Genomic DNA, 115,343 nt, shown 5'->3' with positions numbered 1-115,343 from the left:
AAGCGGCGCACGGCCCAGAACATCGTCTGGGGCGGCATCGCGGGGTGCATGCCGGTGATGATCGGCTGGGCCGGCATCACCGAGCGGCTCGACTGGGCGCCGCTGGTGCTGTTCGGGGTGGTGTTCTTCTGGACGCCGCCGCACACCTGGACGCTGGCCATGCGTTACAAGGAGGACTACGCGGCGGCCAAGGTGCCGATGCTGCCCGTGGTGGCCACCGAGCGCCGGGTCGTGCTGGAGTCGATCGCCTACACCTGGGCCACCGTGCTGTGCTCGCTGGCGCTGTGGCCGGTGGCCGGCACCACGCTGTTCTACCCGGTCGTGGCCGCCGTGCTCGGCGTCATGTGCCTGTGGGAGGTGCACCGCCTGCTGGCCCGGCTCAACGCCGGCAAGAGCGGCGTCGACCTGCGGCCCATGCGCTTCTTCCACTGGTCCAACGCCTACCTGGCGCTGCTGTTCCTCGCCGTGGCCATCGACCCGCTGCTCGCCTGATCCGTTCCGGCCCGGCCGTTGCGCCGGGCTTTTTTCCGTCCGTATCATGCACATATGAATAGCTCTTCAGGTGTTGTGGCGGGGCTGGACGGGTGCGTGGTGCAGGAGCCGGACGCCGCCCGGGTCGCGGCCACCCGCGACCGGCTCGTCACGCCTGAGGAGGCCACGCGGCTGGCCGAGCTGTTCCGGCTGCTCGGCGACCGAGGAGGTGCACGACCTTCATGTCTGGACGGTGACGAGTGGGTACCCCACACTGTCGGCCCACGTGATCGTGGCGAGGGGCTCCGACTGTCACCGGGTGCGCACGCGGCTCGCCGACCTGCTGCACGAGCGGTTCGAGATCGGCCACACCACGCTCCAGGTCGACCACGGCATTCCCGGCCTCGACCGGCACTGCGCGGACCCGCACGGACCCCGGCACTCTGATCCGTTAAAGTCACCCTATGGCGACCCGTGATCCACGCTGGGTGTTGAAGGACCGCCCGTCGTTCGCGTTGATCATCGGGCTGGTCCTCACCGGCATCTGCGCTCTGGTCTCGTTCTCCTTCGACGTGTTCAACGGCGCGCCGGTGCAGTTCTTCATCGCCCTGGCGCTGGCGCTGGCGCCCGTGCCGCTGCTGCTGGCGGCGGTGCTGGCGCTCGACCGGATGGAGCCCGAGCCGCGCAGCAACCTCGTCTTCGCCTTCGCGTGGGGCGCGGGCGTCGCCGTGCTGGTCGCCGGTGTGATCAACTCGCTCAACCTGCACTACATCATCGACACCGCCAAGCTGTCGGAGGCCAGCGCCCGCAACATCGCGGCCACGTTCGGCGCCCCCGTGGTGGAGGAGACGATGAAGGGCCTGGTGCTGCTGGGGCTGCTCAGGTTCCGCAGGGCCGAGCTGGACGGGCCGACCGACGGCATCATCTACGCCAGCATGGTCGGGCTCGGCTTCGCCATGAGCGAGAACGTCAGCTACTACATCTCCGCGCTGTCCGGGCAGGGGTTCAAGGGGCTGGCGGTCACGGTGGTCCTGCGCGGGATCCTGTCGCCGCTGGCGCATCCGCTGTTCAGCTCGATGATCGGGGTCGGCGTGGCGTACGCGGCCCAGCGGGGCGGCCCCGAGCGGGTGACCTACGTGCTGGCGGGCTGGTCGGGGGCGATGATCCTGCACGGGCTGTGGAACGGGCTGGCCTCCTACGGCGGGTTCCCCGGGCTCGTGGTGGCCTACCTGGCGCTGCTGGTCGTGCTGGTGGTGCTCATCGGCGTGGTGTTCAGGGACCGGCGGCGGATCGTGGCGCTCATCCAGCGCTATCTGCCGCCGTACGAGCCGACCAAGCTGGTCAACGAGGCCGACATCTACATGCTGTCGGCCTTCTCCCGGCGCCGCCAGGCCCGGCAGTGGGCCAAGGCCCACGGCGGCAAGCGGGGGCTGCGCGCGATGCGCGACTACCAGCTCGCCGCCACCGAGCTGGGGCTGCTGCACGAGCGGGCGGGCCGCCACATGGTCGACGAGCACACCTTCCACGAGGAGCAGCGGGCGCTGCTGGAGTGCATGAGCACCGCGCGCGCGGACTTCCCGGTGCCGTCGGTGCACGCCAGGTCGGTCGCCAGGGGCTCACCGCCGCCGGGTTACGCGCCGGGCGCGCCCGGCTGACCGAGGATGCGGGTGAGCGAGACCTCGCGCGGCCCGGGGGAGATCGGGTCGGAGTGCAGGACGAGGGCGTCGGCGAAGGCCTTGGCGGTGGCGAGCAGCTCGCGGGCGGCGTAGACGTACGTGGTGGAGGCCCATCGCCGGGCCGAGTCGTCGCCCGCCCCGAAGGTCTCCAGCCCCGCCGTCCGGCACAGCGTGACCGCCCTGGGGATGTGGAACTCCTGGGTCACCACCGTCACCCGCTCGGCCCCGAACACCTTGCGCGCCCGCACGCACGAGTCCCACGTGTCGAACCCGGCGTAGTCCAGCACCATCACCGTGTCGGGCACACCTCTGGCGCGCAGGTAGTCGCGCATGGCCGTGGGCTCGTCGTACTCCTTGCGGCTGTTGTCGCCCGACAGCAGCAGCGCCCGCACCTTGCCCGCGTGATAGAGCTCGGCGGCGATGTCGAGCCGGCGGGCCAGCATCGGGGTGGGCTGCCCGGCGTAGAGCCCCGCCCCCAGCACGAGCGCGGCCTGCGTCTCGGGCACCTGCCCGAGCCACTCCCGGCCCTCGGCCATCACCCGGTGGCCCGAGCTGCCGAGCCAGGCCCACGTCATGGGCGCCAGGGCGAGCACGCTGAGCAGCACGAGCCCCTGGTACGCCCGGCGCAGCCCCTTTCGAGTGGGGCGGACTTTTCCCAGCAAATCGCACCCCTTGTGGGCCGGGGGAGTGGCGAACTTAACACCACATAGCCTGGCATATCCGCTCAGGCGATGGCGGCGGCCTCGGTGGGGGAGTGGTGCGCGGGGGCGGCCTCCGGGTCACGCGCCCGCAGCGAGGTGACGACCCTCAGCGCGGCGATCCAGACCAGGGTCGAGCCGAGGACGTGCAGCAGCACCAGGGCGGCCGGCACGGCCAGGAAGTATTGCGTGTAGCCGATCACGCCCTGGAGCAGCTCCACCCCGAGCAGCGCCAGCGCCGCCCGCCGGGCGGGCCGGGGCGCGTTGGTCACGTGCAGGGCGAACAGCAGCGCGAACGTCAGCCCCACCACGAGGTAGGCCACGTCGGCGTGCAGCCGGGCCACGGCCTCGATGTCGAGGTCGAAGCGGGAGGCCCGCTCGTCGCCCGAGTGCGGGCCCGTGCCGCTGACCACCACGCCGGCCACCACCAGCGCGAACACGGACGCCAGCAGCACGTTGCCCAGCCGGCGGATGTCGCGGTGCACGATCCGGCGCACCGGGCCGTCGCCCTCGCCGGCGCGGGCGTACAGCAGCCAGCAGGCGGCGATCAGGCCGACGGAGAAGACGAAGTGCATGCCGACGGTGAACGGGTTGAGCATGGTGTTGACCACCAGCCCGCCCCACAGGGCCTGCACCACGATGCCCGCCGGCTGCAGCCACGACAGCAGCACGAGCGAGCGGCGGCGCTGCGCCATCCGCAGCACGGCCACGACACAGGCGGCCCCCACGGCCAGCACCAGGAACGTCAGCAGCCGGTTGCCGAACTCGACGGCCATGTTGAGCGGCGAGACCTCGGGATGCGCCACCGGGACGAAACTGTCGGGCGTGCACCTGGGCCAGGTCGGGCAGCCGAGCCCGGAGCCGGTGACGCGCACGCCCGCCCCGGTCACCGCGATGCCGGCGTTGACCACCACGGAGGCCAGCGCCCAGGCCCGCAGGGACCGCGTCGTCGGTGCCCAGAAGGACAGCAGAAAGCGCACGAAGACGTTGGGGTTGTCCGCGGGTAGCTTCACGTCATCGATGGTAGGGGCCCGGCCGGTCGGTCCCGCCATCGGGAACGGGCTTCTCAAGACAGCAGGGTATGTGACATATTACTGAGAGGAGGTGGTGATGTCCGACGTGATCGTCGTCGGCGCGGGCGTGGTGGGGGCGGCCTGCGCCTACTACGCCGCGCGCGCGGGGCTCGACGTGACCGTGGTCGACCGGGGGCCCGTGGCGGGCGGCACGACGGGCTCGGGCGAGGGCAACGTGCTGGTGTCCGACAAGGAGCCGGGGCCCGAGCTGGAGCTGGCCGTGCTGTCGAACCGGCTGTGGCGCTCGCTGGCCGGGCTCGGCGGGTTCGAGTTCGAGCCCAAGGGCGGGCTGGTTGTCGCCGAGACCGATGATGTCCTGGGGCAGCTCGCCGAGCTGGCCGCCAAGCAGCAGGTGGAGCACGCCCCGGTGACCGGGACGCAGCTGCGCGACTACGAGCCGCACCTGGCCGAGGGGCTGGCGGGCGGCGTCTACTACCCGCAGGATGCGCAGGTCCAGCCCATGCTGGCCGCCGCGACCCTGCTCCGGCACGGCGCCGAGAGCTTCGGGCACGGCACGCTGCGGTTGCGCCTCGGGGTCCGCGTGACCGGGTTCCTCCGGTCCGGGGACCGGGTGACGGGCGTACGCACCTCGCACGGCGACCTGCTCGGCGGCGCCGTCGTCAACGCGGCCGGGACCTGGGGCGGCGAGGTGGCCGCCCTGGCGGGCGCGAACCTGCCGATCCTGCCCAGGCGCGGGTTCATCCTCGTCACCGAGCCCCTGCGCGAGCCGCTGATCAGGCACAAGGTCTACACCGCCGCCTACGTGACGAACGTGGCCAGCGACTCCGCCGACCTGGAGACGTCGGCCGTCGTGGAGGGCACGCCCGCCGGGACCGTGCTCATCGGGGCCAGCAGGGAGCGGGTCGGGTTCGACCGGACGACGTCGGTGCCGGTGCTGTCGCGGCTGGCCGCGCAGGCGGTGGCGCTGTTCCCCGCGCTGCGCGACGTGCGGGCGATCAGGTCCTACTGCGGGTTCCGGCCGTACTGCCCCGACCACCTGCCCGTCATCGGCGCCGATCCGCGCGTGCCGGGGTTGTACCACGCGTGCGGGCACGAGGGGGCCGGCATCGGCCTGGCCCCCGCGACCGGCCACCTGCTCGCCCAGCTCCTCGCCGGCCGGCGGCCCGACCTCGACCTGCACCCCTTCCGTCCCGACCGCTTCGCCGAGGAGGCCGCGTGACCTTCGACATCACCGTGGACGGCCGGCCGGTGCCGGTCGTGCCGGGGCAGACGATCGGCGCGGCGCTGCACGCGGCCGGCGTGCGCTCGTGGCGCACCACCCGGTTCGGCGGGCGGCCGCGCGGCCTGTTCTGCGGGATCGGGGTCTGCTTCGACTGCCTGATCTCGGTCAACGGGCGCGCGCCCGAACGGGCCTGCCTGCTGGAGGCCGCGCCGGGGGACGAGGTGACGACGGCGTGACGTACGACCTCGTGGTGGTCGGCGGCGGGCCCGCCGGGATGGCGGGCGCGCTCACGGCCGCGCTGGCCGGGCTGCGGGTGGCGCTCGTGGACTCCGGTACGCGGCTCGGCGGCCAGTACTTCCGGCACGCCGCCGTACCCAAGGCCGCCCCCGGGCTCGACCGGTTCCTGCGTCAGGCGCGGGCGCTCGGCGCCCGGGCCGACGTGCTGCTCGGGCACCAGGTGTGGAGCGTGTCCCGCGAACCGGACGCCGGCCTCGTCGTGCACTGCCTGACCAGGGACACCTCGGGCGAGCGGCCGGTGGTGCTGCGGGCCCGGCGGCTGCTGATCGCCACCGGCGCGCACGACCGGCCGCTGCCCTTCCCCGGCTGGGACCTGCCCGGCGTGCTGACCGCCGGCGGCGCGCAGGCGCTGCTCAAGGGCGGCGGCGTCGTGGCGGGCGGGCGGATCGTCGTCTCCGGCACCGGCCCGTTCCTGCTGCCCGTCGCCACGGGGCTGGCCGGCGCCGGCGCGCGGGTGCTCGGTGTGTACGAGGCCAACGGCGGGCTCGGCCTGGCCCGGCATCCGCTGCTGGCCCTGGGCAAGGCCGGGGAGGCGGCGGGGTACGCGGCCGCCCTGGCCCGGCACCGGGTGCCGTACCGCACGCGCCAGGCCGTGGTCGCCGCCCACGGGGACCGCGAGGTGGAGGCCGTCACCGTGGCCCGCCTCGACGAGGAGTGGAACGTTCTGGCCACCCGGGTCGTGGAGTGCGACGCCGTGGCCGTGGGGTACGGGTTCGTGCCGCAGATCGAGCTGGGGACGCAGCTCGGGTGCGAGACCCGGCACGACGTGGACGGCAGCCCGGTGCTGGCGGTCGACGCGACCCTGCGCACGACCGTGCCCGGCGTGTGGGCGGCCGGCGAGCCCGCCGGGGTGGGCGGCTGGCGGCTGGCCGAGCTGGAGGGTCGCATCGCCGGCCGCGCCATCGCCGCCGACACAGCCTCCACGCCCGGACGCGACGCCGCTTCCCCGCCCGGTCGCGACGTGGCCACCAGGCCCGGTCACGACGCCGCCGCCCCGGCCCCTGGTGACGTGGTCCCGCCGGTGCTCGCGCGGCGGCGGCAGCGGTGGCGGGCGTTCGGCGAGGCGCTGCAGCGGGCCTACCCCGTGCGGCCCGGCTGGCAGGGCTGGTTGCGCGACGACACGATCGTGTGCCGGTGCGAGGAGGTGCCGCTGTCCCGCGTACGCGAGGCGCAGGCCATGGGCGCCACCGACGCGCGCTCCATCAAACTCCTGGCCCGCCCCGGCATGGGCTGGTGCCAGGGCCGCATCTGCGGCTACGCCGTCTCCTGCCTGGCCGGGGAGCCGCCGCAGCCGCCCCGCCGCCCCATCGCCCAGCCCGTCACCCTGGGCGCGCTCGGCTCCCTCGACCTCGACACCCCCGGCGCGCCGGGACCCGACGACCACCCCGCTCACTGACCCCCGACATGGAGGACTCCCAGATGGAACATCGCAGCAAGCCCTGGCACGGCGTCATGGTGGCCACCGCGCTGCCCCTGCGCGAGGATCTGTCGGTCGACTACGACGGCTACGCCGAGCACTGCCGCTGGCTCGTCGAGAACGGCTGCGACGGCGTCGTGCCCAACGGCTCGCTCGGCGAGTACCAGACGCTCACCCCGCAGGAGCGGGCCAAGGTGATCGAGACCGCCGTCGAGGCCGTCGGCGGCGACAACGTGATGGCCGGGGCGGGCGCGTACGGCGCCGCCGAGTCGCGCCGCTGGGCCGAGCAGGCGGGCGAGGCCGGCTGCGGCTCGGTGCTCCTGCTGCCGCCCAACTCCTACCGGGCTGACGAGCGCTCCGTCGTCGAGCACTACCGCGAGGTGGCCAGGGCCGGTGTGCCGGTCGTGGCCTACAACAACCCCTACGACACCAAGGTCGACCTGACTCCCGCGCTGCTGGCCAGGCTGCACGAGGAGGGGCTGATCGTGGCGATCAAGGAGTTCAGCGGTGACGTACGGCGGGCGTACGAGATCGCCGAGCTGGCCCCCGAGCTGGACCTGCTGATCGGCTCCGACGACGTGCTGCTCGAACTGGCCGTGGCCGGGGCGGTCGGCTGGATCGCCGGCTACCCCAACGCGCTGCCCGCGGCCAGCTCCGCCCTCTACCGTGCCGCCGTCGCCGGCGACCTGGAGACCGCGCTGCCCCTCTACCGGACCCTGCACCCGCTGCTGCGCTGGGACTCCAAGACCGAGTTCGTCCAGGCCATCAAGCTGTCCATGGACCTCGCCGGCCGCCACGGGGGCCCGTGCAGGCAGCCCAGGCAGCCACTGACGGACGAGCAAGCGGCTATTGTGCGGGCGGCGACCGAGAAGGCACTGGCAGAAGGGCTGCGATGAGGACCAAACGGGTTTTCCACGCCGTCGACTCCCACACCGAGGGCATGCCCACCCGCGTGATCACCGGCGGCATCGGCGTGATCCCGGGCGCGAGCATGGCCGAGCGGCGCGTCCACTTCCGTGACCACCTCGACCACATCCGTACCCTGCTCATGACCGAGCCGCGCGGCCACTCGGCCATGAGCGGCGCCATCCTCCAGCCGCCCACCAGGCCGGACGCCGACTGGGGCGTGCTGTTCATCGAGGTGTCGGGGCTGCTGCCGATGTGCGGCCACGGCACCATCGGCGTGGCCACCGTGCTGGTCGAGACCGGCATGGTGGAGGTCGTGGAGCCGGTCACGACCGTACGCCTGGAGGTGCCCGCCGGGCTCGTCGAGGTGGACGTGGCCGTCGAGGACGGCATGGCCATGTCGGTGACGCTGCGCAACGTGCCCTCCTACTGCGACCGGCTGGACGCCTCGGTGACCGTGCCCGGGTTCGGGGAGATCCCGTACGACCTGGCGTACGGCGGCAACTTCTACGCCATCGTCGACCTCGACCGCTACGGCCTGCCCTTCGACCGCAAGGCCAAGAACGAGATCATCGCGGCCGGCCTGGCCACCATGGAGGCGATCAACGCCTCCGACGAGCCCGTCCACCGCGAGGACGACCGCATCCGCGGCTGCCACCACGTCTACTTCGCCGCCCCCGGCTCCGACGCCCATCACTCGCGGCACGCCATGGCCATCCACCCGGGCTGGTTCGACCGCTCGCCCTGCGGCACCGGCACCAGCGCCCGCATGGCCCAGCTGCACGCCCGGGGCGAGCTGCCCCTCGGCCGGGACTTCGTGAACGAGTCGTTCATCGGCACCCGGTTCATCGGCCGGCTGCTGGAGGAGACCGCCGTGGGCGGGCAGAGCGCGGTCGTCCCGTCGATCACCGGCCGGGCCTGGATCACCGGCACCGCACAATACTTCCTCGACCCGCGCGACCCGTTCCCCGCGGGGTTCGAGCTGTGACGATCACCACGGTCGACTACCACACGGCCGGGGAGCCGTTCCGGATCGTGACCGGCGGCGTGCCCGAGATCCCCGGCGCCGACGTGCTCTCGCGCCGCACGACCGCCATGGCCGAGCTCGACGACGTGCGGCGGCTGCTGTGCCACGAGCCGCGCGGGCACGCCGACATGTACGGCTGCTTCCTCGTCCCGCCGAACGACCCCGGGGCGCACCTGGGGGCGCTGTTCTGGCACAAGGACGGCTTCTCCACCGCCTGCGGGCACGGCACGATCGCGCTGGGCGCGTACGCGGTGCACGAGGGGCTGGTCGAGGCGGTGCAGGACGGCGTGACGGACGTGGTCGTGGACGTGCCCTCCGGGCGCGTCACGGCCCGCGTGCGGACCGCCGGCGGCCGGGTCGAATCCGTGACCTTCGTCAACGTGCCCTCGTTCGTCATCGCCCGCGACGTGCCCGTCGCGGGCGTGAGCGCGGACGTCTCCTACGGCGGCGCCATCTACGCCTCGGTGCCGGCCTCGGCCCTCGGGCTGTCGGTCGAGCCCCGGCACCTGCACGCCCTCGTCGGCCACGCCGCCCGCATCAAGGCCGGGCTGGCCGGCCACCCGGCCGCGCGGCACCCGTCCGACGAGCGGCTGTCCGGCGTCTACGGGGTGATCTTCCACGACGAGCTGCCCGACCTGGACGGCGTCAGGCAGCAGCGCAACGTCACCGTGTTCGCCGACGGGGAGGTGGACCGCTCGCCGTGCGGATCCGGCACCGCCGCCCGGATGGCGCTGCTGGACGACGAGGGGCTGGACGAGGGGCTGGACGGCCGGGGCAGGCGCGGCGGCCTCGTCCACCGGAGCATCGTGGGCAGCGTCTTCACCGCCCGGGTGGTCGAGCGGACCGGCGAGGGCGTGGTCGTGGCGATCGACGGCATGGCCCACCGGACCGGGCGGCACGTCTTCGAGCTCGACCCCGACGACCCCTTCCCGACCGGGTTCACGCTGCGATGAGCGGGCTGCCCTACCTCGACGCCGCCACGCTGGAGCGGCTGGTGCCCATCGGCCGGGCCGTGGCGGTCCTGGAGGACGCGTTGCGGGCCGGCCTCGACCCGGAGGCCACGCCGCCGCGGCCCATCGTGGACGTGCCCGCCGGGCAGCTGCTGCTCATGCCCGCGTCCATGCGGCGGTACGTCGGCGTCAAGGCCGTGAGCATCGCGCCCGGCAACGCGGAGCTGGGGCTGCCCCGGATCCAGGGGACGTACCTGCTGTTCGACGGCGACACCCTGGCCCCGCTGGCGGCCATGGACGGGATCGCGCTCACCTCGCTGCGCACGCCCGCCGTCTCCGCCCTCGCCGTGCGGCACCTGGCCGAGCCGGGGGCGCGGCGGCTGGTGGTGTTCGGCAGCGGGCCGCAGGCGTACGGGCACGTGCTGGCGCTGCGCGAGGTGCGGCCGGTCGAGGACGTGACGGTCGTGGCCCGCGACCCCGGCCGCGCCGAGGCCCTCGCCGCCCGCTGCCGCGAACTGGGCCTGACCGCCCGCGCCCGGACGGATCCGCCGGCGGCGGGCCCAGAGGCGGACCCAGGGGCGGGCCCAGAGGCGGGCCCAGAGGCGGGCCCAGCGGTCGGCCCGGTGGCCGGTCCGGTGGCCGAAGCGGTGGCCGCGGCTGATCTCATCGCCTGCTGCACCACGGCCAGAGACCCCCTGTTCCCCGGTAAGCTCGCCCGCGACGGCGTCACCGTCGTCGCGGTCGGGTCGCACGAGCCGGACGCCCGCGAGCTCGACGGCGACCTCGTCGCCCGCGCCACCGTGGTCGTCGAGGCCAGGGCGTCCGCCCTCGCGGAGGCCGGCGACGTCATCGTCCCGATTCGCCGGGGTACGATCACCTCCCGTCATCTCGCCGGAAACCTCGCCGAGCTGATCGCCGGAAGGGTGGTCGCCGGTCCGGGGCCGCGCGTGTTCAAGAGCACGGGCATGGCGTGGGAGGACCTCGTGGTCGCGGCTGCCGCTTACGAGGCGTGGACATAGAAGGGATGGGCGGATGGCTGCCGAGGACCGGCTCGACCTGCCGATGGTGGGGGAGCGGCAGAGCCTGCGCGAGCAGGTCGCGCACGCGCTGCGTGCCGCGCTGATCACGGGGGAGATGCGGCCGGGGGTGGTCTACTCCGCCCCGGTGCTGGCCGCCCAGTTCGGCGTCTCGGCCACGCCCGTACGCGAGGCCATGCTCGACCTGGCCAAGGAGGGCCTGGTCGAGGCGGTGCGCAACAAGGGCTTCCGGGTGACCGAGCTGTCCGACCGCGATCTCGACGAGCTCACCGAGATCCGCCAGCTCATCGAGGTGCCCACGGTGGCCCGGCTGGCCGACAGCTCGCGGGCGGAGGAGTTCGAGCGGCTCAGGCCCATCGCCGAGGAGATCGTCTCGGCCAGCGAGCGCGGCGACCTGCTCGCGTACGTGGACGCCGACCTGCGCTTCCACGTCGAGCTGCTGTCCCTGTGCGGCAACGCCCACCTGGTCTCGGTGGTGCGTGACCTGCGCAACAGGGCCCGGCTCTACGGCCTGTCCCAGCTCTCCGAGCGCGGCACGCTCGGCGGTTCGGCCCGGGAGCACCTGGCGCTGCTCGACGCGCTCAAGAGCGGCGACAGCACGGCCGTGGGGCAGCTCATGGGGGAGCACATCGGCCACGTACGCGGCATTTGGGCCGAGCACTGAGCCGAGCACCGGTTCTGAGCGCCAAGTTCTGACATTCGGGGATCAGACACTCCCCGATGGCGGTAATCTCGACTGTGAGCCGACCGAGCGACGCCTCGCGCGAGCGCCGGCGGCCCCGAGATCCTGGTCCTCAGCGGACCGGCCACCCCCGCCCTCCGGTGGTGGCACCTGCCTGGTCACGCGGACTCCCGCACTCCGCTGACCGTCCCCGGGCTCGGCACACCCCGCCCACCGAGGCCGAGCCCCCCGCCGCGCGCCCGAGACCCCATCCCACGGGCGCGCGGCGGCCCTCCTCCGGCTCCCCGGCTACTTCCGCCGCCTGCTGCCCGCCCGGGTCGAGCCCAGGCTGGCGGCCACGATGCAGATGATCGCCGCCCACTGCTGCGTGTGCAGGAACTCGCTCAGCAGCAGCACCCCGACCAGCGCCGCCACGGCCGGCTCCAGGCTCATCAGGATGCCGAACACGTGCTTGGGCATCCGCCGCAGCGCCTGCAGCTCCAGCGAGTACGGGATCACCGACGACAGCAGCCCCACGCCCAGCCCGATCAGCAGCAACTCCGGCTCCAGCAGGTCGGCCCCGCCGGTCGCGACGCCGACCGGGGCGATCGCCACGGCCGAGACGATCATCGCGAACGACAGCCCGCTCGTCCCCGGGAAGCGCTGCCCGGCCGCCGCCGACAGCAGGATGTACCCCGCCCACCCGGCCCCGGCCACCATCGCGAACCCGATGCCGACCCAGCTCACCGACTCCGACGCGCCCCACGGCGCCAGCAGCACCACGCCCGCCGCCGCCAGCCCGATCCACAGCAGGTCGATCCGGCGCCGGGAGGCGGCCACCGCCACGCCCAGCGGCCCGAGGAACTCGATCGCCACCGCGATCCCCATCGGCAGCCGCGACAGGGCCTCGTAGAAGGTCAGGTTCATGACGGCGAGCGTCAGGCCGAAGCCGACGCCCACCGCCCAGTCGCGCCAGGACAGCCCCTTCAGCCTGGGCCGGACCACCGCCGCCATGATCACCCCGCCGGCCGCGATGCGCAGGAACACCACCGCGCTCGGCGGCAGCGCCGCGAACAGCTCCTTGGCGAAGCCGGCGCCGAGCTGCACCGAGAAGATCGCCAGCAGCACGAGCCCGGAGGGCGGGATCGAGTCGGCCGCGGTGCGCAACAGGTTTCCGGGCCGGGGCACGCCGGAGCCGCGGTCGAACGGGTCGTCAAGGGCAAAGTCGGTCACAGGACTCCTCTGGAACGCGAGGCAACCGGCTCAGCCTACTCACCTGGGGAGACATCCCTTGATTTAAGGTGGTACTACTGCTTACTGGATCATTCATCCGGACAAATAGACCATGGACGCATGAAATCCCCCACCTTGCCCGTGAGCCTCTCCCGCCCGCCATTGGCCCTGTCCGTGGCCTCCTTCGTCAGCAGCTTCGACCGCTTCGCGGTGAGCCCCATGCTCGTGCTCATCGCCGCCGACCTCGGCGTCTCGCTGTCGGCCTCGGTCGGCGCCGCCAGCGGCTACTACCTGGCGTACGGGCTGACCCAGCCGCTGTGGGGCCTGCTGTCCGACCGGTTCGGCCGCGTGCGGGTGATGCGCTGGGCGCTGTTCGGCGCCGCGGTGGCGGGGGCGGCCTCGGCGCTGATGCCGGTGCTGGCCACGCTGGTGGTGGCCAGGGTCGTGACGGGCGCCTGCTTCGGCGCGGTGATCCCCACGGGCCTGACGTACGTGGGCGACACCGTCCAGCCGTCGGTACGCCAGCGCGCCCTCACCGACCTCATGGCCGCCGCCGCCCTCGGCACGGCGCTGGCCACGGGACTGGGCGGGGTGGTCGCCGGGCTGGTGGACTGGCGGGTGGCCTTCACCGTACCGGCCGCCTGCGCCCTGGCCTGCGCGGTGTCGCTGCGCTCGCTGCCCGAGCCGCCCCGGGAGGAGTCGGCCCTGCGGGGCGGGACGGGAGTGCGCCGGTACCTGGGGGCGGTGCTGGGACAGCGGTGGGCGCTGCTGGTGTTCGGGCTGGCCTTCACCGAAGGGGCGATCATGCTCGGCGCCATGCCCTTCCTGGCCACCGCGCTGCAGCACACCGGGCTGGCCGCCGCCGTGGCGGGCCTGGCCATCACCGCGTACGGGCTGGGGCTCTGGGCCTTCTCCAAGCTCGTCAAGCAGCTGTCGGGCCGCTGGCCCGCGCCCCTGCTGATGGTCGTGGGCGGCACACAGCTCTGTCTCGGGTTCGCGATCGTGGCGGTGCACGTCAGCGTGCCGGCCGTGGCCGTCACCGCGCTGCTGCTGGGCGGCGGCTGGTCCTTCCTGCACTCCTCGCTGCAGACGTGGGCCACCTCGATCGTGCCGGAGGCCAGGGGGACCACGATCGCGTTCTTCGCCTGCGCGCTGTTCGTGGGCAGCGCGGTCGCGTCATGGGCGGCCGGGCCGCTGGCCGAGCACGGCAGGTACGGGCTGCTGTTCGGCCTGGCCGCGGGCGCCGCGATCCCGCTGACCGCGGTGGCCGCCCTCACCCGCCGCCGCTACGGCGCCCTGCCCGCCGATCTGCCCGCCGACCGCCCGGACCCGCTCCCCGAATGACGCCGGGCGCCCCGGGCTACTCCCAGCGGAAGGTACGCGACACCAGCCCCAGCGACAGCACCGCCCAGACGGCGAGGACGGCCAGCGGGACCAGCGGCAGCGCCGCGCCCTCGGCGAGCACCGCGCGCAACCCGCCGGTGAGCGCCGAGATGGGCAGCGCCTCCAGGACCGGCCGCACCGCCTCGGGGAACTTCGTCAGCGGGAACACCACCCCGCCCGCCCCCAGCAGCACCAGGTAGACCAGGTTGGCCGCGGCCAGCGTGGCCTCCGCGCGCAGCGTGCCCGCCATGAGCAGCCCGAGCCCGCTGAAGGCCGCGGTGCCCAGCACGATCAGCAGCGCCGCGCTCAGGAACGACCCCTGCGGCCGCCACCCAAGCGCCAGCCCCACGACCACGATGATCACGGCCTGGATGATCTCCACGCCCACGACCGCCGCCGTCTTGGCCAGCATGAGCCCGCTCCTGGACAGCGGGGTCGCCCCCAGCCGCTTGAGCACGCCGTAGCGGCGCTCGAAGCCGGTCGCGATGGCCTGCCCGGTGAAGGCCGTGGACATGACCGCCAGCGCCAGCACGCCGGGCACCAGGAAGTCCACCCGCCGCCCGCCGCCGACGTCGATCAGCGGCGCCAGCGAGAAGCCGGCCAGCAGCAGCACCGGGATGATCAAGGTCAGCAGGAGCTGCTCGCCGTTGCGCAGCATCGCGCGGATCTCGGCGCCCGCCTGCGCCGCCACCATGCGCGGGAACGGCGCCGCGCCGGGCGCCGGGGTGAGGTCGAGGGTCGAGTCGGGCGCGGTCATCGCAGCTCTCCCGCGGTGGGATGGTCGGGCGCGGTGGTCGGGCATGGGGCGGTCATCGCAGCTCCCTGCCGGTCAGCTCGAGGAAGACGTCTTCGAGGGTGCGGCGCTCGATGCGCAGGTCGTCGGCCGTGACGCCCTCGGCCGCGCACCAGGCCGTCACCGTGGCCAGCAGCTCGGGGCCGACCAGGCCCTCGATGATGTAGTGGCCGGCCGGTGACTCCTTGGCCGCGCTGCCCGCCGGGAGCGCGTTGAGCAACTCCTCCAGCGCCAGCCCCGGCCGGGCCCGGAACCTGAGCTGCCGCTCCGCCCCGGTCAGCGAGGCCGGGCTGCCCTCGGCCACCACCCGCCCCCGGTCGATGATCACGACGTGGTCGGCCAGCCGCTCGGCCTCGTCCATGTGGTGCGTGGTCAGCACCACCGACACGCCCGCCGCGCGCAGCTCGCCCACCAGCTCCCAGCAGGCGTGCCTGGCCTGCGGGTCGAGGCCCGCCGTCGGCTCGTCGAGGAAGACCAGCTCGGGCCGGCCGACGACGGCCGCGGCCAGCGACAACCGCTGCTGCTGGCCGCCGGACAGCCGCCGGTAGGGAGTGCGTATGTGCTCCGCCAGCCCCAGCCGCACCAGCAGCGCATCGGGGTCGAGGGGCCGGGCGTAGAAGCGCGAGACCAGTCGCAGCCACTCGCCGCAGCGCATCGCCGGCGGCACGCCGCCCGCCTGCAGCATGACGCCCACCCGCGGGCGCAGCTCGGGCAGAGTGGGCGCCAGGCCCAGCACCCTGACCGTGCCCGCGTCGGCCTTGCGGAACCCCTCGCAGATCTCCACCGTGGACGTCTTGCCCGCGCCGTTGGGACCGAGGACCGCGGTGACCGCCCCGCGCTCGGCACGGAGCGTGAGGCCGTCCACGGCGGTGCTGCCGCCGTAGCGTTTGACCAGGTCGACGATCTCGACGGCTGGGGAATCCATGGCCACGAGTTTAGGGACTTCCCCAGGCGGTCCGGGCCGCAGGTGAACATGACCTCATTTGGACATGTCCAGCCCCGCCGTTCCTTTTGCGCCGTTCCTTTTGCCCGCGCGCACGGAGTGGCAGCCTGGCGGTGAGATCCCCTGCCCAGGAGGTGGCAATGTCTCGACGCAGTGAGTACGCCCCCGGAGTGCCGTGCTGGGTGGACCTGTCCAGCACCGACGTCGGCGCCTCCGCGCGCTTCTACGAGGAGGTCCTCGGCTGGCGGGCGGAGACGATCGACGACCCGGCGGCCGGCGGCTACGGCATGTTCCTCCACGGGGACCGCAAGGTGGCCGGGCTGGTTCCGGCCATGGCCGGCCAGCCGGTCTCGACCTGGGACACGTTCGTCGCCACGGACGACGCCGCGGCCCTCGCCGACCGGGTCAGGCAGGCGGGCGGCACGGTCGCCATGGAGCCCACGCAGGTCTTCGAGTACGGCATCGTGACCGTCTTCCGGGCGCCCGACGGCTCGTTCGCCGCCGGCTGGCAGGCCGCCGACCACCCGGGGGCCGAGCTGGTCAACGAGCCCGTCTCGTTCTGCTGGAGCGAGCTGGTCACCCGCGACCTGCCGGCCGCCGAGACCTTCTACCCCGCCGTCTTCGGGTGGGACCCCCACCTGCTGGAGACGCCGCTCGGCAAGTACACCGAGTGGCACGTGGGCGGGCACGCCGTGGGCGGCATGCTGGAGATGGACCCCGGTTACCCGGCCGCGACGCCGTCGTTCTGGATGACGTACGTCGCCGTCGCCGACCTCGACGCCACGACGGCGGCGGCCGAGCGGGCGGGCGCCCGGATGCTGGTCAGCGGCATGGACGCCACTCCCGGCCGGTTCTCGGCGTTCACCGACCCGCACGGCGCGACGCTCTCCATCATCCAGCTTCACGAGATTTCCTGAAATATCTGATAACCGGGAATTCGGAGGACCGGAACATGGTTTGATCCCTCGGCCCTCGTGGGCCACAGGCCTACGAGGGAAGGGGAGCACGCATGTCCGTGGCACAAGTCGCCACGCCCACAGCCGTCCAGCCGGAGACGAGGAGCCGCCGCGGGCTGTTGCTGCTGATCCTCGGTGCCCTCTCGGCGATCGGCCCGCTCTCCATCGACATGTACCTCCCCGCGCTGCCCTCCATCGCCTCCGAGATGCTCAGCGCCCCCGCGCAGGTCCAGCTCACCCTCACCGCCTGTCTCATCGGCGTCTCCGTGGGCCAGGTGATCGCCGGTCCCGTGAGCGACGTGCGCGGCCGGCGGGTGCCGCTCATGGTGGGGGTGGCCGGGTTCATGGCCGCCTCGCTGCTGTGCGCGTTCGCCCCCTCGGTGCCGATGCTCATCGCCTTCCGCCTGCTGCAGGGCATGCTCGGCGGCGCGGCGCTGGTGATCGTACGGGCCGTCGTGCGCGACCTGTACGACGGCGCCGCCATCGCCCGCATCTTCGCCACGCTGATGCTCGTCAGCGGCCTGGCCCCGATCCTCGCCCCCATCGCGGGGGCGCAGCTGCTGGCGTTCACCTCGTGGCGGGGCGTCTTCGTGGCGCTCAGCCTCGCGGGCGTCGTGCTGCTGCTGGCCGTGCTGACGGGCGTGCGCGAGACGCTGCCCCCGGCCGAGCGCGAGAGCGGCGGTCTCAAGCACACCGTGCGCACGTTCTGGCAGCTCCTGCGCGACCGCGCGTTCATGGGCTTCGCCCTGACCGGCGGGCTGGCGTTCGCGGCCATGTTCGGCTACATCTCCGGCTCGCCGTTCGTCCTCCAGGAGGTGTACGGCGCCACGCCCCAGCAGTACTCCCTCATCTTCGGCCTCAACGCCCTGGCCCTGACCGCCACCGCCCAGCTCGGCGGCCGGCTGTCCGGGCGGGTGCCGCCGACCCTGCTGGTCCGCATCGGCCTGTTCACCGGCCTGATCGGCGCGGTGCTGCTGATGACCGCCGCGCTGGCCGACCTCGGTCTCTGGGGGATCGTGGCCGGGCTGTTCGTCATCATGCTGGGCCAGGGCCTGACGCTGCCCGGCACCGGCGCGCTGGCGCTCGGCTCACAGCCGGCACAGATCGCGGGGAGCGCCTCGGCACTGACGGGCGTGCTGCAGTTCGCGCTCGGGGCCGCCGCGGCCCCGCTGGTCGGACTTGCCGGATCGGGCACCGCCGTGCCCATGGCCTGTGTCATGCTCGGGCTCATCACCTGCTCGGCCCTGACATTCATGATTTTGGGACGAGCAAAGGTTAGGTAAGGCTACCCTGCGTGACAAATTCCATTCCCGCCCCTGCTCGGATCCGTTTGTGAAGCGGGAAGGAATTACGGCACACTGATGTTGTGAAAAACATGCCCACGATGGAGCCAGGCAACGAGCGCGGCACCCGCGCCCGTGTCGCCAGGCTGATTCTTGAGCATGGTCCCGTCGCGGCCGCGGCTCTCGGCGAGCGGCTCGGGCTCACGCCCGCCGCCGTCCGGCGTCATCTCGACGCGCTGCTGGCCGACGGGATGATAGAGCCTCGCACCGTGCGCCCTCGTGGACAGCGCGGGCGCGGACGGCCGGCCAAGCTGTTCGCGATCACCGACGCGGGGCGCAGTGCTTTCGAGCACGCCTATGACGACCTGGCCGGGAGCGCGCTGCGCTTCCTGGCCGAGCGCATGGGGGAGCAAGCCGTGGCCGACTTCGCCCGCGAGCAGGTTTCGAGCCTGCTGCAACGGCTGGAGCCGGTCATGCGGACGGTGCCGGCGGACCAGCGCGTGCAGGTGCTGGCGCAGGCGCTGTCGGCAGAGGGGTATGCCGCCTCGGCCAGCAAGGCCAAGTCGGGCGGCGACCAGCTCTGCCAACACCACTGCCCGGTGGCGCACGCGGCCGCGGAGTTCCCGCAGCTGTGTGAGGCCGAGACGGAGGCGTTCGCGCAGCTGCTCGGCACGCCGGTGCAGCGCCTGGCCACGATCGCCCACGGCGACGGGGTGTGCACCACGCACGTCTCCCCGCAGTCCTTGGCCGATTCCGCACATAGAGACAAGAGCAAGGAGACCGGAAGGTGACTGTCACCGACCGCCCGGAGCTGGAAGGCCTCGGGAATTACAAGTTCGGCTGGGCCGACTCGGATGCCGCCGGGTCGGCGGCAAGGCGTGGCCTGTCCGAGGAGGTCGTACGCAACATCTCCGGACTCAAGAACGAGCCGGAGTGGATGCTCGACCTTCGCCTGAAGGGCCTCCGCCTGTTCGACAAGAAGCCGCTGCCGACCTGGGGTTCCGACCTCACCGGCATCGACTTCGACAACATCAAATACTTCGTGCGCTCCACCGAGAAGCAGGCCGCTTCCTGGGACGAGCTGCCCGCCGACATCAAGAACACCTACGACAAGCTCGGCATCCCCGAGGCGGAGAAGCAGCGCCTCATCGCCGGCGTCGCGGCGCAGTACGAGTCCGAGGTCGTCTATCACAAGATCCGTGAGGACCTCGAGGAGAAGGGTGTCATCTTCGTCGACACCGACACGGGCCTGAAGGAGCACGAGGAGCTCTTCAAGGAATACTTCGGCTCGGTCATCCCGGTGGGCGACAACAAGTTCGCCGCGCTCAACACCTCCGTGTGGTCCGGTGGCTCGTTCATCTACGTGCCGCCGAACGTCGAGGTCGAGATCCCGCTGCAGGCCTACTTCCGGATCAACACCGAGAACATGGGCCAGTTCGAGCGGACCCTGATCATCGTCGACGAGAACAGCTACGTCCACTACGTCGAGGGCTGCACCGCGCCGATCTACTCGTCCGACTCGCTGCACAGCGCCGTCGTCGAGATCATCGTGAAGAAGAACGCCCGCTGCCGCTACACGACCATCCAGAACTGGTCGAACAACGTCTACAACCTGGTCACCAAGCGCGCCGTGGCCTACGAGGGCGCGACCATGGAGTGGATCGACGGCAACATCGGCTCCAAGGTCACGATGAAATACCCGGCCGTCTACCTCATGGGCGAGCACGCCAAGGGCGAGACGCTGAGCGTCGCGTTCGCGGGCGAGGGCCAGCACCAGGACGCCGGCTCCAAGATGGTGCACCTGGCGCCCAACACCAGCTCCAGCGTCATCTCCAAGTCGGTGGCGCGCGGCGGCGGCCGCACCTCCTACCGCGGTCTCGTGCAGATCGAGGAGGGCGCCCACGGCAGCGCCAGCACCGTCAAGTGCGACGCCCTGCTGGTCGACCAGATCAGCCGCTCCGACACCTACCCCTACGTCGACGTCCGCGAGGACGACGTCTCGATGGGTCACGAGGCCACGGTCTCCAAGGTCAGCGAGGACCAGCTGTTCTACCTCATGAGCCGCGGGCTCGGTGAGGACGAGGCGATGGCGATGATCGTGCGCGGCTTCGTGGAGCCGATCGCGCGTGAGCTGCCCATGGAATACGCGCTCGAGCTGAACCGGCTGATCGAGCTGCAGATGGAAGGAGCCGTCGGCTGATGGGCCTGAACGAGAAGCCCCTGTCGACCCTGCACGAGAAGGCGTCCTACGACCTGGGCGACTTCGAGGTCCCGACCGGGCGCGAGGAGGCGTGGCGCTTCACGCCGCTCTCGCGCCTGAAGGGCCTGCACAACGGCAAGGCCGAAGCCGTCGGTCACGTCCGGGTGGACGTGGACGCGGCCCCGGAGGTCACCGTGGAGACGGTCGGCCGCGACGACGCCCGCGTGGGCAAGTCGTTCATGCCCTCCGACCGGGTGAGCGCGCAGGCGTGGAACAGCTTCGAGAAGGCCACCGTGATCACGGTGCCGCGCGAGGCCGTCACGTCCAGGCCCACCGTCCTGACGCTGACCGGCGAGCCGGGCGGCGACGGTGCCGGCGCCGCCTACGGCCACATCGTGGTCAAGGTGGAGCCGCTGGCCGAGGCCGTGATCGTGCTCGACCACAAGGGCAGCGCGGTCTACGCCGACAACATCGAGTTCGTCGTCGGCGACGGCGCCAACCTCAAGATCGTCAGCCTGCAGGACTGGGCGGACGACGCGGTCCACGTCTCGCACCACCACGCGCAGCTCGCCAAGGACGCGACGTTCCGCAGCTTCGTGGTGACGCTCGGCGGCGACCTCGTACGCCTGTCGCCCACTGTCACCTACACCGCCCCCGGCGGCGACGCGGACATGTCGGGCGTCTACTTCGTGGACGCCGGGCAGCACCTGGAGCACCGCCTGCTGGTCGACCACTCGCAGCCCAACTGCAAGAGCAACGTCGACTACCGCGGCGCGCTGCAGGGCGAGGAGGCGCACGCCGTCTGGATCGGCGACGTGATCATCAGGGTCGAGGCCGAGGGCACCGACACCTACGAGCTCAACCGCAACCTCATCCTCACCGACGGCGCCCGCGCCGACTCGGTGCCCAACCTGGAGATCCTCACCGGTGAGGTCGCGGGAGCGGGGCACGCCTCCGCCTCCGGCCGCCTCGACGACGAGCACATCTTCTACCTCCAGGCCCGCGGCATCCCCTTCGACGAGGCTCGCCGCCTGGTCATCAGGGGCTTCCTCGGTCAGCTCATCGAGAAGATCCAGATCGACGAGATCCGCGAGCGCGTGCTCAGTGCCGTGGAGGCGGAGCTCGCGCGATGAGCGGTTTCGAGAAGGTGTGCAAACTCGACGACATCCCCGACGAGGGGGTCATCGGCGTCGAGGTGGGGGAGACCCCGGTCGCGCTCGTGCGCAAGGGTGAGGACGTCTTCGCCCTGCACGACATCTGCTCCCACGCCGAGGTCAAGCTCAGCGAGGGCGAGGTCTACGACGGCACGCTGGAGTGCTGGCTGCACGGCTCGTGCTTCGACATCCGCTCGGGCAAGCCCACCGGACCGCCCGCGACCCGACCAGTGAACGTCTACACAGTGAAGATCGACGGCGATGACGTCCTCGTCTCGCTCTCGAAGGAGTCCTAAGCACATGTCCACCCTTGAGATTCGTGACCTGCAGGTCGCCGTCGACGACAAGGAAATCCTGCGCGGCGTCAACCTGACCGTGAAGTCCGGGCAGACGCACGCCATCATGGGCCCGAACGGCTCGGGCAAGTCGACGCTCGCCTACGCGATCGCCGGCCACCCCAAATACACGATCACCGGCGGCCAGGTGCTGCTCGACGGCGTGGACCTGCTGGAGCTGTCCGTCGACGAGCGGGCCCGCGCCGGCCTGTTCCTGGCGATGCAGTATCCGGTCGAGGTCCCCGGTGTGTCGGTCTCGAACTTCCTGCGCTCGGCCGTCACCGCCGTCCGCGGCGAGGCGCCCAAGCTGCGCGAGTTCGCCAAGGACCTCAAGAACGGCATGGACGCGCTGTCCATCGACTCCGCCTTCGCCCAGCGCAACCTGAACGAGGGCTTCTCCGGCGGCGAGAAGAAGCGCCACGAGATCCTCCAGCTCGAGCTGCTCAAGCCGAAGATCGCGGTGCTCGACGAGACCGACTCCGGCCTCGACGTGGACGCGCTGCGCGTGGTGTCCGAGGGCATCAACCGCTTCCGCTCCACCGGCGAGACCGGCGTGCTGCTGATCACGCACTACACCCGCATCCTGCGCTACGTGAAGCCGGACTTCGTGCACGTCTTCTCGGCCGGCCGGATCGTCGAGGAGGGTGGCCCCGAACTGGCCGACAAGCTCGAGGCCGAGGGCTACGAGCAGTACACGAAGGCATCTGCATGAGCTCCAACAGCTTCGATGTGGAGAAGATCAGGAAGGACTTCCCGGTCTTCTCCCGCGAGCTGCCCGACGGGCGACCGCTCGTCTATCTCGACTCGGGCAACTCCTCACAGAAGCCCAATCAGGTCATCGAGACCATGCGGGAGCACCTGGCGCTGCACTACAGCAACGTCGGGCGGGCCATGCACGTGCTCGGGGCCGAATCGACCGACGCCTACGAGGGCGCCCGCGACAAGGTCGCGGGCTTCGTCGGGGCGCCGTCCCGCGACGAGGTGATCTTCACCAAGAACGCCTCCGAGGCGCTCAACCTGGTCGCCTACTCCTTCGGCAACCCCGCCAACACCGATCCGCGCTTCACGCTCGGCCCGGGTGACGAGATCGTCATCTCCGAGATGGAACACCACTCCAACATCGTGCCGTGGCAGCTGCTCGTGCAGCGCACCGGGGCGACGCTGAAGTGGTTCGGCGTGACCGACGACGGGCGGCTCGACTACACGCCCGACCTGATCACCGAGCGGACGAAGATCGTCTCGATCGCCCACCAGTCCAACGTCCTCGGCACCGTCAACCCGGTCGCCGAGGTGGCCAGGCGGGCGCACGAGGTCGGCGCGCTGATCATGCTCGACGCGTCCCAGTCCGTGCCGCACCACCCGGTGGACGTCACCGAGCTGGGCGCCGACTTCGTGGCCTTCACCGGCCACAAGATGGTCGGCCCGTCCGGCATCGGCGTGCTGTGGGGGCGGGCCGGGCTGCTCGACGCCATGCCGCCGTTCCTGGGCGGGGGCGAGATGATCGAGGCGGTCTGGATGGACCACTCGACGTACGCGCCGCTGCCGCACAAGTTCGAGGCGGGCACGCCGCCGATCGTCGAGGCCATCGGGCTCGGCGCGGCGGTCGACTACCTCACCGAGGTCGGCATGGAGGCCGTGGAGGCGCACGAGCGCACGCTGACGGCCTACGCCTTGGAGGCCCTGCGCGAGGTGCCCACGCTGCGCGTCATCGGCCCCGAGTCGCTGGAGGGCCGCGGGGGCACGGTGTCGTTCACGCTGGAGGGCATCCACCCGCACGACGTCGGGCAGATTCTGGACGACCAGTTCGGGGTCGCCGTACGCGTCGGGCACCACTGCGCCCGCCCGCTGCACCTGCGCTTCGGAATACCCGCGACCACGCGGGCGTCGTTCTACCTGTACAACACCACGGGCGAGATCGATGCCCTGGTGCGTGGCCTCCATCACGTGCAGAAGGTGTTCGCATAGCCATGATCGGTGAGTCGATGTACCAGGAGCTGATCCTGGAACACTACAAGCACCCGCAGGGGCGCGGTCTGCGCGAGCCGTACGACGCCGAGGTTCACCACGTGAACCCGACGTGCGGCGACGAGATCACGCTCAGGGTCAAGGTGGGCGACGCCGGCAAGATCCTGGACGTCTCCTACGACGGACAGGGCTGTTCGATCAGCCAGGCCGCCGCCTCCGTGCTGCACGAGCTGACCGCCGGCTCGACGATCGAGGAGTCGCTCTCGGTGGTCGACGAGTTCACCCGGCTGATGCAGGGCAGGGGACAGGTCGAGGCCGACGAGGAGGTCCTCGGCGACGCGGTCGCGTTCGCGGGCGTGGCCAAGTTCCCGGCGCGCGTTAAATGTGCGTTGCTTTCTTGGATGGCCTACAAGGACGCTGTTGTGAGGAGTGCTGCCCAATGAGTAAGCCAGTGGAGACCCCGACCGGCTTCGACGGTGACGCGACCGTCGAGGAGGTCATGGAGGCGCTCAAGGACGTCGTGGACCCCGAGCTCGGCATCAACGTGGTGGACTTGGGCCTGATCTACGGGCTCAACCTCGACCCGTCCGACGGCGGGCAGCCCGTGGCCACCATTGACATGACGCTCACCAGCGCGGCCTGCCCGTTGACCGACGTCATCGAGGACCAGGCCCACTCGGCGCTGGACGGCATGGTCTCCGACGTGAAGATCAACTGGGTCTGGCTGCCGCCGTGGGGCCCGGACAAGATCACCGACGAGGGCCGCGAGCAGCTTCGTATGCTAGGCTTTAACGTCTGATCTTTTCTGCTGTTACGGCTGGCGTAAAGCGTCAGCCCGTATCAGCGTGCCAATGGGGGTTTCGGAAAGTCGGTGCTCATGCCAAGGAATATCCGATAACATCCCCGGCGTTGGCAATCAGGTACACCTGACGTCTCATCGCGCGTCTCGCATCGCCTGCGGCCGGTGCCCAGGTGTATCCCCCCTCATTCATCCCGCCCCCATGACGGCGGGTGCCCTTGAACCTGTGCGGCCCGGTGCCGCACACCCTGGCTCGTCCTTTCGCAGAAGTGACGCGCCACTTCGACGGAAAGGCACGACTTTCGTGACCATGCTTGACGCTGTCATGCCCACGCTCGGTGAGACCCCCGAGCCGGGCCCGTCCGAGTTCGAGCTGCTGGGCCTGCCCAAGCCGCTGGTGAACGGACTGGCCAAACTGGGTTTCGACAGCCCGTTCCCCATCCAGAGCGCGACCATCCCTGACGTGCTCGCCGGGCATGACGTCCTCGGCCGCGGCCAGACCGGCTCCGGCAAGACGCTCGCCTTCGGTCTGCCCACCATGGCCCGCATCGCGGGCGTGCGGCCCGCCCAGGGCCGTCCCCGCGCGATGATCCTCGTGCCCACCCGTGAGCTCGCCCTCCAGGTGCACGACGCCCTCGAGCCCCTCGGGCGCGGCCTCGGCCTGCGCATGAAGGTCATCGTCGGCGGCATGTCCATGGGCAAGCAGATCGAGGCCCTGCGGCGCGGCGTGGACGTCGTCATCGCCACCCCCGGCCGCCTGGGCGACCTGATCCGGCAGGGCGAGTGCTCGCTGGGCGACATCGAGGTCAGCGTTCTGGACGAGGCCGACCACATGTGCGACCTCGGCTTCTTCCCCGTCGTGACGGAACTGCTGGCGCAGACCCCGTCCGACGGCCAGCGGCTGCTGTTCTCGGCCACGCTCGACGGCGACGTCGACAAGCTGGTGCAGCGCTTCCTCAAGGACCCGATCACCCACTCCGTGGCCCCGGCGACCTCGCCGGTCGACACCATGGAGCACCACGTGATGCAGGTCTCGCGCGACGACAAGTTCGACGTCACGGCCGAGATCGCCAACCGCGAGGGCCGTACGATCATCTTCGTCCGCACCCAGCACGGCGTGGACCGGCTGTGCAAGCAGCTGGCCAGGGTCGGCGTCAAGGCGGGCGGCCTGCACGGCGGCAAGCGCCAGAACCAGCGCACCCGCATCCTCGCCGAGTTCCGCGAGGGCTCCGTCAACGTGCTGGTCTGCACCGACGTCGCGGCGCGCGGCATCCACGTGGACAACATCAGCCTGGTGCTGCACGTGGACCCGCCGCAGGACCACAAGAGCTACCTGCACCGTGGCGGCCGTACGGCCCGCGCCGGTGAGAAGGGCACGGTCGTCACGCTGGTGCTGCCCAACGAGCGCCGCGCGACCGACGCCCTGACCCGCCGTGCCGGGATCCACCCGTTCCGCCTCAAGGCGACCCCGGGTCACCCCAGGCTCGCCGAGGTGGCCGGCGCCCGCAGGCCGAGCGGCGAGGCCATCCCCGTGTGGGAGCCGGACGTCCGCAAGCCGCTGCGCCCGCGCCGCGAGGGCGGCACCTCCGAGCGCAGGGGTCGTCGTGGCCGCCGGGATTTCGACGGTGACCGCCGCCCGCGCCGGCACGAGGACGGCGACCGTCCGTACGGGTCCGGCGACGACCGCCGCCCGAGGCGCGAGTTCGACGGCGACCGCCGTCCGCGGCGCCACGAGGACGGCGAGCGTCCGGTCGTGGCCGCCGACGACCGTCGGCCGCGCCGGCACGAGGACGGCGACCGTCCGTTCACGTCCGGCGACGACCGCCGGCCGCGCAGGCACACCGACGGTGAGCGGCCGTTCGGGCGCACGCAGGAGCCGCGCACGTTCAGCGACGACCGCCGGCCGCGTAGCGGGTTCCGCTCCGACGACCGCCCGGTCCGGCAGGACGACCGCGGCCAGCGCGGCGCCGGTTACCGCTCCGACGACCGGGGCACGCGCTTCGGCACCGACCGTGGCCGGCCGTTCTCGGCCGACCGCGACCGCGGCAGCCGCACCGACGAGCGGGGACCGCGTGACGGTTACCGGCCCGTCGGCGGCCGTACGGACGAGCGTGGCAACGGTGGGTTCCGCCGTAACACGGGCGGCCGTCGCTTCGAGCGCTGAGCAGGTCTGACAGCACAAACGGCGCTGCCCGCCGTGCCCCCTCCTCCGGGAGGAAGGCGCGGCGGGCAGTGCCGTTTCCGTCCCCGGCGGCTCCAGTCCGTCGTCGCACTGACGCCCATCCGACCTCTCGCTGCTTTTTGTGTGGAATCTCATCACTTAAACGGGTAAGTTCCATGGGCCGATGTCCTCGACCCCCTAGGAACGTCCGTGTTCGTCGACATGCCACTCCCGCAACTGCGCGAGTACCTGCCGGAACGCGCCGAGCCCGGCGACTTCGACGCCTTCTGGCAGCGCACGCTCGCCGAGGCCCGCACCCACGACCTCGCGGCGGAGTTCACCCCCGTGCCGTCCGAGCTGACCGTCGCCGACGTCTTCGACGTCACCTTCGCCGGTTTCGGCGGCCACCCCATCAAGGGCTGGCTACTCCTGCCGCGGCACGCCACCGGGCCGGTGCCGTGCGTGATCGAGTACCAGGGGTACGGCGGCGGGCGCGGCCTGCCGATCGACTGGCTGCTGTGGCCCGGCTTCGGCTATGCCGTGTTCGCCATGGACAGCAGGGGACAGGGCGCCGGCGGGTGGCGGCGCGGCGACACCGCCGACCCCTACCCCGGTACCGGGCCGCAGACGCCCGGCGTCATGACCAGCGGCATCCACGACCCGGACGCCTACTACTACCGGCGGCTCTACACCGACGCCGTGCGCGCGGTCGAGGCCGCCAGGGCGCATCCCGGGGTGGGCGCGGTCGCGGTCGGCGGGGCCAGCCAGGGCGGCGCCATCGCGCTGGCCGTCTCGGCCCTGGCTCCCGGCCTGGCCTGCGCCCTGCTGGACGTGCCGTTCATGTGCCACATCAGGCACGCCACCCAGATCACCCCCGAATACCCCTACGCCGAGCTCGCCGCGTACTGCCGGGCGTTCAAGGATCAGGTGGAGCGGGTCTTCGAGACCCTGGCCTATTTCGACGGGGTCAACTTCGCCGCCCGGGCCGCCACGCCCGCGCTGTTCTCCGTGGGGCTGCAGGACGGCGTCACGCCGCCGTCCACGGTGTTCGCCGCCTACAACCACTACGCCGGAGAGAAAGACATCCGGATATATCCGTACAACGGGCACGAGGGCGGCGAGTCGGCGCACACCATGGAACGGGTCGCCAGGGCGAAGAAGGCGCTCGGATGAACGGGTGATGGCGCCGTCTCGCGTGGCGGACGCGGGGCGGCGTCACTCCATGACGCAGACTAGGCTTATCAGGCACGCAGCCGACCGACGAGAGAGACCATGAAGACCTTCGAAGAGCTGTTCGCCGAGCTGTCAGAGAAGGCCACCACCCGGCCCGCGGGCTCGGGCACCGTGGCCGCGCTCGACGCCGGCGTCCATGCCATCGGCAAGAAGGTCGTCGAGGAGGCCGCCGAGAGCTGGATGGCGGCCGAATACGAGTCAGACGACAGGGCAGCTGAGGAGATCTCGCAGCTCCTCTACCACGTGCAGGTGCTCATGATCGCCAAGGGCATCGGCCTCGACCAGGTCTACAAGCATCTCTAGGGCGCCGGGCGCCCCATGACCTGGAGACAGACATCGAGAGCGAGACACGTGAGGACCTGACATGCTGCGTCTGGCAGTACCCAACAAGGGCGCGCTCAGCGAGGCCGCCCAGAGCATGCTGAAAGAGGCCGGTTACCGGTCACGCAGGGACAGCAAGGAGCTGTTCGTCGTCGACGAGGCCAACGGCTGTGAGCTGTTCTTCCTGCGCCCCCGCGACATCGCCGTCTACGTCGGCGAGGGCACCCTCGACGCGGGCATCACCGGCCGGGACATGCTGGTCGACTCCGGCGCCCCGGTCGAGGAGATCATGCCGCTCGGCTTCGGCGGCTCCACCTTCCGGCTGGCCGCCGCGGCCGGCACGATGACGTCGGTCGGCGACCTCAACGGCCGGCGCATCGCCACCTCCTACGCGGGCCTGCTCGACAAATACCTGTCCGACCAGGGCGTCGACGCCCGCGTGATCAAGCTGGACGGCGCCGTCGAGACCGCCATCCGGCTCGGCGTGGCCGACGCCGTGGCCGACGTCGTCGAGACCGGCACCACGCTGCGCAACGTCGGGCTCGAGGTGTTCGGCGAGCCGATCATGCGCTCGGAGGCGGTGCTGATCAAGCAGCAGAGCGCGCCGGAGACGGCGAACGTCGAGCAGCTCGTACGCCGCTTCCAGGGCGTCGTGCACGCCCGCGACTTCGTCATGATGGACTACGACATCCGCGCCGAGCGCATCGACGAGGCCACCGCGCTCACGCCCGGCATGGAGGGCCCCACGATCTCCCCGCTGCACCGCGAGGGCTGGGTCGCGGTCCGGGCCCTGGTCCGGCGCAAGGGTCACCAGAAGGTGATGGACCAGCTGTGGGACATCGGAGCAAGAGCCATCCTGGTCACCGACATCTACGCCTGCCGCCTGTGAGATATGCCCGCTAGGCCATCGTGCCGGCGGGCATATCCGGACCGTGCGTAACGAGCCAGTCGCTTGGCGTGGTAGTGCCAGGCAAACGTGGTCCTTACTCGAGCAGGGCAACCGGCGCTGGGCGGCGGGTCGATCCCACCGCCCGCACCAGGATCCCCGACGCAGGAAGCAGGTCGCGACGAGCCAGTCGCCCCGGGCGGTCGTGCTGTCGTGCATCGACTCCCGGGTGCCGCCCGAGGTCGTCTTCGACGTCGGCCTCGGCGACCTGCTGGTCGTCCGTACGGCGGCGCACACGCTCGACTCCCTCGTCACCGCGGCCGTCCAGTACGGCCCGCAGGACCTGCGCTCCTGCCTCGTCGTGGTCCTGGGGCACCAGCGCTGCGGGGCGGTCACCGCCGCCGCCCGGGCCTTACGCAGGCGGGTCACCCTGCCCGGCGAGCTGCCCCACATCGTCGAGGCCCTCCAACCCGCCTACTTCACCGCCGACGGCCGGGTCGAGCCCATGGTCCACGCCCACATCCGGCGGACCGTCTCGCGCCTGAGAGCCGACCCCCTCCTGTACGGCAGCGCCACCGTCATCGGCGCCTACTACAGCCTGGACACGGGGCTGGTGAGCCGCGTGACCTGACAGACCACGTCAGCAAGCACCACGGGGACGTGCTCCCCGTGGACGACCTCTCGCTCACCATCGAGCCCGCGCCAGACCGTCGCCCTGCCCGGGGCCGACGGTGCGGGCGAGTCGACCGCCATCAACCTGCCGCTCGGCCCGCTCACCCCCGGTCGGGGCGCGATCGTCGCGCCCCGGCCGAGGCAGGCAGGGCAGGGGAGATGGGCGCCATGCTCCAGGACGCCGGCCGCGCGGCGCGCCATGGTGCAGGGTCGGGTCCGGCCGGCGGACCCGTTCAGTAACGCAGCTCCGCCAGCACGGCGTAGTGGTCGGAACCGGGCTCGGGGCCGTCGCCCACGACCTCGCAGCGCACCGGATGCCCCGCCCCGCCCGCCCGGGGCCAGGCGCTCAGCACGTAGTCGAAGCGGCGGTCGGGATAGAGGCCCGGGCCGCGCGTACGGGTTGGCGCTGCTCCACGTGTGGCCGGGGCCGCCGTCGCCGGCCAGCTCCCACGCGTCGTAGAACACCACGCCGGGCGTGGCCGGCGCGCTGCGTCCGGTCAGCATCCGCATCTCGTCGCTGTCGGGCCCGGCGTTGAAGTCGCCGCACACCAGCGTGGGATGCTGGCGCGCGGCCGCCTCGCGGACGAACGCGGTCAGCGCCCGCACCTGGGACTGCCGCATCTCGGACTCGTCCAGCCGGAACGAGCCGACGATCGAGCTGAACACCTGTAACGGCCCGCGCGGCCCGGCCAGCTCGCAGAACAGCGCGCTGCCCGCGAACTCGCCACCGGGCAGGCGGCACTCGTCCTGCCGGGTGATCGGCCAGCGCGACAGCACCGCGCAGGGCACGCCGTCCGCGTAGGAGGCGACGTGCTCGTAGCCGAACGACTGGCCCGCCCACTCCTGCAGCAGGACCACGTCGGCCTCCTGCTCGCGCACCACCTTCTCGATCCGCCCCGCCCGCTCGGCGAACGGGCCGTGCTCGCCCCACACGTTCCAGGTCAGCACGCGCACTCGGGTCTCGATCAGCGGTCCGTACGGCTCAGCCCAGTTCATCGCAGCGCCTCCACGGCTCTGACAGCGCGGTCCACCTGCTCGGGCCCCGTCACGATACTCGTGCCGAAGCGCAGCAGCGAGGGCTGGTACGGCGTCACGCTCGCGACCACCTTCTGCCCGCGCAGCCGCTCCACCGCCTCGAACGGCTCCATGCCCGCCACGGAGCAGCACACCAGCCCCGCCGACAGCTCCGGCGCGTTCGGGGTGGCCAGCCTGACGTGCGGGATCGCGGCCAGGCCCGCCTTCAGCCTGGAGGCCAGCTCCTGCGTGCGCCGCTGGACGCGGTCCTTGCCGATCGCCGTCATGAACGCGAACGCCTGCGGCATCGCCCACCGGTGCTCGAACGCCTTGTAACCGCCGGGCGTGACCAGCTCGGCCGTGTTCGCGCCCGGCGCGCCGCCGCCCTGCCAGGCATCGAACGCGGCCTGGCTGAAGCTGGGCACGATCGGGGCGACCGTGTCCCAGGCCCGGCCCCACACGATGCCCGTGCCGCGCGGCCCGAACAGCCACTTGTGCGTGCCGCTGGCCAGGAAGTCGCAGCCCAGGTCGGCCACGCCGTCGGCCAGCGCGCCGAACCCGTGCACCCCGTCCACGCACAGCAGCGCCCGGTCCCGCTCGTCGCGGCCCCTGTTCGCCTCGGCCAGCGCATCGGCGACGGCGCGGACCGGCACGCGCACGCCGGTGCTCGAATGCACCCAGGTGAGCGCCACCACCCGCGTGCGCGGGCCGAGCCCCTCTTTGATCGCCGAGACCATGCGGTCGGCCGAGGCGCGGGCCGGGTCGTCGTACAGCCTGACCCGGCGCACCTTCGCCCCCGTGCGCGCGGCCAGCAGGCGCAGGCCCTCGTGGGTGGCCATGAAGTCGTGCTCGGTGGTCAGCACGTCCTGGCCGGGGCGCAGGCCGAGACCGGAGTAGAGCAGGCCCAGGCCCATCGTGGTGCTGTCGGTCAGCGCGATCGTGTCGGCGCGGGCGCCCAGGTAGCGGGCGGCGGCCTCGCGTACGGCCTGGTCGGGCGAGCCGCCCGGCGGGGTGTACTCGGGGTCGGCGTCGAGGGCGTCGCGGTGCGTTCTGATCGCCTGCCGGACCGGGGCCGGCGCGGGCGCCAGCACGAACGCGGCGAACTGCGCGTACGCGGGGTCCAGCGCGAACTGGGCCCGCACGGACGCCCAGTCGGCGGGGTCGAAGGCGGCGCCTTTGGGCGCGGGCGTGTCACTGGTGCACGCCGCCACGCCTGTCAGGAGCCCGGCGCCGAGCAGGGCCCGTCTGTTGAGCATGGTGGCTTCCTACCCGGCACGGTCAGCTCCTGATCGCGGCAACCTGCCTGATCAGATCGGATACGCGGACGATGCCCAGGCAGCGGTTCAGCTCGTCGGTGACCACCAGGTCGTCGTAGACGCGGGTGGAGTCCCGGCCCGCGGCCTGCATGGCCGCGATCGCCGGCGTCGTGCGCGGCACCGTGCGCGGCGGGTCGGCCAGGCGCTGCGCCGGCTTCGAGCCGTGCAGGGCATGGCCGTAGCGGGCCGCGAACGACAGCAGGAACCGGCTGCGGTCGAGGCTGCCCTTGGGCCGCTGGAACTCGTCCACCAGGATCACGCTGGTGATCGTCGGCTCGTGCCCGAACGCCGCCACCGCCTCCTCCGCCTTGGCCTCCGCCGGCAGCGTCACGGCCGGCAGCAGCAGCTCCTGCACGCGGGGGCCGAGCAGGACCGTGTCGGGCGACTCGTCGGCGATCGGCAGCGGCACCCGTACCTTGCCGTCGGGGCCCGGGGCGAGCAGGGGGCCGTGCGCCAGGCGCACGCCCAGGCCGCGGACCATCCCGACCTGTGCCTCTCGCTCCACGCCCGGGGCCATGACGTGCGCGCCGATGGCGCGGGCCAGCGTGCCGACCGCCCGCGCCACCGCGATGGCCCGGTGGTCGCCGGGGATGCGCGCCACCACCTCGGGGTCGAGGGCCAGCAGGTACGGGGACGCGTCCGCCACCAGGTCCAGGGCCGCGCCCGAGGTGCCGACGTCGGAGAAGCCGAGCAGGTACCCGATCGTGCGCAGGCCGTCGAGCCCCACCTTGAGCAGCGGCCGGTCCTGCTCCTGGCACGGTCCAGTGAGCAGCAGGATCGCCTCGCGCGGATGCCGGCCCGCCCTCCTCAGCGCCTCGTGCAGCGGCGCCAGCGCGCCCGCGCCCGACAGCACCACCCGTACCGGGAGCTCCAGCACCATCGGCAGGGGCGCCGCTCTCAGGGTGCCGGTGTTGTCCACGATGGCCGGGTGCGCGATGACAGCACCCGTGTCGAGATCCACCATGGGACTGGTGAGCAGGGAGGACACGTACAGATGGTGCTCCTGTCACAGCCGCACCAGAAGCCCCCCGAAACAAAATTTACCGACATTTCCGTTTTGGTTCCCTACTGGACCGGAGGGGAACGTCGTTCGTTAGTCTTCGCGCATGAACGCGCGTCCGGCGAGGGGCGGCGGCCGGTGGGTCACGGTGCCGCCGGAGCGTCTGCATCCATGGATCGACGGGTTCGCGGCGCGTCACGGGCCCTTCACGGCGAGCGGGGACGAGCGGGTCGTGCGGCTGCTGGCCGGCGACGGGGCGCTGGCCGAGCTGCACGTGCCCTTCCCGCCCATGGCGCCGCCGGGGCCGCCGCACGTGAGCCGGTTCGTGGCGCACGCCGGGGCCGAGCGGCGGGTCGGGGTGTTCCTGGTGCGGCTCGGCGGCTACGCGGCCGGGGTCTTCCACGGGAGCGCGCTCGTGGCGTCCAAGGTGGGGTCGCGGCTGGTGCAGGGGCGTACGGCGGCGGGCGGGTGGTCGCAGCAGCGCTTCGCCCGACGGCGGAAGAACCAGGCCGCCCAGGCGTTCGACGACGCGGTGGAGACCGCGGTGCGGGTGCTGACGCCGTACCTGGGGGAGCTGGACGGGGTGGTGCTCGGCGGGGACCGCAGGGCGGTGGACGCCCTGCGGCCGGACCGCCGGCTGGCGCCGCTGCTGGAGCTGGAGCGGGAGCCGTTCCTCGTGGTGCCCGATCCGCGGCTGGCGGTCCTGCGGGACACGCCCGCCCAGTTCAGGTCGGTACGCGTGCGGGTGGTCGATCCGGATCAGGCGGGGAACGCGTCCCGGTGATCGGCGAGGAAGGCTGACAGCGGGCGGGGCGGGCGGCCGGTCACGTCCCGCACCGCCGTCGTGGTCGCCGCCCAGCGGCCGTCTCCGGTCTCGGCCATGAGGGCGGCCAGGTCGCCGGCGTGCGGCTGGGGGATGCCCTGGCGTTCCAGGTGGGCGGTCATCTCGGGGACGGGCAGGTTCACGTAGCGGACCGGGCGGCCGAGGGCCCTGCCGATCTCCTCGGCGATCCGGTCGTGCGACAGGGATTCGGGGCCGGTGAGGACGAGGTCGCGGTCGGGGCCGACCGGGGCCGTCAGCAGGGCGGCGGCCACGTCGGCGATGTCGCGGGTGTCGATGTAGTTGACCGGGGTGGAGCCGTACGCGCCGTACATGCTGCCGTGCTCGAAGTCGCGCGGCAGGTTCTGCATGAAGCCGCTGGGCTGGAGGATCGTCCAGGGCACGCCCGACTTCCTGAGGTGGGCGTCGACGGCGCCGTGCATGCCCATGCCGAGCTTGGCGCCCGGCTCGGCGTCGCGTACCGACACGGCGACGATCTGCGCGACGCCCGCCCGGGCGGCCAGGTCGATGACGGCTCGGTGGGCGTCGACGTAGCCGGGCCAGAGCGAGCTGTTGAGGAAGAGCCGGTCGCCCGGGTTGAGCAGCCCGCCGATCGTGTCCGGCCGGTCGAAGTCGGCCTTGGCGTAGGGGACGCCCAGGTCCTCGGCGTCGCGCCGGACGACGGCGAGGACGTCGTGGCCGCGCAGCCGCCCGACGAGCGCGCGGCCGATGGAGCCGGTGGCACCGGTTACCACGATCATGGGGGACCTCCGTAAGTGGAAACTCGAATTCCGGTTAGCTCGACGCTACACTAAGCGGAATCGGATCGTCCACTTTGGAGTCGTACGTGCGAGCGGATGCCAGGCGGAATCTGGACAAGATCGTCGAGGCGGCCGCCGCGGTCGTCGCCGAGCGCGGCGTCAACGCGCCGATGGAGGCCATCGCCAAGCGGGCCGGCGTCGGCGTCGGCACGCTCTACCGCCGCTTCCCCGACCGCGGCGCCCTGATCGCGGCCGTCGGCGACCACTACATCCACACGATGGCGAACGCGCTGGACACCGCCGCCGGCGGCACCGCCGACGCGTGGAGCGCGATCTGGGACTTCGTCTGCTGGGCCGCCGAGCCGGGCCGCACGGCGCTGGCCACCGCGCTCGCGGTGCTGCCGGAGGAGGCGATCGTGGACCGGGCCGAGTTCGCGCGGGTGCGGGGGGAGTGGGTGGAACGGTTCGACGGGCTCGTCCGCCGGGCGCAGGCCGAGGGTTCGATGCGGCCCGACGTCGGCGTCGAGGACCTCATCCACCTCTTGAACGTCTTCACCTGCCACCCCGACGACCTGCCGGCCCCCGTGGCCGCCGATCCGGGCCGCTACCTGCGGCTGATGCTCGACGGGATGAAGGCCGGCGCCGCCACGCCGCCGCCCGGCGCCGGAGCGTGACCGCTCCGAGTCTTTGAGACGATTCAAAAAAATCTTGAATGCCGCTATGATGAGCCGAAGTTCCGGTGAACCGCGTTCTGCGGTCCACCTTCAGCAGCGGATCCTGCGCTCTCCCGGTGGGCGGCCGCGTCAGCGGAGCACCTCGGGCGGCGCACTCGCTCATTCAGCAGCACGGCTCTTTCAGCAGCACGGCCTCGTGAGGATCGATGGCGACCAGGAACATCAAGGAGGTCGCGCAGCTGGCGCGCGTCTCGGTGGGCACGGTGAGCAATGTGCTCAACCGCCCGGAGATCGTGTCCCCCGCCACACGCGAACGCGTCTTCGAAGCGATCAAGAAACTCGGTTTCGTCCGCAATGAGGTGGCCCGCCACCTGCGGGTGGGCCGCAGCCGCACGGTCGGGCTCGTCGTGCTCGACGTGTCCAACCCGTTCTTCGTGGACGTGGCCCAGGGCGCCGAAGCGGTGGCCGACGACCACGACACGATGGTGGTGCTCTGCAACAGCGCCGGCGACCCCGGCCGCGAGCGCCGCCACCTCGACCAGCTCGAACAGCAGCGGGTGATGGGAATACTGATCACTCCTGTCGAGATGGAGACCCCCTGGCTGGAGGAGCTCGCCGCCCGGGGCACCCCCGTGGTGCTGGTCGACAGCCCGGCGACCGGCCTGCAGTGCTCGGTGGCCGTCGACGACCGGCTCGGCGGGCAGATCGCGGGCGCCCATCTCATTGAACGCGGGCACCGGCGGATCATGTTCGTCGGCGGGCCGCCGTCCATCAAACAGGTGGCCGACCGGCACGCGGGCGTGACCAGCGCCGTCGCCGCCGCGGACGGTGCCGTTGAACTGCTCACCTCCACCGCGCCCACGCTCACCGTGGCCGAGGGGCGGGCGATCGGCGAGCGCGTGGCGGCCCTGCCCGCCGATGAACGGCCCACGGCGGCCTTCTGCGCCAACGACATGATGGCGCTGGGGTTCTTACAGGCCATGGCCTCGCACGGGCTCCGGGTCCCCGAGGACCTGGCCATCATCGGGTACGACGACATCGACTTCGCCGCGGCGGCCGCGGTGCCGCTGTCGTCCGTCCGGCAGCCCCGGGAACTGCTGGGGCGCACGGCGATCGATCTGTTGCTGGAGGAGGTGGCCGAGCCTGAGCAGCATCGGCATCGGCAGGTCATCTTCCAGCCTGACCTGGTGATCCGCGAGTCCAGCGCGTTGCGTCGCGAGGGGTGACCCTCGCGCCTCCGGGGGCTGGTGGCTCGGTGGCTCGCGCTTCCGCGCTTCCGCGCTTCCTGCTTCCGTGCTGCGGTGATCGGGTGCGCCGGTCGCCGTACGGGTTGCGCCGGGCCCCTTCGCACGCCTTGCCGCCACATCAGAGCGCATGAGGCCCTCTCTGCGTGCGCGGGAGCTCGTCCGATCACCGAGAGGAGTCGGTCCTTGACCGAGATCTACCGCAACCCCCTCGCCGCCCCCGAAGACCTGGCCGGATTCCGGATGGAGGGGGACGGCGCCATGTCCTTCCCCCAGGGGCGGATGCGGCTGGAGAGCCTCAGGCCGGCCTCCGACGGGCAGGCGGCCAATCTGGTGCTCTGGTGCCCCGAGGAGTTCCCCGCCGACGTGCGGATCGAGTGGGACTTCTGGCCCGTCAGGGAGCCGGGCCTGGCCATCATGTTCTTCCATGCCAGGGGCCGGAACGGTGAGGACGTCTTCGATCCCGCCCTGGCCCCGCGCAACGGGCCGTACGAGCAGTATCACCACGGCGACATCGACGCCTACCACGTGTCCTATTTCCGGCGCATGTGGGAGTCCGAGCGCGCCCTGCACACCTGCAACCTGCGTAAGAGCCACGGGTTTCACCTGGTCGCGCAGGGGGCGGACCCGCTGCCGGGGGTGCTGGACGCCCGGGGGCCCTATGCCATCCGGATCGACGTCAAGGGAAGCGTGGTGAGCTTCTCAATCAACGATTTGGTCTCGTTCCGCTGGGAGGACGACGGCTCGATCGGCGGTTCCGCCCTGGCAGGAGGCAAAGTCGGGTTCCGGCAGATGGCTCCGCTGATCGGAGAGTACGCAAATCTCCGCGTATCTCGTCATTGACTTTGAGTCGATTCAACACTAATTTCGCACCAACCGCCGTTCACTTGCTTGTAACTGGGCAGGAACCACGGTGCAACACTCCACCCCCGTATCCGTGCACATGCCACGAAAGGTGGTGCCGGATGAACCACCCCGCCTTGTCAATCAGGATTCAAGCTGCCTGCTCAGAGCTGATCTGGGCGGTGCGGCTGAATCTGATCTGGCTCGTCTTCACCCTCGCGGGAGGCGTGATTCTCGGGCTCGGGCCCGCCACCGTTGCCGCCTACACGCTGGCTCGGAGGCATGCCCGGAATGAAACGATTCAGGTCTGGCGCGAATTCTGGCCCGTCTACCGACGGGAGTTCGTCCGGGCCTCGTTGCTGGTCCTGCCGGCGGCGCTGGTCGCCACCGTGCTGGTCGGCAACTATCTCTACCTCTCCGCACTGGGGCCCGACCACGGAGCGCCGCGAATCGCTAGTTTCGTGGCACTCATTGTGCTGGCGGGTGTGGGGGCACATGTAGGTCCGCTTTACGCGCACTACGACCTGCCGCTGTGGGCCTACTGGCTCAAGGCGGCGCAACTAGCGCTGCTGCGTCCGGCGTCGTCCGTGATCTTGCTGCTAGCGCTCTCAGCCATCGCCTTCGCGACCTCGGTGGCGCCCATCCTGGCGCCGATGATCAGCTTCGGCGCGTGGATCTATCTCAACACGTGGCTCTGCCTGCGCTTCTTCCAGGAGAACGAGGCGCGCCTGCTTTCGAAAGGGAACTCATGAGCGCACCCCGTCGCCGGCGGCTCCTTGCCGGTGTGTTAACGCTAACGGCTGCCCTCACCGCCTCGGCCTGCTCTGGCGGTGGCGACGCGTCTCAGTCCGACCCGAACACGATCACCTTCATGGCGAAGCTGTTCGGCACGGCGCCCGAGCCGACCGGTGAGCTGCAGCAGGCCATCGAGAAGTTCCTCGGCAAGAAGATCAAGGTCACCTGGGTCCCGAACGCCGAGTACACCGAGAAGATGAACGTCACGCTGGCCTCGGACGACATTCCGCAGGTCATCGTCGTGGACCCGAAGATGCCGGCGTTCGTGAAGGCCGCGCAGGCCGGGGCTTTCTGGGACCTGACCGACAAGCTCGACAAGTACCCGAACCTCAAGCCTGCGGACGCGCGGACCGCGCTGAACTCCTCCGTCAACGGCAAGACCTACGGCCTCTACCGGATGCGACCCCTGCTCCGCTCGGCGGTCGTCATCCGCAAGGACTGGCTGAAGAAGGTCGGGCTGGAGGAGCCGAAGACGATCGACGACTTCTACGAGGTCGCCAAGGCGTTCACCGAGAAGGACCCCGACGGCAACGGCAAGAAGGACACCTACGGCCTCATCATCCCGAAGTGGCCGTCCAGCTCCTACGCCAGCGCCAGCCCGTACGACGTGATCGAGACCTGGTTCGGCGCCCCGAACGGCTACGGGGAGCGCGACGGCAAGGTGGTGCCCGGCTTCGACACGCCGGAGTTCGTCGAGGCCAACAAGTTCCTCAAGAAGATGGTCGACGAGGGCCTGGTCAACCCCGACTTCGCCACCCTCGACACCGCCAAGTGGAACGAGCCGTTCTTCTTCGGCAGGGGCGGCATGATCATCGATGTCAACATCCGCTCCCGACAGGTCCTCGACCTGTTCAGGGAGGACGGTGACCAGAACTACGGTGACAAGGTCACCATGGTCGGTAACCTCGCGCGGTCGGACGGCAAGAAGTTCTCCTACCCGTTCACCGGCTACGCCGACTCCCTGGCCATCTCCAAGCAGAGCGTGCGCACCGAGGCCGACCTGGACAACGTGCTGAAGACGCTGGACAAGCTGGCCACGAAGGAGGGCCAGGTCCTGCTGCAGAACGGCATCGAGGGCCGCAACTTCAAGGTCGAGAACGGCGACACCGCCGCGCTGATCAACGAGGACGACCCGGCCGTCAAGGCCGTCCAGGACAACGTGGACGACGCGTTCACGCAGCTCAGCACCAAGGGCACGATGGACATCGGCGGCATCGCCTACCAGCGCGTCCCGTCCGGTCAGCCGTACCGGGACATCCTCGCCTTGCAGAAGAAGCTGGTGGAGGAGGACCTCAAGACGGCCGTGCACAACGTCGCGCTGCCCGTGGTCCCCCCGACCCAGATCGAGAAGGGCCCGCAGATCGACAAGATCATCGGTGACGCGCGGGTCAAGTTCCTGTCGGGCGCGATCGACGAAGCGGGGCTCAAGGCCGAGATCAAGAAGTGGTACGACGGCGGCGGCACCCAGATCGTCACCGAGATCAACGACCTGCTCGCCAAGCTCCCCAAGTAGTACGACCCCCCGCCTGAGGGGCCCGGCCACCGTCCGGGCCCCTCACATGAAAGGAGGCCGCTGTGGCCACCGACCTGGCGACGCCTCCCGCGAAGGCGGCGCCCAAGGCGAAGAAGCCGAAGCGGGCCGACAGGGTGCCGCTGGGCACGGCGGTGCTGCGCTACCGCTGGCTCTACCTGATGCTCCTTCCGGGCGTCGCCTACTTCGTGATCTTCAAGTACCTGCCGATGTACGGCGTGACGATCGCGTTCCAGGACTTCCTGCCGTTCCTCGGCTACTCGGGCAGCCCCTGGGTCGGCTTCAAGCACTTCGAGCAGCTCTTCTCCGGCCCGGACTTCGGCCGGCTGCTGGCGAACACCCTGATCCTGGCGGCGCTGCACGTCATCTTCGTCTTCACCGCGCCGGTCATCGTCGCGCTGATGCTGAACGAGCTGCGCGTCAACATCCTCAAGCGCTCGATCCAGTCGCTCATCTACATCCCGCACTTCCTGTCGTGGACCATCGTCGCGGCGCTGACGTACGTGCTGTTCGCCGCCGACTTCGGGGTGATCGCCGCGTGGATGCGCGACCTCCTGGGCGACACCGCGAAGATCGACTACATGGCGCAGGAGCAGTGGTTCCGGCAACTGATCATCCTGCAGCAGCTTTGGAAGATGACGGGCTGGGGCACGATCATCTACCTGGCCGCGCTGGCCGGCGTGGATCCCAATCTGTACGAGGCCGCCCGCATGGACGGCGCCAACCGCTTCCGCCAGCTCTGGCACGTCACGCTGCCGGCGATCCGACCCACGGTCGTGGTCATGGCCATCCTCGCCTCCGGCAACCTGCTGGACTCGGGCTTCGAGCAGATCTGGCTGATGACCACTTCGCTGAACCGCGAGGTCGCCGAGGTGTTCGACACCTACGTCTACTACGCCGGCGTCCAGAACGGCAATTTCAGTTACTCCACCGCCGTCGGCCTGTTCAAGGGTGTGGCCGGCGTCATCCTGATCTTCGGCTCCAACTGGCTGGCCAAGCGCCTCGGCCAGCGGGGACTGTTCTAAGGGAGCCCCGCCATGACCACCATGACTGAGACCAAGCCCGGCAAGCAGGCCGCGGTCAACCACAGCAACTCACTCGGCAGCCGCGCCTTCGACGTGTTCAACGTCATCGCGCTCGTCGGCCTGGGGCTGATCACGGTGCTGCCGCTGATCTACGTGCTGGCCGCGTCGTTCGCCAGCGAGCCGGAGATCGCCTCGCGGCCGTTCTTCCTGTGGCCGGAGAAGATCGTCACCGAGGCGTACGAGTACATCTTCGCCACCCCCACCTTCGTCCGCTCGCTGCTCACGACCGTGATCGTGACGGCGGTCGGCATGGTGGTGCAGGTCATGCTGACCTTCACCATGGCCTACCCCCTGGCCAAGCGGTACCTGCCGGGCCGCACGCTGGTGCTGAACCTGGTCATCTTCACGATGGTCTTCTCCGGCGGCATGATCCCCACCTATCTGGTGGTGCGCGACCTGGGGCTGCTCAACAGCTACTGGGCGCTGATCCTGCCGCTGGCGATCAACCCGTTCTACCTGATCATCGTCAAGAGCTTCTTCCAGGAGCTGCCGCAGGCCCTGGAGGAGGCGGCCAGGATCGACGGCTGCAACGAGATGGGCGTCTTCTTCAAGATCGTCCTTCCGCTGTCGAAGCCGATCATCGCGACGTTCTCGCTGTTCTACGCGGTGGCGATCTGGAACGACTACATGTCGCCGCTGCTGTACATCAACGACCCGAACAAGTGGACGCTGCAGATCCTCGTCCGCCAGCTCATCAGCACCGACGCCGCGGCCGCCCTGGCGCAGATGGACCGCACCTGGGTGCCGCCGGAGCAGGGCCTGAAGTTCGCGGTCATCGTGATCGCGACGCTGCCGATCCTGTTCTTCTACCCGTTCCTGCAGAAGCACTTCGCCAAGGGCGTGCTGATCGGGGGCGTCAAGGAGTGACCCGCACCGTGCTGCTGGCCGGGGACTCGACGGTCGCCTCCTGCCCGGCCTTCGAGGCGCCCATGTCCGGGTGGGGGGCGCAGCTCGGGTCGTACACCGGCGGCCCGGTGCGCAACTTCGCCAAGGGCGGCGCCACCACGGCCAGCCACCGGGAAGAGGGGCTGTGGGCGGCGCTGCTGCGCGAGGTCGCACCCGGCGACCTCGTGGTGATCCAGTTCGGGCACAACGACCAGAAGGAGCCCGGACTGCCCTACCGCGACAACCTGCGCGCCTTCGTCGAGGAGGCGCGCAGGGCGGGCGGGCTGGCGGTGCTGTGCACGCCGGTGCAGCGGCGCAGGTTCGAGGGCGGGCGGCTGGTGCCCACGCACGGGGACTACCCCGAGCGGGTGCGCGCGCTGGCCGCCGCCGAGGACGTACCGCTGATCGACCTGACCGCCGCCACCACCGAGCTGTACGAGCGGCTCGGCCCCGACGGGTCCAAGGCCCTGTTCACGCACTTCCCGCCGGGCACGCATCCGCTCTACCCGGACGGCGTGGCCGATGACACCCACTTCTGCTTCCGCGGCGCCGACGAGGTGGCCGCGATCGTCGCCGAAGGACTGAAGGAGATCCCATGACCGTACTTCGCTGGCTGGACCGACCGGGTGAGCAGGGGGTGACCTGGGGAGTTCCGTGGCCACGCGGTGCGGTCGAGCGGGGCACGCCGTTCGCGCTGTCCGACGCCGAGGGGAGCGAGGTGCCCCTGCAGAGCTGGGTGACCGCCACCTGGCCCGACGGCTCGGTCAAGTGGTCGGCCCACGCCGCGGGGGCCGGGCCCGGCTCCCCGGCGTACCGGCTGGAGCCCGGCCGCGAGCCTGCCGCCCCGGACACCGCGGTCACCGTGACCCGCCAGGGCCGGGACCTGGTCGTCGGCACCGGCGTGGTCACCTGGACGATCGGCGGTGGCACGCTGGCCCGCTCGATCTCGCGCGGGAGCCGCGAGATCGCCAGGGACGTGCGCCTGGTCAGCCTCCGCCAGGCCGAGCCCACCCCCGACGAGGGCGGCTGCGTGGCCCGCGAGCAGGCCGACGGCGTCGTCGAGAGCGTCACGGTCGAGCAGGACGGCCCCGTCCGCGCCGTCGTGCGGCTGGAGGGCCGGCACGGCGACTGGCTTCCGTTCACCGTGCGCCTGTACTTCTACGCGGGTGCCGAGCACGTGCGGATCATGCACACGTTCGTCTGGGACGGCGACCCCGAGCGCGACTTCCTGGCCGGGCTCGGGCTGCGCGCCGACGTGGTCATGCGCGACGAGCCGCACGACCGGCACGTACGCCTGGCCGGCGGCGACGGCTTCCTGACCGAGGCCGTACGCGGGCTGACCGGCCTGCGCCGCGACCCCGGCGAGGCCGCCCGCCGCGCCCAGGTCGAGGGCCGCCCGGCCGGCGAGCTCGACCCCGAGGTCGCCACCCGGTTGCACCTCATCCCGGCCTGGAACGACTACACCCTCGACCAGGGCTCCGCCGACGGCTACACGCTGCGCAAGCGCACCAAGGAGGGCCACGCCTGGGTGACGATCCCGGCCGGCGCCCGCTCCGCCGGGTACGGCTACGTCGGCGGTGTCAGCGGCGGCCTCGGCTTCGGACTGCGCGACTTCTGGCGCCTGCACCCCACCCGCCTCGACGTCCGGAACGCGGCCACCGACGTGGCCACCGCCACCGTCTGGCTGTGGTCGCCGTCCGCGCCGGCGATGGACCTGCGCTTCTACCACGACGGCATGGGCCAGGACACCTTCGCCGAGCAACTCGAGGGCCTGGAGATCACGTACGAGGACTACGAGCCGGGGTTCGGCGACGCCCGGGGCATCGCGCGTACGCACGAGCTGAGCCTGCGCTTCCACGACGCCACGCCCGCCGCGCACGAGCTCGCCGCGCACGCCGCCGCCATGAACGAGCCCGGGCTGCTCGCCGCGAGCCCCGAGCGGGTGCGCGAGGCGGGCGTGTTCGGCGTGTGGGACCTGCCCGACCGCAGCACGCCCGCGCACGCGAAGATCGAGGACCGCCTCGACTTCCTGTTCGACCTGTACGCGCGCGAGCGCGAGCAGCGCCGCTGGTACGGCTTCTGGGACTACGGCGACGTCATGCACACCTACGACGAGGACCGGCACACCTGGCGCTACGACATCGGCGGCTACGCCTGGGACAACTCGGAGCTGTCGCCCGACCTGTGGTTGTGGCTGCAGTATCTGCGCACCGGCCGGGCCGACGTCTTCCGCTTCGCCGAGTCCATGACCCGCCACACCGGCGAGGTGGACGTCTATCACCTCGGCCGGTGGAAGGGCCTGGGCAGCCGGCACAACGTGCAGCACTGGGGGTGCAGCTGCAAGCAGCTGCGCATCTCCAACGCCGCCTACCGGCGCTTCTACTACTACCTGACGGCCGACGAGCGCACCGGCGACCTCATGGACGAGCTCAGCGTCCCCGAGGAGACGTTCCTGGTCATCGACCCCCAGCGCAAGGTGCGCGAGGACGTCTACACCCCGGACCCCACCGCCCTGTCGGTCGGGCTCGGCACCGACTGGGGCTCGCTGGCGGCGGCCTGGCTGACCAGGTGGGAGCGGCACGGGGACGAGCGCGCCAGGGACCGGCTGCTGGGCACGATGGCCGACATCGGCGCGATGCCGCGCCGGTTCCTGTCCGGCGACGGGCGGATGGACCTGGAGAGCGGGCGTTTCGACACCTCCCGTGACCAGATCTCCATCTCGCACCTGTCGTCGTTGTTCGGGCTGCCGGAGATGTGCGCGGAGCTGATCGCCCTCGATCTGGACGTGCCCGGGTTCGAGGAGGCGTGGCTGGAGTACTGCCGGCTCTACCTCGCCACCCCCGAGCAGCAGGAGGGGGAGGTGGGGCAGCGGCTGAGCGGGATCTCGCTGATCCAGGCGCACAGCCGGCTCACCGCGTACGCGGCGGCGCGCACCGGCGACGCCGACCTGGCGGCCTGGGCCTGGCGCAAGTTCTTCCTGGGCGAGGGCGACCAGCTCAACCGCAACCCCTTGCAACATCAGCAGAACTGGGAGCTCACCCTGGTGGACGGCCCGGAGGTGCCGCATCCGGTGCACGAGGCGCCGTTCGTCAGCACCAACAGCGCCGCGCAGTACGGCCTGGCCGCGATCCACAACCTGGTGCTGATCGGCAAGCACTTGACAGAGCACTGAACGGAGAGGTGGGGCTCCCGCCAGGAGCCCTACACTGATCGGTATGCATGCTCCCGATTGACCGGCGTCGCACGCCCAATCCTCGTTTCCTAGCTCGGGAGTGTTCCGGTCACCATGATCATTGCCCATGATATCGAGCTGCGCGCGGGCGCGCGCCTGCTCATCGAGAAAGCCTCCTTCCGGGTCAACCCCGGTGACAAGATCGGGCTCGTCGGCCGCAACGGCGCGGGCAAGACGACGCTGACCAAGGTGCTGGCGGGCGAGGGCCTGCCCGCCTCGGGCAGCGTCACCGTCACCGGCAGCGTCGGCTACCTGCCCCAGGACCCGCGCACCGGCGACCTGCAGGTGCTCGCCCGCGACCGCATCCTGTCCGCGCGCGGCCTCGACCAGGTCATCAGGGAGCTGCGCGAGGCGGAGCTCGGCATGTCCTCCGCCGACGAGCGCACGCGCGAGAAGGCCGTCAGGCGGTACGGCAGGCTCGAGGACCAGATGCACGTCCTCGGTGGATACGCGGCCGAGTCCGAGGCGGCCTCCATCGCCTCCAGCCTCGGCCTGCCCGACCGTGTCCTGGGACAGCCGTTGCAAACGCTTTCCGGCGGTCAGCGCAGGCGCGTGGAATTGGCCCGAATTCTTTTCAGTGGAGCGGAAACTCTCCTTCTCGACGAGCCGACAAACCACCTAGATGCGGACTCAATCGGGTGGCTTCGCGATTTTTTGCGAAGTCATCAAGGTGGCTTGGTGATCATCAGCCACGACGTCGGCCTTCTTGAAGCCACGGTCAACAAGGTCCTGCACCTGGACGCCAACCGGGCGGTCGTCGACCACTACAACGTCGGCTGGAACGCCTACCTCGCCCAGCGCGAGACCGACGAGAAGCGCCGGAAGCGCGAGCGGGCCAACGCCGAGAAGCAGGCCGGGGCGCTGCTGGCGCAGGCCGACAAGATGCGTGCCAAGGCGACCAAGGCCAAGGCGGCCCAGGACATGATGCGGCGCGCGCACCGGTTGCTGTCGGGCACCGAGGAGGAGCGCAAGAGCGACAAGGTGGCGCGGCTGCGCTTCCCCGATCCGCAGCCTTGCGGGCGCACCCCGCTCATGGCCGAGGGCCTGTCCAAGTCGTACGGCTCCCTTGAGGTCTTCACCGACGTCGACGTGGCCATCGACCGAGGTCACAGGGTCGTCATCCTCGGCCTCAACGGCGCCGGCAAGACCACGCTGCTGCGCCTGCTGGGCGGGATCGAGCAGCCCGACACCGGCGAGATCAAGCCGGGGCACGGCCTGAAGGTCGGCTACTACGCCCAGGAGCACGAGACCCTCGACAGCGGCCGGACCCTGCTGGAGAACATGCGCTCGGCCGGCGGCGAGTTCACCGACACCGAGTTGCGCAAGGTCCTCGGCTCGTTCCTGTTCACGGGTGACGACGTGGACAAGCCGGCCGGCGTGCTTTCCGGCGGTGAGAAGACCCGGCTGGCGCTCGCCATCCTGGTGCTCTCGAGCGCCAATGTCCTGCTTCTCGACGAGCCCACGAACAACCTCGATCCGGTCAGCCGCGAGCAGGTTCTCAATGCTCTGAGGTCCTATTCAGGAGCAATCGTCCTAGTCACACATGACGAGGGTGCCGTTGACGCCCTGTCACCGGATAGGGTGATCTTGCTACCAGACGGAACTGAAGACGCATGGAGCGACGAATTTTCCGATCTTGTGGCACTTGCCTGATCTTAATTTGAGTGGGTACGGATCTTTTCCCGTGGAGTAGGTAGCCGATCCCGCTGAAATGACTGATCATGGCGGAGTAACGCTGCGGAAGTCCGGCACTACAGGAGGTACTCGTGGCCGAGACACTGAAGAAGGGCACCCGGGTCACCGGGGCCGACCGGGAAAAACTGGCCGGCGATCTCAAGAAGCGCTACGCCGCGGGCGAAAGCATCCGCGCGCTGGCCGCTTCTACCGGTCGGTCTTACGGGTTCATCCATCGCATCCTCAGCGAGTCCGGTGTGACTCTGCGCGGGCGCGGCGGGGCGACCCGAGGCAAGTCCAAGCGCTGACGGCCGCCTCGGAACGTGCGACCGCAGCCGCCCGTCCCTAGTCAGCCGCCGTCGCGCCCGGGCCAGAACCATATTCTGTAGGCTCGGGCGCGACGGTCAGCAGGACAGAGGAGCGGGCGATGGCGGAAGCGCAGGCGCAACAGCGCGGGGGGTACGCGGACGACGGCTCTGCCGCGGCAGGGAGCGGAGTTCGCTTCGAGGTGGACGGTGAGATAGCGACGATCACGCTGGACCGGCCGGAAAAGCGCAACGCACAGACGTTCGCGACATGGTCGGAGCTGGCCCGCATCGGCGAGAGCCTGCCCGGGCAGGTGCGCGTCGTCGTCGTGAAAGGTGAGGGACCGTCCTTCTCGGCAGGGATCGACCTGCGAATGTTCACACCTGAGGGGGTGCCCGGACAGGGCTCGTTCAGTTCGGCGGCCAAGACCGACGACGCCGGCTTCGAGCAGCGCATCAGACAGGCCCAAGCGGGGTTCCTGTGGCTGCGCCGCCCGGAGATCGTCTCCATCGCCGCAGTGCAGGGGCACGCGATCGGCGCGGGGTTCCAGCTCGCGCTCGCCTGCGATCTGCGGATCGTGGCCGACAACGTTTCGTTCTGCATGAAGGAGCCCGCACTGGGCCTGGTGCCCGACCTGACGGGGACCAAGCCCCTGGTCGAGCTGGTCGGCCTGGCCAAGGCGATCGACATCTGCCTGACCGCCAGGACCGTGCACGCCGACGAGGCCATGCGCATCGGCCTCGCCGAGAGAGTGGTCGCCGGGGGCGACCTGGAGCAAGCGGTACAGGACAAGGTCGCGCAACTGCTGTCGACCAACCGGGACGCGGCTATGGCGACCAAGCGACTCCTCCAGGGGGCGCAGGGACGCACCCTGGAGGAGCAGAGTGTGGCCGAGGGGATCGAACAGGCCGCACGCATCAAGGCCCTCTTCGGGTGATTCATCGCTCAGAGGTGCTCTTGGGGTGATTTTCCGCTCTGAGGTCTCTTGAGTGGTTTCTTCGCGCAAGGGCCTCTTGGGCTGACTCGCGGCTCAGGGCTGTTCCGCCTGACTTGCTACGCGGTGCCGGCGGGAGCGTCTCCGGAACGCCCGCAGCCGGGCCCAGAGGCCCTGTGGCGCACGATCGGCGGCAGTTGGGACTTCCGGGCCGGGAGCGCGGCGCGATGGGGCCTCAGCGGCGATCACAGCCGCAACCATGACAATGCGGTCCCGCTGCTTCGCGGCAACGTGCCTCCTGTGGCGGCGGCCCCGCCGCGGCGGCGTTCCTGCGGCCCGGCATTCGGCGGCGACGGCAGCGTGCGTCCTGTCGCGGCACGCAGCGGCATCCCCATGGCGGCCCTGGCCCCGATGGCGTTTCCTGCGGCCCGCCTCCTGGCGGCGATCAGGGGGCGGCCGGAGCGTTGGGGCGCCGCCAATGGGGCGTGCTCCGATGGCGGCCGCAGAGGGGGCGCCCACGGCGGTGCCTCGTGCGGTGGTGCCGCACCCACGGCGGTGCCGCGTGCGGTGGGGGCGCAACGTCTGGTTGGGGTGTGCGGTGCGGTGGGGCGCAACGTCCGGTTGGGGCTCGCGGTGAGGTGGGGCGCAACGTCCGGTTGGGGATCGCGGCGCAACGTCCCGGTGCGGCCTGCGGAGTGGTGGACGGGGGCGGCGGGCGGGCGTGAGTGGTGGGTGGGCGTGAGCTGCGGGGATGGGGGAAGGGGGCGCTGGGGTGCGGGGTGGGGTTTCGCGCTGAGCTGAGCCGGGAATCCTGGCGTGCCCCTGGGACGCTGTCTCCGGCGGAGGAGGAGGGATCCCCCGGATGGCGATGATGGGTGGCGGCTTCGGGCCCCACGTGATGGCGTCCCTGCGGCGCGACGGATCGGTGACCAAGCAGCGGCTGCGGCCGGGCACCGTGCGGCGCATCGCCCGTTACGCGCGCCCGTACACCCGGCAGTTCGCGGTTTTCCTGGCGCTCGTCGTGGCCGGGGCGGTGATCGTGATCGCCAACCCGCTGCTGATGAAGGCGATCATCGACGACGGCATCCTGCCCAAGCGACCCGGCGTGGTGGTCTGGCTGGCCGTGGCGATCGCCGCGCTCGCGCTGGTGGACGCCGGGCTGACGCTCGTGCAGCGGTGGTTCTCGTCCCGCATCGGCGAGGGCCTCATCTACGACCTGCGCACCGAGGTGTTCGACCACGTGCAGCGCATGCCGGTCGCGTTCTTCATGCGCGCCCAGACCGGCGCGCTGGTCAGCCGGCTCAACACCGACGTGATCGGCGCTCAGCGGGCTCTGACCAGCACCCTGTCGTCCGTCGTGTCCAACGTGGTCAGCCTGATCCTGGTGCTGGGCGCGATGCTGGCGCTGTCGTGGCAGGTGACGCTGGTCGCGCTGGTGCTGCTGCCGATCTTCATCGTGCCCGCGAAATACGTCGGCCGCCGCATGTCGGTGCTGACCCGCGAGCAGATGCAGCTCGACGCCGAGATGAGCTCGGTCACCACCGAGCGGTTCAACGTGGCCGGCGCGATGGTCGCCAAGCTGTACGGCCGGCCGGAGGACGACGCCGAGATGTTCGGCAGCCGCGCCGCCAGGGTGCGCGACGTGGGCGTGACGGTCGGCATGTACGGCACCGTGTTCCGGGTCGCGCTCGGCCTGATCGCGGCGCTGGCCACCGCCCTGGTCTACGGCATCGGCGGCGTCCTGTCCGTCTCCGGCGCCTTCGAGCTCGGCACGCTGGTGGCGCTGGCCGCCCTGCTGATGCGCCTCTACGGCCCGCTCACCTCCCTGTCCAACGTGCACGTGGACGTGATGACCGCGCTGGTGAGCTTCGACCGCGTCTTCGAGATCCTCGACCTCAAGCCCATGGTGGCGCAGAAGCCGGACGCCGTGCCGGTGCCGGCGGGGCCGGTGACGATCGAGTTCGACGACGTGCGCTTCCGCTACCCGGCCGCCGAGGAGGTCTCCCTGGCCTCGCTGGAGTCGGTGGCCAGGCAGGATGCCGGCGGCCCGTCCCACCCGGTGCTCAAGGGCGTGTCGTTCACGGCCGCGCCCGGGCAGCTCATCGCGCTCGTCGGCCCCAGCGGCGCGGGCAAGACCACGATGACCTCCCTGGTGTCGCGGCTCTACGACGTCAACGAGGGCGCGGTGCGGATCAACGGCCTCGACGTGCGCGACGCCACCCTCGACTCGCTGCGCGACACCGTGGGCGTGGTCATGCAGGACGCCCACCTCTACCACGACACGATCGGCGCCAACCTGCGCTACGCCAGGCCGGGGGCGAGCGACGAGGAGATCTGGGAGGCGCTGCGCGCCGCGCAGATCGGCGAGCTCGTCGAGAGCCTGCCCGACGGGCTGGAGACCGTGGTGGGCGACCGCGGCTACCGGCTGTCCGGCGGCGAGAAGCAGCGGCTGGCGCTGGCCAGGCTGCTGCTGAAGGCGCCGCGCGTGGTCGTGCTCGACGAGGCCACCGCCCACCTCGACTCCGAGTCGGAGGCGGCCGTGCAGGTGGCGTTGAAGACCGCGTTGCAAGGCCGTACGTCGCTGGTCATCGCGCACCGGCTGTCCACGATCAGGGAGGCCGACGAGATCCTCGTCGTGCACGACGGCCGCATCGCCGAGCGCGGCGGGCACGAGGAGCTGCTGGCCCGGGGCGGGCTCTACGCCGAGCTCTACCGCACCCAGTTCAGCTCTGCAGGTAGCCCAGCCGCCTGAGCTCCTCCCTGGCCACCTTCTCCACCAGCTCCAGGTCGTCGCGCCGGAGCCGGGTCCGCCAGGCGCCGACCTTGGGCACGTTGTCGTCGTACAGGAAGACCTTCGGCACCCGCGTCTCCAGGAACTCCGACAGCGTGGCCACCGTCTGCGGCGGCCTGCGTACCAGGTCCTCGTACCGGACGGTGAGGAGTTGCTGCTCGGGCAGCGTGCGGCGCAGCTCGGCGCTCAGGCGTACGGCGCCGCGCCAGCGCAGCGCGCTCTTGCCCGCCGATGGCATGGTCTTCCAGCGTTCGAGGTGCTCGTCCTTGCTGACGCCCAGGAACGCGTTGGGGAACTCGGTCCCCTCCGCCAGCATCGCCGGCTTGAACCAGGCCAGGCACGCCGGGTCGCCCAGCATGCCGGCCACCGCGTCCCTGCCGTCGCGGATGAGCTGGACGAACCGGGCGTCGGGGAAGGCCCGCAGCAGCACCGGAGCGCTGTAGATCAGGTCGGGGCTGGCGTCGCCGAAGCGGGTGACGTCGCTGGTGGAGACGCAGGGACCGGTTCCCGTGACGCCGCCGGCCTCCCGGCACGGCTCGGCGCACTCGCCGCAGGAGCGGGGCAGCACCTGCCACGACTCGGCGAGGGCGTCTCTCATGACGCGTACGGCTCCGTCGGTGCGGGCGATGGACGGCTTGCGGGCGAAGGCGTACACCACGTGCGCCACGCTCGCGCGACCCATCGTCACGTGGAAGCCCGGGGAGCGTTTCAGGGCGCGGGCGAGCAGGTCCGCGCCGGAATGCGGCGCTCCGAGCAGGAAGACCGGCCGGCGGACCTTGATGCCGTTGACCACGAGGATGTGGGGCGGAAGTCGCATACGAGAGGTAAGTGTGACACCGTTTGCCACGTGAACGAGCCAACCTCCGTGTCGGTGCTCACGGGAGCGGGCATCTCCACCGACTCCGGGATCCCCGACTACCGGGGCCCGCAGGGTGTATGGACGAAGAACCCGCAGGCGGCGGCGAACGCGCAGATCGATCGTTACCTGGCCGACCCCGAGATCAGGCGCGCCTCGTGGCGGGCCAGGATCGACCATCCGGCCTGGGGCGCCCGGCCGAACGCCGCCCACGCCGCGCTGGTCGACCTGGAGCACGCGGGGCTGCTGCGCGCGCTCATCACGCAGAACATCGACGAGCTGCACCAGCGGGCCGGATCCGCGCCGGAGAAGGTCATCGAGCTGCACGGCACCCTGCACCGGGCCGAGTGCGTGTCCTGCGACCTGATCACGCCCATGGACGAGGTGCTCGCCCGGGTGGCCGCCGGTGAGGAGGACCCGCCGTGCCCGCGCTGCGGCGGCATCCAGAAGTCGAACACGATCTCGTTCGGGCAGACGCTCAAGCCCGAGGTGCTGGGCGCCGCGCTGGACGCCGCCCAGTCGTGCGACCTGTTCGTGGCGGTGGGCACCTCGCTGACCGTGCATCCGGCCGCCGGGCTGTGCGGCGCGGCGCTCGACGCCGGCGCCCGCCTGGTGATCGTGAACGCCGAGCCCACGCCCTACGACCCCTTCGCCGATCGGGTGATCAACGAACCGATCGGCCAGGCACTGCCCGCGCTCGTCAAGGAGCTGATCGATGCAGCAAGGTGACACCGTCGCCATCGTCTCGCCCTCCGGCCCGCCCAACGCCGACCTGCTCAAGCGGGGCGTCGAGCGACTGGAGGGCCTCGGACTGAAAGCCGTGGTGGGCGCGCACGCGCTCGACCGCCAGGGGCTGGACTATCTGGCCGGCGACGACGCCGACCGGGCGGCCGACCTCCAGGCGGCGTGGTGCGACCCGGCCGTGTCGGCCGTGTTCTGCTGCCGGGGCGGGTACGGCGCGGGCCGCCTGCTCGGTCTGCTCGACTGGGACGCCATGCGGGCGGCCGGGCCCAAGGTGCTGCTCGGGTCGAGCGACATCACGGCGCTGCACAACGCGTTCGCCATCGAGCTGGGCGTGCCGACGCTGCACGGGCCGATGGCCGCCTGCGACGTCATCGCGGGCGACGAGGCTGGGCCCGAGCCGCGTACCTGGGAGAGCCTGCGGGCGGCCCTGTTCGGCACGCCGGCGCCGGTGCAGGGCGACCGGGTGCTGGCGCCGGGGCGGGCCGAAGGCGTGCTGGGCGGCGGTAATCTGTCGCTGCTGGCCTCGATGTGCGGCACCCGGTGGCAGCCGTCGTTCGACGGCGGGATCGCGTTCCTGGAGGACGTGGGCGAGGAGCCGTACCGGATCGACCGCATGCTCACCCAGCTTCTGCAGGCCGGGGTGTTCGACGGGGTGCGGGGGATCGCGCTCGGGTCGTGGGTGGGGTGCGGGGATCCGTACCCGGTTCTGCAGGACCGGCTGGGGCCGCTCGGGGTGCCCGTGGTGGCCGGGTTGCCGGTGGGGCACAGGTCGCCACAGATGAGCGTGTGGCTGGGGGCACTTGGTGTTATCGATACCGAATCGTGCTCCCTAACGGACATGAGTGGGAATGAGCAGCAGGCAAGGTAGGAGGGACGAAACCGACAGAAAGGGACACGGCGCGTGAACTGGTTCAGGCGTGGCCGCGAGCCCGCGCGCCGGCCGGTCGAGGACGTCGATCTCGACTCGCTGCTCGCGCTCGTCGCGGAGTCCCACGGATATTCCTTCACGTTCGCCCAGGACGGCTCCGCCGTGACGCTCAAGGGCGAGGCCGACCTGGTCGTGCAGCTCAAGGGGCTGCGGCGCGAGGCCGGGCGCAGGGCCAGGGAGGACTGGCCGATGCTGGTCTCCGAGCACCTCGCGCACGCCGTGGCCACCGCCGGCGAGCGGCTGGACGTGTGCGACCTGGAGCAGGCCCGGCCCCTGATGCTGACCCGCGTGGAGTCCGTGGACGAGGTGCCCGACCTGACCCGCGTCGTCGGCCGCCACCTGAACGCCGACCTGGTCGAACTGCTCACCGTCGGCTCGCGGACCGTGCGGCCGGAGGAGGCCGGGTGCTGGCCCCTGCCCACGGGACAGGCCCTCGACCTGGCCGTCGCCAACGTGCGCGGGCAGGAGCGGCTGCGCGTGGAGGGCATCGAACTGTCGGGCACGCCGGTGACCCGGCTGACCGCGCCGAGCCCGTCGGCCGCCACGCACCTGCGGTGGCTGGGGGACTACCTGCCGGTGCCCGCGGACGGGGTGCTGGTGGTGCTGCCGGATCCGTACACGCTGCTCGTGCATCCGGTGGACGGGATCGGTGTGGTGCGGGCCCTTGAGCGGTTGCGGGTGCATGCGGTGCGGACCGACGGGCTCAGCTCGCAGGTCTACTGGTGGCATGAGGGGCGGTTGACGCTCATCAGGGCGGACATCGTCGCGCAGGGCGGGCACACCAGGCTTGTCGTGGCGCCGCCGCCGGAGTTCGCCCGCGTCCTGGCCCGCCTGGCCGTCTGAGGTCCCCGGGCTCGGCTTCTCGCAGGTTCCTGCGCCCTTTCGCACGTCCGCGCCTTCTGGCCCGCCGTACTTCCGTGAGGCCCGCCGGGCGCGCGGGGCGCCCGGCGGGGCCGGTCAGAGGCGGTTCACGTAGTCGCGTAGGTGGATGGCGGTGAGGGAGGTGCCGGTGGCCAGGAGGTCGCCGGGGGTGCCGGAGAAGACGACCTGGCCGCCGTCGTGGCCGGCGCCGGGGCCGAGGTCCACGATCCAGTCCGCGTGGGCCATGACGGCCTGGTGATGCTCGATCACGATGACCGTGTTGCCGGCCTCCACCAGGCGGTCGAGCAGGGCCAGGAGCTGGTCCACGTCCGCCAGGTGCAGGCCCGTGGTGGGCTCGTCCAGCACGTACGTGGTGCCGTTCTTGGCCATGTTGATGGCGAGTTTGAGCCGCTGCCGCTCACCGCCCGACAGCGTGGTCAGCGGCTGGCCGAGCCCCAGGTAGCCGAGGCCGACGGCGACGAGCCGGTCGAGGATCGTGCCGGCCTGGCCGGTGGGGAAGAAGTCGCGGGCCTCGGCCACCGGCATCTCCAGCACCTCGCTGATGTTCTTGCCGCGCAGCCGGTACGTCAGCACCTCGGGCGTGAACCGCTTGCCCTCGCACTCCTCGCACACCGAGGCCACCTCGGCCATCATCGCCAGGTCGGTGTAGATCAGCCCGATGCCCTTGCACGCCGGGCAGGCGCCCTCGGAGTTGGCGCTGAACAGGCCGGGCTTGACCCCGTTCGCCTTGGCGAAGGCCGCGCGGATCGGGTCGAGCACCCCCGTGTACGTCGCCGGGTTGCTCCTGCGCGAGCCGCGGATCGGTGACTGGTCGGCCACCACCACGCCGTCCAGGCCCGCCACGTGCCCGTGGATCAGGGAGCTCTTGCCCGACCCCGCCACCCCGGTCACCACGGTCAGGACGCCGAGCGGCAGGTCCACGCTCACGTCGCGCAGGTTGTGCAGCGTGGCGTTCCTGATCGGGAGCTGCCCGGTGGGCTTGCGGACCTCCTCGCGCAGCCGTACGCGGTGGTCGAGGTAGCGGCCGGTCAGCGTGCCGGAGGAGCGCAGTCCGTTCAGGTCGCCCTCGTAGCAGATCCGGCCGCCGTCCTTGCCCGCGCCCGGGCCGAGGTCCACCACATGGTCGGCGATCGCGATCGTCTCCGGCTTGTGCTCGACCACGAGCACCGTGTTGCCCTTGTCGGTGAGCTGCAGCAGCAGCCGGTTCATCCGCTGGATGTCGTGCGGGTGCAGCCCGGCCGTGGGCTCGTCGAAGACGTACGTGACGTCGGTCAGGCTCGAGGTGAGGTGGCGCACCATCTTGACCCGCTGCGCCTCGCCACCCGACAGCGTGGACGACTCCCGGTCCAGGCTGAGGTAGCCCAGGCCGATCTCGACCAGCGAGTCCAGCGTCGAGCGCAGCCCCTCCAGCACCGGGCCGACCGCCGGGTTGCCGATGCCGCGGACGAAGTCGGCCAGGTCGTTGATCTGCATGGCCGAGCACTCGGCGATGTTCCTGCCCTGGATGCGGGCCGAGCGGGCGGCCTCGTTCAGCCGGGAGCCGCCGCAGGCGGGGCAGAGGGCCAGCTTGACCGCCCGGTCGGCGAACGCCCGCGCGGCATTCTGCAGCGACTCGCGGTCCTTGCCCAGGTAGCTGCGCTTGACCCGGACGACCAGGCCCTCGTAGGTGAAGTTGTTGGCGCCGTACTTGATCTTGGTGGCGGGCTTGTGGAGCAGGTCGTCCCACTGCTGCTGGGTGAAGTCCTTCAGCTTGACGTCGGGATCGAACAGCCCGGAGCCGGCCACGACCTGCCAGGGCCAGCTGTCCACCGCGTACCCGGGGGCCCTGATCGCGCCCTCGTTCAGCGACAGCTCCCTGTCGACCAGCTCGTCCACGTCGATCTCGGACGCCTTGCCCAGCCCCTCACAGGTGGGGCACATGCCCTCCGCCATGTTGAAGCTGAAGGAGGAGGCCGAGCCGACGTGCGGCTCGGCGATGCGGCTGAAGATGATCCGCAGCATGGTGTGCGCGTCGGTGGCGGTGCCCACGGTGGAGCGCGGGTTGGCGCCCATCCGCTCCTGGTCCACGATGATCGCCGCGCTCAGGTTGTGCAGCGCGTCGACGTCGGGGCGGGCCAGGCTCGGCATGAACGCCTGGATGAACGCCGTGTACGTCTCGTCGATCAGCCGCCTGGACTCCGCGGCGATGGTGTCGAAGACGAGCGAGGACTTGCCGGAGCCGGACACTCCGGTGAAGACGGTGAGACGCCGCTTGGGGATGTCCAGGGAGACGCCCTTGAGGTTGTTCTCCCTGGCGCCGCGGACCTGGATGCGGTCGTGGCTGTCCGCGGCGGTGTGGTCGCGGGGCTGGACGGTGCTTGCCTGGTGGCTGGAGCGCACGGAACCCTTCCATCGTCGGCCGACTATTTATGCCGTAAGGGGATTAGCCGGGACAGCTTACATCGGCTCGGGACCGGTCCGGCATGGCGTGGGCGTGCCAACGGGCCGTGAAATCGAAAGGAACGCCGGACGATGGCCGCCTCAGCCCCCGGCCTGCGCGGATAGCGTGTCAGCAATCGCCTGTGGTCGTCCGTCGGAGTTCGTTCAGTTGCGTGAGAATCACCGGGAGGCCGGCGTGCGCGCCGTCCTCGAGAAGGGGAGGCTCGTCTCGCTGGAGGTCGAGCCCCGGCTGCTGCGTGAGCCGGCCGACGTCGTGGCCGGCCTGGTGGCCGAGGCGGTGGACGCGGCCTTCGGCCGGGCGTCGTCCGCCGCCGACGACGGGGTCGTGCCGTTCGTCGAGCCGCTGGCGCTGGCGCGGGAGCTGCGCGCCGTGCGGGCCGAGCTGGACGCCCGGATGGCGCGGGTGACGGCGTCGATCGAGGTGAGCGCGGCCGCCCTGCGCGCCGGAGCCCGCGTCGAGGCCGGGGCAGTGGGCGGGGTGCCCTCGCTGGCCTTCGGCGAGCTGTTCGACCAGCTCATCGACATGCTGGAGACGATCGGCGGCGTGCCGGACGCGGACCTGCGCGGCGTCTCGGAGGGGCCGGTGAGCGCCGTGTGCGCGCCGGGGCCGCGGCTGGTCTCGCTGAGCGTGGCGCCGTGGGCCCTGTACGGCGGGACGAGGGCGCTGGGCGAGCGCGTCGTCCGCTCGGTGAACGCCGCCCTGGACGACCTGGAGGCCGGGGTGCTGCGGCGGCGCGCGGAATCCGGCGCCGGGGCCGACCTGGTCATGGCCAGGGTGGCGGAGCTGCGGGAGCAGGGCGTGCTGCGGATGCGGGCGTACACGCAGGGGATGGCGGGGCTGATGGCCGGGATCCGGCCGCGATCGTAAAGGGGGAGCGGATGGTGCACGGGCTGAGGGAGCCGGGCCGCCGCACGGCGGATGGCGGCGCGGACGAGCGAGGGGGTGCGCGGTGAGCATGGAACTGCCCGCCGCGCTGGCGCCGATGGAGGTGTTCCTCGGGCGGCTGTTCTCCGACGTGGACGAGGACGCGCTGGTCCGGATGGGTGACGAGCACGAGGGGCACGCCGCCGCGTTGCTGGGACTGGGCGGCATGGGACGGGGCGGCATGGGACGGGGCGGCATGGGACCGGGCGACACGGGACCGGGCGACACGGGACCGGCCGGCACGGGCGCCCAGGTCATCGGGCTCGGGCTGAAGGCGTCCGCCGGGATCATGCTCGCCCACAAGGGCATCACCCTGCTGCAGTACGCCCTCACCGCGGCCGCGCTGGCCGAGACGCTCGCGACGGGCGGAACGCTGGCGCCGGTCGTGCGGCAGGCCGGGCAGCGGGCGCTCGACGCGGTCTCGACGGTCACGGTGAACGAGCTCCCGACCTGAGGTCACGGCCGGGGCGGGGCCCTCCTGCCGGGTCCCGGCTCCGGCCGGGTCACGCGGAGAGCGGGTTGGCGCGCCTGTGGTGCAGGCCGATCACGGGGATCTCGTGCAGGCTGCCCGAGTACAGGAACTGCGTCATGCCGATCAGCAGCCGGCGCACGTCCTCCTGCGGCCGCACGACCAGGCGCAGGAACTGGCTGGTGGTGCCCAGCTTGTTGCCGCACTCGCGGACGTACACGCCGTGCTCGGTGAGCAGGTGGTCGCGCAGCGGCACCCCGTCGTGCCCGGGCGGCAGCTTCACCAGCAGGAAGTTGCCCTGCGAGGCGAACACCGACAGCCCCGGCATGGTGCTGAGCTGCTGGAACATCGCCCTCCTGTCGCTGCCGAGCCGCTTGAGGCTCTCCTGGTACTCGGGCATGAACTGCCGCATCATGAACACCACGACCTCGGCGAACGAGTTGAGGTTCCACTTGGGCAGCGCGTCGCGCACCCGGCCCGCGAGCGCCGGGTTGGCGACCATGTAGCCGAAGCGGATGCCGTGCAGGCCGAAGTTCTTGCCCAGGCTGCGCAGCACGATCACGTTCGGCCGCACGGCGGCCTCCGCCGCCACCCCCGGGTACGGCTCGGCGTCCACGAAGTCCCCGAAGGACTCGTCCACGATCACCAGGTCCAGGTCGATGAGCTGGTCGAGCAGGTGCAGGACCTCGTGTTTGGGCAGGTAGCCGCCGTCGGGGTTGTTCGGGTTGCAGATGACCGCAACCCGGGAGCCGCGCATGCGGATGAACGAGACGTAGTCGTTCACGTCCAGCGTGAAGTTGCGGCTCTCCAGCAGCGGATACATGTCCACCCGCTTGCCCGTCTCCAGCGGCTGGTCGGTCCACCGGCCGAAGGTGGGGATCGGGATCGCCAGGCTCTCGCGCACCAGCAGGTGGTCGATCCACGTGATCAGCTCCGTCGAGCCGTTGCCCATCGCGACCGTCTTGGGATGCAGCCCGAGCGTGGAGCAGAGCTCCTCGGTGATCGTCCCCGCGTCGCTGGGATAGAACTTGAGTATCGTCTCCAGGTTTCTCCCGAGGTGATCGAAGATCTCCGGCGTGGGGAAATACGGGTTGCACGGTATGCAGAAGTCCACCGGGGCGCGCTCTCCCGTCGAGCTGCGCATAAGTGAGAAGTACGACGGGCTGTGCGCTTGTGCCCGCAAGAGACTGAGCTCCACGACACCTCCATGGACCACGTGTCCGATGTGTGTAGGTACGCGCCAGTGGAGCGAGCGGTTCATGATGTTGGGCGGAAGAGCCTCAGGGATGTTTCCGTCCTGCGGAGCGTGAGGACGGCGATGTCGTCGCGCGGGACGGCCCGGGTGAACTCCCGCAGGTCGGCCCCCAGTCTACGGGCGAGGCCGGCGGGCGGGTCGAGGGCCCACGCGCGCAGCCGCTCCTCCAGCGGGTAGAAGGTGCCGTCGGGGTCGCGGGCCTCGGTGACGCCGTCGGTGCACAGCAGCAGCGTCGCGCCCGGCGGGAACGCGAACCGCACGCCCCGGCGCGGCGTCTGCGTCAGCGACGCCAGGCCGAGGGGCACCGCCGCCTCGCCCAGGTTCGCCTGGTGGGCGTCGCCGTCGTGGATGACGTACGGGGCGATGTGGCCGCAGTTGACCGCCTCCACCCCCGGCTCCTTGCCGATGTCCAGCACGAGGGCGGTGACCAGCCGCTCGGGCTCGCCGGTCATGGAGGCGAAGGTGTTCTGGCGGACCACGGTGTTCTCCAGGGCGGCCACGACGCCGGTGAGCGTCTCCTCCCGGTAGGCCGCCTCCCTGAACGAGCCCAGCACGGCCAGCGCCGTGCCGATCGCCGGCAGGCCCTTGCCCTGGACGTCCGCGATCAGCACCCGGGTTCCGCGTCTGGAGGGCGCCACCTCGTACATGTCGCCGCCCACCATCGTGTCCTCCTCCACCGGCTGGTAGAGGCCGTCCACCACCACGTCCGCGGTGCGCAGCGGCAGCGGGCGCACGATCAGCCGCTGCAGGGCGGCCGCGGCCGAGCGCAGCCGGTGGACCTCCTCCTCGCGCCGCACGCGGTAGCGGCAGCCCAGCACGCTCAGCACCCCGAACAGCGCCGTGAACCCGGTCGCCAGCAGGATGTCGTCCGGCTCCCCGCGCAGGTGGATGCCGGTGATCACTTCCACCACTATCACCCACACCGAGGCGACCACCGTCTGCCACACCTCGCCGAGGCCCGAGACGATCGCCGGCAGGAAGATCAGCAGCGGGAACAGCCGCACCGCCGTGCCCGTGGTCACGTCCAGCGCGATCACCACTCCGGTGACGACGAGGAGCCCCACCACGAACACCGGTGTCCACAGGTGGGGCCCGTCGCCGCGCCGCCGCCGTCCGTCTTCCGTCACTGCTCCCCCTTCGCCCCCGTGTCACCTTCTATCAGTCCGTTTCTCCTCTCCGGCGTGCTGGCACGCGCCCTTGACCCCACCTTGGCCTGGCGCGGAAATGGGAACGCGAATTAGGCGCGAGAAAACGAAAGGCCGCGAGAAATCGTCGGCCGGCGGCTCGGCCGCGTATTGAATGGGCGGCAGAATCGGCGGGCCGGGTGCTGTCGCCGAATTTAATCGGGCATTCTCGCGGGAGGGCTGCGATGACCCTCTGTGCTGCAAGGATAGGTCGGGTGGCTACGCAAAGTAAACAGCCGCGCCCCTTATGGCGGGGTTTGTTTGTGTTGGCAGGCAATTCTCCGTGGGGTTTGGTGGTTCTCATTTTCTTCTAATCCGGCAACTCATTGACACAGGTAAATGATCTTGTAAATATCTGAGTTGAGGCGCCGTGCGGCGAATTCACGCCAGGAAAGGGAGAAGTCCATATGGACATCGAGCACGACTGGACCCTGCTGCCTGCCGTGGTCGTACGGAGTGCCGGGTTTCCCTGGGAGCTCGTCCTGTCCCTCGTCCACCCCAGGGCGGCGGAGGCGGCCGCGGCCGTCGTACGGCTGGAGCGGCAGGCGCTCGCCCTGCTCGACGACGGGCCCGACCACGGGGCGGACGCCGGTTCTTCCGGCGGGGGAAGGCTGCCCCGTGGCTTCCGCGGCCGCCTGCGCGCGCTACGTCCGCTGCCACCCGGCTCGCCCGGTCCCGACGACTGGCTGGCGGCCTGGAACGACGTGACCGGGCAGCTGGAGGAGGCGCGGCTCACCCTGGCCGGCATGGTCGCGGGCGACGCGGCGCTCGTCCGGGCGGCCATGGCCGGGATCGTGGCCGACGAGCGGTTCCTCGACGCGCTCGTGTGCTCCTCGCCCGGCCTCTACCGGGACCTGCGGCACGGTGCCGAGGGCGGAGAGATGCGCCGGCAGGTCGCCGCCCACGTGCAGCGGCTGTCGGCCTCGTGCGGGACGGAGGGCTGCTACGGGCCGATCGGCTACGGGGCCGTCGCGGCGGGGGCCGGCGGCTACACCTGGGCGGGTCATCGCGAGTGCTACCGGCGGGTGGCGTTCGCGGCGGCGCGCGTGGAGGAGGCGCTGCAGCAGCACATTCTGGCCGATCCCGCGCTGGTGGCGGGGCTGGTGCCGCGGCGCAGGACGTGGACGGCGGAGGCGCCCGACGGCGCCGCGTTCGCCGGGCACTGCGACGGGCGGCGCACGCTGGCCGAGATCGCGGCCGAGACGGGGACGGGGCTGGAGCGGGCGTCGGCGGCGCTGGCCGTGGCGGTGCGGCGGGGGCTGCTCACCCACGACCTGTGCCCGCCCGCCACCGTCTCCGACACCCTGGGCTGGCTCCGGGAGCGGCTCGCCGCCCGGGGGGTGCCGGTCGCGCCGGGGGCCGGGGGGAACGGCCCTGCGGGGGCGGGGGAGGCACCGGGGCGAGACCGGGGCGGTCCGCGGGGTGCCGTCGGCGGGCCGTCCGGGCGTGACCGGGACGGTCCGCGAGGGGTCGTCGGCGGTCCGCCCGGGCGTGACCCGGGCGGTCCGCGAGGTGCCGTCGGCGCGCCGTCCGGAAGGGACCGGGGTGGTCCGCGGGGTGCCTTCGGTGGGCCGCCCGTCTCCGGGCGCGGCCGGGCGGGTCTCGCCGGCACCTGCGAGTGCGGACTCGCCGTCCCCTTCGAGGAGGGGGTCGGCGGCGCCCGGAGCCCCTCCGCGCTGGAGGCGGGTCCTTCCGAAGAGGGTGCCGCCGGGGCATCGGGTTCCTCGGGGAGGGGCGCGGCGGGGGCGGCTCCTGCCGAGGACGGTGCCGGCGCGGGGGAGGCGGGCCCTTCCGGAGAGGGCGCCGCCGGGGGGCAGGGTTCCTCCGGGTCGGGTTCCTCCGGGTCGGGTTCCTCCGGGTCGGGTTCCTCCGGGCCGGGCGGTGGCGGGTGCGGGCACGGAGGTGCGCGGGAGGTGCGCGGGCGGGGGCTCGCGGAGGCTCCCGGCGTGCCGGGGCAGGGGTTCGTGGCTCCTGCGGTCGTGCCGGAGCGGGGGGACGGCCCGGCCGGGGTGCCGGCGCAGCGGGAGCACGTGGCTCCCGGCCACCGCGTGGCGGACGCTGACCTGCCGCTGGGCAGGCGCGTCGGCGAGATCGGCGAGCTGCTCGGGCAGTACCCCGCCGCCTCGCCCGATGTGAAGCTGGCCGTGCAGCGGCGGATCGAGGCGCTGGCCGGCGGGGGGCAGCGCGACGACCGGGCGATCGTGCACGAGGCGGCGGCCGGCACCCTGCGGGTCACGGTCGGCGACGCGCTCGCGGCCGACCTCAAGAGCCGCGTGCCCCGGGTGCTCGACCTGCTCGCCGAGGAGTCCGAGCTGACCAGGCTGCGTACCAACCGGCTGGTGGCGGGGCGGCTCGGGGCGGGCACGTTCGCGCTGGCCGAGGCGCTGCGGGCGACCGGCGACCTGGAGATCGAACACGGTGACCGGCTCGCGCGGCGCATCGCCGCCATCGTGCGCGACGCCTCGGCCGGGGCGGCCGAGCTGAACCTCGCCGGCCTGCTGGACGAGCCCGCCCCGCCGGCCGTGCCCGTGCTCTGCTCGGCCGACGTCATGGTGGCGGCGCCCTCGCTGGAGGCGTACGAGCCGGGGGTGACCCCGCTAGTCCTCAGCCGGCTGCACGACGCGGTGCTGCTCACGCCGTGGGCGCTGCAGTTCCACGAGGAGAGCGCCAGGTGCCTCGCCCAGCGGGACACGGAGATCAGGCTGGCGCTGTCCGGGTTCACCGTGCTGAACGTCATCTCCCGCCGTTCCGACGGCGTGCCGCCGCTGGAGCTGCCCGGGCCCGTGCTGGAGCTGGGCGGGGTGGCGGCCGACCCGAGGCGGCGGCGGATCGGGCTCGACGAGCTGTACGTGCACAGCGACGGGCAGCGGGCCCTCCTGTACGCCAAGGGGCTGGACGAGCCGCTGCTGCTGCACAACGGCGGGCACGACCCGGCCCAGCACACGGCCCTGCACCCGGCGCTGCACACAGCCCTGCACACAGCCCTCGCCCTGCCCAGGATCGGCCTGCCCCGCCTCCATGACCTCGCCCGGGTCCCCCGGCTGACGTGGGACAACGTCGTCATGTCGGGGCGGCGGTGGCGCGTGGGCCGGTCGTCGTTCGAGGCGCTCGGGCAGGCGGCCGGCGATCGCGAGCTCCTGCTGGCGATGGCGCGCCTGCGGGAGATCCACGACCTGCCGGTCGCCTTTTTCGCCTCGTCGGCTCGGGGGCACGAGCCCGTCTACGTCGACACCCGCGCGCCCGCGCTCCTCGAAGGGCTGGCCCGCCTGGCGGCCACGGCCGATGAGGTCGCGGTGACGGAGGTGCCGGCGGGGCCGGACGAGTGCTGGCTGCGGGAGGGCGAGCAGCGTTTCGCGGCGGAGCTGCGCTGTGTCTACCTGCGACCGGCCGGGAACGGGCGCCGCGACGGCCACCGGGACCCCGGCCGGGGCGCGTCCGGGAGACCCGGCCAGGGCGCTCCTTCGAACCTTCCGGGCGGTCGCCACGGACCGGCGGCGCATCCGTACCCGTGGCCTGGAGGGGGCTGCTGATGGAGCTGCTCGTCATTCCGCCGTTCACGGACTTCACGACGGAGGTCGTTCCGCCGGCCGGGGTCGAGGTGGTCGATCTGGGAGCGCGGATCGTCGAACGTCTCGCCGAGCCGGCGCGGCTGCGGGCCGCCGCCGAAGGGCTGCCTGACGGGCCGCTCACCGCGCTGTTCGGGCGGGCGGCGGCGGCCATCCTGGAGCGCGAGGTGTACGACGACGCCCATCTGCGGGCGGTCGGCACGGCGCTCCGGCTGGCGGGCGACCCCGCGGTCCGGCTCAGCATCGACGATCTGGAGCTGGCCGAGGGCAGCACGCAGAGCAGCCGGGACGTGCTCGGCGCGGCCGCCCGGTGCCGGTTGTTCCGGCCCGAGGTTGAGATCGCCCTGGAGGCGGCCAGAGGGCGGCGGGCGCACGTCGTGGTGGACGGCGAGCAGCAGCTTCCCGCCGCGTTCGCGCTGGTCAAGGCGCTGGGGGCGGAGCGGGTGACGTTGTGCGGGCGGCTCGTGGCCGAGCAGGTCACGGCGTTGCGGCGGGTGCCGGAGCTGGCCGGGGCCGAGTGGCTGGACTGGTCGCCGGATCGGGTGATCAGGCGCTGCTGGACCGCCGGGCACGACGCGGCCGTGCGCTGGGTGACCGGGGCGGACCGGCCGCCGGTGAGCGGTCCGTGGGCGGGGTGGCTGGACGCGGTCCGCGCGGGGGCGTTCTCGCGGGAGGCGCTGGCCCGCTGCCGCGGCCTGACGATCACCGTGACGCGGATCGACTTCCTGGCCGCCGCCACCGGGCTCAACGGCGTGACCGTCAACCTCCGGCGGCTGCTGGCCGCGATCCCCGCCGAGGCGCCGGTGATGTGCGAGCTGGCGGTGGGCGCGCCCGGGATGGCCGCGGGGGTCGTGGGGGAGTCACTGGAGCTGCTGGCGGACGGGCCCGGCGGGGTACGGCCGGCCGGGCCGCGGCCGTACCGGATGGGCATCCGTACGGTCTGGGCCGGTCAGAGCGTGCGCTTCCCGCCACGCGCCGGGAACGACCTGGCCCGATGGATCGAGTTCGACGCGCCCGAGACCATGCGCCCCCGCGAGGTGACGGCCATGATCGGGGGGTGGCTGGACCGGCTTCCCGGGTTGCCGCCCGGCAGGCTCGCCGCCTGTTCCGTCGCGGGGCCGGCGCTGCCCGTGCCGGCGTGTGCGTGGGACCCGTGCGCGGAGGTGGTCGCGGGGGCCGGGCCCGACGGGCGGGGGCCGGGCACGTTCGCCGTGAGCCTGCGGTCCGGGCGGTCGTTCCGGCTGCGTCAAGGGCTGGTCGCGCCGGTCGCGCGGCTGGCCGCCGACGACCCGCACGCCCTCGACGGCCTGACGGACGGGGCGCGGGAGCGGCTGACGGCGGAGCTGGCCGAGGCCGGGGTGTTGAGGGGGCGCGGGTGAGCGGCACGTGGCAGGGGGAGGAACCGCCTGGCGCCAGGGCGGCGGCGTTAGGCGGGGAAGGCGGCGTCCCGGGCTCCGGGGAGATCTCGTGGCGGATCCGGGCCGGTGTCGCTGAGCTGGTCGTCGAACTGCGTCCGTGGTTCCTGCCGCGGCCCCCCGGGCTGCCGGCGCGGCTGCTCGACGGGCTGGGCCATCCCGATCTGCGGCGGCTCACCGAGCGGCTGCTCGACGCCCGCCGGCGCCTGGCCGCCGAGCGCGAGTGCTTCCAGCGGCAGGCGGCGCCGCTGCGTGACGCGGTGCTGAGGCTGCCGCCCGAGCAGTGCGCGCTCGCCGGGCAGTGCCTCAGGAGCGTACGCGCCGGGGCGCCGCTCACCGGGGACGAGATCCGGCTGCTGGAGTCGCTCGGCATGGGGGAGCGGGCGCGGCGGTGGCGGTCCGCCGTCGTCGCGGCGGGTTCGGCGCGGGCCGCGGCCAGGAGCGCCCATGCCGCCGCCTGGCTGGTGACGCGGCGCAGGGTCGCCGAGGCGTACGACGACGAGTCCGTACGGCATGCCGCCCTCCTCGCCGATCCCGCCTTCCACCGGGAGATCGAGCGGCATCCGCTGGCCCGGCGGCCCGGGGACGGCACGGCCCGGCGCTCCCGGCTGCGCACCGCGGCCGCACACCGGCTGCTGCGCCGCTTAGCGGCGGCGGGCGGCGGGCCCCGGCTGCGGGCGCGGTTCGAGCCTGGGGGCGGCGGGTCGTGGCGCGTGGGCGAGCCCGGGTCGGAGCCGGTGGTGATCGGCGGGGCCGCGCTGGAGCGGTTGCGGGAGGCGCTGACGGCGGTGGTGCCGTTGTGGTGCCTGGCTGCCCTGCTCGCCCGGGAGGGCAGGTCCGGGCGGGTGCGGGAGCTCGGCGCCGTCCTGGCCGGGATGGCGTCGGAGGCGCTCCTGTCCGGAGAGGGGCAGGAGGTCGTCCGGCTGGACGCGCGGGCCGTGGCCGGGGCGACCGCGGGGTGGTGGGCGGGGGCAGGAGAGTGGCCGGACCTCCCGCCGCCCGGTCCCGAACTGATGGCCGCCGGGGCTGAGCCGGGTGCCGCGACGTGGCTGCTGTCCGGGACGGGACCCGGCTGCGGGCCCCTGTACGAAGGGCCCGGGACCGCGCCGGTCGAGATCGACCTCGGCGCGCGGACCCCGCGCATCATGATCGACGACCTCGTCTACCAGCGGGCGCGCTGGCGCCTGCACCTGCCCGAGGAGCGGGGCGCGGACTCCTTCGACCGCTGGCTGGCCATCCACCGCCTCCGCCGCGAACGTGACCTGCCCCGGCACGTCTTCGTCCGCCACCCCGCCGAGCCCGGCCCCTTCCCCGTCGACTTCTGCGATCCTCTCGCGGTCGAGGACCTGGCCCGGCGCGAACCGGCCGAGGTCCTGGTCACCGAGATGTTGCCGGTTCCCGGTCAGGAGCGCGGGGACGGGCAGGCGCGGTGCGCGGAGCTGGGCGTGGCCTGCCTCGTACGAAGGGCGCGCTGAAAACCGGTTGCCCGGAGGCGGCCCCGGCTGGTGTACTCCCCGGCGGAAGCAGATCGACCGGCGAAGGAGGCCCGCGATGCGGGAAGCGTTCATGTCCCCCCAGCTCAGCGAATCCTCCTACGCAAAGGGCATGACGCTTCTTGACCCCGTACGCGCTCCGGACCCCACCACCTGACCCTTCCGTCCTGCGCCTGCTCAGCCCCGGGCGCCGCGCCACCGCCGGGCTGGCCGCGGCCATCGCCGCCGCCACCGCGCTCCCGCTGGCGGCGCCCCAGATCACCCGTCGCTTCGTCGACGACGCCATCGCCGGCGCCGGCATCCGCCACCTGACGCTGATCGCCCTCGGCTACCTCGCGCTCGCCGTCGCGGGCCAGGCCGCCAGGATGGTCACGGCGTGGCTGGCCAGCAGGCTCGCCTGGGACGGCACCAACCGCCTGCGCGAGCGCCTCGCCCAGCACGCGCTCGGCCTCGACCTCGACTTCCACGGCAGGCACACCCCCGGCGAGCTGATCGAGCGGGTGGACGGCGACGTCGTGGCGGTCGCCGACTTCGTCGTCGCTTTCGTGCTGGACGTCGTGGCCAGCGCGCTGCTCCTGGCCGGCGTGGTCGTCGTCGTGTTCGGTGTCGACTGGCGCATCGGGTGCGTGCTGCTGGCGTACTGCCTGCTCGTCGGGTACGGCATGGTGCGGGCGCAGCGGCTGGCCGTGCCGTCGGCGGCGCGCTCCCGGGCGGCCGGCGCCGCCCTGTTCGGCACCCTCGAAGAGCGCCTCGCCGGGGCCGAGGACATCAGGGCGAACGGCGCCGGCGAGCATGTCGTCCGCCGCTTCCACCAGGTCAGCGCCGCCCTCTTCCGGGCCGAGAACCGCGACGCCCGCGTCGGCACCATGCTCCTGGCCGGCACCTCGGTGGCCTTCGCCGCGGGCACGGCGATCATGCTGGGCCTGGCCGCGTGGACCATGGAGGCCGGCGCGCTCACGGTCGGCACCGCCGTGCTGCTCTTCCAGTACACGCTCATGGTCCGGGCGCCGTTCGAGCGGCTGATCGACCAGATCAGGCAGTACCAGGCGGCCCTGGCCGGCCTGGCCCGCATCGCCGGCCTGCTGGCCGAGCGGCCCGCGCTGGCCCCCGGCACCCGCCCCCTCCCCGCCGCCGGCCCGCTCGGCCTGCGCTTCGAGGGCGTCGGCTTCTCCTACCCCGGCGACGACGAGCAGGTGCTGTCCGGCATCGACCTCACGCTCGCCCCCGGCGAGACGCTCGGCCTGGTCGGGCGGACCGGCAGCGGCAAGACCACCCTGGCCCGGCTCGTGCTGCGGCTGCACGACCCCGTCGAGGGCACCGTGCGCGCGGGCGGCGTGGACCTGCGCGAGGCCGACCCGCGCTCCCTCCGGAGCCGGATCGGCGTGGTCACCCAGGACGTGCAGCTCTTCGCGGCGAGCGTGCGGGACAACCTGACCCTCTTCCGCCCGCCGCCGGGCGACGAGCGGCTGCGCGAGGTCCTCGACGCCGTCGGGCTCGGGGAATGGGCGGCGGCCCTGCCCGACGGGCTCGACACGGAGCTGGGACCGGGGCTGGGACCGGAGCTCGGCGCCGTGTCGGCGGGCGAGGGGCAGCTGCTCGCGCTCGCGCGGGCGTTCCTGGCCGACCCCGGGCTCGTCGTGCTCGACGAGGCGTCCAGCCGGCTCGACCCGGCCACCGAGCGCCGCATCGAGGACGGCATCGGCCGCCTGCTGGCGGGCCGGACCGGCGTGATCATCGCGCACCGCCTGTCGTCCCTGGCGCGGGTGGACAAGATCGCGGTGCTCGACCGCGGCAAGGTCGTCGAGTACGGCTCCCGCGCCGACCTCGCCGCCGACCCGCACAGCCGGTTCGGCCGGCTGCTGGACCTGGCGGGGGTGGCCCGGTGAAGCCGGTGCTGTCGCTGTCGCTGTCGCTGTCGCTGCCGCTGGCGCCGGCGGGGGTGGGCCGGTGAGGCCGGTGATGCTGGTGGCCACCCGGCTGGCCACGTTCGACCTGCGCCGGTACCTGGTCGGGGCCCTGCTGTGGCTGCCGGTCCACGTGATCCCGCTGGCCTCCGGGCTCGTCCTGCAACAGGTCTTCGACCAGATCAGCGGGCACCAGCCGGCCACCCTGCGGGCGACCCTGTGGTTGTGCGCGGCGTTCGTGGCGGTCGAGGTCGTGCGGGGGATGGTGATCGTCGTCGCGTGGACGTACGGCGTCTACTGGTGGACCGCGGCGGCGACCCTCCTGCGGGCCAACGTGCTGCGCTCGGTGCTCACCGCGCGCGGGCCCGCCGCCGCCCGGCTGCCGCACTCGTCCGGAGAGGCCGTCTCCCGCATGCGCGACGACGTGGCCGACGCGGTGGACCTCACCGACGAGAGCGTCAGCCTGGCGGGCACCACGCTGTTCGCCGCCGCGGCGCTGCCGATCATGTCCTCCGTCGATCCGGCGATCACGCTGGTGCTGGCCCTGCCGATGATCGCGGTGGGCGTGCTCAGCCGGATGATGCGGCGGGTGATCGCCCGGCTGCACGGGCGGGCCAGGCGGCTCGGGGCGGCCGTCACGGCGTACGTGGGCGAGATGTTCGGCGGCGTGCTCGCGCTCAAGACGGCCGGGGCCGAGGCCGCGGCGCTGGAACGGCTGCGCGAGCACAACCGGCGGCGGCGCGACGCCGCCGTCAAGGACCGGATGGCCACCGACCTGCTGGACGCCGCGACGACCACGACCGTCGAGCTCAGCACCGGGCTCGTCCTGCTCCTGGCCGCCCCCGCCATGCGCGGCGGCGACTTCACCGTGGGCGACCTCGCGCTGTTCACCAGCTACATCGGCTGGCTCACGGCGCTGCCGCGGTCGATCGGCACGGTCCTGTCCCGGCTGCCCCAGGCGGCGGTCGCGACGGAGCGGCTCACCCGGCTCATGGCGCCGCACGAGGACGCCGGCGACCTGTCGCGCGGCACCGGCGTCTGGCTGCACCGCGACCCGCCGCCCGCCCCGCCACCGCCGCCGCCCGCCGACCGCCTCCAGGTGCTGGAGGCGCGCGGGCTGACCGTGCGCGGGGTGCTGCACGGCGTCGACCTGCGCGTCGAGCGCGGCTCGTTCACGGTCGTCACCGGTGCCGTGGGAGCGGGCAAGACCACCCTGGTACGCGCCCTGCTCGGCCTCCTCCCGCTGGACCGCGGGACGATCTCGTGGAACGGCACCGCGGTCGCGGACCCGGGCACGTTCCTGGTCCCCGGCCGGGCCGCGTACGCCGGCCAGGTCCCCCGGCTGTTCTCCGAGACCCTGCGGGAGAACGTGCTGCTCGGCCGGCCCGCCCGCGACGAGGAGGTCCGGCGGGCACTGGAGCTGGCGGCGTTCGAGCGGGACCTGGCCGAGCTGCCCGAGGGGCTCGGCACGGTGGTGGGGCCGCGCGGGGTGCGGCTGTCCGGCGGGCAGGTGCAGCGCGCCACCGCCGCCCGCGCCCTCGTACGTGCTCCCGACCTGCTCGTCGTGGACGACCTGTCGTCCGCGCTGGACGTCGAGACCGAGCGGCTCCTGTGGGACCGGATCGCCGGGCGCGGCCCCGACACCGTCCTGGTGGTCTCCCACCGGCAGGCCGCGCTCGAACGCGCCGACCAGGTGATCGTCCTCGACCGGGGCCGCGTCGCCGGCCGGGGGCGGCTGGCCGGGCTGCTGGAGAGCTGCCCGGAGATGCGGCGGCTGTGGTACGCCGAACGCGTCGTGGAGGCGGAGGAGCGGGCGGGCGATCCATCGTGGGCTGTCGACCGTGGGCTGGGTCGGGAGCAGGCAGGTGGCTGATGCACCATAGGGATGTGACACCTAGCACCACGAAGGTGACGGAGCTGGTCGAGCTGGTCGCCAGGGGACAGGTGGCCGTGCTCAGCGGGGCCGGGCTGTCCACCGAATCGGGCATCCCCGACTACCGGGGGCCGACAGGGCGGGCCCGGCGCGCCGAGCCGATGACCTACCAGCGGTTCGTCGGCAGCGCGCAGGCGCGGCAACGCTACTGGGCGCGCAGCCACGTCGGCTGGCGGCAGATCGGGCAGGCCCGGCCGAACGCCGGGCACCGGGCGGTGGCCGAGCTGGAGCGGCGCGGGCTGCTGGCCGGCATCGTCACCCAGAACGTCGACGGCCTGCACCAGGCGGCCGGCGCGGAGCGGGTGATCGAGCTGCACGGCGGGCTCGACCGCGTCGTCTGCCTGTCGTGCCGGGAGCGCACGCCGCGCGCCGAGCTGGAGCGCCGCCTGCGCGAGGCCAACCCCGACTGGGAGGGCAGCGGCCGGATCAACCCCGACGGCGACGCCGTGCTCACCGACGAGCAGGTCGCCGGGTTCCGGATGGTGGACTGCTCCGGGTGCGGCGGGGTGCTCAAGCCGGACGTGGTGTTCTTCGGCGAGAACGTGCCCAAGCCGCGCGTGGACGAGTGCTTCGCGGTCGTGGGCGGGGCGCGGGCGCTGCTCGTGCTCGGGTCGTCGCTGGCGATCAGGTCAGGGCTGCGGTTCGCCGGCAAGGCCGCCGCGCTGGGCATCCCCATCGCCATCGTCAACCAGGGGCCGACCGGCGCCGACGCCGACGCGGCCCTCACCCTGGACGCCCCGCTCGGCCCGACCCTCACCGATCTCACGGTCCGGCTGGGGGCAGAATAGGGCGCATGCCTCCTCGTACGTGTCTCTGCGGCCTGCCCGCCCCCTACCAGGACTGCTGCGGCAGGCTGCACCGGGGCGAGGCGACGGCCACCACCGCCGAGCAGCTCATGCGCTCCCGCTTCAGCGCGTTCGGCGTCGGGGACGAGGCCTACCTGCTGCGCACCTGGCATCCCTCCGCCCGCCCGGCCACCGTCGGCCTGGACAAGAGGGTGAAGTGGGTACGGCTGGAGGTGCTGGAGACCAGCGGCGGCAGCGTCGTGCACACCGAGGGCACCGTCCGCTTCCGCGCCCACTACCTGGATCGGGGACGGCCCGGCGTGATGGAGGAGAACAGCCGGTTCGTGCGGCACGAGGGCCGCTGGGTCTACGCGGGCGTGGCCTGACCCTTGCGGCCGACCGCCCCGACGAAGGTGTGGTAGGTGATGCCGGGCTCGGCCTGGTCGTCGGAGTCCGGGCGCCACTCCGGGAGCGGCACCAACCCCGGCTCCAGCAGCTCCAGCCCGTCGAAGCAGGCGAGGATCTCCGCACGGGTCCGCCACCGGCCGGTGCCCAGCGTCTCGTTGAAGATCTTCTCGGCCGCGAACGCCTGCCGAGACACCTCCGGATGGGCCAGGCCCGGGTTGTGGAAGTGGGAGACGGCCAGGTAGCTGCCCGGGGCCAGGCGGTCCACCATGCGGCGGGCGATCCCGGCCGGGTCCTCCTCGTCGGCCAGGTGGTGCAGGATCGCGAACATCAGCAGGCCTACCGGCCGGTCGAAGTCGATGAGGCGCCGGACCTCCGGATCGTCGATGATCCCGTCGGGGTCCCTCAGATCGGCCTCCACGACCGTGGTGGCGTCGTCGTCCACGGCGAGCAGGGCGCGGCCGTGCACCAGGACGGTCGGGTCGTTGTCGACGTAGACGACGCGGGCGCCGGCGGTGGCCGACTGGGCGATCTCGTGGACGTTGCCCTGCGTGGGCAGCCCCGAGCCGATGTCCAGGAACTGGCGGATGCCGGCCTCGGCGGCCAGGTGACGGACCACCCGTCCGAGGAACTCCCGGTTCGCGCGGGCGGCCTCCGGGGCGTCGGGGGCGATCTCGAGCGCCAGCTTCGCCATGCGGCGGTCGGCCTCGTAGTTGTCCTTGCCGCCGAGCATGAAGTCGTAGACGCGGGAGACATTGGGCTTGGTGGTGTCGATGTTCCCGGGCGCCCGCTCCCGCTCGTAACCAGCCATCGCAGGCTCCTTCGGGTACGTCAGCTGGCGTGATCGTACTGCGGAAACTCCGGCAATAGGGGCAAAACGCTCAGGCTGACTCGCGGATCACCAGCTCCGTGGGCAGTATCACCGGATCGACGTGCCCCGCCCCGTCGATGAGGGCCAGGAGCAGCCGCATCGTCTCCTGGGCCATCTCCGCCAGCGGCTGCCGGATCGTGGTCAGCGGCGGATGGGTCGAGATGGCCACCGAGGAGTCGTCGAAGCCGCCCACCGCCACGTCCTCCGGCACCCGACGGCCCGCCGCGCGCAGCGCCGCCAGCGCCCCGGCCGCCATCAGGTCGGAGGCCACGAAGACGGCGTCGATGTCGGGCGCGCGCTCCAGCAGCTCCGTCATCGCCCGCTCGCCACTGGCCTGCGTCCAGTCGCCGTGCGCGATCAGCTTCGAGGTAGCCTTGCGCCCGAGCACGTCGGCGAAGCCCTCCAGCCGCTGGATGCCGCCCGGCGTGTCCATGGGGCCGGTGATCATGGCGATCCGCCGGCGGCCGAGGGAGACGAAGTATTCGGTCATCTGGCGGGCGCCGAGGCGATCGTCGGCGGCGGCGTACGGGATAACGGTCTCGCGGCCGATGACCGCGCCGCAGGAGACCGCGGGCGGCCCCGTGTGCAGCGCGTCGAGCAGGGGGTCGCCCGCGTGCGTCGAGACCAGCAGCACCCCGTCGGCGTGGCCGCCCCGCACGTAGCGCACCACCCGCTCCCGGTCGCTCTCGTCGCCGGCCAGCATCATCACCAGCGACAGGTCGCGCTCGGCCAGCATCCTGATCGCCACCCTGATCATGGTGCTGTAGTTGGGGTCCTCGAACAGCTTCTCGTGCGGCTCGGACAGGACCATCACGACTGAGCCGGTGCGCTGCGTGACCAGGCTGCGGGCGGCCCGGTTGACGACGTAGCCGGTCTCCGAGATGGCTCGCTCGATGGCCACGCGCGCCGCCGGGCTGACGTATTTGTCCCCGTTGAGGAGACGGGACACCGTGCCGCGGGACACGCCCGCGGCGGCGGCGACGTCGTGGATCGTAGGGCGCTTCACTTCACGGCTCCGGAGGACAGGTCGGTCTTCCAGTATCGCTGCATCGTGAGGAAGAGCGCGATCAGGGGCACGATCGACAGGAACGCGCCCGTGAGGATCAGGTTGTAGAGGGCGGGCTGGTTCGCGCCGGCCGCCAGCAGCGTGTAGAGGCCGACCGTGAGCGGGAACTTGCCGTCGTCGCCGAGCATGATGAACGGCAGCAGGAAGTTGTTCCAGATCGCCACGAACTGGAACAGGAAGATCGTCACCATGCCCGGCACCATCAGCGGCATCGCCACCCGCGACATCAGCCGCCACTCGCCGGCCCCGTCGATCCGCCCCGCCTCCAGCAGGGAGTCGGGGATGGCCGCGGTGGCGTAGATGCGGGCCAGGTAGATGCTGTACGGGTGCAGGATCTGCGGCAGCAGCACGGCCCAGTGGCTGTCGGCCAGGCCGATCTTGGAGAACAGCAGGTACTGCGGGATCGCCAGCACCACGGCGGGCACCAGGATGCCGCCGATGAGCAGGTTGAAGATGGCGTCGCGGCCGGGGAAGCGGAATTTGGCCAGCGCGTACCCGGAGATCGCCGAGACCGCGGTGGACAGCAGCGCGCCCCCGCCCGCGTAGACCAGCGTGTTGCCGGCCCAGAGCCAGAACACCCCGTCCCGGTAGGCGAACAGCTCGGCGACGTTATTCAGGAAGCCGGTGCCGAAGGCGAGCGTCGAGGTGCTGAACAGCTCGGCCGGCGACTTGGTGGCCGCGATCAGTACCCAGGCCACCGGGAACAGGCAGTAGAGCGCGCCGATCAGCAGCAGCGCGGTCGGCACGGCGCCGATCGGCCGGCCCGCGCCCACGCGGGCCCGGCGGCGTGCGGGGGTCGCGGTGACCGTGACCATCAGCCCTCCCCGAAGGCGCGGTTGCGGACCACGCGCAGGAATCCGAACGACAGGACGAGCGAGACCGCCGCGATGACGATCGAGGTGGCGGCGGCCGAGTACAGGTCGCCGGTGACGAAGGCGTCGCGGTAGACCTTCATGAGCGGGCTCCAGGTGGAGCTGATCGTGTTGGTCAGCGGGCGCAGCGTGGTGGGCTCGGTGAACACCTGGACGGTCGCGATGATCGAGAACACGGTGGTCAGGATGATCGCCGGGGTCAGGATCGGGATCTTGACGCGGACGGCGATCTGGAACTCGGAGGCGCCGTCGAGCCGCGCGGCCTCGTACAGGTCGCGCGGGATCGCCCGGAGCGTGGTGTAGAGCACGAGCATGTTGAAGCCGACCCCGCCCCACACCGCCACGTTCGCCATGGAGTACGTGACGGTGGTGGCGCCCAGGAAGTCGATGTCCAGGAGCTCCCTGATCGGGCTGAGCGAGGGCAGGTAGAGGAAGCCCCACAGCAGCGTGGCCGCCACCCCCGGCACCGCGTACGGCAGGAAGATCGCGATCCTCGAGAACCGGGCCAGCCGCACCCGCGCCGAGTCCAGCAGCAGCGCGAACAGCAGCGCCAGCCCCAGCATCACGACCAGCACCAGCGCGCCGTACCCGAGCACCCGCAGCCACCCGCTCCACAGCTCGCCGTCGGCCAGGGCGGCGGCGAAGTTGTCGAACCCGACGAACACCTCCCGCCGCGCGCCCCTGCCCAGCCCCAGCCCGGAGACCTTGGTACGGCGCGTCGCCAGGTAGACGGTGTAGCCGATGGGCACCGCGAGGAACAGCGTGAACAGCACCATCGCGGGGGTCAGGAAGAGATACGGCCAGATCCCCCTTTCCGAGCGCTTCATGACGAGAGCTGGAAGCCGGCCTTGCGCATGTCCGCGACCGTGGCGTCCTGCATGGCCTGCACGGCGTCGGCGAACGGGGTCTTCGCCTGCAGCGCCTTGTCGAAGCCGTCCCTGAAGGCGTTGTACGTCACGCCGACGTTCGGGCCGAAGGTGAACCCGCGCGCCCCGGCGGACACCGCGGCGGCCTGCTGCCAGAAGTCGGGCTGGCCGGCGAAGTACTCGGGGGCCGCGCCGAGCGCCGCCTGCGCCTTGGTCGAGGCCGGGTAGATCGCGGCCTCCTTGACGAGCAGGTCGATGGCGGCGGGGTCGGTGTTGAGCCACGTGATGAACTGGGCGGCGGCGGCCTTGTGCGGGGTCTTGGCCGACACGGCCGTGGACGAGCCGCCCCAGAAGCCGCTGTAGCTCTCGCCGGCGTTCCACTGCGGCAGCGGCGCGACGGCCCACTTGCCCTTGGCCTTGGGCGCGTTGCTGGACAGCACGCCCGGCGCCCAGATCGCGGACGGCCAGGTCAGCAGCTTGCCGTCGTTGAGCGCCTTGTTCCAGTCCGGGGTGAAGTAGGGCATGTCGTCGATGGCGCCCTCCTTGACCAGGCCGTCCCAGTAGTCGGCGACCTTCTTCGTGGGCTCGTCGGCGATGTTCACCTTCCACGACTCGCCGCTGATCGCCCACCACTGCGCCCCGGCCTGCTGCGCCAGCCCTGTGAACGCTCCCGGATCCTTGCTGGAGAACGTGCCGAGGTACGCCTTCGGGTCCTTCTTCCTGACCGTGCGGGCGGCGTCCCCGTACTCCTGCCAGGTCTTGGGGACCGCGATGCCGTACTTGTCGAACAGGTCCTTGCGGTAGAAGAGCATCATCGGGCCGCTGTCCTGCGGGACGCCGTAGACCGACTCGGTGCCCAGCGTCACCAGGCCCCACAGGCCCTCGGTGAACTCGCCCTTGATCGCGGCGGTCTCGGCCTTGAGGTCGGCCACCGCGTCGGCGGCGATGAACGACGGAAGGTGCTGGTACTCGGCCTGCACCAGGTCGGGCGGGTTGCCGGCCTTGGCCGCGGTGAGGAACTTGGCCGCCGCGTCGTCGCCGCCGGCCTGCTTGCTCACCGTCACCTGGATGTCCGGGTGGGCCTTGTTCCAGACCTCGACGATCTTGTCCATGTTCGGGGCCCAGGTCCAGTACGTGAGCTTGACCGGACCCTGGGCGGCGGCCGTGGGGCTCTGCGCCGCCTCGGTGCTCTCGACGGGCTCGCTGGAGCCGCAGCTCGCGAGGGTGGCCGTGAGTGCGACGGCCAGGGCTGCTCCAAGGCGGGGGGCGCGCATGCGTACCTCCAGAGGGTTCTGTGAACGTGCACAGAGTGGAACAGCGCGGAAACGGTCGTCAAGGGGTCGTTACGTTCTCGTTAATCTCCAGGAAGAGCGTGAAATTAGCGGGCAACGGTTCCCAAGCAGACCCGGTCAGCTTTACTGTGCACGTTCACAGAAGTATTTCGAGGGGGATGGATGTATCCGGAGCGTCCTGCCGGGATCGCCTTTGGCGGCGACTACAACCCGGAGCAGTGGCCGCGCGAGGTCCTGGAAGAGGACGTGGCCCTGATGCGCGAGGCCGGGGTGAACCTGGTCAGCCTGGGCATGTTCTCGTGGACGCTGATGGAGCCCGCCGAAGGGCGCTACGAGTTCGGCTGGCTGGACGAGGTCATCGACCGGCTGCACGCGGCCGGCGTCGCGGTCGACCTGGCCACCCCGACCGCCGCCCCGCCCGCCTGGTTCGTGGCCGCGCACCCCGACGTGCTGCCGGTGACCAGGGAGGGGTTGCGGATCGGGTTCGGCGGCAGGCAGAGCGCCTGCTCCAGCGCCCCGGCCTTCCGGGAGGCGACCGCGCGGCTGGTGCGGGCGCTGGGCGAGCACTACCGCGGCCATCCGGCCGTGGTCATGTGGCACGTGCACAACGAGTACGGGGCCCCGCTCGGCGAGTGCTACTGCGCGCACAGCGTGGCGGCGTGGCGGAGGTGGCTTGAAGCCACATATCGCGATATTTCCGCATTGAACGATGCCTGGGGCGCCACGTTCTGGGGCCAGACGTACACCGACTGGTCCGAGATCGACGCCCCGCGCGCCAACCACACGGTCGTCAACCCGGCCCAGCGCCTCGACTACGCCCGCTTCAGCGACGGCCAGCACCGCGAGCACTACGTGCTGCAGCGCGACATCCTGCGCGAGCTGGCACCCGGCCTGCCGATCACCACGAACTTCGCCGGCACCGTGAACTGCAAGTCCACCGACCTGTGGCAGTGGGCCCGCGAGCTGGACGTGATCGCCAACGACCACTACCTCAAGGCCGAGCGCCCCGACAACCACATCGAGCTGGCCATGTCCGCCGACCTCGCCAGGTCCGTGGCGGGCGGCGCGCCGTGGATGCTGATGGAGCACTCGGCGGGCGCGGTCAACTGGCAGCCGCGCAACCTCGCCAAGCGGCCCGGCGAGATGCGCCGCAACAGCCTGGCGCACGTCGCTCGCGGCTCGGACAGCGTGCTGTTCTTCCAGTTCAGGGCTTCGCGGTTCGGCGCCGAGAAGTTCCACTCGGGCATGGTGCCGCACGCCGGGACGGATTCCGAGCAGTGGCGCGAGGTCGTGCGGCTGGGTGCCGACCTGCGGCGGCTGGCCGGTCTGCGGGGCAGCCGGGTGCGGGCCGAGGTGGCGATCGTCTGGGACTGGGAGTCGTACTGGGCGCTGGAGCTGGACTGGCGGCCGTCGGTGGACCTGACGTTCCGGGAGCGGGTGGACGCCTTCTACGAGGCGTTGTGGCGGGAGCACGTCACGGTGGACTTCGTCCACCCTTCCGCCGATATTTCGGGATATCGGGTGGTGGTGGCGCCGAGCTCGTACCTGCTGACCGAGGCCTCCGCCAAGAACCTGCACCGGTACGTGGAAGCGGGCGGGAACCTGCTCGTGTCGTACTTCTCCGGCATCGTGGACGAGTACGACACCATCCACCCTGGCGCCCACCCCGGCGCGCTGCGCGAGCTGCTCGGCCTGTCGATCGAGGAGTTCCACCCCCTCCGCGAGCACGAGACGGTGGCGCTGACCGGCGGCGGCCCCTCCCCGGCCAGAGCCCGCGTCTGGTCCGAGCGGATCCGCCCGGCGGGCGCGGTCGCCGTCCGGGACTTCGCCGAGGGACCCGATGCCGGCCACCCCGCCTTCACCCGCCACGACCTGGGCGCCGGCACCGCCTGGTACCTCGCCACCGCGCCGGCCACCGGCCTGCGCGACCTGCTCGCCCAGGTGCTCGACCGCGCGGAGGTGTCCCGCCCGCGCGGCCTGCCCGACACCCTCGAGCTGGTGCGCAGGGGCGCCCACGTCTTCCTGATCAACCACGGCGACCGGCCCGTGACAGTGGAGGGGGTGAGCGGCGTGAGCGTGTTCGACGGCGCACGGCACGACGGGCCGGTCACCGTCGAGGCCGGCGCGGTCACGGTCGTCGTGGAGACCCCCCAACCCTAGGGAGACCCGATGAAACGGTTACTCACCGCGCTGCTGCTGGTCACCGCCCTGGCCGTGGCACAGCCGGCCCAGGCGCAGGCCGGCCCCGGCCGCCTGCAGATCAGGGGCGCGGACGTCTCCAGCCTGGCCAAGTCGGAGGCCTTCGGCGGCGTCTACCGCGACGCCCGCGGGCGCCAGGGCGACGCGCTGCGGATCCTGTCGCAGGCCGGGCTCAACTACATGCGGCTCAAGGTCTGGGTGAACCCGGCCGACGGCTACAACACCAAGACGCAGGTGCTCGCGGTGGCCAGGCGGATCAAGGCGCTCGGCATGGGCCTGCTCGTCGACTTCCACTACTCCGACACCTGGGCCGACCCGGGCAAGCAGTTCAAGCCGGCCGCGTGGGAGCCGCTCCCGTTCGACCAGCTCAGGCAGGCCGTGTACGACCACACGTACGACGTGCTCGACGCGCTGCGCCGCCAGGGCACCGCGGCCGACATGGTGCAGGTGGGCAACGAGATCAACGGCGGCCTGCTCTGGCCGGACGGCTCCAACGCCAACTGGGCGAACACCGCCGCGCTGCTGAACGCCGGCTACGACGCGGTCAAGCGCGTGTCCGGCTCGACCAAGGTCGTGCTGCACCTGGCCAACGGCGGCGACAACGGCCTCTACCGGTGGTGGTTCGACAACGCCGCCGCCAACGGCATCCGGTACGACGTGATCGGCCTGTCGTACTACGCCTACTGGCACGGCACGCTGGAGACCTTCCAGGCCAACATCAACGACGTGGCCACCCGGTACGGCAAGCCCGTGGTCGTGGTCGAGACGGCCTACCCGTTCACCACGGCCGACGACGACGGCTGGGAGAACATCATCGTCTCCGCGGAGCCGTACCCCGGCTACCGGGCCACGCCGCAGGGCCAGTCCGCGATGCTGACCAGGGTGGCCGACATCGTCCGCGCCGTGCCGAACGGCCTGGGCCTCGGCCTGTTCGCCTGGGAGGCCACCTGGACCGGAGTCAAGGGCAACGGCTGGGACCCGGCCGACCCGGCGTCGGGCAACGGCTGGGAGAACCAGGCGCTGTTCGACTACGCCGACCGGGCACTTCCGGCGATGTCGGTGCTCGGCCGCCTCTGACGCCGTCCCCCGGGCTGCCCCGGTCCTGACGGGCGGGGCAGCCCGCGCCGGCGCCTACCGTAAGAAATATGCGCCTGACCGCCTTCACCGACATCTCGCTGCGCCTCGTGATGCGCCTGGCCGTGGCGCGCCCGGACGAGCTGCTGACCACCCGCACCGCCGCCGGCATGCTGGCCGTCCCCTACACCCACGCCGCCAAGGCCGTGGCCAGGCTGAGCGAGCTGGGCGTGGTGGAGGCCAGGCGGGGGCGGGGCGGCGGGCTCCAGCTCACCGAGGCCGGCCGCGGCGCGTCGGTCGGGAGCCTGGTGCGCGGCCTGGAGCCCGAGGGCGACGTGGTGGGCTGTGAGGACGACCCGCCGTGCCCGCTGCGGGCGGCCTGCCGGCTGCGTTCCGCGCTGCGCCAGGCGCAGGAGGCCTTCTACGCCTCGCTCGACACGATCACGGTGGAATCCCTGGTCAGCGCCCCCACCGGCCCGGTCCTGCTGTCCCTCACGGCACCCGCCGACGCGACCGCCCCGCGGGCCAAATAATATGAATCTCAGATGCAAGTTAATTGGGTCTGGGTACTTCATGCTGTCCCCCGAAGCCGCGGCCGTCGTCCGGGACGCCCGCTCCGCCGGATGAATCCCAGACACTCATTCAGCTGTGTGGAGGTTCATCATGCTGTCCGCCAAAGCCGCGGAGCTCGTCCGTGTCACCCTGCCCGTCGTCGGGGCCGAGCTGGAGACGATCACGGCGCGGTTCTACGACACCATGTTCGGCGACCATCCCGAGTTGCTCGACGGCCTGTTCAACCGCGGCAACCAGCGCAGCGGCGAGCAGCGCAAGGCCCTGGCCGGAGCGGTGGCGGCCTTCGCGGGCGCGCTGCTGGCCAACCCCGGCGAGCGGCCCGACGCGCTGCTGGCGCGCATCGCCCACAAGCACACCGCCGTGGGAGTGACCGACGACCAGTACGTCATCGTGCACAAATACCTGTTCGGGGCCATCGCCGAGGTGCTCGGTGACGCGGTCACGCCCGACATCGCGGCGGCCTGGGACGAGGTCTACTGGCTGATGGCGGGCGCGCTGATCGCCATGGAGGCCCGCATCTACGCCGAGGCCGGGGCGCGCGACGGCCGGACCTGGCGCCAGTGGCGGGTGGTCGAGCGGCGCGAGGAGACGGCGGACGCGATCTCCCTGGTGCTGCGGCCGATCGGCGACGAGCCCGTGCCGCCGGCCCGGCCCGGACAGTACGTCAGCGTGCGGGTGACCATGCCCGACGGCGTGCGCCAGCTCCGGCAGTACACGCTGTCCGGGCACGGCGGGGACGGCTGCCGCAGCATCACCGTCAAGCGGGTGCGCGGCGACGGGCAGCCCGATGGGGAGGTGTCCTCGCTGCTGCACGCCACGGTCAAGGTGGGCGACGAGCTGACCCTGTCCGCGCCGTTCGGCGACGTGTCCCTCGAGGAGGGCGACGCGCCGCTCGTCCTGGTCTCGGCGGGCATCGGCTGCACCCCGATCGCCGCGATGCTGCGCCACCTGGCCGACACCGGGTCCACCCGCCGGGTGCTGGTGCTGCACGGCGACCGCTCCAGGGACGGCCACGCGCTGCGCGCGGACATGGAGCGCCTGACGGACGCGCTGCCCGACGGCGAGCGCGTCTTCTGGTACGAGGAGGGCGAGCACGAGACGGCCCGCCCCGGGCGGATGGATCTGGACGGCGTCGAGATCCCCGAGGGCGCGGTCGCCTACATGTGCGGGCCGGTCGAATTCATGCGCGCCGTCCGCGGCGGGCTCATCGAGGCCGGGGTGGCCCCGCGCGACATCCACTACGAGGTGTTCGGCCCGGACCTCTGGCTCGGCGCGGCCTGACACGCGGCGACGGGTGGTCTGGAGCGGACGTCCGGACATGGGCATGATGACCACATGATGATCTCAGCCGACGAGCTGCTCACCACCACCCGAAGCGTGCGCAAGCGCCTCGACCTCACCCGTCCCGTCCCGATGGAGCTGGTACGCGAGTGCCTGGAGATCGCCCTCCAGGCACCCACCGGGGGCAACTCGCAGGGCTGGCACTGGATCGTGGTGACCGACCCCGAGCTGCGCAGGGCCATCGGCGGCTACTACGCGCGATCCTGGCAGGCGTACTACGGCTCCGGCGGCGGGGCGCGCTCGCTGTTCAGGGACGACCCGGTGCGTTCGGCGGCCCAGGAACGGGTCTCCGACAGCGCCGCGTACCTGGCCGACCACATGGGCGAGGTGCCCGTACTGGTGATCGGCTGCATCACGGTGCCCGGTGGGCTGCCCGAGGGCAACCAGTCGGGGCTGTGGGGCTCGCTGCTGCCGGCCGCGTGGAGCTACATGCTGGCCGCCCGCGCCCGGGGCCTGGGCACCGCCTGGACCACGCTGCACCTGGCATACGAGAGCGAGGTCGCCGAGCTGCTCGGCATCCCCGGGAACGTCCGGCAGGGCGTTCTCCTGCCCACCGCCTACTACACCGGCGAGACGTTCCGTCCCGCCAACCGCCAGCCCCTGGACGAGGCGCTCCACCTCGACCGCTGGTAACCCCCGCGGGGCGGGGGCACAGTGGAGGCCAGGACCGACGTGAGGGAGGGCCCCCGTGATCTCCTTGCCGCTGCTGCCGACGTCGCTGGTCGGCAGCTACGCCCAGCCCGAGTGGCTGATCGACCGCGCCAAGCTGGCCGGCCGGTTCCCGCCCCGCGTTCGGGCCAGGGAGTTGTGGCGGATTCCGCCCGGCCTGCTGTCCCAGGCCCAGGACGACGCCACCGAGCTGGCGATCAGGGCGCAGGAGCGCGCCGGGCTCGACATCGTCACCGACGGGGAGATCCGGCGCGAGAGCTACTCCAACCACTTCGCCACCGCCCTGGAGGGCATCGACCTGGACAACCCGGGCACGGCGCTGGACCGCAGCGGCCACCCGAACCCGGTGCCGCGCATCTCCGGGCCCATCCGGCGGCCCCGCCCGGTCGAGGTGGACGACCTGAACTTCCTGCGCGCGCACACCGATCACGTGGTGAAGATGACGGTGCCGGGGCCGTTCACGATGAGCCAGCAGGCACAGAACGACCACTACCCCGACGCCGAGGCCGCCGCCATGGACTACGCGGCGGCGGTCAACGCCGAGATCCGCGACCTGTTCGCCGCCGGGGCCGACATCGTGCAGATCGACGAGCCGTACATGCAGGCCAGGCCCGAGGCGGCGCGCGCCTACGGCCTGGCCGCGCTGAACGCCGCCCTCGACGGCGTCACCGGCATGACGGCGGTGCACATCTGCTTCGGCTATGCGGCGATCATCCACGAGCGGCCGGAGGCGTACTCGTTCCTGCCGGAGCTGGCCGGCTGCCCGGTCCGGCAGGTGTCGATCGAGACCGCGCAGTCGGGGCTGGACCTCGGGGTGCTGTCCGACCTGAAGGACAAGACGGTCATCCTCGGCGTGATCGACCTGTCCACGCCGGAGGTCGAGCCGGTCGAGGTGGTGGCGGACCGGGTGCGCCGGGCGTTCGAGCGGGTGCCGCCCGAGCGGATCGTCATCGCCACCGACTGCGGGATGAAGTATCTGCCCCGGGCGTCGGCCGAGGGCAAGATGCGGGCCATGGCCGGCGCGGCCCGCCTGCTGCGCCGTGAACTGGGCCGTGAACTGGGCCGTGAACTGGGCCGTGAACTGAGCCGTGAACTGGGCAGCGAACTGGATCGCGACATTTCCTGATCAATTTCCCGCCCGTACGGGAAGCTCGCAATTAGGATCATGGGCCTGACCCCCCCTGAACCATCGCAAGGAGCCGACAGTGCCCGACAGCGAGCAGGAGAGCACGCCCAGCGGGATCGACACCAGCAAGCCGAGCGTGGCCCGCGTCTACGACTACTTCCTCGGCGGCAAGGACAACTACGAGATCGATCGCCACGTGGCCACGGCGGCACTGCAGATCGCGCCGGACGCGCCCCAGGCCGCCCAGTCCAACCGGCAGTTCCTGCGGCGCACGGTCCGCCATCTCGCCGCCGAGGCGGGTGTCCGGCAGTTCCTGGACATCGGCTCGGGCCTGCCCACTCAGGGCAACGTGCACGAGGTCGCCCAGTCCGCCGCCCCGGGCGCCCACGTCGTGTACGTCGACCACGACCCGATCGTCCTGGCCCACGGCCGCGCCCTGCTCGCCGTCGACGAGACCACCACGATCGTCGACGCCGACGTCCGCGAGCCCGAGAAGATCCTCGACGACCCCAGGACGCGCGCCCTCATCGACTTCAGCGAGCCGGTCGGGCTGCTGATGTTCGCGATCCTGCACCACCTGTCGGACCAGGACGACCCGGCGGGCCTCGTGACCCGGCTCCTGCGCCCGCTGGCCCCGGGCAGCCACGTGGTGATCTCGCACTTCCACAACCCCGGCCAGGCCCACCCCGAGGTGTCGCAGCAGGCCTTCACCGCGGAGAAGCTCTTCAACGAGCACCTCGGCACCGGCCGGTGGCGCACCCACGGGGAGATCCTCGCCTATTTCGACGGGCTCGAACTGCTGGAGCCCGGTCTGGTGCCGCTGCCGGAGTGGCGTCCGGACCCCGGCGAGCACCAGCCCGAGCTGGGCATCACGTACCAAACCTTCGTGGGAGGCGTGGGCCGCAAGCCCTAGCCGGGGAGCTTGCCCGAAGCCACCACGTCCTTGTACCAGTGGGCGCTGTCCTTCCAGGTGCGCTCCATCGTCTCCCGGTTCACCCGGACGATGCCGAACCGCTTGGCGTAGCCGTGCGCCCACTCGAAGTTGTCCATCAGCGACCACACGAAGTAGCCTCGCACGTCCGCCCCCGCCGCGATCGCCTCGGTCACGGCCGTCAGGTGGCGGTGCAGGTAGTCGACGCGGTCCGCGTCGTGGACGAGCCCGTCGGGGGAGACCGGGTCGGGGAACGCGGCGCCGTTCTCGGTGATCATCGTCGGTAGGTCCGGGTAGTCGCGGTGCAGGCGCAGCAGCAACTCGGTCAGGCCGGTCTCGTCGATGTTCCAGCCCATCTCGGTGTACGGCCCCGGCTGCCTGACGAACTCGATGTCCTCGCAGGCGATCCATGGGGAGACGGCCCCGTCCTGGTGCCCGTCGGCGGTCTCCCGCGGGGTCACGCCGTCCCACTGCCGCACCAGCGTCGGGTTGTAGTAGTTGACCCCGAGCACGTCCAGCGGCTGGCAGGCGGTGGCCTCGTCGCCGTCGCGCACGAACGACCAGTCGGTCACCGAGGCGGTGTCGGCGATCAGGTCACGCGGGTAGGCGCCCTCCAGCATCGGGCCGAGGAAGGCCCGGTTGGACAGGGCGTCCGCGCGCCGCACCGCGTCGGCGTCGCGCTCGGACACGCCGCGCACGTGGTGCAGGTTGAGCGTGACCGACATCTGCGCGCCCTTGGCGGCGGTCGTCCGCAGTGCCTGCACGGCCAGGCCGTGGCCCAGGTTGAGGTGGTGCACGGCGGCCAGGGCGGCGGCCGGATCGGTCCTGGCCGGGGCGTGCACGCCGGAGGCGTAGCCCAGGTAGGCCGAGCACCACGGCTCGTTCAGGGTGATCCAGGTCCGGACGCGGTCGCCGAGCGCCTCGCCCATGAGCCGGGCGTACTCGGCGAAGCGCTCGGCGGTGTCGCGGTGCGGCCAGCCGCCCGCGTCCTCCAGTTCCTGCGGCAGGTCCCAGTGGTAGAGCGTGGCCACCGGGGCGATGTCCCTGGCCAGCAGGCCGTCCACGAGCCGCTGGTAGAAGTCCAGGCCCGGCGCGTTGACCGGGCCGCGGCCGCCCGGCTGCACGCGCGGCCAGGAGATGGAGAATCGGTAGGCGCCGACGCCCAGCCCGGCGAGGAGGTCGAGGTCTTCCTCCAGCCGGTGGTAGTGGTCGCAGGCCACGTCCCCGGTGTCGCCGTTGGCCACCAGGCCCGGCGTGTGGGAGAAGGTGTCCCAGATCGACGGGCCGCGCCCGTCCTCCGTGGCGGCGCCCTCTACCTGGTAGGCGGCGGTTGCGGTGCCCCACAGGAAGTTCTCGGGGAAGGCAGGCATGTCACTCCTTGGCGCTGACGATGATCTCGATGTGGTCGGTCTCCGGAGCCGCGGCGGCGTTCGTCCCGGCGTGGCGCAGGTTCCAGGGGGCGGGCGCGCCCGCGAGGCGGCGGGCGCTCAGGCGGTCACCCTCGCGGGAGACCTCGAACACGGCCGCGGCGCCGCCGCCGAGCGCCGGCACGGGGGAGGGCACGGGGGAGGGCACGGTGACCGTCCTGGCGGCGCCGTCGGGGAGCTCGTGGACGGCGAGGGTGACGCCGTCGGCGTAGTCGTAGTCGGGCCGGTCGTCGCGGGCGCCGACGGCGATCACCGCGCCCGGCCGCACCAGCAGCGGCAGGCTGTCGAACCCGTGCCGCTCGGTACGCCACCCCGGCCCGGCGACGGTCTCGCCGTCGAACAGCCGCGTCCACGTGCCCTCAGGTACGTAGTACGAAATTTCCCCATCCGCCGAGAGTACGGGCGCCACCAGCAGGTCCGGGCCGAGCATGTACTGGGCGTCCAGGTAGTCGCAGGCCCGGTCGCCGGGGAACTCCAGCTGCATGGCCCGCATCATCGGCAGGCCCTCGGTCGCGGCCTGCACGGCGGCGCCGTACAGGTAGGGCATCAGCCGCGCCTTCAGCCGCGTGAACGAGCGCAGCACCGCCACGGACTCCCCATCCGGCTCCTCGTCGAACGACCACGGCACGCGGTACGACCCGCTCCCGTGCAGCCGGCTGTGCGACGACAGCAGCCCGAACGCCACCCACCGCTTGAACACCGCCGGATCGGGCCGCCCCTCGAACCCGCCGATGTCGTGGCTCCAGAACCCGAACCCGGCCAGCCCCAGCGACAGCCCGCCCCGCAGCGACTCGGCCATCGCCTCGAACGTCGACTCGCAGTCACCGCCCCAGTGCACCGGCAGCCGCTGCCCGCCGGTCGTGGCCGAGCGCGCGAACAGCACGACCTCACCCGGCCCGCGCCGTTCGGCCAGCACGTCGTGCACGGTCTGGTTGTAGAGCAGGCTGTAGTAGTTGTGCATCCGCTCGGGGTCGGAGCCGTCGGCGTAGCCGACGTCGGTCGGGATGCGCTCGCCGAAGTCGGTCTTGAACGCGTCCACCCCCATGTCGAGCAGCCCTCGCAGCTTGCCCGCGTACCAGTCGCGGGCCGCGGGCGAGGTGAAGTCCACCAGCGCCCGCCCGGCCTGCCAGTGATCATCCTGCCAGACCGTGCCGTCTGCCCTGCGCAGCAGGTGCCCGGCCGCGGCCCCCTCCTCGAACAACGCCGACGCCTGCCCGATGTAGGGGTTGATCCACAGGCAGACCCGCAGCCCGCGCTCCTTGAGGCGGCGCAGCATGCCCTTCGGGTCGGGGAACACCTCGGGGTCCCACTCGAAGTCGCACCAGCGGAACTGCCGCATCCAGAAGCAGTCGAAGTGGAACACGCTCAGGGGCAGGTCCCGCTCGGCCATCCCGTCCACGAACGACATCACCGTCGCCTCGTCGTAGTCGGTGGTGAACGAGGTGGACAGCCACAGCCCGAACGACCAGGCGGGCGGCAGCGCCGGGCGGCCGGTCAGGGCCGTGTAGCGGCGCAGGATCTCGGCGGGCGTCGGCCCGTGGATGACGAGGTACTCCAGGTCGTGGCCCTCGACGCTGAACTGCACCCGCGACACCGACTCCGAACCCACCTCGAACGACACCCGGCCCGGGTGGTTGACGAACACCCCGTAGCCCCGGTTGGTGAGGTAGAACGGGACGTTCTTGTAGGCGATCTCGCTGCTGGTGCCGCCGTCCTCGTTCCAGATGTCGATCGACTGGCCGTTGCGGACGAAGGCGCCGAAGCGCTCGCCGAGGCCGTACACGAGCTCGCCGGCGCTCAGCCCGAGCTGCTCGATCATGAAGTGCCGCGCGTCCGGGTCGTGCATGACGCCCAGGCTCCTGCCGCCGCTACGGGTCAGCTCCCGGCCGCCGGCGCTGAAGGTCATGTCCCAGGGGGCGTCCCTGCGGACCCGGACCGTGAGGGCGCCGCTGGTCAGGCCGGCCTCCTTGCCGTCCACGCCGATCAGCACGTCCGGCCGGTCGTCGCGCACCGCGAAGGCGGGGGAGTCCGGCACGGATCCGGCGAGGTGCACCGTGCGCACGCGGATCACGTCCGGCATCGGCGAGGACAGGTCCACCCGCAGGACCGGCCCGTCGATGGTGCTGCCGCGGTGAACGATCTCCCGCGCGGGGGCGAGGATCCGCAGCGAGCCGGCCTCCGCGGTCACGTCGTGGGCCGCGACGGCGTACTCGCCCCGCACCCCGGGACGCATCCGCCAGTAGCCGTCTTTGAACTTCATGCCAATCCGTTCTCGGGGTGAGGCCGGGGGATCAGGGACGCAGGGCGGCGACCGCGCGGGCCGCCAGCGTGACGTGGCCCTCCGCGGGGGAGCCGGTCAGCAGGTCCTCGGCGGCGTGCGGGATCGGCACGCGTACGGTGGCGTCGCCGTGGTTGAGCAGGAACAGCACCTCGCCGCGGCGGACCGCCTCGACACCCTCCGGCAGCCCGGGGACCAGGCCGCTCACGCCGGCGTCGGCCAGCACCCGGTCGGCCAGCGCGCCGAGCGCGGCCGGCTCGGGCATCGTGGCCACGTACCAGGCGACGCCCGCGCCCGCGCGGTGCCGCGTCACGGCGGGCCGCCCGTCCAGGTCGCCCCCGGCGAACTCGGCCACCACCTCGGCGCCCTCCGCGGTGAGCAGCTCGGTCCAGGTGCGCGCGGCGAACTCCGCCCCGTTCTCCGGGCCGTCCACCGCCCCGTCCACCGCCCCGTCCACCGGGCCGTCCTCCGGGCCGCCGTTCCAGCGGCAGCGCACGGGCGGGTCCTCCGGGGCCGGCAGCCACTCCTCGCCGGAGGCGCCCAGCACCTCCCGCAGCGGCGCGGGGAACCGCCCGGTACGCACCTGCGCCCGCGGGTCCACCACCCCGGAGAACGGCCCGACCACCAGCACGCCGCCACCGCGCACGTACGCGGTCAGCCCGGCCGCGTCCTCGTCGCTGACCAGGAACAGGTTCGGCACCACGACCAGCGCGTACGCCGACAGGTCGGCGGCGGGCGGCATCACGTCCACGCTCACCCCGCGCTCGAAGAACGGCACGTAGTAGCTCAGCAGCTGGTCCACGGCGTTGAGCCGGTCACTGGGCCGGCCCCGCTCCTCCAGCGCCCACCAGCTTTCCCAGCCGAACACCATCGCCACCCGCGCCGGCACCGGCTCGCCCGCCAGGCCCGCCAGCTTCCGCAGCTCCTGCCCGTGCGCGCGCACCGCCGCGTGCAGCCGCGTCTCCGCGCCGGCGTGCGGCACCATCGCGGCGTGGAAGCGCTCGGCGCCGAACCGGGAGGCCCGCCACTGGAAGTAGCACAATCCGTCCGCGCCGCGCGCCAGCGCCTGCAGCGACTCCAGCCGGAACTGGCCGGGCGGCTTGGGCAGGTTGTGCGGGCGCCAGTTGACGGCGCTCGTGGACTGCTCCATCAGCAGCCACGGCCGGCCCCCGGCCAGGCCGCGCATGAGGTCGTGGGTGAGCGCCGTCCTGGCCGGGGCGAGCGGGTCGCCCGGCTCCGGGTACCAGTCGTTGGCGACCACGTCCTCCTCGGCGGCGACCGACCAGTAGTCCACCCGCTTGAACAAGCCCATGAAGTTCGTGGTGACCGGCGTGCCCGGCGTGCGCGCCCGCACGACGTCCCGCTCGGCGCGGAAGTGGTCGAGCAGCGCGTCGGAGCAGAAGCGCCACCAGTCGAGGCGCTGGGAGGGGTTGATGATGTACGGGGCGCGGCGCGGCGGGACGACCTCGGCCCAGTCGCCGTACCCCTGACTCCAGAACGTGGTGCCCCACGCCTCGTTGAGCGTGCCGAGGTCGCCGTACCGCTCCCGCAGCCAGGCGCGGAACGCCGCGGCCGAGACGTCGCAGTGGCAGACCTCGCCCAGCTCGTTGCCCACGTGCCACAGGGCCAGCGCCGGGTGGCCGGCGTACCGGTCGGCCAGGGCGGTCACGATCTCCAGCGCCCGCTCCCGGTAGACGGGGGAGGAGGGGCAGAACTGGTTGCGCGAGCCGTACCAGAGCCGGTGCCCGCCCTCGTCCACCGGCAGCGTCTCCGGCCACCGGTGCCCCAGCCACGGCGGCGGCGAGGCCGTCGGCGTCGCCAGGTCCACCGCGATCCCGTGCTCCGCCATCAGGTCGAGCACCCGGTCGAGCCAGCCGAAGTCCCGCCTGCCCGGCTCCGGCTCCAGCCGCGCCCAGCTGAACACGCCGACCGTGACCAGGTTGACCCCGGCGGCCCGCATCAGCCGGGCGTCCTCCGCCCAGACCTCCTCCGGCCACTGCTCCGGGTTGTAGTCCCCGCCGAACAACAGCCCGCGGCCCTCGGTGAGCGTGTGCATCCCCAGCTTTGACGACGTGACTCCCGCACCGGGCTTCATGACGTGACTCCCTCACGTGGCGGCGCGGAGCTGTCCCCGACCACCAGACGGCAGGGCACGAGCCGCTGCCGCGGCGGCGCGTTCCCCTGCAAGCGGTCGATGAGCATCTGCGCGCCGAGCCGCCCCAGCTCGGCGCTGGGCGGCTCCAGCGTCGTGAGCCGGGGGTGGAACATCTCGGCGACCCGGGCCGACGACAGCACCAGCATCAGCGTCAGGTCGCCGGGAATCCGCCAGCCGCGCCGCGCCACGGCCGCGATCACGCCGACCGCCGCGTGGTCGTCCATCACCGCCAGCGCGGTCACGTCGGGGTGCCCGGCCAGCAGCCGGTCGAACGCCTCGGCGCCCTCCTCGGGGGAGCCGGGGCGGAAGTCGTCCACGTACGCGATGCCGGCCTGCCGCGCGGCGGCGCCGAACTCCGCGCCGGCCCGGATCGCGGGGCCGTACTGGGCCGCGTACGCGTCCGCGGAGAGGTTGAAGAAGGCCAGCTTGCGGTGCCCGAGCCCGGCCACGTGCGCCACGGCGTCCCTGGCCGTCGCGGCGAAGTCGATGTCGGCGTAGTCGATCGGCCCCGGGTCGCGGGTGCGCCCGATCATGCCGAACGGCACCCCGGCCGCCACCAGGAACTCCGCGCGCTCGTCGTCGAGCCGCACCTCCATCAGCAGCACGCCGTCCACCAGCCCCAGGCCGGTCAGGTGGCGCAGCTCCTCGATCGGGTCGGCGTTCTCGGGGGAGAGCAGGAGGTGGTAGCCCAGCTCGCGGGCCGCCTCGGCGGCGCCGGTGGCGAACCGCATCTCGGTCGGGCCGAAACCGCCACGCGGGGCCGGGAACAGCAGGGCCAGGATGCGGGTGCGCTTGCTCTGCAGGCCGCGGGCCAGCAGGTTCGGGCGGTACCCGAGCTCTTCGGCGGCCCGCTCGACGCGCCGCCGGGTCGCCGCCGCCACCGGACGGGTGCCGTTGAGCGCCGCGGACGCGGTGCTGACCGCGACCTGGGCACGCTCGGCCACGTCACGCAGCGAGGTCATGGAGGGCTCCAGGGACGGACCGATACGGGAGTCGAAACGTTTCGCACAACGCTAAAGTCCGGTTTGTGGGGATGTCAATGATTTGTATTCGGATGCCCGAAAAGGAAGCCCTCAGGGCGGCCGCCGGCCCGGGCGGTCGGTGCCTGCCCGGGCCGGCGTCCCTCTAGTACACGTACGGCCAGCCGGCAGAGTCCCAGCCGATGAGGTTGATCCCCAGCTTGGGCGTGCCGTTGTCGGCTCCGTCGTAGTAGTGGTAGACGAGCAGGTCGCCGTCCACGTCGGACATGACGCTCTGGCCGCCGGGGCCGATGTAGCGGCCGTGGGTCTCCAGGACCGTCGTGCCGCCGCCGCTCAGCATGGACCTGCCCGAGCGGTCCACGTACGGGCCGGTGGGGCTGGCGGAGCGGCCGACCTTGATCTTGTACGTGCTGCTCGTGCCCGCGCAGCACCGGTCGTAGGAGGCGAACAGGTAGTAGTGACTGCCGTGCCTGACGATGTCGGGCGCCTCGACGGCGTAGGGGGCGTCGGGCCGGGTGGCCAGGTGGTGGAGCGTCCGGTCGGAGGAGTGGCGCTTGCCGGTCGAGGGGTCGAGCCGGATCATGCGGATGCCGGTCCAGTAGGAGCCGAAGCTCAGCCACCACCGTCCCGAGGAGTCGACCAGCAGGTTCGGGTCGATGGCGTTGTGGTCGTCGCTGGTCGTGGTCGCGTGGACGACGCCCTGGTCGCTCCACGTGCCGGGCAGGCCGGTGGAGCTGGTGGCCAGGCCGATGGCGGAGTTGTTGGAGCCGAAGCTGGAGACCGCGTAGTACATCAGGTATCTCCCGCCCTGCTGGGAGATGTCCGGTGCCCACGGGTCGTTGCCCGACGAGTACGTCCGCCACCACGACGGCGGCGTACGGAAGGCCGATCCCGCGCGGGTGAAGTCGATCCGGTCGGTGGAGGTGCGGGCCTCCAGGTAGCCGTGGGTGGAGTAGAGCACGTAGCCGGACGACGTGCGGATCATCGTGGGGTCGTGCACGACGACGTCCCCGGTGACCCGGCCGGGATCGGGGTAGGCGAGCGCGGCGCCCAGGAGCGGGAGCGCGGTCGCGGCGGCGATGACGAGACGGGACAGGCGGCGCAAGGGTCCTCCTCGGCATGGGGGTATGCCGGTTCGCCTGCCGGGGACGCTGCGCCGGTGCGTCGGCCCGCACTTTAGGCGCGGCCTTTCGCGGCCGTCAACCGGCTGTGAAACTTACATCGCCGCCTGTCCTCGGCTGAGCTGCGAGTACCCGGGGCGGCCTTGACAGGCCTTGTCAGAGTTCGTACGGTCGGGCCGCTTTCAGCCGGTGATGTTAACGCTAACATCACCGCCTGCCCGGGACGCTGCGCCGCGTCACCGTCCGGCCGGACCGCTCGTGTCCGGCCGGTTCCCGCCATGGCAGGAGTCAGCTCATGACAGAGCTCATCGGTTCGGGGGAGCGGTCGAGCGGCGCTGGATCAGCTCGATCGGGCCCGCCAGCACCTCGGCCACCGTGTCGTCGGGCTTCAGGCTGCCCAGCAGCGTCACGCCCCGCCGGCCCAGCTCCGCCAGCGGCATCCGCACCGTGGTCAGCGCCGGGTAGAGGTAGCTGGCCAGGTCGAGGTCGTGCACGGCGACGATCGAGACGTCCCGGGGGATCTCCATCCCGGCCGCGCGCACCCCCTCCATCGCCCCGATGGCCGAGGCCACGTTCGCCACGAACACCGCCGTCGGCGGCTCGGCGGCGGCCAGCAGCCGGGCCATGGCCGCCGCCCCGCCCGCCGGGGTGTAGTCGGCCGCCACGATCGGGCCCTCGGGCAGGCCCGCGTCGCGCATCGCCGCCGAGTAGCCGGCCGACCTGCGGGCGGCCGTGTCGGCGCGCGACGGGCCGGCCAGGTGGGCGATGCGGCGGTGGCCGAGGCGTACGAGGTGTTCGACCGCGAGCGCGGCGGCCCGCTGGTCGTCGAGGATGACGTACCGCTTGACGCCCCTGCTGCGGTTGTTGAGCATCAGCCACGGGATGGCCGCCTGGTCGAGCTGCGCGGTGAGTCCCGACTCGTCGCCGGCCCCGGCCAGCAGCAGCCCGTCGATGCGGCCCTGCCCGATCCGGTCCATGTACTCGCCCAGCCCGGCGCCCGTCGCGCTGCCGGTGACCAGCACGTATCCCTGCGCGGCCGCCTCCGCCTCCGCGCCCTTGATGATCTCGGCGTAGACCGGGTTGGCGAAGTCGGGGATGAACAGCCCGAACATGTGCGCCCTCGACGTGCGCAGGCTGCGCGCGGCGACGTTGGGCCGGTAGCCCAGCTCATCGATCGCGGCCAGCACCCGCTCCCGCGTCTCCGGCCGGATGTTGAGCGTGGGGTCCTTGTTGACGACGCGCGAGACGACGGCCCGATCCACCTTCGCGATGGCCGCCACGTCGGCGAGCGTGACCCGGGTGCGCTTCATGAGGACGATCCTGGCCGCCGGCTCTCGCCGCTGTCCATGGAGCGGTAGAGCGCGTCGAGCAGGCGCAGCGTGCCGAGGTTGTCGGCGCCGGAGGTCTCCGGCTCGCCGCCCTCGGCGACCGCCCGCAGCAGCGACCCCATCGGCCCGGCCACCGCGTCGGGCAGCCAGCGCCGGGTCACCGGGTACGGCAGCCAGCCGTCCGTCGGCAGCGCCCGGCTGTTGACCTCCAGGGTGTCGGGGCGGCCGTGCGGATAGTCGTACAGCAGGCCGAGCGTGCCCTTGATCGCGCCCTCGGTCCCGTCGATGCGGAAGGACGCCTCCTGGTCGCCGGCGCGGTTCTCGTGCGTGGCGTGCACCAGCGCCCGCACCTCGCCCGGGTAGACCAGCGTGCTCATCGTGCGCGTCTCGCCCTTGGCGACCTGGCCGGGCGTGCGGCTGCCGGTGCAGAAGACCACCTCGGGGTCGCCCAGGATCGAGCGGATCGCGTCGAGGTAGTGGATCGAGTGGTAGACGATCTCCAGCCGGTCGGTGGCGACGAGCCAGTCCCAGGCGCTCCAGTCGGTGAGGATGTTCACGGTGAACGTCATCGCCGTCGGCTCGCCGATCCACCCGGCGCGCACCATCGCGCGGGCGGCGGCGATGCCCTCGTCGAAGCGGAGCTGCTGGTTGACCGCGATCTTGAGCCCGGTGGCCGCCGCCAGGTCCACCAGCCCCTGGCCGGTGGCGACGTCGGGGGCGAACGGCTTCTGGCACAGCAGGTGCCTGCCCGCCGCCAGCGCCGCCCGCGCGATGCCGGGCTGCGCCTGGGGCGCGACCGCGATGTCCACCACCGCGACCCGCTCGTCGGCCAGCAACTCCGCCAGCGACCCGTACGTCCTGGGCACCCCGTGACGGGCGGCCACCTCGGCCGCGCGCTCGCCGTCGAGGTCGAACAGCCCGGTCACCTCCAGCCCGGCCTGCCGGTAGGCGGGCAGGTGAGCCACGTCCACGATGGCGCCGGCCCCGACGACGGCGATCGGCAGGCGGTGCGCCGGCGGGATCGTCAGGTCGGCGGCGGCCGCGATGGGTGCGAAAACGTCGATCACGAGGAAGCCTCCCGCATGCGGTAGAAGTGGGTCGCGGTGCCGCCGAGCACCATGGCGCGCTCGATGTCGCCCAGGCCCGACAGCGCGACCCGAGTCTCCCGCCACACCCGCTCGTAGTCTCCGGCCAGCAGAGCCACGGGCCAGTCGCTGCCGAACATCAGCCGCCCGGGCCCGAACAGCTCCACCGCGTGCTCCACGTACGGCCGCAGGTCCTCACCCGTCCAGCCGGCCGCGGCCGCGGTGTTCAGCCCTGACACCTTGGCGTACACCCCCGGGCACTCCGCCGCGCGGGCCAGCAGCGACGCCCAGGGCTCCCAGCCCTGCTCTGCGATCGGCGGCTTGGCCAGGTGGTCGATCACCATCCGCAGCCCCGGCACCCGCTCGGCCAGCACCGGCACGTGCTCCAGATGCCGCGGCAGCACCGCCACCACGTCGAACGGCAGCTCCAGGCCGGCCAGCAGCCGCAGCCCCTCGATCACCTCGTCCCGGACCACCCAGTCGGGGTCGGGCTCGTCGTGGATGAGATGCCTGATCCCGGCGAACTTGGGCTGCCGCCGGTACCGCTCCAGCGCCCGCGCCGCCTCCTCCGGCCGGTCGAGCGGCACCCAGCCCACCACCGCGCCGATGAAGTCGTGTGCGGCGGCCTGCGCGAGCATGGCGTCGGTGTCGGCGTAGGAGTCCATCGACTGCACCAGGACCGTGCGCTCCACCCCCGCCGCCGCGAGCTGGGGGATGAGCTCCTCCGGCTCGAACGTACGGAAGATCGGCCCGGACTCCGGAGTCAGCCACGGGTACGAACCCGTCCGCAGATTCCAGAAGTGCTGGTGGGCGTCGACGACGGTCATCCAGCCCCTCCTTCCAAGATCAATCGTTTGAGCGTCACAAGGTAGCAGGAGGTTGGACGAGCTCCAGCGTGATCTCGTCAGGGTCGAGGAAGTAGCAGGCGTAGCCGCCCCTGTTCACGCCCGCCGTGATCTCGGCCGGCGGGTTGACGAACCGTACCCCGGCCGCCGCCAGCCGGGCGTGCTCGGCGCGGGCGTCCTCGACCGTGAGCGCCAGGTGGGCCGCGCCGGGCAGGTGGCGGGCCGGGTCGCGGGGCTCGCCCCGGGGCCGGACGTACTCGACCAGCTCCAGGTCGTGCGTGGAGACGCCGCGCGGCTGGCCGGGCACGGCGAGCTGGGCGACGCGCAGCACGGCGTCCGGGTAGCCGACGAGCCGGCGGGTGTAGTCGTTGTCCTGCTCCTGCCGGTGCACCAGCGTGAAGCCGAGCAGGTCGCGGTAGAAGGCCACGGACCTGTCGAGGTCGGCGACGGTGAAGGAGAAGTGCCAGACGCCCCTCATCGCAGCGCCTCCTGTCTGACCGGTACCTGCGGTTTCGACGATTCCCGTACCCGTTTCACCTGCCGCTGGCGGCCGGCGACGGTGTAGATGGCGGCGGCCACGACGACGACCGTGCCGACGATGACCCCCTGGTAATTGGCGCCGAGGTTGAGCACGTTGAAGCCGTTGTCCAGGGTGAACAGGATGAGCGCCCCCACCACCGACTTCAGCACGCTGCCCAGGCCGCCGAACAGTGAGGTGCCGCCGAGGATGGCCGCGGCCAGCACGGTCAGCTCGGTGCCCTGCAGGCCCGTCGGGTTGATGGCCAGCAGCTTGGCGGCGAACAGGATGCCGACGAAGCCGGAGCCGAGCCCGTTGAGGACGAACGCGCCGATCCGGTAGCGGTTGACGTTGATGCCGGACAGGCGGGCGGCCTCGGCGTTCGCGCCGACCGCGTACAGGCGGCGGCCGATCACCGTGTACCGCAGCACCGCCCAGGTGATCCCGGCGATCACGATCAGGTAGTAGGTGGGCTTGCTCAGCCGCAGCTCGAACCCGAACACGGGGCTGAGCGCGATCGCCGCGACGCCCGCCACGAGCAGCGCGATCCCGGCGCTGCGAGAACGGCGCAGCAGCACCGCCACGCCGGCGGCCGCGGCCGCCACGCCGGCGATCGCCAGGACGTGCGGGACCGTCCAGTAGCCCGCCTGCAGGGCGATCAGCGAGCTCTGCGCGCCGGGGTCCTCGGCGGTAATCGTCCGGCCGTCCGTCAGGATGAGCACCAGCCCGCGCACGGCCGTCATCGTGCCGAGCGTGACGATGAACGCGTTGATGCCGACGAGCTGCACGATCAGCCCGTTCACCGCCCCGCACACCAGCCCAGCGCCGAGCGCGACCGCCATCGCCACCGGCAGGCCGAGCGGCGCCACCAGGCTGAGCACGGTCGCCGCCGAGAACGCCGCCACCGAGGCCACCGACAGGTCGAAGTTCCCGCTGATCAGCACGACCGTGGTGAACACGGCCAGGATCGCGATCAGCGACGACTGGTCGAGGATGTTGATGATGTTCGTCGCCGACAGGTACGGCGGGCGGCCGAGTTGGGCCGACAGCAGCGTCAGCACGGCGACGATCAGCAGCAGGGCGTAGACCACGCCCGCGTTGCCGGGCCGCAGCGCCGCCCGCCACCGCGAACGCCGTGCCGTGGCAGTCTCAGGCGGCATCGTGCGCACCCCCCTCGCCGAATCCGTTCGCCAGCATCAGCAACTCCTCCTCGGATGTCTCGTGTGCCGCCCGTTCGGCGACGATCCGGCCCTCGCGCACGACCAGCACGCGGGTCGCCACCGCGAGGATCTCCTCGAACTCGCTGCTCACCACGAGCACCGCGCCACCGCCCGCGGCGAACCGTCGGACGAGCTCGAGGATGTCGGCCTTGGCGCCGACGTCCACCCCGGCGGTGGGCTCGTCGAGCATGAACACGCGGGCGCCGCCGTACAGCCACTTGCCGAACACGACCTTCTGCGCGTTCCCGCCCGACAGCTCGGTCGGCAGCGCGTCCGGGCCGGCGCAGACGATGCCGAGGTCGGCGATCGCCCGCCGGGCGCGCCCCCGCTCGTCCGGCTCGCGCGGCAGCGACCGGCCCGACGACAGGGACGCCAGGTCGGGCAGCGAGATGTTCTTCCAGATCGGGAACGTGTTCACCAGGCCCTGGGAGCCGCGGTCCTCGGGCACGAGCGCCATGCCCGCGGCCACGGCGGCGCGCGGGGTGCGGCGGACCGGCCTGCCCTCGACCCGCACCTCGCCGCTCGCCCGCGGGTCGGCGCCGTAGACGGCGTGCAGGATCTCCGAGCGGCCCGAGCCGAGCAGCCCGGCCAGCCCGATCACCTCGCCCGCCCTGGCCTCGAACGACACCTCCCGCACGCCGGCCGCCGAGCTCAGCCCGCGCACCGACAGCAGTACCGGCGCGTCCGGGGCGACCGGCTCGGCGCTGCGCCGCTCCACGCCCAGCAGGTCCCGGCCCACGATCGCCTGGACCAGGCGGTCCTCGTCGTAGCCGGCGGTGGCGCCCTCGGCCACGACCGTGCCGTCGCGCAGGACGGTGACCCGGTCGGTCAGGGAGAGCACCTCGTCCAGGAAGTGCGAGACGTACAGGAAGGCCGTGCCCTGCGCGGACAGCCTGCGCACGACGTCGAACACCACCTGCCGCTCGCCCTCGGCCAGCGAGGCGGTCGGCTCGTCCATCACGACCAGCTCCGCGCCGGTGGCCAGGGCCTGCAGGATCGCCACCATCTGCCGCTCGCCGATGGCCAGGTCGGCCACCTCGGCGTCCGGGTCGATGGCGTAGCCGACCCGCTCCAGCAGCCGGGCGAACTCCGCGCGCCGGGAGCGGGGCAGCCGCCAGGGGCCGCCGGTGCCGAGGAAGACGTTCTCCAGCACGGTGAGCGTGGGGGCGAGCGGCACGTGCTGCATGATCGTCGCCACCCCCGCCTTCCGGGCGGCGCCGGGGGTGCGCCAGTCGATCTCCTCGCCCTTCCACCGCACGACGCCCGAGGTCGGCGGGTGGGCGCCGGCGATGACCTTGATCATCGTGGACTTGCCCGCGCCGTTCGCCCCGACCAGGCCGTGCACGCTGCCGGGGTGGACGGTCAGGCGGGCGTCCCGCAGCGCGACGGTGCCGTTGGGGAACTCCTTGCCGATGCCCTCCAGGGACAGCAGGGGTGTTCCGGCTGCGTCTACCATTGCGGCGTGCATTGGGCGAGGTTGTCCTTGGTGATCGCCGGGGTGTCGTAGGTGACGAAGGCCGCGTCCTGCTTCTTCTCGCCGGTCAGGTGCTGGTAGAGGGTGTCCAGGGCGAGCGCGCCCAGGTCCTCCGGCTTGTAGCAGACGGTGCCGGCGATGGCGCCCGACCTCACCGCGTCGATCCCGAGCTTGCTGCCGCCGATGCCGACGATCTTGGCCTTGGAGCCGGCCGCGGCGACCGCCTTGGCGCAGCCCACCGCCATGTCGTCGGACTGGGCGTAGAACAGCTGCGTGTCGGGGTTGGAGGAGAGCATGTTCTGGCAGGCCGACTGGGCCTTGTCCTGCACCCAGTCGCCCGGCTGGCGGGCCACGACCTCGTACTTCGCGCCCTTGGCCGCGGCGGCCGTCGGGAACTCCTGATAGCGGTTGACCACCTCGGCGAAGCCGGCCTGGCCCTCCACGATCGCCAGCTTGCCGCCGCCCGGCACGACGCCGGCGGCGATCTCGCCGGCCTTGCCGCCGGCCGCGTACTCGTCCTGGGTGACCAGCGCCACCAGCCCCGGGTACACGTCCTTGAGCTGGCGCTTCTTCGGGTCGCCGACCTGCGAGGCCACCGCGACCGTGGGGATGCCCGACGCCTTGAGCCGGTCGGCCAGCCCCTGCGCCACGCCGGAGTCGACGGGCAGGATGAGCACGCCGTCGGGCTGCTGGGCGATGAGGTCCTGGATGTCGTTGCTCTGCTTGTCCGCCTTGCCCTGGGCGTCCAGCTCGACGATCCGCACGCCGAGCTTGGCGGCCTCCTCCTTGATGCCCTTGCCGATGGCAGCCGGGAAGGGGAAGCTCAGGCCCAGGTTGGAGACACCGATGGTGTACTCCTTCTTGCCGTCGCCGCCGGTGCCGGTGCTGTCGCCGGTGCCGGTGGATCCGCCGCAGGCCGTCGCGCCCATGATCAGCGCGGCGGTGACGAGGAATGCCTTCTTCATGGTTCTCCTGCTAGTCAATCGTTTGACTACGGGTGGTCAGCCCTTGACCAGGGCCCGTACATCCCCCGTGATACGCGCGGCGTCCGGCACCAGGGCCTGCGCCAGCGCGGGCGCGGCCGGCATCCGCACGTCCGGCGTGCCGATCCGGATCGGCGGCGCCATCAGGTGCGCCCCCGCCCCCGCGACGCGGGCCACGACCTCCGCGCCGAAACCGCCGGTGACGTTCGCCTCGTGGACGACCGCGAGCCGGCCGGTGCGGCGCACGCTCTCGGTAACCGCCTCCGTGTCGAACGGGTTGAGCCACGGGGTCTCCAGCACCTCGGCCTCGATCCCCTCGCCGGCCAGCGTCCCGGCCGCCTCCAGCACGCGGTGCGTCATCGCGCCCCAGGTGACGATCGTGACGTCGGAGCCGGGGCGTCGGGTGCGGGCCCCGCCCATCGGCCGTACCGGGCCGCCGGTCTCGACGGGCTCCTTCCGGCCGAAGTAGAGCGTGCGGTTCTCGATCACCAACACCGGGTCGTCGCAGTGCACGGCGGTCACCAGCAGGTCGTAGGCGTCCTGCGGCGTGCTCGGCATGCACACCCGCAGCCCCGGCACGTGCAGGAACAGCGCCTCCAGGCACTGCGAGTGCTGCGCGCACGCGCCCGGCGCGTTGCCCTGCTGCGTACGGATCGTCAGCGGCGCCCGCAGCCGCCCGCCCGACACGTACCGGACGTTGGCCGCCTGGTTGACGATCTGGTCCAGCGCGACCAGCGAGAAGTCGGCCCACATGATCTCCACGATCGGGCGGCGGCCGAACATCGCCGCGCCCACCGCGCTGCCGAGGATGGCCGACTCGCTGATCGGGGTGTCGAACGCCCGCTCGCCGTGCTGCTTGCGCAGTCCCCGCGTCACCCCGAACACGCCGCCGGGCACGCCCACGTCCTCGCCGTAGACCAGGGTCTCCGGCAGCTCCTCCATGAGGCGGTGCAGGGCCGCGTTCACGGCCTCGCCGTAGGTCAGCTCACGCATACAGGTGCTCCATCGCTGTGGCGGGGTCGGCCAGGGGCGCGTCCTGCGCGGCCGCGGCGGCGGCGGCCATCTCGGCGCGCGCCCGGTGCTCCACCGCGTCGATCCGCTCGGCGGGCACGCCGTCGGCGAGCAGGCCCGCGCGCAGCCGGGCGATCGGCTCCCTGAGCCTGATCCGCTCCAGCTCGCCCGGCCGCCGGTAGGTCTCGGCGTCGCCGATGTAGTGGCCGACCAGGCGTTCGGTCATGCACTCCAGCAGCGTCGGGCCGCCGCCCTCGCGGGCGACCTCCACCGCGTCGCGCACGTGGAAGCGCACGGCCTCGGCGTCGTTGCCGTCGATCCGGTGCCCCGGCATGCCGTACGCGGCGGCGCGGTCGGCCAGGCGCGGGCTGCGCACCATGTCGGCGATCGGCGTCAGCTCCGAGTAGCGGTTGTTCTCGCAGACGAACACGACCGGCAGGGAGAACGCGGCGGCGAAGTTCATCGCCTCGTGCACCGCGCCCTGGTTCATCGCGCCGTCGCCGAACACGGTCACCGCGACCCGGTCCGAGCCGTCGAACCGGCCCGCCAGCGCCGCGCCGCAAGCGATCGGCGCGCCGGCGCCGACGATCGAGTTCTCGCCGTGGAAGCCGTACTCGGCGGCGGTGAAGTACGCCGAGCCGCCCCGGCCGCCGTTGACCCCGGTGGCCCGGCCCATCAGCTCGGCGAACAGCGGCTCCGCCGGAACACCCCTGGCCAGTGCCCAGCCGTGGCCGCGGTAGGTGGCGAACAGCGCGTCCTGAGGCTCCAGCGCGTCGCACGCGCCGACCGGGACGGCCTCCTGGCCGATGCACAGGTGCACCGAGCCGACGATCGGCCCGGCGGGATCTCCCGTGCGCAGGTCGCGCACCTTCTCCTCGAATGCGCGGATCCGCCACATGGCCAGCAGGTCCGCCAGCCTTCTCTCACTCATCACTTTCTCCAGGCGTCCAGTGCCGCGGCGCAGATCGCCCCGGCGTCGCCGATGTAGGACTCGGGCGGGATGGGCAGCCCGCCCAGGCTCTCCAGGTCGCCGGGCCCGGCCACGTCGCGCAGCGCGTCGGCCAGCTCCCGCCCGCTCCCGCGCGCCTCGTGCGCCGCCTTGTAGACCAGGTCGTGCGCGCGTTCCCGGCCCAGCGCCGGCGCCAGGCGCATCATGTACGCCTCCGCCATGATCAGGCCGCCCTCGGCGCCCAGGTTGGCCCGCATGACCTCCGGGTAGACCCGCAGGCCCACCGCGACCTCGGCGGCCGTGGCCAGCGCGCCCGCGGCCAGCTCGGCCAGCAGCGGCACGACGTACCACTCCACCTGCCACTCGCCGGCCGCCCGCTCGTGCCCCGCCTCCATCGCGCGGAACAGCCCGGAGCTGAGCGCGCCGGCGGTGCCGGACATGCCGATCACGGCCTCGCAGCCGATCGGGTTGGCCTTCTGCGGCATCGTGGAGGAGGCGCCCCGGTGGTGGCCGCCCGCCTCGCGCACCTCGCCCACCTCGGTCCTGGACAGGTCCACGACCTCGCGGGCGAAGCGGGCCGCCGTCGCCGACAGCGACGCGCACGTCACGCCGAACTCGGCCACGCCGTCCCTGGCCACGTGCCACGGGACCTCGGTCGTCCGCAGGCCGAGCAGCCCGGCCACGCCCGCGCGCACCTCAGAGGAGCGCTCGCCCATCGCGGCCGAGGTGCCGCCCGCGCCGAACAGCGACACGACCCGCACCCGCCGCGCCGCCGTGGCCACCCGCTCGCGCTGCCGCGTCACCTCCGCCAGCAGCACCGCCATCTTCGCCCCGAACGTCGTGGGCACGGCCTGCTGGGCGTGCGTGCGGGCGGCGATGACCGTGCCCGCGTGCTCGGCCACCATCCGGGCGACCGCGTCGCCGAACCCGGCCAGCAGCGCGGCCAGGCGGTCGAGCGCCTCGCCCATCTGCAGGGCCAGGCCGGTGTCCATGATGTCCTGCGTGGTCGCGCCGTAGTGGACGCGGCCGTTGGGCCCCTCGGGCAGGGCGGCGGAGATCATCCGTACCAGGGGGAGGATCGGGTAGCCCACGTTCACCGCCTCCGACCACAGGCGCGGGATGTCGATGTTGGCCGGCACGCAGGCCGCGGCGATGGCCGCCGCGTCCTCCCGGCCGATGACGCCCGCCTCGGCCTGGGCGCGGGCGAGCGCCGCCTCGGTGCGCAGCCAGGCCAGCACGGTCCGCTCGGCGGAGAAGATCTCGGCCATCTCGCCGTCGCCGAACAGCTCGGGCAGCAGCTTGAACGTCTGCCTCCTGGAGATCTCCAAGGTCAGTTCATCTCCAGTCCGCCGTCGACGTTCAGCGCTTGGCCCGTGATGAACGAGGACAGGTCGCTGGCCAGGAACAACACCGCCGAGGCGACCTCCTCGGGCCGCCCGGGCCGCTTCAGCGGCGAGCGCTCGCTGACCTCCTTCAGGTAGCCGGTGCCCGCGTCGGGACCGAACCGGCGGTCGCGGTCGCTGATGATCTCGTCCCACATGGTGGTCAGGAAGACACCGGGGCAGACCGCGTTCACCCGTACGGGGGCCAGCGCCTCGGCCGCCGACTTGGTCAGCGACAGCAGCGCCGTCTTGGTGGCCGAGTAGTGCGCGGCGTTGGGCCGGCCCGAGCGGGCGGCGACCGAGGCGAGCGTCACGATCGAGCCGGCGCCCTGCCCCGCCATCCGCCGGCCGGCGGCCTGGGTGAGCCAGAACGTGGCGTTCAGGTTGACGTCCACGATCCGCAGCCACTCCTCCGGCTCGATGTCGAGCAGGGGAGTGGTGCGCATGATGCCGGCGCAGTTCACCAGCACGTCGATCCGGTCGAGCCCGTCCACCAGGGCCTTCGCCTGCGCCCGGTCGGTGAGGTCGGCCGCCCGCGCCGTGACGCCCAGCCCGGCCGCCGCGCCGGACAGGCGGGGGCCCTCCAGGTCGGAGAGCACGACGTCCGCTCCGGCGTCGGCCAGCGCCCGGGCGCAGGCGAAACCGAGCCCTCCCGCGCCGCCCGTGACGAGCGCGGTGCGGCCCGTCAGGTCGATCGTGACAGCCATCCCCGATGGTCTCCCTCTGTCGGTCAAACGATTGACCAGAAGATAGCAGCGGGCTCACAAACCGAACAAGAGGGAGGTCAATCGTTTTTATTCGGAAGTTTCCCCACCTTTAGCGGTGGCTCCAGCCGAGCTCCGCGTAGAACGCCGCCCGGGCCCGCCCGAACGCGTCCCGGTCGAGCACGGCCCCCTTGTACCGCCCGTCGGTGATCGGCTCGTCGTGCAGCCGCGCCGGCAACTCCTCATCGAGCCGGCTCGGCCACCCGCCCGGCGCGCCTGCGGAGGCGGGGGAGGTCGTGTGGGGGGCGGGCTCTGGAGCGGAGGCGGGCTCAGGGGTGGTCTCGCGCAGGGCGTACGCGCGCATCCCGTCCAGCCGCGCCTGCCCCGCCGCCAGCAGGTCCTCCAGCGTGAACTCCGTGCCGAGCACGGCCGTGACCAGGGCGGTCAGGTGGTCGATGGTCAGCGGTCTGGTGGGGGAGGAGGCGAACACGCACAGGTTGAGCGCGTCCAGCCCGCTCCACAGCCGCAGCAGCCGGGCGCTGCGCCGCCCCCGCTCCTCGTCCAGCACCCCGGCCGGGGCGGGCTCGGCGCCGACCCGGGCGGCCTCGGGGAAGCTGTACGCCAGCCCGGCGACCGGGTCGAAGTCGAGGTCGTGCTCCAGGGCGTCGTAGCGCGGGCCGCCGGGGGCCAGCGCGTACCCGAGGCCGATGCCCGGTTGCGGGCGCGGGTCGAAGCACGGCAGCTCGGCGCCCTTGACCGTCATCGCGTACGCCTCCGCCCCCGGCCCGAGACGCCGCGCCGCCCGCGCCGACCCCTCGGCGAGCAGGTCGCCCAGAGCCCCGGACCGCGCGGCCACGTCCTCGATCAGCCCCGCCAGCGCCGCCGCGTCACCGAAGGCGGGACCGCCGGGCAGCAGGCCGTGCCCGGCGCACTCCATGGCGAAGGCGAGCGTCCCGCCGAGGGAGACGGGGTCGAGGCCGAGGTCGTTGCAGCGGGCGTTGGCGTCCAGGACGGTGTCGAGGTCGTCGATGCCGAGGTTCCATCCGAGCGACAGGAACGCCTCCTGCCCCAGCCCACCGGCCCGCCGCTCCCCGGCGGCCGCCGCGCGGTCGCCGGGTCGCCGTCCGGTGGGGGGCGCAGGTGGGGCGTACACCTTCAGGCAGTCGTTCGGGCAGCCCGGGCAGGCGCCGGTGGTCGAGACCGCGCGGCCGTCGTAGTCGCGGGCGGCCGGGACCCGCAGCCCCGGCGCGCCCGGTACGGAGAAGTTGCGGACCGAGGCGTAGCCCGCATCGAGCGGATCGCCCGCCCACCCCGCGAACCCGGGCAGCCCCGCCTGGAGCGCCGCCAGCGGGTTCGTGGCCAGCGACTCCCGGTAGTAGGCGGCCAGCCCGGCGACCGCCTCGGGATCCGCCACCTCGGCCGGCGCGTCGCCGTGGCACACGATGGCCTTGAGGTTCTTGGCGCCGAAGACCGCGCCCAGGCCGTACCGCCCGGCGGCGTAGGCGTAGTCGGTCACCACGCTCGCGTACCGGACGAGGTTCTCCCCGGCGGGCCCGATCGCCGCCACGTGCGCGCTCTCACCGTGCCGGGCCCGCAGCACGTCGGTCGTGGCGGCGGTGCCGAGTCCGCGCAGGTCGCCCGCGTCGTGCACCGTCACCTCCCCGCCCGCCACCAGCAGGTACGACAGCCGCTCCGCCCGCCCGAGCACGGCCAGCGCCTTCGCCCCGGCCCCCCGCATCCCGGCCGCGAACGGGCCCAGCGCGTGCGCCTCCCCGGCCACCCCCGTCAGCGGCGACTTGGCCAGGAACACCGCCTTGGCCAGCCCGGGCGCCGCCGTCCCGCCCAGCGTCCCGGCGGCCACGTAGAGCAGCGCCCGCGGATCGTACGGATCCAGCCCCGGAACGGTCCGCTCGCCCATCAACCGCAGCCCGAGAACGGACCCGCCATAGTGCCCCTTCTCCGACGATCGGTGTTCCTTCTCCACGTTCCCGCTGGTCAAGTCCACAATGAACGGCATGACAAAGCCTCCTAGAGCCGGCGAGGGGACCAGGAGCGGCACCACATCACACATCACCCGGCCCACGCAACCCTGGGGACGGACGCGTCATTCGCGCGCGGCGTCCGCACCCCTCCGGAGGGCCCCGACACCGCCGTGCGGGTGGACTCCTTCCAGCGGGGGCGCTGATCGTGGGCCCAGCCCGCGACGAGGGTGGCACGCTCCGGCAGGGCAGCCGTCCGCGCGAAGCGCCGCTCGCTCCTCCGGCCCGGCTTCGGCCGGAGCGAGCGGCTCAATGGACGTAGCCGCCGGCCGGGGCGGGTTCGATGCCGGTCCCGCCGGCGGACGAGCACGACTGGGCAACCTGTGGCGGGTGGGCAGCGGGCACGTGCGGCCGTGGTGAAGGTGCTGAGCATCGCCGCATTCCGTGCGGCGTGAACGAATGACGTGCACGGATCCGGCCCGGGTGGCATTTCCCTGGGCCCGCGTCTCGGCGCGACGGCGGGGTGTGGACCGGGCCGGATCCTTGGGGGGCGGAGGAGGGTGCTGGGAGAGGGATCAGGGGTGCGGGGCGGGCCGGAGGTTCGGTGAGCGCGTCGGGTACCACCTCCGGGTTCGCGCCCGTCCGGCGCGGAGAGCTCGGAAACTGCCGGACTTGCCCGGAAATTTCCGCCCGAGCACCGCATATGTCCGGCATATTTCGGGACGATAGATCCGACTTTTAATTCTTGTCAACATAAGTCGGTCGATCTCCGAAGTAAGGTAGATCCATGCCAAGCGATTCCAGCGGCCAGAGCGCCGGGGCGGGGGCGCTGCTGGCGATCCTCCGGGACGGGCAGGCCCGCACCCGAGGGGAGCTGGCCCGGCTCACCGGGTTGTCCAGGTCCACCGTCACCCAGCGGCTGGACGGCCTGATCGGCCAGCGCTGGGTCGTGGCCGGCGAGGGCTCGATCTCCTCCGGGGGCCGGCCGGCCGCGGTGTTCGCGTTCAACGGCGCCGCGCGTGTCGTGCTGGCCGCCGACCTGGGCGCCACCCACGCCCGCCTGGCCGTCCTCGACCTCGGGCTCAACGTGCTGGCCGAGCGGGCCGCCGAGCTGCTCGTCGACCGCGGGCCGGAGCGGACGCTGGGGGAGGTGGTCGCCGGCTTCCGGGAGCTGCTGGCCGCGACCGGGCACGACCTCGCGCAGGTGTGCGGGGTCGGAGTCGGCCTGCCGGGGCCGGTCGAGCACGGCTCGGGACGGCCGGTGAACCCGCCGATCATGCCGGGCTGGGACGGCTTCCCCGTGCCCGGCTGGCTCCAGGCGCGGCTGGAGGCCCCCGTGCTGGTGGACAACGACGTGAACGTCATGGCGCTGGGCGAGCACTGGGCCGCCGGACCGGCCGTCGACCACCTGATCTTCATCAAGATCGGCACCGGCATCGGCTGCGGCATCATCTCCGGCGGCCGCCTGCACCGGGGCGCGCAGGGCGCGGCCGGGGACGTCGGCCACATCCGGGTCCCCGCCTCGGAGGCGCCGTGCCGGTGCGGCAACGCCGGCTGCCTGGAGGCCGTCGCCGGGGGCGCCTCGATGGCCGCCGTGCTGCGCGCCGCCGGGATCGAGGCGCGCGGCAGCAGGGACGTGGTCGCGCTGATGCGCGCGGGCGACCTGCACGCCACCCGGCTGGTGAGGCAGGCCGGCCGCGAGGTCGGCGCGGTGATGGCCTCCATCGTGAACTTCTTCAACCCCTCCGTCATCGTGATCGGCGGGGACGTGGCCGAAGCCGGTGAGCAGGTGCTCGCGGGCGTGCGCGAGACGATCTACAGCCGGTCGCTCCCGCTGGCCACGCAGCACCTCGGCATCCGGGCCAGCGAGCTGGGCGACCGGGCCGGGGTCGTCGGCGCCGGCGTGATGGTGGTCGAGCACGTGCTCTCCCCGGACGCCATCGACCGGATCGTCGCCAGATGAGCACCATTGACCGGATCACCGCGGCGTAGTAACAATGGTGATCGTCTCGAGCTCCAGGGCGGTGGCATGCCCGGGGGGACGGGCACAGATCCGCCGCGACGTGGTCGGCGCACGCGTCCCTCAAGGAAGGGAACCCTCGCGTGAGCCATCACCGTGCCCCAGAAGAGCCGACTCCCGACGACCAGGTCCATGAGGAGCGGGAGCGGGCCGAGACGCTCCGCCGCCGGCTCGGGCTGAGCCGCCGCGGGCTGCTCGCCGCCACCACGGGCCTGGCCGCCGCGGCCGCCATCCCGTTCGCCCTGCCCACCGCGGCCGCCGCCCAGACCGGCGGTACGGGGTCGAGGCGAGTGCTCGTCCCGCCGGGCAAGCGCGGCATCATCCTCTACACCGTCCGCGACGCGATCTCCCGCGACCCGCTGGCCACCACCCTGCCCTCGGGCTTCCGCCGCGTGCTGGAGGCGCTGTCGGCCATCGGGTTCAGGCAGGTCGAGTTCGCCGGTTACCGCCAGCACGCCAACTCCGAGGGCGGGGCCAACCTGGAGACCGTCGAGGGCGCCCGGCTGCTGCGGAGCTGGCTGGACGACAACGGGCTGCAGGCCGAGGGCAACCACGGGTTCATCCCGGGCTCGTGGCCGCTGACGCAGGCCGACCTCGACCGGTTCAAGCAGACTCTGGAGATCGCGAACATCCTCGGCCTGGGCCACGTCGGCACCGGCTCCGACCCGACCGGGAGCGCGTACAAGGCCGACTGGGACGTCGCGGCGGAGAAGTGGAACGAGCTCGGCTCGATCGCCTGCCAGGCCGGGATCAAGCTCTACACGCACAACCACGACGCGGCCTACGCGTTCCTGCTCGACAGCGGCCCCCTCGACGAGCAGGGCCGGCCGACGCGCTCGTCCGGCATCCGCAAGCTGGAGTACTTCTTCACGATCAGCGACCCCGGGCGGGTCTACTTCGAGATGGACATCTTCTGGGCGCACGTGGCCCAGTTCAAGCACCGCACGTACACCGCGCCCGACGGGTCGGTCCAGACCGACGTCTTCGACCCGCTCGCCACCGTCCGGGCCCAGGAGAAGCGCTTCCCGCTGTTCCACGCCAAGGACGGCGCGTCCAACCCGGCCGTCCCGAACGGCTACGACATGGTGCCGTTCGGCACCGGCCACATCGACTACCGCCGCTTCTTCTCCAAGCTGCGGTCCCCCGGCTACCACAACCCGATGTACGAGCAGGACAACGCGCCCGGCACCGACCCGGCCCAGTCGCTGCGGTTCGCCGAGCTGAGCTACCGGAACATGGCCGCATTACGCGGCTGACGTAGACCGGACCGCCACGGGATCCCCTGCCGTTGCCGCGGCGGGCGTGGCGGCCCGGGTTCGTGACACTCCTCGTCCTAGGAGCAGCATCACCATGCAGCGTACCCTCGCGGTGCTCGGCAGCCTCGTGCTGACCGTCGCCACGCTGGCCTTACCGGCCCGAGCGCACGATCCGGCCACCGAGTGGTCGAGCTACGAGAAGATCACCCTGACCAAGAACGTGGGCGAGCCGATCGACCTGGCCGTCCTGCCCGACCGGCGGGTCCTGCACACCGCCCGCAACGGCGACATCCGCCTGACCGACCCCGCCACCGGCGTCACGAAGGTCGTCAACACGATCCCGGTCTACGCCAACTCCGAGGACGGCCTGCAGACGATCGCCCTCGACCCGGCCTTCGACGACAACAAGTGGGTCTACGTCTTCTACGCGCCCAGGACGATGTCGGCGCCGTATCCGGAGACCACGCCCACCGGTTCGGCGCCCAACACGCTGCCCGCCGGAGCCGACGAGACGTACTGGAACCAGTGGAAGGGCTACAACCAGCTGTCCCGCTTCAAGTGGACGGGCAACGCGCTGGACCTGTCCACCGAGCAGGTCATCATCAAGGTCGAGGTGCAGCGCGGCCAGTGCTGCCACGTCGCCGGCGACCTCGACTGGGACGCCGACGGCAACCTCTACCTCGCCACCGGCGACAACACCCCCGCCGGCACGCCCGGCGCCAACGGGATGGCGCCCAACAACGATGCCCCCGGCATGAACCCCGGCCTGGACTCCCGGCGCGGCGCGGGCAACAGCAACGACCTGCGCGGCAAGATCCTGCGGATCAAGGTGGCCGCGGACGGGACGTACACGGTCCCGGAGGGCAACCTGTTCGCGCCGGGGACGGCGGGCACCCGGCCGGAGATCTTCGTGACCGGCGTGCGCAACCCGTTCCGCATGGACGTGGACGCCGAGACCGGCACCCTGTCCTGGGCCGACTATGGCCCCGACGCCGGGACCGCCGACCCCAACCGGGGCCCGCTCGGCTACGTCGAGTGGAACATCACCCCGATCGACAAGCCCATGAACAGCGGCTGGCCGTACTGCACGGGCAACAACTTCAACTACAACGACTGGGACTTCGCGACCGCGCAGCCGGGGCCGTGGTTCGACTGCGCGGCCGGGCCGCGCAACACCTCCCGCTGGAACACCGGTCTCGACCAGCTCCCGCCCGCCGTGCCCGCCGACCTGTACTACGGCGACAACAGCACCCACCAGCCGGCCGAGTGGGCCGGGCTCGTCGACTTCGACCCGCAGGGCGGGCAGGGGCCGATGGGCGGGCCGGTCTACCACTACGACCCGGACAACCCGGCGCCCGGCAAGCTGCCCGAGTACTGGGACGGCAAGGCGTTCTTCGCCGAGTTCTCCCAGGACTACCTGGCCGCGTTCACCTTCACGGGCGCCGACGGCCCCGTCACGAAGATCGAGCACTTCCTGCCCAACAGCGCGCTGCGCACCGCCGCCCAGCCCCTCACCGACAGCCCGATGGACATCGAGTTCGGCCCGGACGGCTCCCTGTACGTGCTGGACTACGGCGACGGGTTCTTCCGCGCCAACCCCGACGCCGGCCTCTACCGCATCGACTACACCCCGGCCAACAAGACGCCCCAGGCCCGGATCACCGTGGACAAGACGTCCAGCAGCACCGCGCCGCTCACGGTCGCCTTCGACGCCACCTCCTCGCGGGACACCGAACCGGGCGCCCTGACGTACGAGTGGGACTTCGACGGCGACGGCACCTTCGACGGGACCGGCGCCACGGTCAGCCACACCTACACCGAGCTGGGCCAGTACGCGGCCCGGCTGCGCGTCACCGACTCCGGCGGGCGGGCCGGGCTCACCTCCGTCGAGATCACCGTGGGCAACACCGCGCCCGTGGTGACCGTCCAGACGCCACCCGACGGCGGGTTCTTCGACTGGGGGAACGCGCTGCCGTACCGGATCGGGGTGACCGACGCCGAGGACGGCGACAACCCGGTGTGCTCGCGGGTGCAGTGGACGTTCGGCCTGGGCCACGACACGCACGCGCACCCGGAGACCACCGGCACGGGCTGCGCCGGCGCCTGGCCGACCCCGGCGAGCGCGCCCGAGCACGGCGAGACGGAGAACATCTACGGCGTGGTCGTCGTGAGCTACCGCGACAACGGCGCCGGCAACATCCCCGGCGCGCTCGGCGAGGACACGCTCACCCTCAACCCGAAGCTGGCGCAGGCCGAGCACGCCGACGAGAGCAGCGGAGTCACGGAGACCCCGGACGACACCGCCTCGGCCAAGGCGAAGGTCACCTCGTTCGATCCCGGTGACTGGATCGCCTACGACCCCGTCCACTTCGCCGGGATCACCGGCGTGCGCACCACGGCCTCCGGCGCCGGCACGCTGTCCCTGAGGTGGAAGTCGCCGACGGCCGAGCCGTTCGCCACCGTGACGATCCCCGCCGGGGACGGCTGGCAGACGGTCACCACCGCGCTGGAGGGCCTGCCGGAGGGCACCGGCCGGCTGTACGTCACCTCCTCCGGCGGCGTGGAGCTGGACGCGTTCACCTTCCAGGGCAGTGGCGTGGCCGACACCACCCCGCCGGTCGTCACCGCCGCCCTCGCCCCGGCCCAGCCGGACGGCAAGGACGGCTGGTACACCGGCAACGTCACGCTCACCGTCACCGCCACCGACAACGGCACGGTCGCCAGCCGGCAGTACTCCCTCGACGGCACCACCTGGGCGAACGCCAACAACCCGGTCACCCTGAGCACCGAGGGCGCCAAGGAGGTCCGCTACCGGGCCACCGACAACGGCGGCAACGTCTCACCGGCCGGCACGCTCACCGTCAAGATCGACAAGACGAACCCGGTCCTGTCGATGACAGGAGTGGAGGCCAAGCCGTACGGCGACTCGGCGACGGTCACCCCCGTCCTGACGGCGACCGACGCGGCGTCGGGCGTGGCCGGGCTCACCGCCGAGATCGACGGCAAGGCCGTCGCGCCCGGGAAGCCGGTGCCGCTCTGGACGCTGCCGCTCGGCGAGCACCAGCTCACCGGCACCGCGACCGACCGGGCGGGCCGGACGGCCACCGCGACCGTGACCTTCCAGACCACCACCTCCTACGCCGACGTGCGGGCGCTGATCTCGCGGTTCCGGCAGTCGGGGGCGGTGACCGGGAAGGCCGCGTACGAGCTGCAGGAGCAGCTCGAGCAGGCCGAACGGCACGAGAAGAAGGGCAAGCGGGCGCTGGCCGTCTCGGCGCTCGAGCGGTTCGTGAAGATCGCCGAGCAGCGCGGGAACGTGCGGGACGCGGCGGCGCGGGCCGCGCTCGTACGCGACGCCAAGGCCCTGATCGAACGGCTGCGCACGGCGTAGCCGGGTGATCGCGCGCCCGGCCCGGCGATCGGGATGCCGGACCGGGCGCGCCACCCCTTGCCCGCCGGAGGGATAAGGGGCGATCTTGGGGGCAGCTGGCCCGGGATGTCCACCCTCGACCTCATCCTGGCCCTCGGCGGGGCCGCCGCCCTGCTCGCCGCGATCCTCCCCGAGGTGCTCGCCGGCCGCCCCCTCTCCCTGCCGCTGGTCTACCTGCTCGCCGGCGTGGTCCTGTTCGCGCTGCCCATCGGGTTGCCCGACCCCGACCCGATCGCCCACCGCACGGCCCTGGAGCACATCACCGAGCTGTGCGTCGTCATCTCCCTCATGGGCGCCGGCCTGGCGATCAACCGGCGGGCCGGGCCGCGCGGCTGGTCCACGACGTGGCGGCTGCTGGGCCTGACCATGCCGCTGACCGTGGCCGGGGTCGCCGCCGCGGCCATGGCCCTGCCCGGCTGGCCGATCGGCGCGGCGCTGCTGCTCGGGGCCGTGCTCGCGCCCACGGACCCGGTGCTCGCCTCCGACGTGCACGTGGGCGAGCCCGTGGACGCGGCGAACGCCGACGACGAGGTCCGCTTCGCCCTGACCTCGGAGGCCGGGCTCAACGACGGGCTGGCCTTCCCCATCGTGTACGCGGCCATCGCCGTGGCCACCGCCGGCGGCGCGGGCTGGCTGGGGGAGTGGGCGCTGGTGGACGTGCTCTACCGGACCGCGGCGGGCGTCGTCTCGGGGCTGCTGATCGGCCGCCTGCTCGGCAGGCTGTTCTTCCGCGCCAGGTCGGGCGGGCTGCGCCTGTCGGAGCGGCGCGACGGGTTCGTGGCGCTGGCCGCCACCTTCCTCGCGTACGGGGTGACGGAGCTCGCCCACGGGTACGGCTTCGTCGCGGTGTTCGTCACCGCCTGCACCATCAGGCGGGCGGAGCACGGGCACGGCTACAACAACGTCCTGCACGGCTTCGTGGAGCAGGTCGAGCGCCTGCTCACGGCCTGGCTGCTGCTCCTGCTCGGCGGCTTCGTCGCCACCGGCGGCCTGGCGGCGCTCACCTGGCGCGGCGCCGCCGTCGGGCTCCTGCTCCTGCTGGTGATCCGGCCGCTGGCCGGCTGGCTGACCCAGTGGCGCGGCCGGGCGGGGCCGAGGGAGCGGCTGGCGATCTCGTTCTTCGGGATCCGGGGGATCGGGTCGCTGTTCTACCTGGCGTACGCGCTGGGCGAGACGGGCTTCGGGGTGCCGGCCGAGGAGCTCTGGGCGGTGACCGGCTTCACCGTCCTGGCCTCGGTCGTGCTGCACGGGGTCACGGCCACCCCGGTGATGGACCGCGTGGACGCCATCCGCGCCTCACGCCGGGCCGAGGCTCCAGACCTGTAACAGGCCCCCGTCGTCCGCGCCGGCCAGGACGGGCCGGCCGTCCAGCTCCGCCAGCGCCAGCCGGCGGATCGGGCCGCCCTCGCCGGCCCCCAGCACGCCGACGATCTCGCCGTCGTCGAGGTTCCAGACCCGCACGACGACGTCGCCGCCCCACGGGGCGTGGGCCACGGCGGCGACGGGCACGTCACCGAGTCGCCCCGCCACCAGGGCGGCGGCTCCCCGGTCGTCGGGGCTCCGGACGCTGAAGTCCCACTTCTTCCGGCGCTTGCCCGTCGCCAGGTCGTACACGCGCAGGGACGCGTCCAGGTGCGTGCACACCAGGACGGGCTTGCCCTTCAGCTCGCCGCAGGCCAGCAGCTCGATGCCGCCGATCTCGCCCGTGTGGAACGAGTGCGTCTGCCGGCCCGTGGACAGCCGCCACACCCGGACCCGCTGGCCGCCGTCACCGGTGACGAGCACGTCGTGGCCGCCCAGCCTGCCGAACGCGAGCCCGTGGATGCCCTGGAAGTGGTCGTTGATCGTGGGGCCGATCTGCTTGCCGGTGGAGATGTCCCACAGGCGTACGCCGCTGCGCAGGTCCTTCATGCCGTCGTACTTCTGCGACACCGCGACCGCCCGGCCCGCGACCGTGACGGCCACTATGGGATCGCCCGCGCGGTGGGAGGCGAGGCTCTCGCCCCGCGGGCCCCACAGCCGCATCCGGCCATCACCGTGCCCGGAGGCCGTCACTTGCCGGCCGCCCAGCTCGCCGGCGGCCATGGCCGTCACCGCGCCACCGCCGTCGCCGAGCGAGGTGACGGCCGCGTTCAGATCCCACGCGACCACCGTCCCCTTGGTGGTCCCGCACACGACGGTGGCTCGGCTCGCGGCCATCGCCGCCGGCTCACCGCCGCTGCTCGCCACCGGAACCGGCCCCTTGACCGGCGTGCCGAACGGCTCGGCGGCCGCGGTCGGGCCGGGCGACGGGGACGCGGACGCCGACTTGGACGCCGACGGGGGCGGCGACGTGGACGGGGGCGCGGACGCGGTGGCCGACGGTGACGTGCCGCCGTCCGCCCGCAGCGAGCCGCTTCCCGGGCGCAGCACGGCGAACGCCGACACCCCGATGGCGGCCCCGGCGGTGAGCCCACGAGACCAGGACCAGGTCCGCGTGGGTCCGGGCGGCCGCCGAGCGGGTGGTCAGCGGCGGCTG

General features: G+C 72.3%; 101 protein-coding genes (1 of these 101 running past the window's edge). 65 read left to right on the top strand and 36 right to left on the bottom strand.

The genetic code is table 11. From position 1 onward, the window contains the following. From AB0J69_RS22590 to AB0J69_RS22580, 3 genes are all read left to right on the top strand, one after another. Positions 1-492: the 3' portion of a heme o synthase gene (locus tag AB0J69_RS22590; RefSeq protein WP_364120301.1), read on the top strand. Its footprint begins 453 nt before the window's first position; 492 of the gene's 945 nt are visible here — the last part of the coding sequence; the start codon falls outside the window, past its left edge; its stop codon occupies positions 490-492. Positions 493-757: 265 nt separating this feature from the next. After that, a complete protein-coding gene (locus tag AB0J69_RS22585) occupies positions 758-949 on the top strand; it encodes a hypothetical protein (RefSeq protein ID WP_364120298.1) in 192 nt (63 codons plus the stop codon). Beyond that, positions 936-2,126, top strand: coding sequence for a PrsW family intramembrane metalloprotease (locus AB0J69_RS22580; RefSeq protein WP_364120295.1), 1,191 nt, complete (start codon positions 936-938; stop codon positions 2,124-2,126). The genes AB0J69_RS22585 and AB0J69_RS22580 overlap by 14 nt, the downstream gene beginning before the upstream one ends. Here AB0J69_RS22580 and AB0J69_RS22575 read toward each other — a convergent pair. Then, complete coding sequence (locus tag AB0J69_RS22575; RefSeq protein WP_364120293.1) at positions 2,102-2,809, bottom strand: ElyC/SanA/YdcF family protein; 708 nt, start codon at positions 2,807-2,809, stop codon at positions 2,102-2,104. The genes AB0J69_RS22580 and AB0J69_RS22575 overlap by 25 nt on opposite strands. Before the next feature lie 62 nt (positions 2,810-2,871). After that, positions 2,872-3,858, bottom strand: a complete 987-nt coding sequence (locus tag AB0J69_RS22570) for a COX15/CtaA family protein (protein ID WP_364120290.1) — start codon at positions 3,856-3,858, stop codon at positions 2,872-2,874. A gap of 97 nt (positions 3,859-3,955) precedes the next feature. Here AB0J69_RS22570 and AB0J69_RS22565 point away from each other — a divergent pair, with 97 nt between their 5' ends. Genes AB0J69_RS22565 through AB0J69_RS22530 form a run of 8 tightly spaced genes read left to right on the top strand, consistent with a single transcriptional unit; the run spans position 3,956 to position 11,399 of the window. Then, a complete protein-coding gene (locus AB0J69_RS22565) occupies positions 3,956-5,098 on the top strand; it encodes an FAD-binding oxidoreductase (protein ID WP_364120287.1) in 1,143 nt (380 codons plus the stop codon). After that, the gene (locus tag AB0J69_RS22560) at positions 5,095-5,337 is read left to right on the top strand and encodes a (2Fe-2S)-binding protein (RefSeq protein WP_364120284.1); all 243 of its coding nucleotides are present in this window, start codon (positions 5,095-5,097) and stop codon (positions 5,335-5,337) included. The genes AB0J69_RS22565 and AB0J69_RS22560 overlap by 4 nt, the downstream gene beginning before the upstream one ends. Then, on the top strand, positions 5,334-6,794 hold the full coding sequence (locus tag AB0J69_RS22555; RefSeq protein ID WP_364120281.1) for an FAD-dependent oxidoreductase: 1,461 nt from the start codon (positions 5,334-5,336) through the stop codon (positions 6,792-6,794). Before AB0J69_RS22560 ends, AB0J69_RS22555 begins: the two co-directional genes overlap by 4 nt. Before the next feature lie 23 nt (positions 6,795-6,817). Next, a complete protein-coding gene (locus tag AB0J69_RS22550) occupies positions 6,818-7,711 on the top strand; it encodes a dihydrodipicolinate synthase family protein (protein ID WP_364120278.1) in 894 nt (297 codons plus the stop codon). After that, a complete protein-coding gene (locus AB0J69_RS22545) occupies positions 7,708-8,709 on the top strand; it encodes a proline racemase family protein (protein WP_364120276.1) in 1,002 nt (333 codons plus the stop codon). Before AB0J69_RS22550 ends, AB0J69_RS22545 begins: the two co-directional genes overlap by 4 nt. Next, the gene (locus AB0J69_RS22540; protein WP_364120269.1) at positions 8,706-9,701 is read left to right on the top strand and encodes a proline racemase family protein; all 996 of its coding nucleotides are present in this window, start codon (positions 8,706-8,708) and stop codon (positions 9,699-9,701) included. The genes AB0J69_RS22545 and AB0J69_RS22540 overlap by 4 nt, the downstream gene beginning before the upstream one ends. Next, positions 9,698-10,717, top strand: coding sequence for an ornithine cyclodeaminase family protein (locus tag AB0J69_RS22535; RefSeq protein WP_364120266.1), 1,020 nt, complete (start codon positions 9,698-9,700; stop codon positions 10,715-10,717). The genes AB0J69_RS22540 and AB0J69_RS22535 overlap by 4 nt, the downstream gene beginning before the upstream one ends. Before the next feature lie 13 nt (positions 10,718-10,730). Further along, the gene (locus tag AB0J69_RS22530) at positions 10,731-11,399 is read left to right on the top strand and encodes a GntR family transcriptional regulator (protein WP_364120263.1); all 669 of its coding nucleotides are present in this window, start codon (positions 10,731-10,733) and stop codon (positions 11,397-11,399) included. A 306-nt stretch (positions 11,400-11,705) separates the two neighbouring features. Here AB0J69_RS22530 and AB0J69_RS22525 read toward each other — a convergent pair whose 3' ends face one another. Then, positions 11,706-12,629: an EamA family transporter gene (locus AB0J69_RS22525; RefSeq protein ID WP_364120260.1), complete on the bottom strand. Its 924-nt coding sequence runs from the start codon at positions 12,627-12,629 to the stop codon at positions 11,706-11,708. A gap of 120 nt (positions 12,630-12,749) precedes the next feature. On the opposite strand from AB0J69_RS22525, the gene AB0J69_RS22520 reads away from it, so the two are divergent. Next, the gene (locus AB0J69_RS22520; protein WP_364120258.1) at positions 12,750-13,973 is read left to right on the top strand and encodes an MFS transporter; all 1,224 of its coding nucleotides are present in this window, start codon (positions 12,750-12,752) and stop codon (positions 13,971-13,973) included. Positions 13,974-13,989: 16 nt separating this feature from the next. On the opposite strand, the gene AB0J69_RS22515 is transcribed toward AB0J69_RS22520, so the two are convergent. Together AB0J69_RS22515 and AB0J69_RS22510 are read right to left on the bottom strand one after the other, a co-directional pair. After that, positions 13,990-14,769: an ABC transporter permease gene (locus tag AB0J69_RS22515; RefSeq protein ID WP_364120255.1), complete on the bottom strand. Its 780-nt coding sequence runs from the start codon at positions 14,767-14,769 to the stop codon at positions 13,990-13,992. Between the two features lie 52 nt (positions 14,770-14,821). Beyond that, on the bottom strand, positions 14,822-15,730 hold the full coding sequence (locus AB0J69_RS22510; protein WP_364120252.1) for an ABC transporter ATP-binding protein: 909 nt from the start codon (positions 15,728-15,730) through the stop codon (positions 14,822-14,824). 158 nt (positions 15,731-15,888) lie between these two features. Here AB0J69_RS22510 and AB0J69_RS22505 point away from each other — a divergent pair, with 158 nt between their 5' ends. From AB0J69_RS22505 to AB0J69_RS22435, 15 genes are all read left to right on the top strand, one after another. After that, complete coding sequence (locus AB0J69_RS22505; protein ID WP_364120249.1) at positions 15,889-16,665, top strand: VOC family protein; 777 nt, start codon at positions 15,889-15,891, stop codon at positions 16,663-16,665. Positions 16,666-16,757: 92 nt separating this feature from the next. Continuing rightward, positions 16,758-17,987 (top strand): multidrug effflux MFS transporter, encoded by a 1,230-nt coding sequence (locus AB0J69_RS22500; RefSeq protein WP_364120246.1) that lies wholly within the window; start codon positions 16,758-16,760, stop codon positions 17,985-17,987. 92 nt (positions 17,988-18,079) lie between these two features. Beyond that, positions 18,080-18,778 carry a metalloregulator ArsR/SmtB family transcription factor gene (locus tag AB0J69_RS22495; protein ID WP_364120244.1) on the top strand — a complete coding sequence of 233 codons (699 nt, stop codon included), beginning with the start codon at positions 18,080-18,082 and terminating at the stop codon, positions 18,776-18,778. Beyond that, entirely contained in the window at positions 18,775-20,187 is a 1,413-nt protein-coding gene (sufB, locus tag AB0J69_RS22490; RefSeq protein WP_364120242.1) for a Fe-S cluster assembly protein SufB, read from the top strand. Before AB0J69_RS22495 ends, sufB begins: the two co-directional genes overlap by 4 nt. Beyond that, positions 20,187-21,320, top strand: coding sequence for a Fe-S cluster assembly protein SufD (gene sufD / locus AB0J69_RS22485; RefSeq protein ID WP_364120240.1), 1,134 nt, complete (start codon positions 20,187-20,189; stop codon positions 21,318-21,320). Before sufB ends, sufD begins: the two co-directional genes overlap by 1 nt. Beyond that, the gene (locus tag AB0J69_RS22480) at positions 21,317-21,637 is read left to right on the top strand and encodes a non-heme iron oxygenase ferredoxin subunit (protein ID WP_364120237.1); all 321 of its coding nucleotides are present in this window, start codon (positions 21,317-21,319) and stop codon (positions 21,635-21,637) included. Before sufD ends, AB0J69_RS22480 begins: the two co-directional genes overlap by 4 nt. A gap of 4 nt (positions 21,638-21,641) precedes the next feature. Beyond that, the gene (gene sufC, locus AB0J69_RS22475) at positions 21,642-22,388 is read left to right on the top strand and encodes a Fe-S cluster assembly ATPase SufC (RefSeq protein WP_364120234.1); all 747 of its coding nucleotides are present in this window, start codon (positions 21,642-21,644) and stop codon (positions 22,386-22,388) included. Continuing rightward, positions 22,385-23,641, top strand: coding sequence for a cysteine desulfurase (locus AB0J69_RS22470; RefSeq protein ID WP_364120231.1), 1,257 nt, complete (start codon positions 22,385-22,387; stop codon positions 23,639-23,641). The genes sufC and AB0J69_RS22470 overlap by 4 nt, the downstream gene beginning before the upstream one ends. 2 nt (positions 23,642-23,643) lie before the next feature. Beyond that, on the top strand, positions 23,644-24,084 hold the full coding sequence (sufU, locus tag AB0J69_RS22465; protein WP_364120228.1) for a Fe-S cluster assembly sulfur transfer protein SufU: 441 nt from the start codon (positions 23,644-23,646) through the stop codon (positions 24,082-24,084). Then, complete coding sequence (locus tag AB0J69_RS22460; RefSeq protein ID WP_364120225.1) at positions 24,081-24,440, top strand: metal-sulfur cluster assembly factor; 360 nt, start codon at positions 24,081-24,083, stop codon at positions 24,438-24,440. The genes sufU and AB0J69_RS22460 overlap by 4 nt, the downstream gene beginning before the upstream one ends. A 310-nt stretch (positions 24,441-24,750) precedes the next feature. Then, a complete protein-coding gene (locus AB0J69_RS22455; RefSeq protein WP_364120222.1) occupies positions 24,751-26,604 on the top strand; it encodes a DEAD/DEAH box helicase in 1,854 nt (617 codons plus the stop codon). Between the two features lie 207 nt (positions 26,605-26,811). Beyond that, complete coding sequence (locus tag AB0J69_RS22450) at positions 26,812-27,774, top strand: acetylxylan esterase (RefSeq protein ID WP_364120219.1); 963 nt, start codon at positions 26,812-26,814, stop codon at positions 27,772-27,774. 99 nt (positions 27,775-27,873) lie between these two features. After that, positions 27,874-28,137, top strand: coding sequence for a phosphoribosyl-ATP diphosphatase (locus AB0J69_RS22445; protein WP_080037115.1), 264 nt, complete (start codon positions 27,874-27,876; stop codon positions 28,135-28,137). A gap of 61 nt (positions 28,138-28,198) precedes the next feature. After that, entirely contained in the window at positions 28,199-29,044 is an 846-nt protein-coding gene (gene hisG / locus AB0J69_RS22440; RefSeq protein WP_364120215.1) for an ATP phosphoribosyltransferase, read from the top strand. Between the two features lie 202 nt (positions 29,045-29,246). Beyond that, positions 29,247-29,672, top strand: a complete 426-nt coding sequence (locus AB0J69_RS22435; protein WP_364120212.1) for a carbonic anhydrase — start codon at positions 29,247-29,249, stop codon at positions 29,670-29,672. Here the strand turns inward: AB0J69_RS22435 and AB0J69_RS22430 are convergent. From AB0J69_RS22430 to AB0J69_RS22420, 3 genes are read right to left on the bottom strand one after another with little or no spacing between them, the layout of a single operon-like run. Next, entirely contained in the window at positions 29,633-30,709 is a 1,077-nt protein-coding gene (locus AB0J69_RS22430; protein WP_364120209.1) for an endonuclease/exonuclease/phosphatase family protein, read from the bottom strand. The two genes, AB0J69_RS22435 and AB0J69_RS22430, sit on opposite strands and share 40 nt — an antisense overlap. Further along, positions 30,706-31,983: an aminotransferase class V-fold PLP-dependent enzyme gene (locus AB0J69_RS22425; RefSeq protein ID WP_364120206.1), complete on the bottom strand. Its 1,278-nt coding sequence runs from the start codon at positions 31,981-31,983 to the stop codon at positions 30,706-30,708. Before AB0J69_RS22425 ends, AB0J69_RS22430 begins: the two co-directional genes overlap by 4 nt. A gap of 22 nt (positions 31,984-32,005) precedes the next feature. Further along, positions 32,006-33,031 carry an EAL domain-containing protein gene (locus tag AB0J69_RS22420; protein WP_364120203.1) on the bottom strand — a complete coding sequence of 342 codons (1,026 nt, stop codon included), beginning with the start codon at positions 33,029-33,031 and terminating at the stop codon, positions 32,006-32,008. A gap of 118 nt (positions 33,032-33,149) precedes the next feature. Between AB0J69_RS22420 and AB0J69_RS22415 the strand changes: the two genes are divergently transcribed. Continuing rightward, positions 33,150-33,827, top strand: coding sequence for an acVLRF1 family peptidyl-tRNA hydrolase (locus tag AB0J69_RS22415; RefSeq protein WP_364120200.1), 678 nt, complete (start codon positions 33,150-33,152; stop codon positions 33,825-33,827). Here the strand turns inward: AB0J69_RS22415 and AB0J69_RS22410 are convergent. Next, the gene (locus AB0J69_RS22410; protein WP_364120198.1) at positions 33,803-34,624 is read right to left on the bottom strand and encodes an NAD(P)H-binding protein; all 822 of its coding nucleotides are present in this window, start codon (positions 34,622-34,624) and stop codon (positions 33,803-33,805) included. The two genes, AB0J69_RS22415 and AB0J69_RS22410, sit on opposite strands and share 25 nt — an antisense overlap. 86 nt (positions 34,625-34,710) lie before the next feature. On the opposite strand from AB0J69_RS22410, the gene AB0J69_RS22405 reads away from it, so the two are divergent. From AB0J69_RS22405 to AB0J69_RS22345, 13 genes are all read left to right on the top strand, one after another. Beyond that, the gene (locus AB0J69_RS22405; RefSeq protein ID WP_364120195.1) at positions 34,711-35,298 is read left to right on the top strand and encodes a TetR/AcrR family transcriptional regulator; all 588 of its coding nucleotides are present in this window, start codon (positions 34,711-34,713) and stop codon (positions 35,296-35,298) included. A 206-nt stretch (positions 35,299-35,504) separates the two neighbouring features. Then, on the top strand, positions 35,505-36,524 hold the full coding sequence (locus AB0J69_RS22400; protein ID WP_364120192.1) for a LacI family DNA-binding transcriptional regulator: 1,020 nt from the start codon (positions 35,505-35,507) through the stop codon (positions 36,522-36,524). 204 nt (positions 36,525-36,728) lie between these two features. After that, positions 36,729-37,385 carry a DUF1961 family protein gene (locus tag AB0J69_RS22395; RefSeq protein WP_364120190.1) on the top strand — a complete coding sequence of 219 codons (657 nt, stop codon included), beginning with the start codon at positions 36,729-36,731 and terminating at the stop codon, positions 37,383-37,385. Between the two features lie 122 nt (positions 37,386-37,507). After that, positions 37,508-38,137: a DUF624 domain-containing protein gene (locus AB0J69_RS22390; RefSeq protein ID WP_364120186.1), complete on the top strand. Its 630-nt coding sequence runs from the start codon at positions 37,508-37,510 to the stop codon at positions 38,135-38,137. Positions 38,138-38,256: 119 nt separating this feature from the next. Next, a complete protein-coding gene (locus tag AB0J69_RS22385; RefSeq protein WP_364120183.1) occupies positions 38,257-39,693 on the top strand; it encodes an extracellular solute-binding protein in 1,437 nt (478 codons plus the stop codon). Between the two features lie 62 nt (positions 39,694-39,755). After that, positions 39,756-40,736, top strand: a complete 981-nt coding sequence (locus tag AB0J69_RS22380) for an ABC transporter permease subunit (RefSeq protein ID WP_364120182.1) — start codon at positions 39,756-39,758, stop codon at positions 40,734-40,736. 12 nt (positions 40,737-40,748) lie between these two features. Further along, positions 40,749-41,663: a carbohydrate ABC transporter permease gene (locus AB0J69_RS22375; RefSeq protein ID WP_364120179.1), complete on the top strand. Its 915-nt coding sequence runs from the start codon at positions 40,749-40,751 to the stop codon at positions 41,661-41,663. Further along, positions 41,660-42,280 (top strand): rhamnogalacturonan acetylesterase, encoded by a 621-nt coding sequence (locus AB0J69_RS22370; RefSeq protein ID WP_364120176.1) that lies wholly within the window; start codon positions 41,660-41,662, stop codon positions 42,278-42,280. Before AB0J69_RS22375 ends, AB0J69_RS22370 begins: the two co-directional genes overlap by 4 nt. Then, a complete protein-coding gene (locus AB0J69_RS22365) occupies positions 42,277-44,853 on the top strand; it encodes a Tat pathway signal sequence domain protein (protein ID WP_364120173.1) in 2,577 nt (858 codons plus the stop codon). Before AB0J69_RS22370 ends, AB0J69_RS22365 begins: the two co-directional genes overlap by 4 nt. 114 nt (positions 44,854-44,967) lie before the next feature. After that, on the top strand, positions 44,968-46,566 hold the full coding sequence (locus tag AB0J69_RS22360; protein ID WP_364120170.1) for an ABC-F family ATP-binding cassette domain-containing protein: 1,599 nt from the start codon (positions 44,968-44,970) through the stop codon (positions 46,564-46,566). 113 nt (positions 46,567-46,679) lie between these two features. Next, positions 46,680-46,895 (top strand): helix-turn-helix domain-containing protein, encoded by a 216-nt coding sequence (locus AB0J69_RS22355; RefSeq protein ID WP_020547488.1) that lies wholly within the window; start codon positions 46,680-46,682, stop codon positions 46,893-46,895. A 119-nt stretch (positions 46,896-47,014) separates the two neighbouring features. Next, on the top strand, positions 47,015-47,830 hold the full coding sequence (locus AB0J69_RS22350; protein ID WP_364120167.1) for an enoyl-CoA hydratase/isomerase family protein: 816 nt from the start codon (positions 47,015-47,017) through the stop codon (positions 47,828-47,830). A gap of 859 nt (positions 47,831-48,689) precedes the next feature. Then, the gene (locus AB0J69_RS22345) at positions 48,690-50,579 is read left to right on the top strand and encodes an ABC transporter ATP-binding protein (RefSeq protein ID WP_364120164.1); all 1,890 of its coding nucleotides are present in this window, start codon (positions 48,690-48,692) and stop codon (positions 50,577-50,579) included. Here AB0J69_RS22345 and AB0J69_RS22340 read toward each other — a convergent pair. Further along, positions 50,551-51,435, bottom strand: coding sequence for a sulfotransferase (locus tag AB0J69_RS22340; RefSeq protein WP_364120161.1), 885 nt, complete (start codon positions 51,433-51,435; stop codon positions 50,551-50,553). The genes AB0J69_RS22345 and AB0J69_RS22340 overlap by 29 nt on opposite strands. Before the next feature lie 30 nt (positions 51,436-51,465). Between AB0J69_RS22340 and AB0J69_RS22335 the strand changes: the two genes are divergently transcribed. From AB0J69_RS22335 to AB0J69_RS22325, 3 genes are read left to right on the top strand one after another with little or no spacing between them, the layout of a single operon-like run. Beyond that, complete coding sequence (locus tag AB0J69_RS22335) at positions 51,466-52,203, top strand: Sir2 family NAD-dependent protein deacetylase (protein ID WP_364120158.1); 738 nt, start codon at positions 51,466-51,468, stop codon at positions 52,201-52,203. Then, positions 52,190-53,086, top strand: a complete 897-nt coding sequence (locus AB0J69_RS22330) for an LD-carboxypeptidase (protein WP_364120155.1) — start codon at positions 52,190-52,192, stop codon at positions 53,084-53,086. Before AB0J69_RS22335 ends, AB0J69_RS22330 begins: the two co-directional genes overlap by 14 nt. A gap of 33 nt (positions 53,087-53,119) precedes the next feature. Continuing rightward, entirely contained in the window at positions 53,120-53,989 is an 870-nt protein-coding gene (locus AB0J69_RS22325) for a hypothetical protein (protein ID WP_364120152.1), read from the top strand. 114 nt (positions 53,990-54,103) lie between these two features. Here AB0J69_RS22325 and AB0J69_RS22320 read toward each other — a convergent pair whose 3' ends face one another. Further along, positions 54,104-56,407 carry an excinuclease ABC subunit UvrA gene (locus AB0J69_RS22320; RefSeq protein ID WP_364120149.1) on the bottom strand — a complete coding sequence of 768 codons (2,304 nt, stop codon included), beginning with the start codon at positions 56,405-56,407 and terminating at the stop codon, positions 54,104-54,106. 235 nt (positions 56,408-56,642) lie between these two features. Here AB0J69_RS22320 and AB0J69_RS22315 point away from each other — a divergent pair, with 235 nt between their 5' ends. Together AB0J69_RS22315 and AB0J69_RS22310 are read left to right on the top strand one after the other, a co-directional pair. After that, positions 56,643-57,335, top strand: a complete 693-nt coding sequence (locus AB0J69_RS22315) for a hypothetical protein (protein ID WP_364120146.1) — start codon at positions 56,643-56,645, stop codon at positions 57,333-57,335. An 82-nt stretch (positions 57,336-57,417) separates the two neighbouring features. Then, a complete protein-coding gene (locus AB0J69_RS22310; protein WP_364120143.1) occupies positions 57,418-57,846 on the top strand; it encodes a hypothetical protein in 429 nt (142 codons plus the stop codon). A gap of 49 nt (positions 57,847-57,895) precedes the next feature. Here the strand turns inward: AB0J69_RS22310 and AB0J69_RS22305 are convergent, their stop codons facing one another. Both AB0J69_RS22305 and AB0J69_RS22300 read right to left on the bottom strand, forming a co-directional pair. Then, positions 57,896-59,059: a histidinol-phosphate transaminase gene (locus AB0J69_RS22305; protein ID WP_364120140.1), complete on the bottom strand. Its 1,164-nt coding sequence runs from the start codon at positions 59,057-59,059 to the stop codon at positions 57,896-57,898. A 59-nt stretch (positions 59,060-59,118) separates the two neighbouring features. After that, on the bottom strand, positions 59,119-60,243 hold the full coding sequence (locus AB0J69_RS22300; protein WP_364120137.1) for a PP2C family protein-serine/threonine phosphatase: 1,125 nt from the start codon (positions 60,241-60,243) through the stop codon (positions 59,119-59,121). Between the two features lie 464 nt (positions 60,244-60,707). Between AB0J69_RS22300 and AB0J69_RS22295 the strand changes: the two genes are divergently transcribed. The 7 genes from AB0J69_RS22295 (at position 60,708) to AB0J69_RS22265 (ending at position 71,782) form a co-directional block, all read left to right on the top strand. Next, positions 60,708-63,830, top strand: coding sequence for a hypothetical protein (locus AB0J69_RS22295; protein WP_364120134.1), 3,123 nt, complete (start codon positions 60,708-60,710; stop codon positions 63,828-63,830). After that, complete coding sequence (locus AB0J69_RS22290) at positions 63,830-65,245, top strand: hypothetical protein (protein ID WP_364120131.1); 1,416 nt, start codon at positions 63,830-63,832, stop codon at positions 65,243-65,245. Before AB0J69_RS22295 ends, AB0J69_RS22290 begins: the two co-directional genes overlap by 1 nt. Further along, the gene (locus AB0J69_RS22285) at positions 65,242-66,756 is read left to right on the top strand and encodes a hypothetical protein (RefSeq protein WP_364120129.1); all 1,515 of its coding nucleotides are present in this window, start codon (positions 65,242-65,244) and stop codon (positions 66,754-66,756) included. The genes AB0J69_RS22290 and AB0J69_RS22285 overlap by 4 nt, the downstream gene beginning before the upstream one ends. 140 nt (positions 66,757-66,896) lie before the next feature. Then, on the top strand, positions 66,897-68,660 hold the full coding sequence (locus AB0J69_RS22280; RefSeq protein WP_364120126.1) for an ABC transporter ATP-binding protein: 1,764 nt from the start codon (positions 66,897-66,899) through the stop codon (positions 68,658-68,660). Between the two features lie 61 nt (positions 68,661-68,721). Continuing rightward, complete coding sequence (locus AB0J69_RS22275; protein ID WP_364120123.1) at positions 68,722-70,551, top strand: ABC transporter ATP-binding protein; 1,830 nt, start codon at positions 68,722-68,724, stop codon at positions 70,549-70,551. Positions 70,552-70,565: 14 nt separating this feature from the next. Next, positions 70,566-71,399 carry an NAD-dependent protein deacetylase gene (locus AB0J69_RS22270; RefSeq protein ID WP_364120120.1) on the top strand — a complete coding sequence of 278 codons (834 nt, stop codon included), beginning with the start codon at positions 70,566-70,568 and terminating at the stop codon, positions 71,397-71,399. Positions 71,400-71,404: 5 nt separating this feature from the next. Then, positions 71,405-71,782, top strand: coding sequence for a YchJ family metal-binding protein (locus tag AB0J69_RS22265; protein ID WP_364120117.1), 378 nt, complete (start codon positions 71,405-71,407; stop codon positions 71,780-71,782). Here the strand turns inward: AB0J69_RS22265 and AB0J69_RS22260 are convergent. The 5 genes from AB0J69_RS22260 to AB0J69_RS22240 all read right to left on the bottom strand — a co-directional run bounded on the left by AB0J69_RS22260 (position 71,764) and on the right by AB0J69_RS22240 (position 76,750). Beyond that, positions 71,764-72,612 carry an SAM-dependent methyltransferase gene (locus AB0J69_RS22260; protein ID WP_364120114.1) on the bottom strand — a complete coding sequence of 283 codons (849 nt, stop codon included), beginning with the start codon at positions 72,610-72,612 and terminating at the stop codon, positions 71,764-71,766. The genes AB0J69_RS22265 and AB0J69_RS22260 overlap by 19 nt on opposite strands. 70 nt (positions 72,613-72,682) lie before the next feature. Then, complete coding sequence (locus tag AB0J69_RS22255; RefSeq protein WP_364120111.1) at positions 72,683-73,678, bottom strand: LacI family DNA-binding transcriptional regulator; 996 nt, start codon at positions 73,676-73,678, stop codon at positions 72,683-72,685. Then, complete coding sequence (locus tag AB0J69_RS22250) at positions 73,675-74,553, bottom strand: carbohydrate ABC transporter permease (protein WP_364120108.1); 879 nt, start codon at positions 74,551-74,553, stop codon at positions 73,675-73,677. The genes AB0J69_RS22255 and AB0J69_RS22250 overlap by 4 nt, the downstream gene beginning before the upstream one ends. Continuing rightward, on the bottom strand, positions 74,553-75,437 hold the full coding sequence (locus AB0J69_RS22245) for a sugar ABC transporter permease (RefSeq protein ID WP_364120106.1): 885 nt from the start codon (positions 75,435-75,437) through the stop codon (positions 74,553-74,555). Before AB0J69_RS22245 ends, AB0J69_RS22250 begins: the two co-directional genes overlap by 1 nt. Then, entirely contained in the window at positions 75,434-76,750 is a 1,317-nt protein-coding gene (locus AB0J69_RS22240; RefSeq protein WP_364120103.1) for a sugar ABC transporter substrate-binding protein, read from the bottom strand. Before AB0J69_RS22240 ends, AB0J69_RS22245 begins: the two co-directional genes overlap by 4 nt. A gap of 180 nt (positions 76,751-76,930) precedes the next feature. On the opposite strand from AB0J69_RS22240, the gene AB0J69_RS22235 reads away from it, so the two are divergent. The 7 genes from AB0J69_RS22235 to AB0J69_RS22205 all read left to right on the top strand — a co-directional run bounded on the left by AB0J69_RS22235 (position 76,931) and on the right by AB0J69_RS22205 (position 84,663). Then, positions 76,931-78,928, top strand: a complete 1,998-nt coding sequence (locus AB0J69_RS22235) for a beta-galactosidase (protein ID WP_364120100.1) — start codon at positions 76,931-76,933, stop codon at positions 78,926-78,928. Between the two features lie 9 nt (positions 78,929-78,937). Next, positions 78,938-80,044, top strand: coding sequence for an arabinogalactan endo-1,4-beta-galactosidase (locus tag AB0J69_RS22230; RefSeq protein WP_364120097.1), 1,107 nt, complete (start codon positions 78,938-78,940; stop codon positions 80,042-80,044). A gap of 68 nt (positions 80,045-80,112) precedes the next feature. Further along, positions 80,113-80,574 (top strand): Rrf2 family transcriptional regulator, encoded by a 462-nt coding sequence (locus AB0J69_RS22225; protein WP_364120094.1) that lies wholly within the window; start codon positions 80,113-80,115, stop codon positions 80,572-80,574. Between the two features lie 130 nt (positions 80,575-80,704). After that, a complete protein-coding gene (locus tag AB0J69_RS22220) occupies positions 80,705-81,895 on the top strand; it encodes a globin domain-containing protein (RefSeq protein ID WP_364120091.1) in 1,191 nt (396 codons plus the stop codon). 54 nt (positions 81,896-81,949) lie between these two features. After that, positions 81,950-82,588, top strand: coding sequence for a nitroreductase family protein (locus AB0J69_RS22215; RefSeq protein ID WP_364120088.1), 639 nt, complete (start codon positions 81,950-81,952; stop codon positions 82,586-82,588). Between the two features lie 55 nt (positions 82,589-82,643). Beyond that, positions 82,644-83,750 carry a hypothetical protein gene (locus tag AB0J69_RS22210; protein WP_364120085.1) on the top strand — a complete coding sequence of 369 codons (1,107 nt, stop codon included), beginning with the start codon at positions 82,644-82,646 and terminating at the stop codon, positions 83,748-83,750. Positions 83,751-83,829: 79 nt separating this feature from the next. Further along, on the top strand, positions 83,830-84,663 hold the full coding sequence (locus tag AB0J69_RS22205; protein ID WP_364120082.1) for an SAM-dependent methyltransferase: 834 nt from the start codon (positions 83,830-83,832) through the stop codon (positions 84,661-84,663). Here the strand turns inward: AB0J69_RS22205 and AB0J69_RS22200 are convergent. From AB0J69_RS22200 to AB0J69_RS22120, 17 genes are all read right to left on the bottom strand, one after another. After that, on the bottom strand, positions 84,660-86,051 hold the full coding sequence (locus tag AB0J69_RS22200) for a GH1 family beta-glucosidase (RefSeq protein ID WP_364120079.1): 1,392 nt from the start codon (positions 86,049-86,051) through the stop codon (positions 84,660-84,662). The two genes, AB0J69_RS22205 and AB0J69_RS22200, sit on opposite strands and share 4 nt — an antisense overlap. 1 nt (position 86,052) lies before the next feature. Further along, positions 86,053-88,368 carry an alpha-xylosidase gene (gene yicI / locus AB0J69_RS22195; protein WP_364120076.1) on the bottom strand — a complete coding sequence of 772 codons (2,316 nt, stop codon included), beginning with the start codon at positions 88,366-88,368 and terminating at the stop codon, positions 86,053-86,055. 31 nt (positions 88,369-88,399) lie between these two features. Next, positions 88,400-90,481: a beta-galactosidase gene (locus tag AB0J69_RS22190; RefSeq protein WP_364120073.1), complete on the bottom strand. Its 2,082-nt coding sequence runs from the start codon at positions 90,479-90,481 to the stop codon at positions 88,400-88,402. Next, positions 90,478-91,503 (bottom strand): LacI family DNA-binding transcriptional regulator, encoded by a 1,026-nt coding sequence (locus tag AB0J69_RS22185; RefSeq protein ID WP_364120070.1) that lies wholly within the window; start codon positions 91,501-91,503, stop codon positions 90,478-90,480. Before AB0J69_RS22185 ends, AB0J69_RS22190 begins: the two co-directional genes overlap by 4 nt. A gap of 163 nt (positions 91,504-91,666) precedes the next feature. After that, positions 91,667-92,626, bottom strand: coding sequence for an arabinan endo-1,5-alpha-L-arabinosidase (locus tag AB0J69_RS22180; RefSeq protein WP_364120067.1), 960 nt, complete (start codon positions 92,624-92,626; stop codon positions 91,667-91,669). A 321-nt stretch (positions 92,627-92,947) separates the two neighbouring features. Beyond that, entirely contained in the window at positions 92,948-93,952 is a 1,005-nt protein-coding gene (locus AB0J69_RS22175) for a LacI family DNA-binding transcriptional regulator (RefSeq protein WP_364120064.1), read from the bottom strand. Next, entirely contained in the window at positions 93,949-95,037 is a 1,089-nt protein-coding gene (locus tag AB0J69_RS22170) for a Gfo/Idh/MocA family oxidoreductase (RefSeq protein ID WP_364120061.1), read from the bottom strand. Before AB0J69_RS22170 ends, AB0J69_RS22175 begins: the two co-directional genes overlap by 4 nt. Continuing rightward, positions 95,034-95,882 carry an amidohydrolase family protein gene (locus AB0J69_RS22165; protein WP_364120059.1) on the bottom strand — a complete coding sequence of 283 codons (849 nt, stop codon included), beginning with the start codon at positions 95,880-95,882 and terminating at the stop codon, positions 95,034-95,036. Before AB0J69_RS22165 ends, AB0J69_RS22170 begins: the two co-directional genes overlap by 4 nt. Before the next feature lie 34 nt (positions 95,883-95,916). Next, on the bottom strand, positions 95,917-96,378 hold the full coding sequence (locus AB0J69_RS22160; protein ID WP_364120056.1) for a VOC family protein: 462 nt from the start codon (positions 96,376-96,378) through the stop codon (positions 95,917-95,919). Continuing rightward, positions 96,375-97,577, bottom strand: a complete 1,203-nt coding sequence (locus tag AB0J69_RS22155) for an ABC transporter permease (RefSeq protein ID WP_364120054.1) — start codon at positions 97,575-97,577, stop codon at positions 96,375-96,377. The genes AB0J69_RS22160 and AB0J69_RS22155 overlap by 4 nt, the downstream gene beginning before the upstream one ends. Continuing rightward, entirely contained in the window at positions 97,567-99,093 is a 1,527-nt protein-coding gene (locus AB0J69_RS22150; RefSeq protein ID WP_364120051.1) for a sugar ABC transporter ATP-binding protein, read from the bottom strand. The genes AB0J69_RS22155 and AB0J69_RS22150 overlap by 11 nt, the downstream gene beginning before the upstream one ends. Continuing rightward, positions 99,087-100,076 carry a sugar ABC transporter substrate-binding protein gene (locus tag AB0J69_RS22145; protein WP_364120048.1) on the bottom strand — a complete coding sequence of 330 codons (990 nt, stop codon included), beginning with the start codon at positions 100,074-100,076 and terminating at the stop codon, positions 99,087-99,089. Before AB0J69_RS22145 ends, AB0J69_RS22150 begins: the two co-directional genes overlap by 7 nt. Before the next feature lie 36 nt (positions 100,077-100,112). Continuing rightward, positions 100,113-101,087, bottom strand: coding sequence for a transketolase C-terminal domain-containing protein (locus tag AB0J69_RS22140; RefSeq protein WP_364120046.1), 975 nt, complete (start codon positions 101,085-101,087; stop codon positions 100,113-100,115). Further along, a complete protein-coding gene (locus AB0J69_RS22135; protein ID WP_364120043.1) occupies positions 101,080-102,036 on the bottom strand; it encodes a thiamine pyrophosphate-dependent dehydrogenase E1 component subunit alpha in 957 nt (318 codons plus the stop codon). Before AB0J69_RS22135 ends, AB0J69_RS22140 begins: the two co-directional genes overlap by 8 nt. After that, positions 102,036-103,382, bottom strand: a complete 1,347-nt coding sequence (locus AB0J69_RS22130; protein ID WP_364120040.1) for a lyase family protein — start codon at positions 103,380-103,382, stop codon at positions 102,036-102,038. The genes AB0J69_RS22135 and AB0J69_RS22130 overlap by 1 nt, the downstream gene beginning before the upstream one ends. A 2-nt stretch (positions 103,383-103,384) precedes the next feature. Further along, a complete protein-coding gene (locus AB0J69_RS22125; RefSeq protein WP_364120037.1) occupies positions 103,385-104,143 on the bottom strand; it encodes an SDR family NAD(P)-dependent oxidoreductase in 759 nt (252 codons plus the stop codon). 109 nt (positions 104,144-104,252) lie between these two features. Beyond that, on the bottom strand, positions 104,253-106,157 hold the full coding sequence (locus tag AB0J69_RS22120; protein ID WP_364120034.1) for an aldehyde ferredoxin oxidoreductase C-terminal domain-containing protein: 1,905 nt from the start codon (positions 106,155-106,157) through the stop codon (positions 104,253-104,255). A gap of 749 nt (positions 106,158-106,906) precedes the next feature. Here AB0J69_RS22120 and AB0J69_RS22115 point away from each other — a divergent pair. The 4 genes from AB0J69_RS22115 (at position 106,907) to AB0J69_RS22100 (ending at position 114,151) form a co-directional block, all read left to right on the top strand. Beyond that, positions 106,907-108,082 carry an ROK family transcriptional regulator gene (locus AB0J69_RS22115; protein ID WP_364120031.1) on the top strand — a complete coding sequence of 392 codons (1,176 nt, stop codon included), beginning with the start codon at positions 106,907-106,909 and terminating at the stop codon, positions 108,080-108,082. 140 nt (positions 108,083-108,222) lie between these two features. Continuing rightward, positions 108,223-109,395, top strand: a complete 1,173-nt coding sequence (locus tag AB0J69_RS22110) for a sugar phosphate isomerase/epimerase family protein (RefSeq protein WP_364120028.1) — start codon at positions 108,223-108,225, stop codon at positions 109,393-109,395. A gap of 94 nt (positions 109,396-109,489) precedes the next feature. Further along, positions 109,490-112,786: a PQQ-dependent sugar dehydrogenase gene (locus AB0J69_RS22105; protein ID WP_364120025.1), complete on the top strand. Its 3,297-nt coding sequence runs from the start codon at positions 109,490-109,492 to the stop codon at positions 112,784-112,786. Between the two features lie 105 nt (positions 112,787-112,891). Beyond that, positions 112,892-114,151, top strand: a complete 1,260-nt coding sequence (locus AB0J69_RS22100; protein ID WP_364120022.1) for a cation:proton antiporter — start codon at positions 112,892-112,894, stop codon at positions 114,149-114,151. Here AB0J69_RS22100 and AB0J69_RS22095 read toward each other — a convergent pair. Next, positions 114,122-114,976: a hypothetical protein gene (locus AB0J69_RS22095; RefSeq protein ID WP_364120019.1), complete on the bottom strand. Its 855-nt coding sequence runs from the start codon at positions 114,974-114,976 to the stop codon at positions 114,122-114,124. The genes AB0J69_RS22100 and AB0J69_RS22095 overlap by 30 nt on opposite strands. 10 nt (positions 114,977-114,986) lie before the next feature. Between AB0J69_RS22095 and AB0J69_RS22090 the strand changes: the two genes are divergently transcribed. Further along, positions 114,987-115,343, top strand: a 357-nt coding sequence (locus AB0J69_RS22090) for a hypothetical protein (RefSeq protein WP_364120017.1), incomplete at its 3' end; no start/stop codon positions are given.

The organism is Nonomuraea sp. NPDC049709, assembly GCF_040674815.1.
In the GTDB taxonomy this organism is placed as follows: Bacteria; Actinomycetota; Actinomycetes; order Streptosporangiales; family Streptosporangiaceae; genus Nonomuraea.
Note: the sequence above shows the minus strand (reverse complement) of the source record. Positions and strands in the feature narration are given on the sequence as shown.

Coding starts and splice junctions, on each gene's coding strand:
- AB0J69_RS22140 (WP_364120046.1), bottom strand. CDS start 101,087: ATGCGTGAGCTGACCTACGGCGAGGCCGTGAACGCGGCCCTGCACCGC.
- AB0J69_RS22425 (WP_364120206.1), bottom strand. CDS start 31,983: ATGCTCAACAGACGGGCCCTGCTCGGCGCCGGGCTCCTGACAGGCGTG.
- AB0J69_RS22515 (WP_364120255.1), bottom strand. CDS start 14,769: ATGACCGCGCCCGACTCGACCCTCGACCTCACCCCGGCGCCCGGCGCG.
- AB0J69_RS22445 (WP_080037115.1), top strand. CDS start 27,874: ATGAAGACCTTCGAAGAGCTGTTCGCCGAGCTGTCAGAGAAGGCCACC.
- AB0J69_RS22410 (WP_364120198.1), bottom strand. CDS start 34,624: ATGATCGTGGTAACCGGTGCCACCGGCTCCATCGGCCGCGCGCTCGTC.
- AB0J69_RS22500 (WP_364120246.1), top strand. CDS start 16,758: ATGTCCGTGGCACAAGTCGCCACGCCCACAGCCGTCCAGCCGGAGACG.
- AB0J69_RS22245 (WP_364120106.1), bottom strand. CDS start 75,437: ATGAAGCGCTCGGAAAGGGGGATCTGGCCGTATCTCTTCCTGACCCCC.
- AB0J69_RS22125 (WP_364120037.1), bottom strand. CDS start 104,143: ATGGCTGTCACGATCGACCTGACGGGCCGCACCGCGCTCGTCACGGGC.
- AB0J69_RS22340 (WP_364120161.1), bottom strand. CDS start 51,435: ATGCGACTTCCGCCCCACATCCTCGTGGTCAACGGCATCAAGGTCCGC.
- AB0J69_RS22390 (WP_364120186.1), top strand. CDS start 37,508: ATGAACCACCCCGCCTTGTCAATCAGGATTCAAGCTGCCTGCTCAGAG.
- AB0J69_RS22550 (WP_364120278.1), top strand. CDS start 6,818: ATGGAACATCGCAGCAAGCCCTGGCACGGCGTCATGGTGGCCACCGCG.
- AB0J69_RS22365 (WP_364120173.1), top strand. CDS start 42,277: ATGACCGTACTTCGCTGGCTGGACCGACCGGGTGAGCAGGGGGTGACC.
- AB0J69_RS22225 (WP_364120094.1), top strand. CDS start 80,113: ATGCGCCTGACCGCCTTCACCGACATCTCGCTGCGCCTCGTGATGCGC.
- AB0J69_RS22155 (WP_364120054.1), bottom strand. CDS start 97,577: ATGCCGCCTGAGACTGCCACGGCACGGCGTTCGCGGTGGCGGGCGGCG.
- AB0J69_RS22265 (WP_364120117.1), top strand. CDS start 71,405: ATGCCTCCTCGTACGTGTCTCTGCGGCCTGCCCGCCCCCTACCAGGAC.
- AB0J69_RS22100 (WP_364120022.1), top strand. CDS start 112,892: ATGTCCACCCTCGACCTCATCCTGGCCCTCGGCGGGGCCGCCGCCCTG.
- AB0J69_RS22510 (WP_364120252.1), bottom strand. CDS start 15,730: ATGGATTCCCCAGCCGTCGAGATCGTCGACCTGGTCAAACGCTACGGC.
- AB0J69_RS22290 (WP_364120131.1), top strand. CDS start 63,830: ATGGAGCTGCTCGTCATTCCGCCGTTCACGGACTTCACGACGGAGGTC.
- AB0J69_RS22345 (WP_364120164.1), top strand. CDS start 48,690: ATGGCGATGATGGGTGGCGGCTTCGGGCCCCACGTGATGGCGTCCCTG.
- AB0J69_RS22520 (WP_364120258.1), top strand. CDS start 12,750: ATGAAATCCCCCACCTTGCCCGTGAGCCTCTCCCGCCCGCCATTGGCC.
- AB0J69_RS22250 (WP_364120108.1), bottom strand. CDS start 74,553: ATGGTCACGGTCACCGCGACCCCCGCACGCCGCCGGGCCCGCGTGGGC.
- AB0J69_RS22200 (WP_364120079.1), bottom strand. CDS start 86,051: ATGCCTGCCTTCCCCGAGAACTTCCTGTGGGGCACCGCAACCGCCGCC.
- AB0J69_RS22120 (WP_364120034.1), bottom strand. CDS start 106,157: ATGCCGTTCATTGTGGACTTGACCAGCGGGAACGTGGAGAAGGAACAC.
- AB0J69_RS22505 (WP_364120249.1), top strand. CDS start 15,889: ATGTCTCGACGCAGTGAGTACGCCCCCGGAGTGCCGTGCTGGGTGGAC.
- sufC (WP_364120234.1), top strand. CDS start 21,642: ATGTCCACCCTTGAGATTCGTGACCTGCAGGTCGCCGTCGACGACAAG.
- AB0J69_RS22580 (WP_364120295.1), top strand. CDS start 936: ATGGCGACCCGTGATCCACGCTGGGTGTTGAAGGACCGCCCGTCGTTC.
- AB0J69_RS22385 (WP_364120183.1), top strand. CDS start 38,257: ATGGCGAAGCTGTTCGGCACGGCGCCCGAGCCGACCGGTGAGCTGCAG.
- AB0J69_RS22295 (WP_364120134.1), top strand. CDS start 60,708: ATGGACATCGAGCACGACTGGACCCTGCTGCCTGCCGTGGTCGTACGG.
- AB0J69_RS22260 (WP_364120114.1), bottom strand. CDS start 72,612: ATGGCTGGTTACGAGCGGGAGCGGGCGCCCGGGAACATCGACACCACC.
- AB0J69_RS22145 (WP_364120048.1), bottom strand. CDS start 100,076: ATGAAGAAGGCATTCCTCGTCACCGCCGCGCTGATCATGGGCGCGACG.
- AB0J69_RS22150 (WP_364120051.1), bottom strand. CDS start 99,093: ATGGTAGACGCAGCCGGAACACCCCTGCTGTCCCTGGAGGGCATCGGC.
- AB0J69_RS22350 (WP_364120167.1), top strand. CDS start 47,015: ATGGCGGAAGCGCAGGCGCAACAGCGCGGGGGGTACGCGGACGACGGC.
- AB0J69_RS22220 (WP_364120091.1), top strand. CDS start 80,705: ATGCTGTCCGCCAAAGCCGCGGAGCTCGTCCGTGTCACCCTGCCCGTC.
- AB0J69_RS22415 (WP_364120200.1), top strand. CDS start 33,150: ATGAACGCGCGTCCGGCGAGGGGCGGCGGCCGGTGGGTCACGGTGCCG.
- AB0J69_RS22480 (WP_364120237.1), top strand. CDS start 21,317: ATGAGCGGTTTCGAGAAGGTGTGCAAACTCGACGACATCCCCGACGAG.
- AB0J69_RS22545 (WP_364120276.1), top strand. CDS start 7,708: ATGAGGACCAAACGGGTTTTCCACGCCGTCGACTCCCACACCGAGGGC.
- AB0J69_RS22185 (WP_364120070.1), bottom strand. CDS start 91,503: ATGACCTCGCTGCGTGACGTGGCCGAGCGTGCCCAGGTCGCGGTCAGC.
- yicI (WP_364120076.1), bottom strand. CDS start 88,368: ATGAAGTTCAAAGACGGCTACTGGCGGATGCGTCCCGGGGTGCGGGGC.
- AB0J69_RS22470 (WP_364120231.1), top strand. CDS start 22,385: ATGAGCTCCAACAGCTTCGATGTGGAGAAGATCAGGAAGGACTTCCCG.
- hisG (WP_364120215.1), top strand. CDS start 28,199: ATGCTGCGTCTGGCAGTACCCAACAAGGGCGCGCTCAGCGAGGCCGCC.
- AB0J69_RS22175 (WP_364120064.1), bottom strand. CDS start 93,952: ATGAAGCGCACCCGGGTCACGCTCGCCGACGTGGCGGCCATCGCGAAG.
- AB0J69_RS22105 (WP_364120025.1), top strand. CDS start 109,490: ATGCAGCGTACCCTCGCGGTGCTCGGCAGCCTCGTGCTGACCGTCGCC.
- AB0J69_RS22160 (WP_364120056.1), bottom strand. CDS start 96,378: ATGAGGGGCGTCTGGCACTTCTCCTTCACCGTCGCCGACCTCGACAGG.
- AB0J69_RS22565 (WP_364120287.1), top strand. CDS start 3,956: ATGTCCGACGTGATCGTCGTCGGCGCGGGCGTGGTGGGGGCGGCCTGC.
- AB0J69_RS22230 (WP_364120097.1), top strand. CDS start 78,938: ATGAAACGGTTACTCACCGCGCTGCTGCTGGTCACCGCCCTGGCCGTG.
- AB0J69_RS22115 (WP_364120031.1), top strand. CDS start 106,907: ATGCCAAGCGATTCCAGCGGCCAGAGCGCCGGGGCGGGGGCGCTGCTG.
- AB0J69_RS22360 (WP_364120170.1), top strand. CDS start 44,968: ATGATCATTGCCCATGATATCGAGCTGCGCGCGGGCGCGCGCCTGCTC.
- AB0J69_RS22235 (WP_364120100.1), top strand. CDS start 76,931: ATGTATCCGGAGCGTCCTGCCGGGATCGCCTTTGGCGGCGACTACAAC.
- AB0J69_RS22455 (WP_364120222.1), top strand. CDS start 24,751: ATGCTTGACGCTGTCATGCCCACGCTCGGTGAGACCCCCGAGCCGGGC.
- AB0J69_RS22430 (WP_364120209.1), bottom strand. CDS start 30,709: ATGAACTGGGCTGAGCCGTACGGACCGCTGATCGAGACCCGAGTGCGC.
- AB0J69_RS22400 (WP_364120192.1), top strand. CDS start 35,505: ATGGCGACCAGGAACATCAAGGAGGTCGCGCAGCTGGCGCGCGTCTCG.
- AB0J69_RS22460 (WP_364120225.1), top strand. CDS start 24,081: ATGAGTAAGCCAGTGGAGACCCCGACCGGCTTCGACGGTGACGCGACC.
- AB0J69_RS22190 (WP_364120073.1), bottom strand. CDS start 90,481: ATGAAGCCCGGTGCGGGAGTCACGTCGTCAAAGCTGGGGATGCACACG.
- AB0J69_RS22165 (WP_364120059.1), bottom strand. CDS start 95,882: ATGACCGTCGTCGACGCCCACCAGCACTTCTGGAATCTGCGGACGGGT.
- AB0J69_RS22375 (WP_364120179.1), top strand. CDS start 40,749: ATGACCACCATGACTGAGACCAAGCCCGGCAAGCAGGCCGCGGTCAAC.
- AB0J69_RS22330 (WP_364120155.1), top strand. CDS start 52,190: ATGCAGCAAGGTGACACCGTCGCCATCGTCTCGCCCTCCGGCCCGCCC.
- AB0J69_RS22215 (WP_364120088.1), top strand. CDS start 81,950: ATGATGATCTCAGCCGACGAGCTGCTCACCACCACCCGAAGCGTGCGC.
- sufU (WP_364120228.1), top strand. CDS start 23,644: ATGATCGGTGAGTCGATGTACCAGGAGCTGATCCTGGAACACTACAAG.
- AB0J69_RS22240 (WP_364120103.1), bottom strand. CDS start 76,750: ATGCGCGCCCCCCGCCTTGGAGCAGCCCTGGCCGTCGCACTCACGGCC.
- AB0J69_RS22135 (WP_364120043.1), bottom strand. CDS start 102,036: ATGAGTGAGAGAAGGCTGGCGGACCTGCTGGCCATGTGGCGGATCCGC.
- sufD (WP_364120240.1), top strand. CDS start 20,187: ATGGGCCTGAACGAGAAGCCCCTGTCGACCCTGCACGAGAAGGCGTCC.
- AB0J69_RS22495 (WP_364120244.1), top strand. CDS start 18,080: ATGCCCACGATGGAGCCAGGCAACGAGCGCGGCACCCGCGCCCGTGTC.
- AB0J69_RS22535 (WP_364120266.1), top strand. CDS start 9,698: ATGAGCGGGCTGCCCTACCTCGACGCCGCCACGCTGGAGCGGCTGGTG.
- AB0J69_RS22530 (WP_364120263.1), top strand. CDS start 10,731: ATGGCTGCCGAGGACCGGCTCGACCTGCCGATGGTGGGGGAGCGGCAG.